The 92,412-nt window shown below is 70.6% G+C and carries 85 protein-coding genes and 1 pseudogene (1 of these 86 only partly in view); 39 read left to right on the top strand and 47 right to left on the bottom strand.

What is annotated here, in order from left to right:
• Window positions 1-95: 95 nt before the first annotated feature.
• The 5 genes from hutH to ACZ7L9_RS12245 all read right to left on the bottom strand — a co-directional run bounded on the left by hutH (window position 96) and on the right by ACZ7L9_RS12245 (window position 6,392).
• A complete protein-coding gene (hutH, locus tag ACZ7L9_RS12265; RefSeq protein ID WP_471414696.1) occupies window positions 96-1,685 on the bottom strand; it encodes a histidine ammonia-lyase in 1,590 nt (529 codons plus the stop codon).
• An 87-nt stretch (window positions 1,686-1,772) separates the two neighbouring features.
• Window positions 1,773-2,936: a GGDEF domain-containing protein gene (locus ACZ7L9_RS12260; RefSeq protein ID WP_471414658.1), complete on the bottom strand. Its 1,164-nt coding sequence runs from the start codon at window positions 2,934-2,936 to the stop codon at window positions 1,773-1,775.
• An 85-nt stretch (window positions 2,937-3,021) separates the two neighbouring features.
• A complete protein-coding gene (locus tag ACZ7L9_RS12255) occupies window positions 3,022-3,834 on the bottom strand; it encodes an enoyl-CoA hydratase/isomerase family protein (RefSeq protein WP_471414655.1) in 813 nt (270 codons plus the stop codon).
• 135 nt (window positions 3,835-3,969) lie between these two features.
• Window positions 3,970-5,142: an adenylate/guanylate cyclase domain-containing protein gene (locus ACZ7L9_RS12250; RefSeq protein WP_471414653.1), complete on the bottom strand. Its 1,173-nt coding sequence runs from the start codon at window positions 5,140-5,142 to the stop codon at window positions 3,970-3,972.
• A 266-nt stretch (window positions 5,143-5,408) separates the two neighbouring features.
• Complete coding sequence (locus tag ACZ7L9_RS12245) at window positions 5,409-6,392, bottom strand: biotin--[acetyl-CoA-carboxylase] ligase (protein WP_471414652.1); 984 nt, start codon at window positions 6,390-6,392, stop codon at window positions 5,409-5,411.
• Between the two features lie 156 nt (window positions 6,393-6,548).
• Between ACZ7L9_RS12245 and ACZ7L9_RS12240 the strand changes: the two genes are divergently transcribed.
• From ACZ7L9_RS12240 to ACZ7L9_RS12225, 4 genes are all read left to right on the top strand, one after another.
• Window positions 6,549-8,141 (top strand): acyl-CoA carboxylase subunit beta, encoded by a 1,593-nt coding sequence (locus ACZ7L9_RS12240; RefSeq protein WP_471414650.1) that lies wholly within the window; start codon window positions 6,549-6,551, stop codon window positions 8,139-8,141.
• A gap of 14 nt (window positions 8,142-8,155) precedes the next feature.
• The gene (locus ACZ7L9_RS12235; protein ID WP_471414648.1) at window positions 8,156-8,371 is read left to right on the top strand and encodes an acyl-CoA carboxylase epsilon subunit; all 216 of its coding nucleotides are present in this window, start codon (window positions 8,156-8,158) and stop codon (window positions 8,369-8,371) included.
• 152 nt (window positions 8,372-8,523) lie between these two features.
• Entirely contained in the window at window positions 8,524-8,652 is a 129-nt protein-coding gene (gene mmpB, locus ACZ7L9_RS12230) for a morphogenic membrane protein MmpB (RefSeq protein ID WP_093900106.1), read from the top strand.
• Between the two features lie 51 nt (window positions 8,653-8,703).
• Window positions 8,704-9,315: a nucleoside triphosphate pyrophosphatase gene (locus tag ACZ7L9_RS12225; RefSeq protein ID WP_471414646.1), complete on the top strand. Its 612-nt coding sequence runs from the start codon at window positions 8,704-8,706 to the stop codon at window positions 9,313-9,315.
• A gap of 87 nt (window positions 9,316-9,402) precedes the next feature.
• Here ACZ7L9_RS12225 and ACZ7L9_RS12220 read toward each other — a convergent pair whose 3' ends face one another.
• The gene (locus tag ACZ7L9_RS12220; RefSeq protein WP_471414645.1) at window positions 9,403-9,864 is read right to left on the bottom strand and encodes a hypothetical protein; all 462 of its coding nucleotides are present in this window, start codon (window positions 9,862-9,864) and stop codon (window positions 9,403-9,405) included.
• A gap of 411 nt (window positions 9,865-10,275) precedes the next feature.
• Here ACZ7L9_RS12220 and ACZ7L9_RS12215 point away from each other — a divergent pair, with 411 nt between their 5' ends.
• The gene (locus ACZ7L9_RS12215) at window positions 10,276-12,030 is read left to right on the top strand and encodes an acetyl/propionyl/methylcrotonyl-CoA carboxylase subunit alpha (protein ID WP_471414643.1); all 1,755 of its coding nucleotides are present in this window, start codon (window positions 10,276-10,278) and stop codon (window positions 12,028-12,030) included.
• 179 nt (window positions 12,031-12,209) lie between these two features.
• Window positions 12,210-12,809, top strand: a complete 600-nt coding sequence (locus ACZ7L9_RS12210) for a TetR/AcrR family transcriptional regulator (RefSeq protein ID WP_471414640.1) — start codon at window positions 12,210-12,212, stop codon at window positions 12,807-12,809.
• 139 nt (window positions 12,810-12,948) lie between these two features.
• Here ACZ7L9_RS12210 and ACZ7L9_RS12205 read toward each other — a convergent pair whose 3' ends face one another.
• Together ACZ7L9_RS12205 and ACZ7L9_RS12200 are read right to left on the bottom strand one after the other, a co-directional pair.
• Entirely contained in the window at window positions 12,949-13,920 is a 972-nt protein-coding gene (locus ACZ7L9_RS12205; RefSeq protein ID WP_471414639.1) for a DeoR/GlpR family DNA-binding transcription regulator, read from the bottom strand.
• A 240-nt stretch (window positions 13,921-14,160) separates the two neighbouring features.
• Entirely contained in the window at window positions 14,161-15,600 is a 1,440-nt protein-coding gene (locus ACZ7L9_RS12200; protein WP_471414637.1) for an NAD(P)H-quinone dehydrogenase, read from the bottom strand.
• 249 nt (window positions 15,601-15,849) lie between these two features.
• On the opposite strand from ACZ7L9_RS12200, the gene ACZ7L9_RS12195 reads away from it, so the two are divergent.
• The 3 genes from ACZ7L9_RS12195 (at window position 15,850) to ACZ7L9_RS12185 (ending at window position 19,001) form a co-directional block, all read left to right on the top strand.
• Entirely contained in the window at window positions 15,850-16,287 is a 438-nt protein-coding gene (locus ACZ7L9_RS12195; protein WP_351082125.1) for a gamma-glutamylcyclotransferase family protein, read from the top strand.
• A gap of 102 nt (window positions 16,288-16,389) precedes the next feature.
• The gene (locus ACZ7L9_RS12190) at window positions 16,390-17,214 is read left to right on the top strand and encodes a purine-nucleoside phosphorylase (protein WP_471414635.1); all 825 of its coding nucleotides are present in this window, start codon (window positions 16,390-16,392) and stop codon (window positions 17,212-17,214) included.
• Between the two features lie 146 nt (window positions 17,215-17,360).
• Window positions 17,361-19,001 carry a phospho-sugar mutase gene (locus tag ACZ7L9_RS12185; protein WP_471414634.1) on the top strand — a complete coding sequence of 547 codons (1,641 nt, stop codon included), beginning with the start codon at window positions 17,361-17,363 and terminating at the stop codon, window positions 18,999-19,001.
• A 303-nt stretch (window positions 19,002-19,304) separates the two neighbouring features.
• Here the strand turns inward: ACZ7L9_RS12185 and ACZ7L9_RS12180 are convergent, their stop codons facing one another.
• A complete protein-coding gene (locus tag ACZ7L9_RS12180; RefSeq protein WP_471414632.1) occupies window positions 19,305-20,750 on the bottom strand; it encodes an NCS2 family permease in 1,446 nt (481 codons plus the stop codon).
• Between the two features lie 270 nt (window positions 20,751-21,020).
• Between ACZ7L9_RS12180 and ACZ7L9_RS12175 the strand changes: the two genes are divergently transcribed.
• The 3 genes from ACZ7L9_RS12175 to ACZ7L9_RS12165 all read left to right on the top strand — a co-directional run bounded on the left by ACZ7L9_RS12175 (window position 21,021) and on the right by ACZ7L9_RS12165 (window position 23,454).
• A complete protein-coding gene (locus tag ACZ7L9_RS12175; protein ID WP_471414630.1) occupies window positions 21,021-21,698 on the top strand; it encodes a helix-turn-helix domain-containing protein in 678 nt (225 codons plus the stop codon).
• A gap of 101 nt (window positions 21,699-21,799) precedes the next feature.
• On the top strand, window positions 21,800-22,414 hold the full coding sequence (locus ACZ7L9_RS12170; protein ID WP_471414628.1) for a TetR/AcrR family transcriptional regulator: 615 nt from the start codon (window positions 21,800-21,802) through the stop codon (window positions 22,412-22,414).
• Entirely contained in the window at window positions 22,411-23,454 is a 1,044-nt protein-coding gene (locus ACZ7L9_RS12165; protein ID WP_471414626.1) for a DMT family transporter, read from the top strand. The genes ACZ7L9_RS12170 and ACZ7L9_RS12165 overlap by 4 nt, the downstream gene beginning before the upstream one ends.
• Window positions 23,455-23,477: 23 nt before the next feature.
• Here ACZ7L9_RS12165 and ACZ7L9_RS12160 read toward each other — a convergent pair whose 3' ends face one another.
• Window positions 23,478-24,155 (bottom strand): PH domain-containing protein, encoded by a 678-nt coding sequence (locus tag ACZ7L9_RS12160; RefSeq protein WP_471414625.1) that lies wholly within the window; start codon window positions 24,153-24,155, stop codon window positions 23,478-23,480.
• Between the two features lie 124 nt (window positions 24,156-24,279).
• On the opposite strand from ACZ7L9_RS12160, the gene deoC reads away from it, so the two are divergent.
• Genes deoC through ACZ7L9_RS12145 form a run of 3 tightly spaced genes read left to right on the top strand, consistent with a single transcriptional unit; the run spans window position 24,280 to window position 27,594 of the window.
• A complete protein-coding gene (deoC, locus tag ACZ7L9_RS12155) occupies window positions 24,280-25,242 on the top strand; it encodes a deoxyribose-phosphate aldolase (protein ID WP_471414694.1) in 963 nt (320 codons plus the stop codon).
• A gap of 5 nt (window positions 25,243-25,247) precedes the next feature.
• Window positions 25,248-26,684, top strand: coding sequence for an aldehyde dehydrogenase family protein (locus ACZ7L9_RS12150; protein WP_471414623.1), 1,437 nt, complete (start codon window positions 25,248-25,250; stop codon window positions 26,682-26,684).
• Window positions 26,677-27,594 carry an aldehyde dehydrogenase family protein gene (locus ACZ7L9_RS12145; protein ID WP_471414621.1) on the top strand — a complete coding sequence of 306 codons (918 nt, stop codon included), beginning with the start codon at window positions 26,677-26,679 and terminating at the stop codon, window positions 27,592-27,594. Before ACZ7L9_RS12150 ends, ACZ7L9_RS12145 begins: the two co-directional genes overlap by 8 nt.
• 112 nt (window positions 27,595-27,706) lie before the next feature.
• Here ACZ7L9_RS12145 and ACZ7L9_RS12140 read toward each other — a convergent pair whose 3' ends face one another.
• The gene (locus tag ACZ7L9_RS12140) at window positions 27,707-28,111 is read right to left on the bottom strand and encodes a hypothetical protein (RefSeq protein ID WP_471414619.1); all 405 of its coding nucleotides are present in this window, start codon (window positions 28,109-28,111) and stop codon (window positions 27,707-27,709) included.
• A 63-nt stretch (window positions 28,112-28,174) separates the two neighbouring features.
• On the opposite strand from ACZ7L9_RS12140, the gene ACZ7L9_RS12135 reads away from it, so the two are divergent.
• On the top strand, window positions 28,175-28,882 hold the full coding sequence (locus tag ACZ7L9_RS12135) for a uridine kinase family protein (RefSeq protein WP_471414618.1): 708 nt from the start codon (window positions 28,175-28,177) through the stop codon (window positions 28,880-28,882).
• Between the two features lie 236 nt (window positions 28,883-29,118).
• On the opposite strand, the gene ACZ7L9_RS12130 is transcribed toward ACZ7L9_RS12135, so the two are convergent.
• Window positions 29,119-29,880: a SigE family RNA polymerase sigma factor gene (locus ACZ7L9_RS12130; protein ID WP_471414616.1), complete on the bottom strand. Its 762-nt coding sequence runs from the start codon at window positions 29,878-29,880 to the stop codon at window positions 29,119-29,121.
• A 192-nt stretch (window positions 29,881-30,072) separates the two neighbouring features.
• On the opposite strand from ACZ7L9_RS12130, the gene afsQ1 reads away from it, so the two are divergent.
• The 5 genes from afsQ1 to ACZ7L9_RS12105 all read left to right on the top strand — a co-directional run bounded on the left by afsQ1 (window position 30,073) and on the right by ACZ7L9_RS12105 (window position 33,908).
• Window positions 30,073-30,750: a two-component system response regulator AfsQ1 gene (afsQ1, locus tag ACZ7L9_RS12125; protein WP_176729344.1), complete on the top strand. Its 678-nt coding sequence runs from the start codon at window positions 30,073-30,075 to the stop codon at window positions 30,748-30,750.
• On the top strand, window positions 30,747-32,303 hold the full coding sequence (locus ACZ7L9_RS12120) for an ATP-binding protein (RefSeq protein ID WP_471414615.1): 1,557 nt from the start codon (window positions 30,747-30,749) through the stop codon (window positions 32,301-32,303). Before afsQ1 ends, ACZ7L9_RS12120 begins: the two co-directional genes overlap by 4 nt.
• Window positions 32,300-32,947, top strand: coding sequence for a GerMN domain-containing protein (locus tag ACZ7L9_RS12115; protein WP_471414613.1), 648 nt, complete (start codon window positions 32,300-32,302; stop codon window positions 32,945-32,947). Before ACZ7L9_RS12120 ends, ACZ7L9_RS12115 begins: the two co-directional genes overlap by 4 nt.
• Before the next feature lie 117 nt (window positions 32,948-33,064).
• Window positions 33,065-33,613, top strand: a complete 549-nt coding sequence (locus ACZ7L9_RS12110) for a VanZ family protein (protein ID WP_471414611.1) — start codon at window positions 33,065-33,067, stop codon at window positions 33,611-33,613.
• 94 nt (window positions 33,614-33,707) lie between these two features.
• A complete protein-coding gene (locus tag ACZ7L9_RS12105) occupies window positions 33,708-33,908 on the top strand; it encodes a PspC domain-containing protein (RefSeq protein ID WP_393692061.1) in 201 nt (66 codons plus the stop codon).
• Window positions 33,909-33,998: 90 nt separating this feature from the next.
• On the opposite strand, the gene ACZ7L9_RS12100 is transcribed toward ACZ7L9_RS12105, so the two are convergent.
• Both ACZ7L9_RS12100 and ACZ7L9_RS12095 read right to left on the bottom strand, forming a co-directional pair.
• Window positions 33,999-34,316, bottom strand: a complete 318-nt coding sequence (locus ACZ7L9_RS12100; RefSeq protein WP_471414609.1) for a hypothetical protein — start codon at window positions 34,314-34,316, stop codon at window positions 33,999-34,001.
• A 134-nt stretch (window positions 34,317-34,450) separates the two neighbouring features.
• Window positions 34,451-35,605, bottom strand: coding sequence for an adenosine deaminase (locus ACZ7L9_RS12095; RefSeq protein WP_471414608.1), 1,155 nt, complete (start codon window positions 35,603-35,605; stop codon window positions 34,451-34,453).
• A 103-nt stretch (window positions 35,606-35,708) separates the two neighbouring features.
• On the opposite strand from ACZ7L9_RS12095, the gene ACZ7L9_RS12090 reads away from it, so the two are divergent.
• Together ACZ7L9_RS12090 and bla are read left to right on the top strand one after the other, a co-directional pair.
• On the top strand, window positions 35,709-36,470 hold the full coding sequence (locus ACZ7L9_RS12090) for an alpha/beta hydrolase family protein (RefSeq protein ID WP_471414606.1): 762 nt from the start codon (window positions 35,709-35,711) through the stop codon (window positions 36,468-36,470).
• Between the two features lie 81 nt (window positions 36,471-36,551).
• Window positions 36,552-37,469, top strand: a complete 918-nt coding sequence (gene bla / locus ACZ7L9_RS12085; protein WP_471414604.1) for a class A beta-lactamase — start codon at window positions 36,552-36,554, stop codon at window positions 37,467-37,469.
• Window positions 37,470-37,685: 216 nt separating this feature from the next.
• Here bla and ACZ7L9_RS12080 read toward each other — a convergent pair whose 3' ends face one another.
• From ACZ7L9_RS12080 to ACZ7L9_RS12065, 4 genes are read right to left on the bottom strand one after another with little or no spacing between them, the layout of a single operon-like run.
• Window positions 37,686-38,879, bottom strand: coding sequence for an ABC transporter permease (locus tag ACZ7L9_RS12080; RefSeq protein ID WP_471414602.1), 1,194 nt, complete (start codon window positions 38,877-38,879; stop codon window positions 37,686-37,688).
• A complete protein-coding gene (locus tag ACZ7L9_RS12075; RefSeq protein ID WP_471414601.1) occupies window positions 38,876-39,595 on the bottom strand; it encodes an ABC transporter ATP-binding protein in 720 nt (239 codons plus the stop codon). The genes ACZ7L9_RS12080 and ACZ7L9_RS12075 overlap by 4 nt, the downstream gene beginning before the upstream one ends.
• Window positions 39,592-40,647 (bottom strand): peptidoglycan-binding protein, encoded by a 1,056-nt coding sequence (locus ACZ7L9_RS12070; RefSeq protein ID WP_471414693.1) that lies wholly within the window; start codon window positions 40,645-40,647, stop codon window positions 39,592-39,594. The genes ACZ7L9_RS12075 and ACZ7L9_RS12070 overlap by 4 nt, the downstream gene beginning before the upstream one ends.
• Window positions 40,648-40,667: 20 nt before the next feature.
• Entirely contained in the window at window positions 40,668-41,360 is a 693-nt protein-coding gene (locus ACZ7L9_RS12065) for a hypothetical protein (RefSeq protein ID WP_471414600.1), read from the bottom strand.
• Window positions 41,361-41,456: 96 nt separating this feature from the next.
• On the opposite strand from ACZ7L9_RS12065, the gene ACZ7L9_RS12060 reads away from it, so the two are divergent.
• Genes ACZ7L9_RS12060 through ACZ7L9_RS12050 form a run of 3 tightly spaced genes read left to right on the top strand, consistent with a single transcriptional unit; the run spans window position 41,457 to window position 44,151 of the window.
• Window positions 41,457-42,149, top strand: coding sequence for a response regulator transcription factor (locus ACZ7L9_RS12060; RefSeq protein WP_471414598.1), 693 nt, complete (start codon window positions 41,457-41,459; stop codon window positions 42,147-42,149).
• The gene (locus tag ACZ7L9_RS12055) at window positions 42,146-43,657 is read left to right on the top strand and encodes an ATP-binding protein (RefSeq protein WP_471414596.1); all 1,512 of its coding nucleotides are present in this window, start codon (window positions 42,146-42,148) and stop codon (window positions 43,655-43,657) included. Before ACZ7L9_RS12060 ends, ACZ7L9_RS12055 begins: the two co-directional genes overlap by 4 nt.
• Entirely contained in the window at window positions 43,654-44,151 is a 498-nt protein-coding gene (locus tag ACZ7L9_RS12050; protein WP_471414595.1) for a GerMN domain-containing protein, read from the top strand. The genes ACZ7L9_RS12055 and ACZ7L9_RS12050 overlap by 4 nt, the downstream gene beginning before the upstream one ends.
• A 217-nt stretch (window positions 44,152-44,368) precedes the next feature.
• Here ACZ7L9_RS12050 and ACZ7L9_RS12045 read toward each other — a convergent pair whose 3' ends face one another.
• Window positions 44,369-45,322, bottom strand: coding sequence for a LysR family transcriptional regulator (locus tag ACZ7L9_RS12045; RefSeq protein ID WP_471414593.1), 954 nt, complete (start codon window positions 45,320-45,322; stop codon window positions 44,369-44,371).
• Window positions 45,323-45,384: 62 nt separating this feature from the next.
• Between ACZ7L9_RS12045 and ACZ7L9_RS12040 the strand changes: the two genes are divergently transcribed.
• The 3 genes from ACZ7L9_RS12040 (at window position 45,385) to ACZ7L9_RS12030 (ending at window position 48,608) form a co-directional block, all read left to right on the top strand.
• Entirely contained in the window at window positions 45,385-46,713 is a 1,329-nt protein-coding gene (locus tag ACZ7L9_RS12040) for an MFS transporter (RefSeq protein WP_471414592.1), read from the top strand.
• An 85-nt stretch (window positions 46,714-46,798) separates the two neighbouring features.
• Window positions 46,799-47,515, top strand: coding sequence for a L,D-transpeptidase family protein (locus ACZ7L9_RS12035; RefSeq protein WP_471414590.1), 717 nt, complete (start codon window positions 46,799-46,801; stop codon window positions 47,513-47,515).
• 103 nt (window positions 47,516-47,618) lie between these two features.
• On the top strand, window positions 47,619-48,608 hold the full coding sequence (locus tag ACZ7L9_RS12030) for a sigma-70 family RNA polymerase sigma factor (protein ID WP_471414588.1): 990 nt from the start codon (window positions 47,619-47,621) through the stop codon (window positions 48,606-48,608).
• Window positions 48,609-48,757: 149 nt separating this feature from the next.
• Here the strand turns inward: ACZ7L9_RS12030 and ACZ7L9_RS12025 are convergent, their stop codons facing one another.
• Window positions 48,758-49,117, bottom strand: coding sequence for an STAS domain-containing protein (locus ACZ7L9_RS12025; protein WP_471414587.1), 360 nt, complete (start codon window positions 49,115-49,117; stop codon window positions 48,758-48,760).
• A gap of 350 nt (window positions 49,118-49,467) precedes the next feature.
• Here ACZ7L9_RS12025 and ACZ7L9_RS12020 point away from each other — a divergent pair, with 350 nt between their 5' ends.
• On the top strand, window positions 49,468-52,809 hold the full coding sequence (locus ACZ7L9_RS12020; protein WP_471414586.1) for a S8 family serine peptidase: 3,342 nt from the start codon (window positions 49,468-49,470) through the stop codon (window positions 52,807-52,809).
• Between the two features lie 93 nt (window positions 52,810-52,902).
• On the opposite strand, the gene ACZ7L9_RS12015 is transcribed toward ACZ7L9_RS12020, so the two are convergent.
• The 9 genes from ACZ7L9_RS12015 to ACZ7L9_RS11975 all read right to left on the bottom strand — a co-directional run bounded on the left by ACZ7L9_RS12015 (window position 52,903) and on the right by ACZ7L9_RS11975 (window position 62,840).
• The gene (locus ACZ7L9_RS12015) at window positions 52,903-53,493 is read right to left on the bottom strand and encodes a Uma2 family endonuclease (protein WP_471414584.1); all 591 of its coding nucleotides are present in this window, start codon (window positions 53,491-53,493) and stop codon (window positions 52,903-52,905) included.
• A 97-nt stretch (window positions 53,494-53,590) separates the two neighbouring features.
• Window positions 53,591-54,868 (bottom strand): thymidine phosphorylase, encoded by a 1,278-nt coding sequence (locus tag ACZ7L9_RS12010; protein WP_471414582.1) that lies wholly within the window; start codon window positions 54,866-54,868, stop codon window positions 53,591-53,593.
• 133 nt (window positions 54,869-55,001) lie between these two features.
• Window positions 55,002-55,400 (bottom strand): cytidine deaminase, encoded by a 399-nt coding sequence (locus ACZ7L9_RS12005; protein ID WP_471414580.1) that lies wholly within the window; start codon window positions 55,398-55,400, stop codon window positions 55,002-55,004.
• Complete coding sequence (locus ACZ7L9_RS12000; RefSeq protein ID WP_471414579.1) at window positions 55,397-56,662, bottom strand: ABC transporter permease; 1,266 nt, start codon at window positions 56,660-56,662, stop codon at window positions 55,397-55,399. The genes ACZ7L9_RS12005 and ACZ7L9_RS12000 overlap by 4 nt, the downstream gene beginning before the upstream one ends.
• On the bottom strand, window positions 56,659-57,777 hold the full coding sequence (locus tag ACZ7L9_RS11995) for an ABC transporter permease (RefSeq protein WP_471414577.1): 1,119 nt from the start codon (window positions 57,775-57,777) through the stop codon (window positions 56,659-56,661). Before ACZ7L9_RS11995 ends, ACZ7L9_RS12000 begins: the two co-directional genes overlap by 4 nt.
• Window positions 57,777-59,360: an ABC transporter ATP-binding protein gene (locus ACZ7L9_RS11990; protein ID WP_471414692.1), complete on the bottom strand. Its 1,584-nt coding sequence runs from the start codon at window positions 59,358-59,360 to the stop codon at window positions 57,777-57,779. Before ACZ7L9_RS11990 ends, ACZ7L9_RS11995 begins: the two co-directional genes overlap by 1 nt.
• Window positions 59,361-59,610: 250 nt before the next feature.
• Window positions 59,611-60,660, bottom strand: coding sequence for a BMP family lipoprotein (locus ACZ7L9_RS11985; RefSeq protein WP_471414575.1), 1,050 nt, complete (start codon window positions 60,658-60,660; stop codon window positions 59,611-59,613).
• A 138-nt stretch (window positions 60,661-60,798) separates the two neighbouring features.
• Window positions 60,799-62,037, bottom strand: coding sequence for an amidohydrolase (locus ACZ7L9_RS11980; protein WP_471414574.1), 1,239 nt, complete (start codon window positions 62,035-62,037; stop codon window positions 60,799-60,801).
• A gap of 140 nt (window positions 62,038-62,177) precedes the next feature.
• On the bottom strand, window positions 62,178-62,840 hold the full coding sequence (locus tag ACZ7L9_RS11975) for a hypothetical protein (protein WP_471414573.1): 663 nt from the start codon (window positions 62,838-62,840) through the stop codon (window positions 62,178-62,180).
• Between the two features lie 363 nt (window positions 62,841-63,203).
• Here ACZ7L9_RS11975 and ACZ7L9_RS11970 point away from each other — a divergent pair, with 363 nt between their 5' ends.
• Entirely contained in the window at window positions 63,204-63,557 is a 354-nt protein-coding gene (locus ACZ7L9_RS11970; protein WP_471414572.1) for a beta/gamma crystallin domain-containing protein, read from the top strand.
• A 160-nt stretch (window positions 63,558-63,717) separates the two neighbouring features.
• Here ACZ7L9_RS11970 and ACZ7L9_RS11965 read toward each other — a convergent pair whose 3' ends face one another.
• From ACZ7L9_RS11965 to ACZ7L9_RS11950, 4 genes are all read right to left on the bottom strand, one after another.
• Complete coding sequence (locus ACZ7L9_RS11965) at window positions 63,718-64,773, bottom strand: hypothetical protein (RefSeq protein ID WP_471414570.1); 1,056 nt, start codon at window positions 64,771-64,773, stop codon at window positions 63,718-63,720.
• Window positions 64,774-64,784: 11 nt separating this feature from the next.
• On the bottom strand, window positions 64,785-65,729 hold the full coding sequence (locus ACZ7L9_RS11960; protein WP_471414568.1) for an N-acetylneuraminate synthase family protein: 945 nt from the start codon (window positions 65,727-65,729) through the stop codon (window positions 64,785-64,787).
• Window positions 65,730-65,854: 125 nt separating this feature from the next.
• Window positions 65,855-67,090, bottom strand: a complete 1,236-nt coding sequence (locus ACZ7L9_RS11955) for a cytidylyltransferase domain-containing protein (RefSeq protein WP_471414567.1) — start codon at window positions 67,088-67,090, stop codon at window positions 65,855-65,857.
• A gap of 20 nt (window positions 67,091-67,110) precedes the next feature.
• A complete protein-coding gene (locus tag ACZ7L9_RS11950) occupies window positions 67,111-68,460 on the bottom strand; it encodes a DUF6716 putative glycosyltransferase (RefSeq protein ID WP_471414565.1) in 1,350 nt (449 codons plus the stop codon).
• A gap of 209 nt (window positions 68,461-68,669) precedes the next feature.
• Here ACZ7L9_RS11950 and ACZ7L9_RS11945 point away from each other — a divergent pair, with 209 nt between their 5' ends.
• From ACZ7L9_RS11945 to ACZ7L9_RS11935, 3 genes are all read left to right on the top strand, one after another.
• Window positions 68,670-69,647 (top strand): glycosyltransferase family 2 protein, encoded by a 978-nt coding sequence (locus tag ACZ7L9_RS11945; RefSeq protein ID WP_471414563.1) that lies wholly within the window; start codon window positions 68,670-68,672, stop codon window positions 69,645-69,647.
• Window positions 69,647-71,029, top strand: a complete 1,383-nt coding sequence (locus ACZ7L9_RS11940) for a polysialyltransferase family glycosyltransferase (RefSeq protein ID WP_471414562.1) — start codon at window positions 69,647-69,649, stop codon at window positions 71,027-71,029. The genes ACZ7L9_RS11945 and ACZ7L9_RS11940 overlap by 1 nt, the downstream gene beginning before the upstream one ends.
• 298 nt (window positions 71,030-71,327) lie before the next feature.
• The gene (locus ACZ7L9_RS11935) at window positions 71,328-72,401 is read left to right on the top strand and encodes an acyltransferase family protein (protein ID WP_471414560.1); all 1,074 of its coding nucleotides are present in this window, start codon (window positions 71,328-71,330) and stop codon (window positions 72,399-72,401) included.
• A gap of 581 nt (window positions 72,402-72,982) precedes the next feature.
• Here ACZ7L9_RS11935 and ACZ7L9_RS11930 read toward each other — a convergent pair.
• From ACZ7L9_RS11930 to ACZ7L9_RS11910, 5 genes are all read right to left on the bottom strand, one after another.
• Window positions 72,983-73,564 carry a GNAT family N-acetyltransferase gene (locus ACZ7L9_RS11930; protein ID WP_471414559.1) on the bottom strand — a complete coding sequence of 194 codons (582 nt, stop codon included), beginning with the start codon at window positions 73,562-73,564 and terminating at the stop codon, window positions 72,983-72,985.
• Window positions 73,565-73,622: 58 nt separating this feature from the next.
• On the bottom strand, window positions 73,623-74,249 hold the full coding sequence (locus ACZ7L9_RS11925) for a LysE family translocator (protein ID WP_471414558.1): 627 nt from the start codon (window positions 74,247-74,249) through the stop codon (window positions 73,623-73,625).
• 217 nt (window positions 74,250-74,466) lie between these two features.
• The gene (gene leuE / locus ACZ7L9_RS11920) at window positions 74,467-75,132 is read right to left on the bottom strand and encodes a leucine efflux protein LeuE (RefSeq protein WP_471414557.1); all 666 of its coding nucleotides are present in this window, start codon (window positions 75,130-75,132) and stop codon (window positions 74,467-74,469) included.
• Window positions 75,133-75,193: 61 nt separating this feature from the next.
• Window positions 75,194-75,805 (bottom strand): Uma2 family endonuclease, encoded by a 612-nt coding sequence (locus ACZ7L9_RS11915; RefSeq protein ID WP_471414556.1) that lies wholly within the window; start codon window positions 75,803-75,805, stop codon window positions 75,194-75,196.
• An 88-nt stretch (window positions 75,806-75,893) separates the two neighbouring features.
• The gene (locus ACZ7L9_RS11910; RefSeq protein ID WP_471414555.1) at window positions 75,894-77,474 is read right to left on the bottom strand and encodes an acyl-CoA mutase large subunit family protein; all 1,581 of its coding nucleotides are present in this window, start codon (window positions 77,472-77,474) and stop codon (window positions 75,894-75,896) included.
• Window positions 77,475-77,716: 242 nt separating this feature from the next.
• Here ACZ7L9_RS11910 and ACZ7L9_RS11905 point away from each other — a divergent pair, with 242 nt between their 5' ends.
• On the top strand, window positions 77,717-78,643 hold the full coding sequence (locus ACZ7L9_RS11905) for a L,D-transpeptidase family protein (protein ID WP_471414554.1): 927 nt from the start codon (window positions 77,717-77,719) through the stop codon (window positions 78,641-78,643).
• A gap of 230 nt (window positions 78,644-78,873) precedes the next feature.
• Here ACZ7L9_RS11905 and ACZ7L9_RS11900 read toward each other — a convergent pair whose 3' ends face one another.
• From ACZ7L9_RS11900 to ACZ7L9_RS11875, 6 genes are all read right to left on the bottom strand, one after another.
• Window positions 78,874-80,133, bottom strand: coding sequence for a hypothetical protein (locus ACZ7L9_RS11900; RefSeq protein ID WP_471414553.1), 1,260 nt, complete (start codon window positions 80,131-80,133; stop codon window positions 78,874-78,876).
• Complete coding sequence (locus ACZ7L9_RS11895) at window positions 80,133-80,951, bottom strand: RNA polymerase sigma factor (RefSeq protein WP_471414690.1); 819 nt, start codon at window positions 80,949-80,951, stop codon at window positions 80,133-80,135. The genes ACZ7L9_RS11900 and ACZ7L9_RS11895 overlap by 1 nt, the downstream gene beginning before the upstream one ends.
• 446 nt (window positions 80,952-81,397) lie before the next feature.
• Window positions 81,398-83,221, bottom strand: coding sequence for a glycoside hydrolase family 15 protein (locus ACZ7L9_RS11890; RefSeq protein WP_471414552.1), 1,824 nt, complete (start codon window positions 83,219-83,221; stop codon window positions 81,398-81,400).
• Window positions 83,222-83,489: 268 nt separating this feature from the next.
• Window positions 83,490-84,182: a class I SAM-dependent methyltransferase gene (locus tag ACZ7L9_RS11885; protein ID WP_471414551.1), complete on the bottom strand. Its 693-nt coding sequence runs from the start codon at window positions 84,180-84,182 to the stop codon at window positions 83,490-83,492.
• A complete protein-coding gene (locus tag ACZ7L9_RS11880; protein WP_471414549.1) occupies window positions 84,179-84,682 on the bottom strand; it encodes a hypothetical protein in 504 nt (167 codons plus the stop codon). Before ACZ7L9_RS11880 ends, ACZ7L9_RS11885 begins: the two co-directional genes overlap by 4 nt.
• 2 nt (window positions 84,683-84,684) lie before the next feature.
• Complete coding sequence (locus ACZ7L9_RS11875; protein WP_471414548.1) at window positions 84,685-86,118, bottom strand: molybdopterin-dependent oxidoreductase; 1,434 nt, start codon at window positions 86,116-86,118, stop codon at window positions 84,685-84,687.
• Between the two features lie 128 nt (window positions 86,119-86,246).
• Here ACZ7L9_RS11875 and ACZ7L9_RS11870 point away from each other — a divergent pair.
• Window positions 86,247-86,696, top strand: a pseudogene (locus ACZ7L9_RS11870) (GtrA family protein); the annotation flags it as partial.
• Here ACZ7L9_RS11870 and ACZ7L9_RS11865 read toward each other — a convergent pair.
• The gene (locus ACZ7L9_RS11865) at window positions 86,654-88,195 is read right to left on the bottom strand and encodes a glycosyltransferase 87 family protein (RefSeq protein ID WP_471414546.1); all 1,542 of its coding nucleotides are present in this window, start codon (window positions 88,193-88,195) and stop codon (window positions 86,654-86,656) included. The pseudogene ACZ7L9_RS11870 and the gene ACZ7L9_RS11865 overlap by 43 nt on opposite strands.
• A 69-nt stretch (window positions 88,196-88,264) precedes the next feature.
• Between ACZ7L9_RS11865 and ACZ7L9_RS11860 the strand changes: the two genes are divergently transcribed.
• The 3 genes from ACZ7L9_RS11860 (at window position 88,265) to ACZ7L9_RS11850 (ending at window position 90,902) form a co-directional block, all read left to right on the top strand.
• Entirely contained in the window at window positions 88,265-89,344 is a 1,080-nt protein-coding gene (locus ACZ7L9_RS11860) for an NAD-dependent epimerase/dehydratase family protein (protein WP_471414545.1), read from the top strand.
• A 209-nt stretch (window positions 89,345-89,553) separates the two neighbouring features.
• Window positions 89,554-90,252 (top strand): glycosyltransferase family 2 protein, encoded by a 699-nt coding sequence (locus tag ACZ7L9_RS11855; protein WP_471414544.1) that lies wholly within the window; start codon window positions 89,554-89,556, stop codon window positions 90,250-90,252.
• Window positions 90,249-90,902, top strand: coding sequence for a TIGR04282 family arsenosugar biosynthesis glycosyltransferase (locus tag ACZ7L9_RS11850; protein ID WP_471414543.1), 654 nt, complete (start codon window positions 90,249-90,251; stop codon window positions 90,900-90,902). Before ACZ7L9_RS11855 ends, ACZ7L9_RS11850 begins: the two co-directional genes overlap by 4 nt.
• 105 nt (window positions 90,903-91,007) lie before the next feature.
• Here ACZ7L9_RS11850 and ACZ7L9_RS11845 read toward each other — a convergent pair whose 3' ends face one another.
• Both ACZ7L9_RS11845 and ACZ7L9_RS11840 read right to left on the bottom strand, forming a co-directional pair.
• A complete protein-coding gene (locus ACZ7L9_RS11845) occupies window positions 91,008-91,715 on the bottom strand; it encodes a DUF4328 domain-containing protein (RefSeq protein ID WP_471414541.1) in 708 nt (235 codons plus the stop codon).
• Between the two features lie 218 nt (window positions 91,716-91,933).
• Window positions 91,934-92,412: the 3' portion of a beta-N-acetylhexosaminidase gene (locus ACZ7L9_RS11840; RefSeq protein ID WP_471414540.1), read on the bottom strand. It continues 1,126 nt past the right edge of the window; only the last 479 of its 1,605 coding nucleotides appear in the window; its start codon lies off the right edge, out of view — the gene reads right to left on this strand; the stop codon is at window positions 91,934-91,936.

Genomic DNA, 92,412 nt, shown 5'->3' with positions numbered 1-92,412 from the left:
ACATGCTCGGCCGAAGGCCGCCTGCGTGCACCGCAGTTACCAATCCGAGTGATCAAGTACGACGAACCGTTCGGACCCCGAGGTTAAAGATCAAGTTAGCCCAGCGGTCCGGTCACCGGCTCGACCGCCGCGACCAGCCTGCCCGCCCGTACGAACGCGTCCGCCGCGGCCAGGTCCGGCGACAGGAAGCGGTCCGGTCCCGGCCCCTCGACACCCGCCGCGCGCAGCGCCTCGACGGCGGCTCGCGAGGCGGGCGCGGGGGTGAGGCCCTGGGCGGCGCGCAGTTCGAGGGCGCGGGTCGCCGCGCACAGCTCGACGGCGACGATCCGGGCGAGGCTGTCGACGGCGGTACGGAGCTTGCGCGCCGCCGACCAGCCCATGGAGACGTGGTCCTCCTGCATCGCGGAGGACGGGATCGAGTCGGCCGAGGCCGGGACCGCGAGCCGCTTCATCTCGCCGACCAGGGCGGCCTGGGTGTACTGGGCGAGCATCAGGCCCGAGTCCACACCGGGGTCTTCGGCGAGGAACGGCGGCAGCCCGTGCGAACGGTTCTTGTCCAGCAACCGGTCGGTGCGGCGCTCGGTGATCGAACCGAGGTCGGCCGCGACGATCGCCAGGAAGTCGAGTACGTACGCGATGGGGGCGCCGTGGAAGTTCCCGTTGGACTCGACCCGGCCTCCCCCGCTCTCGGCTCCGCTCGACCGGGAGGTACCCCCTCGCAGCACGACGGGATTGTCGACGGCTGAGGCGAGTTCGCGGTCCGCGACGGTCGCGGCGTAGTCGAGGGCGTCGCGTCCGGCGCCGTTGACCTGGGGAGCGCAGCGCACGGAGTAGGCGTCCTGCACGCGGGGCGCGGCGCCCGTGATCTCGGCGTGCCGCCCCGTGAGGCCGGAACCGGCGAGGACCCGCAGCATGTTGTCGGCGCTGACGCCCTGGCCCGGGTGCGGGCGGATGGCGTGCAGTTCCGGGGCGAGCACCTTGTCCGAGCCGAGCAGCGCCTCCAGGGAGAGGGCCGCGGTGATGTCGGCCGAGGTGTACAGGTTCTTCAGGTCGGCGAGGGCCATGACGAGCATGCCGAGCATGCCGTCGGTGCCGTTGAGGAGGGCGAGGCCCTCCTTCTCGCGCAGTTCGACCGGGGTGATGCCATGGGCGGCGAGCAGCTCGCCGGCGGGACGCACGGTGCCGTCGGGGCCCTCCGCGTCGCCCTCACCCATCAGCGTCAGGGCGCAGTGGGCGAGCGGGGCCAGGTCGCCGGAGCAGCCGAGCGAGCCGTACTCGTGGACGACGGGGGTGATGCCCGCGTTGAGGACGTCGGCCATGGTCTGTGCGACCTCGGGCCGTACACCGGTGTGCCCGGAGGCGGCCGTCTTCAGCCGCAGGAACATCAGCGCGCGAACGACCTCGCGCTCGACCCGCGGGCCCATGCCCGCGGCGTGCGAGCGGACGATGTTGCGCTGGAGCCGGCCGCGGAGGTCCTGGCCGATGTACCGGGCGGCCAGCGCCCCGAAGCCGGTGGAGACGCCGTAGACCGGTTCGGGCTCGGCGGCGAGCGCGTCCACGATCTCGCGGGCGGCGGCGAGCGCGCCCACGGCGGCCGCGGAGAGCTCGACGCGGGCATTGCCGCGGGCCACGGCGATGACGTCCCGGGCGGTCGTACCGGACGTCCCGACCACAACGGTGTGCATATCCACATGCAGAAGCGTACGGACGAATCCCGTCATGTCACCAGAAGGTCGTACGGTCGGCCCCTTACGGCCTGTCCGGTCACGCGGTCAGGGGCGGCTGCCGCGCAGGTGACGGCGGTCGTGCGGGGACCTGGGCGGCGCGTCGGCCAGCCGGATCACCTCGCTGTCCTGCCCTGCCACCACCGGCTCCGTGGAGCGCGCCGCCTTCGCCCGGTACTGAGCCGCGTCCGCCAGCCGGAACAGCCGCCGCGCGGACACCACCGGGCCGATCGGATCGCCGGTCGACGCGATCCCGCACGCCACCCCGTCTCCGAGTTCCAACTCGGCCGCCCGGTCGCAGAGTTCGGTCGCCACCCGGATCACGTCGTCCGACTCCGGGCCGACCGCGAGCAGACAGAACTCGTCGCCGCCGAGCCGGGCCGCGAGCGCGCCGGGCAGCATGGCACCGCAGCGGGACAGCACCGAGCCGAAACGTTCCAGCAGACGGTCGCCGACGGCGTGGCCGTGAGTGTCGTTGACCCGCTTCAGACCGTTGAGGTCGCAGACGACGAGGCTGACCACCGCGCCGTCCGCCCGATGCCGCTCCACCGCCTCGTCGAGCCGCACATCGACGGAACGGCGGTTGGCCAGCCCGGTGAGCGGATCGGTGAAGGCGAGCCTGCGGACCTCTTCGAGCCGTTCGGTCTGGGAGATCCCGGCGGCGACGACCGAGGCCAGCACGGTCGCGAAGTCCGCGTCCGCCCGCCCGAACACCGGCTCCCCCACCGGGCGGGCCACATACAGCTCGCCCCAGGCCCGCCCGTGCAGCACGATCGGCGCGACCACGCAGCAGCCACGCCCGCGCCGGCGCAGGGCGGCCACCCGCTGCCGGCCGTACTCGCGGCCGTACCCGCACATCTCGGCGCCCGGCATCCCCTCCACCGCGCCGTCGGCGGTCTCCACCCAGGCGTCCGGTTCACCGCCGCCGGCCCACCGTTCGTGCAGGAACTCGGTGATCTCCGGGAACTGGTGCACCGGGTACGTCTCCTCCTCGGGGAACTCCTCCTCCCCTTCGGCCCGTTCGCCCGCGTTCACCAGCACGCGCAGCCGCCCTGGCCCGCGCTCCCACACGGAGAGCGCGGCAAAGCTGCCGCCCAACGCCTCGCACGCCCCCAGCGCAGCCGCTCGCCACGACCCCCGCGGCGTGTGCGCCGCCGCCATCATCTGCGCAAGCGAAACCACGGCCCGCAGGCGCGCATCATCACCACCCATCGCTACAGCTTATGTAGATTTGCGGTGATTTGATCAGTTTGAGATATCACGGGTGTCCACTGCGTGTCCCTTTGAACACCCGGCGTCATTCGCCGGGCCAGTTCGGCTTCCTCTTCTCGTTGAACGCGGCCACGCCCTCGGCCCGGTCGCCGGAGAAGGCCACCGACCGCCAGGCGGCGTCCTCGACTTCGAGACCCGCCCGCAGATCCAGGCCGTGACCGAGCCGCAGCGCCCGCTTGGCGGCCCGCAGCCCCACCGGGGAGTTGGCGGCGATCCGGCCCGCGAGCGCCAGCGCGGCCTCGCGGTCCCGCCCCGCCTCCACCAGCTCGTCGACCAGCCCCGCGTCGCGCGCCTCGGCCGCCTCCACGCGCCGGGCCGTGAAGACCAGCTCGGCGGCGCGCGCCGCACCGATCCGCCGCGGCAGCAACTGCGTACCGCCGCCGCCCGGGATGACACCGACGGACACCTCGGGCAGGCCCACCACGGCCGTGCGGTCCGCGACGATCAGGTCGCAGGACAGGGCCAGCTCGAATCCACCGCCGAGCGCGAAGCCGTGCACGGCCGCGATCGTCGGCATCGGCAGTTCGAGCACGCCGGTGTAGGCGGCGCGGGCGGTGGGGCGCTGGCGCAACAGGTCGGCGTCGGTGAAGGAGTTCCGCTCCTTCAGGTCCGCGCCCACACAGAAGGCCCGCTCGTGGCTCGACGTGAGGACGGTGGCCCGTACGCCCGGGTCGGCGGCGAGCGCGGCACAGGCGGCGGCGATCGAGCGGGCCATCTCCGTGGACACCGCGTTCATCGCCTTGGGCCGGTCGAGGACCAGCTCGGCGACGTGTTCCTGCCCTTCGTGGACCCGCACGACGACGAATTCCCCGAACCGCTGCTCGGACGTGACGGTCATGACTGCACCCCTCCGGTTAACGATCGTTACCGGAAGGATCCTATGGGGCGCCTCGGACAGGGTCCCGGGTGAGAGCCTGTCGGGTGGCCTCCGGGCCGTGCGTGACGAGCGGTCGGCGGTGGGTTCGGAACGGGCTCAGGACGTGCCCCGGCGCGCCAGCAGCCAGGGCTCCACGACGCCGAGGCCGCGCACCGGGCGCTGCCACATCGGCTGCAGCCCGTAGCGGTACCTGGGCACGGACACCGGCTCCACGCCGTCCTGGCGTTCCTTCTCCGCGATCGCGGCCTCCTCCGCCGCCTGCGCCTCGGAGGCCGGGGCGTCGCCGGTGCGGGTCAGCTCCTGGGCGAACGCACCGTCCACCAGCACGGCGTCCTTCGGCGCTATCGAGGTCAGCCGACTGGCGAGGTTCACCGTCGTACCGAAGACATCGCCCATTCGGGTGGTGACCGTGCCGAACGCGATGCCGACCCGCAGCGCGGGCATCGTGTCGTCCTGGGTCATCGCCTCGATCAGGCGCAGCGCGATCTCGGCCGCGGTGCCGGCGTCGTCGGCGGCGAAGAGGACCTCGTCGCCGAGGGTCTTGATGAGCCGGCCGCCGTGGGCGGCGACCAGGTCGGCGCAGGTGGTCTCGAACGCCTCGACCAGTTCGCCGAGCTCCTCCTCCTCCAGCCGCCGGGTCAGCCGGGTGAACCCGACGAGGTCGGCGAAGCCGACGGCGAGGCGCCGGTCGACCATCTCCTCGTCGTCGGCGGCCTGCACGACCCGGCCGGTGGCGGCGGCGAGCTGGCGCCGCCACACGTACACCAGGAACTCCTCCAGCTCCGGGAGGAGCAGCTCGACCAGCGGGTACGTGACCTCGGTGCGGGTCATTCCGGGCTCGGGCGGCTCGGTCAGCCCTTCCAGGAAGGAATCGATCTGCCACTCCGCCAGCCGGGCGGTGGTCTGCCCGGTGGACCGGGCGACCTGGATCGCCATCGGCTCGCTGAGCAGCCCCGCCTCGACGAGGCCGGCGAGCCGGCGCAGCGCCAGCACATCGGCCTCCGTGAGCGCCTTGGCCTGCCCGATGTCGGCGAAGCCCATGGCCCGCCAGAACCGGGATGCCAGATCCATCGAGACGCCGGCGGTACGGGCCGCCTGGAACGGTGTGTAGCGACGGTCGGCGCCCAGGATCAGCTGTTCGAGCCGGATCGCGAGGGGATCGTCGGTCGGTTCCGCCGTGTGGTCGACGTCGTGATGCGGTGTCGGGTGGACCGAGGGTTCTGGCGGGGGCTCCGCGCCCGCGCCGGAGGTCGTGTCGTCGACGGTCACCAGCCGCCTCCTGCCCGTTCCCTGCGCACTGCCCTGCCGATCTGTCGGTGGATCGCCTCAACGATACGGCAGGTGTGCCGTGGCTCACGTCCCCATGGTCTCCGGGAATGTTCCCGGGTGAGCCAGGGGCGTGGTGGGTTTCTGCCGGTGGGGGGCCAGGAGGGCACGGTCTCGTGGGTGATTTTCAGCCCGTCCGGTGATCGAGGACAGAACGGCAACCGGACGGCCCCGGGGGAACCACACGCACACCGCGATGGACCCGCCCCTCACGTCAGGCCGCCCCCGAGCCCCCGCAGGTGCACGATGTCGCCCGCGGACACGGGTTCCTGGAGGCCGTCGTCGGTGGACAGGATCAGGCGGCCGTCGCTGTCGATCGCCACGGCCTCGCCGGTGAGCGTGCGGTCGCCGGGGAGCTGGGCCCGCACCGTCCGGCCCAGGGTCGCGCAGCCCGCCGCGTACGCCTCCTGCAGGCCGCTCGCCGCCGCGTCGCCGTCCGCCGCGCGCCACTGGACGTACCAGTGCTCCAGCGAGCGCAGTACGCCGCGCAGCAGCGTGTCCCGATCGGTGGAGACCGCGCCGGCCAGGGCCAGCGAGCCGGCCGTGGGGGCGGGGAGTTCGTCGGCACGCAGGGAGACGTTGAGGCCGATGCCCACGACGACACCGTTCCCGGCTCGCTCGGCCAGGATGCCGCCTGCCTTGCGTTCCTCGCCCAGTGGGGTCTGCGCTGGACGGAGCTTGTCGGAGCCCTTGAGTGGGGTCTCCCCTGGACGGAGCTTGTCGGAGCCCTTGAGTGGGGTCTCCCCTGGACGGAGCTTGTCGGAGCCCTTGGGGATGGTCACCAGGAGGTCGTTGGGCCATTTCAGGGCCGTGTCGACGCCCGCAGCACGCGCCAGGCCCGTAGCCGTCGCGACGCCGGCGAGCAGGGGCAGCCAGCCCCACTGCCGCACGGGGATGTCGCCCGGCGCCAGGAAGACGGAGAAGAACAGGCCCGAACGGGCCGGAGCAGTCCAGGTCCGGTCCAGCCGACCGCGGCCGGCGGTCTGCTCCTCGGCGACCAGCACGGCTCCCTCGGCGAGGCCCTCCGCCGCTCGCCGGGCAAGGTCGGAGTTGGTGGACCCGGTGGTCTCCACGACGTCGAGCGAGGTCCACAGTCCGCCCGGCCGCAGCAGCCCGCGGCGCAGGGCGGGGACGTTCAGGGGCGGCCGGTCGAGGTCCGACCAGCGGCTTTGATGCGCATCCGAAGGTGTCATGCAAGCCAGACTAGGTGTGGTAAACGACGCACTGCCGAACCGGATCGACGCCGATACGCTACGGATCAGTAGGTGTTCAGTACCTGATCAGTGGGTTTTCAGCAACTGATCAGCCGCACAGTCGTCCCCCGTGACCAGGCAGGGAGCCGCCACCCGATGTCCGAGCCGGAAGAGATCGACATCCACACCACCGCGGGCAAGATCGCGGACCTGCAGCGCCGCGTCGACGAAGCGACACACGCGGGCTCCGAACGCGCGGTCGAGAAGCAGCACGCGAAAGGCAAGTTGACCGCGCGCGAGCGGATCGACCTGCTGCTCGACCAGGGCTCCTTCGTGGAGCTCGACGAGTTCGCCCGGCACCGTTCCACGAGCTTCGGCATCGAGAAGAACCGCCCCTACGGAGACGGCGTCGTCACCGGCTACGGCACGGTCGACGGCCGCCCCGTCTGCGTCTACTCGCAGGACTTCACCATCTTCGGCGGCTCGCTCGGCGAGGTCTACGGTGAGAAGATCGTCAAGGTGATGGACTTCGCGCTGAAGACCGGCTGCCCGGTCATCGGCATCAACGACGGCGGCGGCGCACGCATCCAGGAAGGCGTGGCCGCGCTCGGTCTGTTCGCCGAGATCTTCCGCCGCAATGTGCACGCCTCGGGCGTCGTCCCGCAGATCTCGCTGATCGTCGGCCCCTGCGCGGGCGGCGCGGTCTACTCCCCCGCGATCACCGACTTCACCGTCATGGTCGACCAGACGTCGCACATGTTCATCACGGGCCCCGACGTCATCAAGACCGTCACCGGTGAGGACGTCGGCTTCGAGCAGCTCGGCGGCGCCCGCACCCACAACACCACGTCCGGCGTGGCGCATCACATGGCGGGCGACGAGAAGGACGCCATCGAGTACGTCAAGTCGCTGCTGTCGTACCTCCCTTCGAACAACCTCTCCGAGGCACCGGCCTTCCCGGAGGTGGCCGACCTCACCACCACGGACGAGGACCGCGAGCTCGACACCCTCATCCCGGACTCGGCGAACCAGCCGTACGACATGCACACCGCCATCGAGCACGTGCTGGATGACGGCGAATTCCTGGAGACCCAGGCCCTGTTCGCGCCGAACATCATCACCGGCTTCGGGCGCGTCGAGGGATATCCGGTCGGCATCGTCGCCAACCAGCCGATGCAGTTCGCGGGCTGCCTGGACATCAACGCGAGCGAGAAGGCGGCCCGGTTCGTCCGCACCTGCGACGCGTTCAACGTGCCCGTGCTGACCTTCGTCGACGTTCCCGGCTTCCTGCCCGGCGTCGACCAGGAGTACGGCGGCATCATCCGCCGCGGCGCCAAACTGATCTACGCCTACGCGGAGGCGACCGTCCCGCTGATCACGGTGATCACCCGCAAGGCGTTCGGCGGCGCGTACGACGTGATGGGCTCCAAGCACCTGGGCGCCGACATCAACGTGGCCTGGCCGACCGCACAGATCGCCGTCATGGGCGCGCAGGGCGCGGTGAACATCCTGCACCGCCGCACCATCGCCGCCGTCACGGACCCCGCCGAGGCGGAAGCCACCCGCGCCGCGCTGATCGCCGACTACGAGGACGCGCTGCTCAACCCGTACGTCGCGGCCGAACGCGGCTACGTCGACGCGGTGGTCCTGCCGTCCGACACCCGCGCGCACATCGTGAAGGGGCTGCGCCAGCTGCGTACGAAGCGGGAATCGCTGCCCCCGAAGAAGCACGGCAACATCCCCCTCTAGAAAGGGTCCTGGCCATGATCAAGGTCGTACGGGGCAACCCGACCCCTGAGGAGCTGGCTGCCGCCTTGGCGGTGGTCCGGGCACGCGCGGCGACGTCCGCGATGTCGTCCGGCACACCGTCCCTCACGTCGGCGCCGCCCGGTCAGTGGTCCGACCCTGGGCGCATCGCCCGGCGTGAGCGCCGTCTGCCGGGGCCGCGGGCCTGGGCGCGGACGTACTGGCCCGGCTAGGCCCTGTCCTGCCGCACGCGCTTTCCGGAGGCCCCGGTCCGTACGGGCCGGGGCCTCCGGTGCGTCCCGGCCCGATTCTGGTCCGTACGCACCAGGGCGCCTGAGTACCCGTACTCAGGCGCGGCATACGCCTGCGCAGCAGGATCGGTCCCATGCTGTGGTCCGACCCCGAGAACAAGCCGCCGAAGGAACTGCGCGACGCCCAGGACATGATGCGGCGCGCGGGGCTGGTGCTGGCGCTGGCGATGGTGGTCGCGATGTTCGTGCTCGGGACGCGGTGAGGGGCACCGTGACAGCGGCTCCGCCCCTGCCTTCCACGATCGCCTTCTACGATGGCGCGTATGACTGATCAGCGCCGTCTCGTGCTCGCCTCCGCTTCCCCCGCCCGTCTCGGTCTTCTGCGGCAGGCCGGATTCTCGCCCGAGGTGATCGTCAGCGGGGTGGACGAGGACGCGCTCGGCGCCCCGACGCCGGCCGAGCTGGCGCTCGTCCTCGCCGAGGCCAAGGCCGCCGCGGTGGCCGGCCGGCCGGAGGCGGCGGGTGCCCTGGTCATCGGATGCGACTCGGTGCTCGAACTCGACGGCGAGGCGCTCGGCAAGCCGGCCGACGACGAGGAGGCCATCGCCCGCTGGAAGTCCATGCGTGGCCGGGCCGGGGTGCTGCGGACCGGCCACAGCGTGATCGACACCGTGACCGGACGCACGGCCTCGGCGACCGCCTCCACGACCGTCCGCTTCGGCGAACCGACGGACGCGGAGGTCGCCGCCTACGTGGCCTCGGGCGAGCCGCTCCACGTCGCGGGCGCCTTCACGCTGGACGGCCGGTCCGCACCGTTCGTCGACTCCATCGAGGGCGACCACGGCAACGTCATCGGGCTCTCGCTGCCGCTGCTGCGCAGGCTGCTGGGCGAGCTGGGGGTCTCCGTCACCGAGCTCTGGGTCTGAGCGGGACCGGATGAGCGGGACCGAATGGGCCTGACCGGGTGAGCGCCTGACCGTACGGGTCAGGCCCGCTCCGTCGGACCGTACGGGTCAGATCGGGGCCGGAGCATTCGGTTCGGCGTCATCCACGGGCCGGACGGTCTCGGGTCCGGGGCGGGGGCCGTACGCCACCAGCGTCAGCACGATCAGCCCGAGCACCACCATCATGAATCCGAACGCCGCCCAGCCGACCAGTCCCACGGTCAGCGCGCCCAGCACCCCGTGCACCACGGCGCAGGTGATGAGGGCGATGCGGCCGACCCGGCCGGGCGCCCGGTCGCGGATGCCGGTCAGCAGGAGGGCCAGCCCGCACAGCAGCAGATACAGGCCGAAGACGCCGCCCATCGCCCAGGTGCCGCCGGACATGGCGCCGGGTTCCAGCCCGGCCAGTGACATGTCCTGGTTCTTGACGACCGTCGCCAGGATGCCGTTGATGAGCACGATGCCCACGGCTTCCACGAACAGCACGATCGCGGCCACGAACGCCACCGGTCTGCGCACCACGGTGCTCACCCCCTGTTACCTGCAGTACGTGCGATAGCGCGGACCCTACTAACCGGTAACGCGCGGGACAAGGGTTCCGACGCCCTTTGCCCCGCCCCGCACCGCCGACGCGCCCCCTGCGCGCCTTCCCCGCGCCCTCCTGACCACGACTCTCGTGCGTCGGGCAAAGAATCGTTCGCCCATTAGTGGGGACTCCACAAAGAATCACCCGGCGTGGCTGCTTGCACGAACAGAGACCTGGACCACACCTCGTGGCTACTGTGCGGTCATGGATCCCGGCGTACCGTGGTGCCACAAGGGATTTCGCGACTTGAGCAAGCCTCGAATCACACTCCGTGTGGGCAAGCTCACCAGTGGGGACGGGTCGTAGGGCCGTGTCGGTAGTCCCTAAACTCAGCTTGTTTCAAGGAGGGAGCCATCGTGCGCAAGGTGCTCATCGCCAACCGTGGCGAAATTGCTGTCCGTGTTGCTCGGGCATGCCGGGATGCCGGGATCGGGAGCGTGGCCGTCTACGCCGACCCGGACCGCGACGCTCTGCATGTACGCGCGGCCGACGAGGCATTCGCCCTGGGCGGTGACACCCCGGCCGCCAGCTACCTGGACATGGCCAAGGTGCTCCAGGCTGCCAAGGACTCCGGGGCGGACGCGATCCACCCCGGCTACGGCTTCCTGTCGGAGAACGCCGATTTCGCCCAGGCCGTCATCGACGCGGGCCTGACGTGGATCGGCCCGCCGCCGCAGGCGATCCGCGACCTCGGCGACAAGGTCGCCGCCCGGCACATCGCGCAGCGCGCCGGCGCCCCGCTGGTGGCCGGTACGCCCGACCCGGTCGCGGGCTCGGCCGAGGTCGTGACGTTCGCGAAGCAGCACGGGCTGCCGATCGCGATCAAGGCCGCCTTCGGTGGCGGCGGCCGCGGGCTGAAGGTGGCCCGCACGCTGGAGGAGATCCCGGAGCTGTACGACTCCGCGGTCCGTGAGGCCGTCGCGGCGTTCGGCCGCGGCGAGTGCTTCGTGGAGCGCTACCTCGACAAGCCGCGCCACGTCGAGACGCAGTGCCTGGCCGACCAGCACGGCAACGTCGTCGTCGTCTCCACCCGTGACTGTTCGCTCCAGCGCCGCCACCAGAAGCTGGTCGAGGAGGCCCCCGCGCCGTTCCTGTCCGAGGCTCAGAACGCGGAGCTGTACGCGGCGTCGAAGGCCATCCTCAAGGAGGCCGGTTACGTCGGTGCAGGCACCGTGGAGTTCCTCGTCGGCACGGACGGCACCATCTCGTTCCTGGAGGTCAACACCCGCCTCCAGGTCGAGCACCCGGTCACCGAGGAGGTCACCGGCCTCGACCTCGTACGCGAGATGTTCCGCATCGCCGACGGCGAGAAGCTCGGCTACGACGACCCGGCCGTGCGCGGGCACTCCTTCGAGTTCCGGATCAACGGCGAGGACCCCGGCCGCGGCTTCCTCCCCGCCCCCGGCACCGTCACCGTCTTCGCCCCGCCGACCGGCCCCGGCGTCCGCCTCGACGCGGGCGTGGAGTCCGGTTCCGTCATCGGCCCCGCCTGGGACTCGCTGCTGGCGAAGCTCATCGTGACCGGCGCCACGCGTGAGCAGGCGCTGCAGCGGGCGGCGCGCGCGCTGGCCGAGTTCAACGTCGAGGGCATGGCCACCGCCATTCCGTTCCACCGCGCGGTCGTCGCCGACCCCGCGTTCACCAGCGACCCGTTCCGGATCCACACCCGGTGGATCGAGACGGAGTTCGTCAACGACATCAAGCCCTTCACCGCCGCCGCCGACGTGGAGGCGGAGGAGGAAGCCGGTCGCGAGACCGTGGTCGTCGAGGTCGGCGGCAAGCGTCTTGAGGTCTCGCTGCCCTCGTCGCTGGGCATGAGCCTGGCCCGTACGGGCCTCGCGGCGGGCGCCAAGCCCAAGCGCCGCGCGGCGAAGAAGGCCGGCTCCGCGGCCTCCGGCGACACGCTGGCGTCCCCGATGCAGGGCACCATCGTCAAGATCGCCGTCGAGGAGGGCCAGCAGGTCCAGGAGGGCGACCTCGTCGTCGTCCTGGAGGCCATGAAGATGGAACAGCCGCTGAACGCGCACCGCGCGGGCATCGTCAAGGGACTGGTCGCCGAGGTCGGCAGCTCGGTCTCCTCCGGCGCCGTGATCTGCGAGATCAAGGACTGATCGAGCGGTACCCGCGTTCCACCGGGGCCCCTGCGGAGTCGCCCGACTCCGCAGGGGCCCCGTTTCGGCTGTCCGGCAACCGGGTGCTTCACTCCTTTGGGCTTGCGTCGGTGCGGAGGGATCCTCCGCATTCGCAATGGCATCCTGGACCCTGGGGCGGAAAAAGGGAGGACTGCGCAATGTCGATGAGCACGGCACAGACGCCGGCCCGGCAAATGCGCGCCGATGCGCGCCGCAATTACGACCGGCTGCTGGGTGAGGCCCGTACCGCGTTCGCGGACCACGGCACGGATGCGTCCCTGGAGGACATCGCGCGACGTGCGGGCGTGGGGATCGGCACGCTGTACCGGCACTTCCCGAACCGGCACGCGCTGATGAGCGCCGTCTTCCAGGAGGCCCTGACGTCCCTGATCGACCGTTCCCGTGAACTCGCGGGGGCGGAGCAGCCGTGTGCGGGGCTGGTGGAGTGGCTGGGCGCGATCATCACCCATGCGGGTGAGTACCGCGGGCTCGCCCAGGCGCTCATGTCGACGTCACGGGACGAGACTTCGGCACTGTCGCGGTGCAATGTGCCGCTGCGCGAGGCGGGTTCGGTGCTGCTGGCGCGGGCGCAGGCGAGCGGGGCAGTGCGGGCGGATGTCTCCATCGACGACCTGATGCAGCTGACGAACGCGATCGCGCTGGCCGCGGAGCAGTCGCCGGACGACCCGGAGTTGGCGGGGCGACTGCTGATGCTGACCCTGCAGGGACTGAAGGGGCCGAACGCGGAGCAGGGTTGAGAGGGGGGCGCCGGGGTCGATTGCGGGCGCCCGGCAGAATCAAGCCCCTCCGGCGATCGAGGAACGGAGGGGAGGTCCGGGGGCGGTGCCCCCGGTTACGGGAAGGAGGAGGGGCGGGGACAAGCACCTCCCGCGCCCCCTACCGGCGCCGCAGATCCGCCACCCTCGCGCGGTCCCCCGGTCCCTGCTCCGCCAGCGCCGCCGCGCTCCTCAGTTGCTGTGGCCCCGGCCCTCCGGGGCCACCGCGCGTACGGCGCTGGCCGGGGAGCGGCATGTCGCGCCGGGGCTGGCGGCCCGGTGGGAGGGCTTCCGCCGGCGCCGGGCCGCTGCCCGCGCCGGCCACCGCGATCTGCACGCCCTGGTCCGCCAGCGCCTGGAGTTCGGTGGCAGCGCGGTCGTCGTGGCCGGGCGGTTCGTCCGTCACGAGGCGAGTGATCAGATCCGTCGGCACCGTCTGGAACATGGTGTCGGAGCCGAGCTTGGTGTGGTCCGCCAGGACCACCACCTCCGCCGCGGCCTGCACCAGGGCCCGGTCCACGCTCGCCGAAAGCATGTTGGACGTGGACAGGCCGCGCTCCGCGGTGAGCCCGCTCCCGGAAAGGAACGCGCGCGAGACCCGCAGCCCCTGGAGGGACTGCTCGGCGCCGCTGCCCACCAGGGCGTAGTTGGAGCCGCGTAAGGTGCCGCCCGTCATCACCACTTCCACCCGGTTGGCATGGGCCAGCGCCTGGGCGACCAGCAGTGAGTTGGTGACGACGGTCAGACCGGGGACCCGAGCGAGCCGGCGGGCCAGCTCCTGCGTGGTCGTACCGGCACCGACGACGATGGCCTCACCCTCTTCGACGAGACCCGCGGCCAGATCGGCGATGGCCGTCTTCTCCGCGGTGGCGAGATGGGATTTCTGCGGAAAGCCGGACTCCCGCGTAAAACCGCCCGGCAAAACCGCACCGCCGTGCCGGCGGTCGAGGAGTCCTTCTGCCTCCAGCGCCCGCACGTCCCGCCGTACGGTCACTTCGGAGGTCTGGACGACGCGGGCGAGCTCACGGAGCGATACCGCCCCGTTGGCACGCACCATTTCGAGGATCAACTGACGACGTTCTGCAGCGAACACGAAACTGACAGTAACGTGACACCAGAGCGTTTTCAGCAGTTTGCGCCGAATAACAGAAGTTGTGCATACAAGGGGCCGCCAAGTGGTATAGGAGGCCCCTTGTTGTTCCGTACTGATCGGCCGACGGCCGCTCGACGCCCACCCGGCGGTCTCCCCACGCCGCGAACGACCGCCTGAGCTGCCGCGAAGTGCCGGGGATCGCCGCGGATCGCCGCCGATCGCCGGGTTTCGCGACTGCGCCTACGCCTCGCCCGCGCTCTTCCGGGTGTGCAACTGCCGGGCCACTTCCGCGATCGATCCCGACAGGGACGGGTACACCGTGAAGGCGTTTGCGATCTGTTCGACTGTCAGATTGTTGTCGACCGCGATCGAGATCGGGTGAATGAGCTCGCTCGCCCGCGGCGCGACGACACAGCCGCCGACCACGATGCCGGTGCCGGGCCGGCAGAAGAGCTTGACGAAGCCGTCGCGGATGCCCTGCATCTTGGCGCGCGGGTTGCGCAGCAGCGGCAGCTTGACCACCCTGGCGTCGATCTTGCCGCCGTCGACGTCGGCCTGGGTGTATCCGACGGTGGCGATCTCGGGGTCGGTGAAGACGTTCGAGGAGACCGTCTTCAGGTTCAGCGGTGCCACCGCGTCCCCGAGGAAGTGGTACATCGCGATCCGGCCCTGCATGGCGGCGACCGAGGCGAGGGCGAAGATCCCGGTGACGTCACCGGCCGCGTACACGCCGGGGGCGCTGGTACGGGAGACCTTGTCGGTCCAGATGTGGCCGGACTCCTTGAGCCGGACCCCGGCCTCCTCCAGCCCCATGCCGGCGCTGTTCGGGATCGCACCGACCGCCATCAGGCAGTGCGAACCGGAGATGACCCGGCCGTCGGCGAGGGTGACCTCGACCCGGTCGCCGACGCGCTTCGCCGCCTGGGCGCGGGAGCGGGCCATGACGTTCATGCCGCGGCGGCGGAAGACGTCCTCCAGCACGGCGGCGGCGTCCGGGTCCTCGCCCGGCAGCACCCGGTCGCGGGACGAGACGAGGGTGACGCGCGAGCCGAGCGCCTGGTAGGCGCCCGCGAACTCGGCACCCGTCACACCGGAGCCGACCACGATGAGCTCCTCGGGGAGCTCGTCGAGGTCGTAGACCTGGGTCCAGTTCAGGATGCGCTCGCCGTCGGGGAGCGCATCCGGGATCTCCCGGGGGTGGCCACCGGTCGATATGAGGACGGCGTCGGCGGTGAGTGTCTCCTCCGTACCGTCGGCGGCGGTCACGACGACCGTGCGGGAGCCGTCGGCGGCCTGGAGTCCTTCGAGGCGGCCGCGGCCGCGCATCACCCGGGCGCCGGCCCGGGTGACGGACGCGGTGATGTCGTGGGACTGGGCGAGCGCCAGGCGCTTCACCCGCCGGTTGACCTTGCCGAGGTCGACGCCGACGACCCGGGCCGCCTGCTCGATGTATGGCGTGTCGTCGGCGACGATGATGCCCAGCTCCTCGTACGAGGAGTCGAAGGTGGTCATCACCTCTGCCGTCGCGATCAGGGTCTTCGAGGGCACGCAGTCGGTGAGCACGGACGCGCCGCCGAGGCCGTCGCAGTCGACGACGGTCACCTCCGCGCCGAGCTGGGCGCCCACCAGCGCCGCCTCGTATCCGCCGGGTCCGCCGCCGATGATCACGATCCGGGTCACGAAAAGTCCGCCTCGCGTATGTCATCCCGCGGCCGTCTGCTGCCCCGGCCGGGGGTCCGGGGGGTCGCCCCGGGGAATGCAGTACGTACTTCATTGTCCCGCACGCGCCAAGGTGCTTCGCCCCGGGGCCCTCCATACGTGCGCCGGGGCGCCCGGGACGAGGTTCCCGGACCGCGAGCGGAGACCCCGTACGGGGTCTTCCTCACAGGAATCGACGTTCCGGCCACAGCCTCCCGTACCCTCGACCCCATGTCGCTCTACGCCGCGTACGCCGGCAACCTCGACGCGCGGCTGATGACGCGCCGCGCACCGCATTCCCCGCTGCGCGGCACCGGCTGGCTCAACGGCTGGCGGCTGACCTTCGGCGGGGAGCAGATGGGCTGGGAAGGCGCGCTCGCCACGGTGGTGGAGGCCCCCCGTTCCCAGGTCTTCGTGGCGCTGTACGACATCGCGCCGATGGACGAGGACTCCATGGACCGGTGGGAGGGCGTCGGCCTCGACATCTACCGGCGGATGCGGGTACGGGTGCACACCCTGGACGGCGAGGAGCCGGCCTGGATGTATGTGCTCAACGGGTACGAGGGCGGGCTGCCGTCCGCCCGCTATCTGGGCGAGATCGCGGACGCCGCGGAGTCCGCGGGTGCACCGCACGACTATGTGATGGAACTGCGCAAGCGCCCCTGCTGACCCGGCCGACCAGCACTTTTGTGTGAATGTACGAGGAAGCGTGTGGAGACTCTACGCATGGGCATCTACGCGCGTAGGGAATCACCGGTTACCCTCATCGGCGTGAACGCATCAGTTATTCCGGACAACATCCAGGGCGACCCGTACGCCGCCGCCGCCGACGCCGCCGCCCGCCTGCGCGAGCTGACCGGTGCCGAGACCCACGACGTCGCCCTTGTGATGGGGTCCGGCTGGGCTCCCGCGGGCGATGCGCTCGGCACTCCGGAGGCCGAGTTCCCGGTGACCGAGCTGCCCGGTTTCCCGGCGCCCGCCGTGCAGGGGCACGGCGGCACCATCCGCTCGTACCGGATCGGCGCGAAGCGTGCCCTGGTCTTCCTCGGCCGCACGCACTTCTACGAGGGCCGCGGCGTCGCCGCCGTCGCGCACGGCGTCCGCACCGCCGTCGCCGCGGGCTGCAAGACCGTCGTGCTGACGAACGGCTGCGGTGGTCTGCGCGAGGGCATGCGCCCCGGGCAGCCGGTCCTGATCAGCGACCACATCAACCTGACCGCGGCGTCCCCCATCGTCGGCGCCAACTTCGTCGACCTGACCGACCTGTACTCGCCGCGGCTGCGCGCGCTGTGCAAGGAGGTCGACGAGACCCTCGAAGAGGGGGTGTACGTGCAGTTCCCCGGCCCGCACTACGAGACGCCGGCCGAGATCAACATGGTCCGTGTCATGGGCGGCGACCTGGTCGGCATGTCCACCGTGCTGGAGGCGATCGCCGCACGGGAGGCGGGGGCCGAGGTGCTCGGCATCTCGCTGGTCACGAATCTGGCGGCGGGGCTGAGCGGGGAGCCGCTCAACCATGAAGAGGTGCTGCAGGCGGGGCGGGATTCGGCGACGCGGATGGGGGCGTTGCTGGCTCGGGTGCTTGAGCGGATCTGAGCCCCTTCCCGAACCGGGGCTCCGCCCCGGGCCCCGCGCCCCGAACGTCGGCGAGGCTGAAAAGCAGGCCCCACCGACGGTTGAGGAGCGGGGGCCCGGGGGCGGCGCCCCCGTAACCCACTCCATCCCGCAGAAAGGCGGACACCGTGCAGCAGGAGCTCATCGCGCAGGCCAGGACGTGGCTCGCGGAGGATCCCGACCCCGAGACCCGTGACGAGCTCGCCGCGCTCATCGACGCCGAGGACCTCGACGAGCTCGCAGCACGGTTCGCCGGCACGCTGCAGTTCGGCACGGCCGGGCTCCGCGGCGAGCTGGGGGCCGGGCCGATGCGGATGAACCGCGCCGTCGTGATCCGCGCCGCGGCCGGACTCGCCGCTTATCTCAGGGCCGGGGGACACGCCGGCGGGCTCGTCGTGATCGGGTACGACGCCCGTTACAAGTCCGCCGACTTCGCCCGGGACACCGCGGCCGTGATGACCGGCGCGGGCCTGCGCGCGGCGGTGCTCCCCCGCCCGCTGCCCACGCCCGTGCTGGCGTACGCGATCCGCCACCTGGGCGCCGTCGCGGGCGTCGAGGTGACGGCCAGTCACAACCCGCCCCGCGACAACGGGTACAAGGTCTACCTCGGGGACGGCTCGCAGATCGTCCCCCCGGCGGACGGCGAGATCGCCGCCGCGATCGCCGCAGTCGGCCCGCTCGACGGCGTGGCCCGCCCCGACGACGGCTGGGAGATCCTCGGCGACGAGGTCGTGGCCGCCTACCTGGCCCGCACGGACGCCGTGCTCGCCGCCGGATCACCGCGCACCGCCCGGGCCGTGTACACCGCGATGCACGGCGTCGGTACATCCGTGCTCACCGCCGCCTTCGACCGCGCCGGGTTCCCCGCCCCGGTGCTCGTCGCCGAACAGGCCGAGCCCGACCCGGCGTTCCCCACCGTCGCCTTCCCCAATCCGGAAGAGCCCGGCGCGATGGATCTCGCGTTCGCCACCGCACGCCGTACCGACTGCGACCTCGTCATCGCCAACGACCCGGACGCCGACCGCTGCGCCGTCGCCGTCCCCGACCCCGCCGCCGACGGCGGCTGGCGGATGCTGCGCGGCGACGAGGTCGGGGCGCTGCTCGCCGCCCATCTGGTGGACCGGGGGGCGGCCGGTGTCTTCGCCGAGTCGATCGTGTCGTCCTCGCTGCTCGGCCGGATCGCCGAGAAGGCGGGGCTCGGTTACGAGGAGACGCTGACCGGCTTCAAGTGGATCGCCCGCGTGGACGGCCTGCGGTACGGGTACGAGGAGGCGCTCGGATACTGCGTCGACCCGGACGGCGTGCGTGACAAGGACGGCATCACGGCCGCGCTGCTCGTCGCCGAGCTCGCCTCCGTGCTCAAGGAGCGGGGGCGTACGCTCCTGGACCTCCTCGACGACATCGCGGTCGACCACGGACTGCACGCCACCGACCAGTTGTCGGTCCGGGTGGAGGACCTCTCCGTCATCGCGGACGCCATGCGCCGGCTGCGCGAGCAGCCGCCGACCGCGCTCGCCGGCCTCCCCGTCACCTCGGCCGAGGACCTCGCGCGGGGCACCGCACAGCTGCCGCCCACCGACGGACTGCGCTACCACCTTCAGGGCGCCCGCGTAATCGTCCGCCCGAGCGGCACCGAGCCGAAGCTCAAGTGCTACCTGGAGGTCGTGGTGCCGGTCGCTTCGACGGACGAGCTGCCCGCGGCCCGTGCGCGGGGTGCGGAAGTGCTCGCCGGGATCAAGCGGGACCTGGCGGCGGCGGCCGGGATCTGACCGCTCGCAATGATCGGCTTCATGTACGCATCAGGTAGGTGAAGCCGGTGTCCGGGCCCACGCGGGACCGGTGGGTCAGGCCGTAAGAGTGTCGATGTGTGGTCCCCCGGCGGTGGGCGGCCGGGCTGCCCGCGGCGGTGGGGCCGCGGCGCGGCGGCGCGGGCGTCGCACCGGCGGACGCAGGCGGTGGTCTCCCGGTCGGCGGGGGACGTCCGGGCGATCAGGCGGACGCGATGTGCTCACACACTCCGTCGCTGATCTTCCCGGGCCGTCCCCCGCTCCGTTTCGGGTCCACCACGTCGGCTACTTGATGTTGAGCAGCTGCTCCAGCGGGTCGATCGCGAAGTAGACGAGGAAGAGCGCCGCGGTGCTCCAGAGCAGCCAGTGGACTTCGCGGGCCTTGCCCAGGCACGCCTTGATGACCACGTAGGCGAGGAAGCCGGCGCCGATGCCGTTGGTGATGGAGTACGTGAACGGCATGACGGCGATGGTCAGGAAGGCGGGGATGGCGACTTCGTACTGGTCCCAGTCGATGTGCTTGACCTGGGTCATCATCAGGAACCCGACCGCGATGAGAGCGGGGGCCGCAGCCTGGAGGGGCACGATGGTGAGAACGGGGGTGAAGAAGAGGGCGAGGCCGAACAGGCCGCCGGTGATGACGCTGGCGAAACCGGTGCGTGCGCCTTCGCCGACACCCGCGGCGGACTCGATGTACGTGGTGGCGGACGAGGCGGAGGCGGCGCCGCCGGCGACGGCAGCCACACCGTCGATGAGCAGCACGCGGCCCAGACCGGGAACCTGGCCGCGCTCGTCGAGGAGTCCGGCTTCGGCGGTGACGCCGACGACGGTGCCCATCGTGTCGAAGAAGTCGGACAGGATGAGGGTGAAGACGAGCAGGACGACGGTCAGCACACTGACCTGACCGAACGAACCGAACAGATCGAAGTTGCCCAGGAGCCCGAAGTCGGGTGCGGCGACGGGCTTGTCGGGCAGCGAGGGCTCGGTCAGACCCCAGGACTTGACGTTGGCGATCGCGTTGATGACGACGGCGACGACGGTCATCACGACGATGCTGATGAGGATGGCGCCCTGCACCTTGCGGACCAGGAGGACGATCGTCATCAGCACGCCGAGACAGAAGACGAGCATGGGCCAGCCGGTGAGGGCGCCGGTGCCGATCTGAACGGGCACGGTGGTGTTCGCGGCGTCCGGGACGCGGGTGACGAACCCGGCGTCCACGAAGCCGATGAAGGCGATGAACAGACCGATGCCGACACTGATGGCCTGCTTGAGGGGTTGCGGAATGGCGTACATGATCGCCTCGCGCAAGCCGGTCATCACCAGTACGCAGATCAGCAGGCCTTCGAGCACGATGAGGCCCATCGCGTCGTCCCAGCTCATCAGCGGGGCGATCTGGAAGGCGGTGACGGCGTTGAGGCCCAGGCCCGCGGCAAGGGCGAGCGGCAGGTTGCCGCCCACACCCATGATCACTGTCATCACGGCGGCCACCAGGGCCGTGGCGGTGGCCAGTTGGCCGGCGTCCAGCTGGTGGCCGAACTTGTCCTCGGTACTGCTGAGGATGATCGGGTTGAGTACGAGGATGTACGCCATCGTGAAGAAGGTGGCGAATCCGCCGCGTATCTCACGGCCGTACGTCGAGCCGCGTTCGCCGATGCGGAAGAACCGGTTGAGCGGGCCACCGGGTCTGGTTGTCGGCGCTTCGGCCGGGCCTGTCGTGCTGGTGTGCATGACTGCGTCTCCTGGACCTGCAGGTGCGAGGGAAAACATGGCAGTGGCGCCGAAGCGTGTGCCAGTTGTACGAACACACATACGGCGCCTTGCGAGCGGATCATACGCGGCAAAGACGTGATCTCAATCGCTTTACGGAATCGGTTAGTTGACCTTTTCGCACCGCCCCTGTCGGTTCCTCCAAAATCACCGGCGACCTATCCAGCCAAACCGGGATGCGGGCGACAGCGGCCATGGAGTTCACCCCGGGTGACTCCTTACTCTCAGTCCGTGCATCCACCGCTCCCCTTCAACGCGCGCGCCGCCCGCATCCTGCGCGAGAAACTCGGGATGGCCCCCGGCCACGTCGCTTACGGCATGCGCGCCTCCTACGGCACAGCCCACATCACCCCCGACCACATCACCGCGTGGGAACGCGGCACCGCACTGCCCACCGCCAGCGAACTCACCGCCCTGGCCGGTGCCCTGTGGTGCAACCCCCGCGAACTCATGGGCGCTCCCCGCACCCTGCGGGAACACCGTCTCGCCCGCAGACTGGCCGCCGAGGACGTCGCCCGCGCCACCGGCCTCACCCTCGACGCCTACCACCACATGGAAGAAACCGGCCAATGGACCGGCGACAAACGGCAGTCCGCCAAACTCGGTGCCCTCCTCAACCTCCCCCCACGCGACTTCGTCGCCATCACCGGCCTCGAGGACGAACTCGCCCGCCTCCTCACCGAAGCCGTCTCCACCCGCTGGCAGGCCCACATCCGCGCCATCGCCCGCCTCGTCTCCACGGAACGCCGCGACCTGCAGGACCCCCTGCGCGACATGCACCACGAGTACCAGACCCTCATGGCCGCCACTCTCAGCCGAGCCGGCGGCACCACTGCCTCCGGCGAAAACGGGCGACGCTACCTCGACGACATCGTCAACCACTTCTGGGCCCGGCTCCCGGAGGAATAGGTCCTGTCCTGTCGATCGTCGCGGGCGCAGCCGCATCCGCGCGGCCGGCGCATCGGGAACGTGGTTAGGTAGACTGGTCTACCTAACCACGGGAGACAGACATGGGCGAGGCGAGCACCACCGGGCAGCAGCCGGGAAAGCGGCGGCGAACAGGGCCTGCGCGGGGACGGATTCTCGATGCCGCGGCGCGGCGGTTCTACGCCGACGGCGTGGCGGCGACGGGGATCGACACGATCACGGCCGAGGCGGGCGTGGCGAAGATGAGCCTCTACAACAACTTCGCCTCCAAGGCCGACCTCGTCCGCGCCTACCTCCTGGCCCGCCACGAGGAGTGGCTCGGCCTCTACCAGCGGCGCCTGGCCGACGCGCAGAGCCCGCAGGAGGCCGTACTGGCCGTCTTCGACGCCTACGCCGACCATGCCGATCTCGCCTACGAGCACGGCTTCCGCGGTTGCGGGCTGCTCAACGCGGCCGCCGAACTGCCGGCCGGGCACGAGGGCCGGGCGGTGGTGCGCCGCCACAAGGAGGAGGTCGAGAGCCTGCTCACGACCCACCTCCAAGAGCTGCTGCCCGGCCAGGACGAGCGGGCCCGGGCCACGGCGGAACACCTCGCGTTCCTGCTCGAAGGGGCCATCGTGCGCGCGGGCCTCGAAGGGGACGGCGTACGCATGCGGCGCGCCCGCGAGATGGCGGCTCGTCTGGTGGACGGCCTGTGACGCGGCCTGCCGGGCGCGCCGCCGGCCCGGGCGTGGGCGCGCTCGCCGTGCTGCTGGCCTCGGTGCTCTGGGGCACCACGGGTACCGCGGCAACCTTCGCGCCGCAGGTGGGGCCGCTGGCGATCGGCGCGGCGGCGATGGGCCTGGGCGGCCTGTTGCAGGCACTGATGGCCGGGCGTCGCATTGCGCGGGTCCGTACGGAGCTGAGGGCGCAGTGGCGGATCGTGCTCATCGGGGGAACGGGCGTGGCCCTGTACCCGCTGGCGTTCTACACCTCGATGCATCTGGCCGGTGTCGCGGCGGGAACGGTCGTCTCCATCGGCTCGGCCCCACTGGCATCCGCCCTGATCGAGCGGATCGTCGACCGGCGACGTCTGTCCCGGCGGTGGATGGCCGGTGCCGCGCTGGGCCTGGCCGGCACCGGACTGCTGTGTGCGGCGGAGGCGGCACAGTCCGGTTCCGGAACCGGTACGGGCTCTGCCGGGCAGACCGTCACCGGCGTGGGTCTCGGGCTGGTCGCCGGCGCGACGTACGCGGTGTACGCGTGGGCGGCGCACCGCCTCATCACCCGCGGCATCACGTCGCGCGCGGCCATGGGGGCGGTGTTCGGGCTGGGCGGGCTGATGCTCGTGCCGGTGCTGATGGCCACCGGCGCACCGCTGCTCGCCTCCTGGACGAACGCGGGCGTCGGCCTCTACATGGCGCTGGTACCGATGTTCACCGGGTACGTCCTGTTCGGCTTCGGCCTGTCCCGCATCCCGGTCAGCACCGCGACCACGCTGTCCCTGCTGGAGCCCGCCGTGGCGGCCGTGTTCGCGGTCCTGGTCGTGGGCGAACACCTGCCCACCCTCGGCTGGACCGGGGTCGTCCTCGTCATCGCCTGCCTCGGTGTGCTGACCGTTCCCTCCCGGCGTCGGCGTCTTCCCACCGTGCCGCAGGAAGACCGGACCGCGCCCGGTGGACCCGGCCCTGCGGCCGCCGGACACCGAATGCGCACGCCGCGGCGCGATGGATCGGGTCCGATCGAGCGGGCGCGATGATTTCGAGGGCGTGCGACAGGCTCTCAGCCGGTCGCGAGCAGCACCACCAGCAGCACCACGCCCACCACCGCCGGGGCGATCAACTCGTAGGCCCAGCGCACCGAAACCGAGGACGCCGAGGATTCCGAGGACGACGCCGAAGGCTGTGCGGCCGCACTCGCGCCCGCCCCCGTCCTGGCCCGCTCCATCAACTCGTGGAGGTCCGCCATGGTCTGGTCGGCCGACGCCATGCGGGACCTGCTGTCGCGGACATCGGCGTGCGCGGACGTCCGGCCGTACGGGTCGTCCAGCGACTGCCGGGCCTGCCGCCGGGCAGCCTTCTTCCGCTGCCGCAGCGACACCGGCACCGCCCACAGCTGGTACTTGGCGCCGTCCTCGGTGAACAGCTCGCTCGAATATCCGGCCCGCAGATCCGCGACCTCGGTCCACGGCGCGGTGATCGTCCGGAACGGGTTTCGGATCCGGATGCGCCGGTCGTTGGCGTACACGACGGGCCGCAGCGTGAACGCGGCGACCAGCGGCACCACGGTCAGCAGCCCGGCCAGCGCCAGCCACTGCACCCGGCCGCTGCCCCGGACCACGGCGTCCCCGCCGATCCAGCAGATGAGGAGAAGCAGCAGGACACCCCCGACGATCCCGGCGGGCGACCGGAAGGCCCGGTCGGCGTAGGTCGGCTCGGCGGGTGGTGTGGGGCTCGTCATGGGCCCGATTCTGCCTGACGTACGCAAGGGGCGCCGGGGCGGCCGCCCCGGTACCGCGCGACGCTCGGAGGGCCCGACCCCCTGTACAGGTCGCTACGCGCGTAGATATGCTCATCTGGTGACCATGCCCACCACAGCTCCTGCATTCTCCGACGCGACCGCGTCCGACAGTGCGCTGCGCCGCTTCCTGCACGGGCTGCCCGGCGTCGACGCCGTCGGCCTCGAAGCACGCGCCGCCTCCCTCGGAACCCGCTCGATCAAGACGACGGCCAAGGCGTACGCGATCGACCTGGCCATCTCGATGATCGACCTGACGACGCTGGAAGGCGCGGACACCCCGGGCAAGGTCCGGGCCCTCGCCGCCAAGGCCGTCCATCCCGATCCGACCGACCGCACGACCCCGCGCACCGCCGCGGTCTGTGTCTACCCCGACATGGCGGCGACCGCCGTCGCCGCGCTGGCAGGTTCCGGCGTGAAGGTGGCTTCCGTGGCGACGGCCTTCCCCGCCGGCCGCGCCGCGCTCGACGTCAAGCTCGCGGATGTCCGCGACGCCGTGGCCGCCGGGGCCGACGAGATCGACATGGTGATCGACCGGGGCGCCTTCCTCTCCGGCCGCTACCTCAAGGTGTACGAGGAGATCCTGGCCGTGAAGGCCGAGTGCGCGCGGGCGGACGGCGCCGACGCCCGGCTGAAGGTGATCTTCGAGACCGGCGAACTCTCCACGTACGACAACATCCGCCGCGCCTCCTGGCTCGGCATGCTGGCGGGCGCGGACTTCATCAAGACGTCGACCGGCAAGGTGGGCACCAACGCGACGCCCGCGAACACCCTGCTGATGCTGGAGGCCGTGCGCGACTTCCGGGCGCAGACCGGTGTACAGATCGGTGTGAAGCCGGCCGGCGGCATCCGTACCTCCAAGGACGCGATCAAGTTCCTGGTGCTGGTGAACGAGACCGCGGGCGAGGACTGGCTGGACAACCACTGGTTCCGCTTCGGCGCCTCCAGCCTGCTGAACGATCTGCTGATGCAGCGCCAGAAGCTCAGCACCGGCCGTTACTCCGGCCCCGATTACGTGACGGTGGACTGATCCCCATGGCATCTGCATTCGAGTACGCACCCGCGCCCGAGTCGCGCGCGGTCGTCGACATCGCGCCCTCGTACGGCCTGTTCATCGACGGTGAGTTCACCGACGCGGCCGACGGCAAGGTCTTCAAGACTCTCTCGCCGAGCACCGAGGAGGTGCTCTCCGAGGTCGCGCAGGCCGGCGCCGCGGACGTCGACCGGGCCGTGCAGGCGGCCCGCAAGGCGTTCGAGAAGTGGTCGGCGCTGCCCGGCTCCGAGCGTGCCAAGTACCTCTTCCGGATCGCCCGGATCATCCAGGAGCGCAGCCGCGAGCTCGCCGTTCTCGAAACCCTCGACAACGGCAAGCCGATCAAGGAGACCCGCGACGCGGACCTCCCCCTGGTCGCGGCGCACTTCTTCTACTACGCGGGCTGGGCCGACAAGCTGGACCACGCCGGTTACGGAACGAACCCGCGCCCCCTCGGCGTCGCGGGCCAGATCATTCCCTGGAACTTCCCGCTCCTCATGCTCGCGTGGAAGATCGCCCCGGCGCTCGCCACCGGCAACACGGTGGTCCTCAAGCCCGCCGAGACGACCCCGCTCTCCGCACTGTTCTTCGCGGACATCTGTCGCCAGGCCGGCCTGCCCAAGGGTGTCGTGAACATCCTCACCGGGTACGGGGACGCGGGCGCCGCCCTCGTCGAGCACGAAGGCGTCGACAAGATCGCCTTCACCGGCTCGACCGCGGTCGGCAAGGCCATCGCCCGCCGGATCGCCGGTACGGACAAGAAGGTCACCCTGGAACTGGGCGGCAAGGGCGCCAACATCGTCTTCGACGACGCCCCCATCGACCAGGCCGTCGAGGGCATCGTCACCGGCATCTTCTTCAACCAGGGCCAGGTCTGCTGCGCGGGCTCGCGCCTGCTCGTGCAGGAGTCGATCCAGGACGAGCTGCTGGACGCCCTGAAGCGCCGACTGTCCACGCTCCGGCTCGGTGACCCGCTCGACAAGAACACCGACATCGGCGCGATCAACTCCGCGGAGCAGCTCGCCCGGATCACCGCGCTCACCGAGACCGGCGAGGCGGAGGGTGCCGAACGCTGGTCCGCCCCGTGCGAACTCCCCTCCTCCGGCTACTGGTTCGCCCCGACGCTGTTCACGAACGTCACCCAGGCGCACACGATCGCCCGCGACGAGATCTTCGGCCCGGTGCTGTCGGTGCTGTCGTTCCGTACGCCCGACGAGGCGGTCGCCAAGGCCAACAACAGCCAGTACGGACTCTCGGCCGGCATCTGGACGGAGAAGGGCTCCCGCATCCTCGCGGTGGCGAACAAGCTCCGGGCGGGCGTCGTCTGGGCCAACACGTTCAACAAGTTCGACCCGACCTCGCCCTTCGGCGGCTACAAGGAGTCGGGCTTCGGCCGCGAAGGCGGCCGTCACGGCCTGGAGGCGTACCTCGATGTCTGACCGCTTGACTGTGCTGAAGACCTACAAGCTGTACGTCGGGGGCAAGTTCCCCCGCTCCGAGAGCGGCCGGGTGTACGAGGTGACGGCGAAGAATTCAGCCGCTGGCGCGGCGGGCAAGGGCAAGTGGCTGGCGAACGCCCCCCAGTCCTCCCGCAAGGACGCGCGTGACTCGGTCGTGGCCGCGCGCAAGGCGTTCGGCGGCTGGTCGGGCGCGACGGCGTACAACCGCGGCCAGATCCTCTACCGCGTCGCGGAGATGCTGGAGGGCCGCAAGGACCAGTTCGTCCGGGAAGTGGCGGACGCGGAGGGCCTGTCCAAGTCCAAGGCGGCGACCGTGGTGGACGCGGCGATCGACCGCTGGGTCTGGTACGCGGGCTGGACCGACAAGATCGCCCAGGTCGTGGGCGGGGCGAACCCGGTCGCGGGCCCGTTCTTCAACCTCTCCACGCCCGAACCGACCGGTGTGGTCGCGGTCCTGGCGCCCCAGGAGTCGTCGTTCCTGGGCCTGGTCTCGGTGATCGCCCCGGTGATCGCGACCGGCAACACGGCGGTCGTCATCGCTTCGGCGAACGCCCCGCTGCCGGCCCTGTCCCTGGGCGAGGTGCTGGCCACCTCCGACCTGCCGGGCGGCGTGGTGAACATCCTGTCCGGAAGGACCGCGGAGATCGCGGCACCGCTCGCGTCCCACCAGGACGTGAACGCCATCGACCTCACGGGGGCGGACTCCGCGCTCGCGAAGGAGCTGGAGATCGCGGCGGCGGACAACCTGAAGCGGGTTCACCGCGGCGACGGCGACGGCGCGTTCGACTGGTCGGCCGATCCGGGCACCCGCCGCCTGACGGCCTTCCTGGAGACGAAGACGGTCTGGCACCCGACGGGCGCGCTCGGCGCCTCGGGGTCCTCGTACTGACTCCTCGCACCGCCTCCTCGCACTGACCGCGCGAGGGCCGGTCCGGCCCACCCGCACGGACGCGGCCCGCTTCTCCGGATTCCCGGAGGAACGGGCCGCGTCCGCATCCGTCTCAGCCGTGCAGCCGTTGTGCGACCTGTCCCACCCCCGGCAGGTCCTTCAGCGCGCCGCCGCGGGTCACCGGGCCGGTGACGGCGGCCGTGGAGAGCGGCTTGAAGTCGGCGATCTGCGTCTCCACCGTGTTGTTCAGCGGGTCCATGCCCGTACCGGCCAGCGGGTCGAGCCGCTGATGCGTCACCGGTGCGATGCCGTTCTGGAGCGAGTGCCCGAGCGCCCCGGTGGCCGCCTCACCCCTCTCGCCGAGGCCGGTGTCGACGCCCGTGGCCGGTACGAGGGGCAGCGGCGCCGCCTGGGCGGCCGCACCTCCCGCGCCGAGTGCGGCGCCCACCGCGGTGACGGTCAGACCTGTCCGCAGCAGAGCGCGGCGCCGGGACCTGGAAAGTGCGTGACGTGCCATGGAGTTCCCACCTGATCGGGTCGATCGAGTAACCATTTGAATGCGTAGAGTAGTTGAGGTGTGATGCTCGATACCAACCCGACCTCCGGGGGATCCCCTGCGCGGGTCAATGCCTCACACTCGTGTCCTGTGAATTCCCAACCGCTCCCGACCCGCGTCGTGCTGCTCGCGGGCCCCTCCGGCTCCGGCAAGTCCTCCCTCGCCGCCCGCACCGATCTGCCGGTGCTGCGCCTGGACGACTTCTACAAGGAGGGCGACGACCCCACGCTGCCGCTCGTCCCCGGAAGCACGGACATCGACTGGGACTCCGCACAGTCCTGGGACGCCGATGCGGCGGTCGCCGCGATCACGCAGCTGTGCCGCACGGGGCGGACGAGCGTCCCGGTGTACGACATCGCCACGAGCTCCCGCGTCGACCACGAGGCCCTCCATATCGACCGCACACCACTGTTCGTGGCCGAGGGGATCTTCGCGGCGGACATCGTCGAACGGTGCCAGGAACTGGGCGTACTCGCGGACGCCCTGTGCCTGCGCGGCCGTCCTACGACGACATTCCGCCGTCGGCTGATGCGGGATCTGCGGGAGGGCCGCAAGTCGGTGCCGTTCCTGCTGCGGCGGGGGTGGCGGCTGATGCGCGCGGAGCGGCGGATCGTGGCCCGGCAGCAGGCACTGGGCGCGTACGCCTGCGGCAAGGAAGAGGCCCTGGGCCGCCTGGCCGCCGCGGCAGCGGGACGCTGTCGGCGGGCGCCTGCGGCGCGGGGGACGGCGTAGCGGAGGCGTACGAGGCGCGGCAGACGATGTAGCGGGGGCAGATGCGGGGGCTCGTCCCCGCCCACTGATGGCCTGTCCGGGAGGCCGCCCGCCCAAAGTGGCCTCCCGGACACCGGGGCCACACGCCGACGGGGCCGGACGAGACCCCCCGGCCCGTCCGACCCCGCAGCATTCCCCCGTTTTCCGCCACCTCCCCCGAAGCAGCGGCCCCGTGTTCCCCCGTATCCCCCGTCCCCTCAGGCCACCAGCTCGCCGAAGGACTCCTCCTGGTCACGGCCGAAGCTGAGGACCTCGTCGTCGCGCAGCCGGCGGAGCGACCGCCAGATGCTGGACTTCACCGTGCCGACACTGATGTCGAGAATGGCCGCGATCTCCGGATCGGTGCGGCCTTCGTAGTACCGCAGGACCAGCATCGTGCGCTGGAGTTCGGGCAGCCGCGCCAGCGCCTGCCAGAGCACGGCGCGCAGTTCCGTGCCGCGCATCGCGTCCGTGTCGCCCGCCGTCTCCGGCAGCTCCTCGGTCGGGTACTCGTTGAGCTTGCGCCTGCGCCAGGCGCTGATGTGCAGGTTGGTCATGGTACGGCGCAGATAGCCGCCGACCGCCGCCTTGTCGCTGATCCGGTCCCATGCCCGGTACGTCGAGAAGAGGGCGCTCTGCAGCAGATCCTCGGCCTCGAACCGGTCACCGGTCAGATGGTAGGCGGTTGCGTACAGGGAGGCGCGGCGCTCCCGGACGTAGGCCGTGAACGCCGTTTCGGCGTCCTCGGACTGCGCCGGGGCCTTCCGCTCCCCCATGACCTCCCCGTACGCGGATCCCCCGTTGCTTCCCCCGTTGGTCCCCACCGGCGCGTCGACCACCGTCATGTACGACGTGTGCTGACGCCCGACGCCACGAGCGCACCCCCGCGCGTTCGCAGCCCCGGACCTCTCGGTGCTCCGGCCGACATCGTGGAGACGCGTGACAACTGCGCTTGCGGTGGTGCTCTGAATCGCGTTCATCTCGCGCCCCCCATCGGTGGAGTCCGTCCGTACCTTGTGCCAATGAGCTTGCCGGGGCAGTTTCATGGGGCTGTCCGCCGACTGTCACAGGCCTGTCACAGGGCCTGCCGTCGGTGCTCCGGCGGGGCGCGGAATGTATGAGTCACCCCCAACTGTCGAACTGGGGCTCCCCCATGGGTCAGAATGACCAGCGTGCCTTTCCTGTTGCTGATCGAGGACGACGACGCCATCCGCACGGCCCTCGAACTCTCGCTGTCACGCCAGGGCCACCGTGTGGCCACCGCGGCGACGGGAGAGGACGGCCTGAAACTGCTGCGTGAGCAGCGGCCCGATCTGATCGTGCTGGATGTGATGCTGCCCGGCATCGACGGTTTCGAGGTGTGCCGGCGCATCCGGCGCACCGACCAGCTGCCGATCATTCTGCTGACCGCGCGCAGCGACGACATCGACGTCGTCGTCGGGCTGGAGTCCGGTGCCGACGACTATGTGGTCAAACCCGTGCAGGGCCGGGTGCTCGATGCCCGCATCCGGGCGGTGCTGCGCCGCGGCGAGCGCGAGTCCACCGACTCCGCGTCCTTCGGGAACGTGGTGATCGACCGTTCCGCGATGACCGTGACCAAGAACGGCGAGGATCTGCAGCTCACACCGACGGAGCTGCGTCTCCTGCTGGAACTGAGCCGCCGGCCGGGCCAGGCCCTGTCACGGCAGCAGCTGCTGCGGCTGGTCTGGGAGCACGACTACCTCGGCGACTCCCGGCTCGTGGACGCCTGTGTGCAGCGGCTGCGCGCCAAGGTGGAGGACGTACCGTCCTCGCCGACCCTGATCCGTACCGTTCGGGGTGTGGGCTACCGGCTGGATTCTCCTCAGTGAGCGATGCCATCGGGCGGAGCCTGCTCACCGGGCTCCGCTGGACGAGTCTGCGACTGCGTCTCGTCGTCGTGTTCGCGCTGGTGGCACTGACCGCCGCGGTATCCGCCTCGGGGATCGCGTACTGGCTGAACCGCGAGGCCGTACTGACGCGTACCCAGGACTCGGCGCTCGGGGACTTCCGCCAGGAGATGCAGAGCCGGGCGGCCTCGCTGCCGCTGCGGCCCACCAAGGACGATCTGCAGAACGCCGCAGTGCAGATGGCGAGCAGTTCGGCGGACTACAGCGTGCTGCTCGTCGACGAGCGCGACACCGGCAAGCCGATCGTCGGCAACTCCGATCTGGACACCTTCACGCTCGACAACGTGCCGCTGTCGCTGCAGAAGGCCGTCAACGAGAAGCAGCCGGTCGAAGCGGGAAACAAGTACAAGTACCACCTGTTCTGGCAGCGGGTCAGCATCCGCGGTACGCCGTACCTGGTGGGCGGTACGAAGATCATCGGCGGTGGCCCGACCGGCTACATGCTGAAGTCCCTCGACCAGGAGCGGCAGGACCTGAACTCCCTGGCCTGGTCGCTGGGGATCGCCACCGGGCTCGCCCTGGTCGGCTCGGCGCTGCTCGCGCAGGCCGCGGCGACGACCGTGCTGCGGCCGGTACAGCGGCTCGGTGACGCCGCCCGCAAGCTCGGCGAGGGCAAGCTCGACACCCGGCTCGTGGTGTCCGGCACCGATGAGCTGGCCGATCTCTCCCGTACGTTCAACAGGACGGCCAGTTCGCTGGAGAAGAAGGTCGCGGACATGAGCGCGCGGGACGAGGCGAGCCGGCGGTTCGTCGCCGACATGTCCCACGAACTGCGCACCCCGCTCACCGCGTTGACCGCCGTCACCGAGGTGCTGGAGGACGAGGCGGACAGCCTCGACCCGATGATCGCGCCCGCGGTGCACCTGGTGGTGAGCGAGACCCGACGCCTCAACGACCTGGTGGAGAACCTGATGGAGGTCACGCGCTTCGACGCGGGTACGGCCCGGCTCGTCCTCGACACCGTCGACGTCGCCGACCAGGTCACCGCCTGCATCGACGCCCGCGCCTGGCTGGACGCGGTGGATCTGGACGCCGAGCGCGGCATGATGGTCCGCCTCGACCCGCGCCGGCTGGACGTGATCCTGGCGAACCTGATCGGCAACGCGCTCAAGCACGGCGGTTCGCCGGTAAGGGTCGCGGTACGGACCGAGGGCGACGAACTCGTCATCGAGGTCCGCGACCACGGCCCCGGTATCCCCGAGGACGTCCTGCCGCATGTCTTCGACCGGTTCTACAAGGCCAGCGCCTCCCGTCCGCGCTCCGAGGGCAGCGGTCTCGGTCTGTCGATCGCCATGGAGAACGCGCACATCCACGGCGGTGACATCACGGCCGCGAACTCGCCGGACGGCGACGGCGCGGTGTTCGTCCTGCGGCTGCCGCGCGATGCCGAGCCGCTCACCGGTTCCGCGGGGGGCGCCGGGAGTGCCGGAGATCGCGACGCGGGGGTCCGGGACGAGGAGGGCGACGCGACGTGAGGGGCAGCAATCGCCGGGGGCGCCGTTCGGCCGTGGCGCTGGCCGGTGCCGTGACCGTGGCCGCGCTGGCCGCGGGCTGCGGGATCAGGACCACCTCCGTACCTGTGGACGCCGGGGCCGCACCGTCGCAGGTGCCGTGCTCCATGTCCGCGGAGGACGTCGCGACCCCGACCCTCCAGGGCGTCCCGGTACAGATCTATCTGGTCTGCTCCTCGCAGCTGGTCACGGTGGACCGTACGGTGCGGGTCGACGAGGCGAAGTCGGACCGGGTCCGGATCGCGCAGGCCCTCCTCGACGAGCTGGAACAGAAGCCGCCCACCGATGAGCGGCAGGCCGGGTTCTCCACCACCGTGCCGGCGACCCTGCAGGTCAGCGCGGCCCGCGGCGGCGACCCCCGGGGCACGCTACGGCTCAGCGAACAGCCGGAGGACCTGCCTGCCGAGGCGCTGGCGCAGATCGTGTGCACGTACGCGGAGAGCGAGACGCTCGCCCCGGACGGCAGGGTGGTGCTTGGCGGGCCCGGGAGCTATCGGCCGCACGGATATCTGTGCACCACGGAGACGAAGACCAGACCGAAGACGGTACCGACGCCGGGCACCGCGACGGGGGCGGGGACGGGGATGGCGACAGGGTCGGGGGCCTGACCGGGAGGAGCGCGGGGAGCGGTCCTCCCGCCCGGGTCCGGGCCGGGTTCCGTCCGGAGCCGGGCTTGGTTCCGGCCGGGCGGAACCGATCCTGCCGCCCGGCGCGTCTTGGGGTGCGTGCGTCAAGGTTCGGGCAGTCAAACTGTCATCCGCTTCCGCGCGGCCGGGGTCTTTCTCCTCCTCGCGCATCTGCTGTTTGTCGGGTGGCTGACTCTGCGCCCCCTCGACGTGCCGTGGACGACCGCCTCGAATCTTCATCCGCTCGCAGGCATCAGAGCGGACCTGTCCCTCGGCCCGGTCGAGGCCACCCGCCGTATCGGTGAGGGGCTGCTGCTGCTCGCCCCGCTGGGCGTACTGCTGCCGATGGCCGGAGGCCGGCTGTTCGTCTCCCCGTGGGCCTCGCTGGCGCGTACCGTCGCGGCGGGGGCGCTGATCTCGCTGGCGATCGAACTGGCGCAGACCGGCGTTCCGGGACAGGTCGTCGACGTCGACTCACTGCTGCTGAACACCACCGGCGTGGCGCTCGCCCATCTGCTGGTCGTACCCCTGGGCCGGGCGCGGCTGCGCCGCAGGAAGCAGCAGCGGATCAGGGTGCTGCCCCGCTCCAGGGACGAGGCACCTCAGGGCTCGACCCCGACGATTCCCAGGGTCGGTATCGCACCGTAGAGCGACGCTTTGCCCCCGTTGGTCGGGCGACCATGGACGCATCGGGAGCACGACGGAGCTGCTCCCTCGGTAACGGTTCGCGAAGGAGCCCACCATGGCCGCACTTGCCCGCCCCCGTGACGGACGCATGATCGGCGGAGTGTGCGCAGCGCTGGCAAGGCGCTTCGGCACCTCCGCGGGAACGATGCGCATCATCTTCCTGGTCTCCTGCCTGCTGCCGGGGCCGCAGTTCCTTCTCTACCTGGCGCTGTGGGTGCTGTTCCCGTCCGAGAAGACGGCGTCCACCGCCTGGTGACCCGCGTACGCACCACACGCCTGTGGGCGGACACCCGGTCCGGGTGTCCGCCCACAGGCGTGTGTACGGGGATCGCCCCCGGAACGGGGGTCAGCCGCCGAGCGGGAGACCGTTGGTCGTCAGGCCGCTGGTCTGCACGCCGCCCGCGGGCAGGCCGCCGAGCAGGCCCTTGACCGGGGTGGCGGCGTCGCCGACGAGCTTCTGCCGGTCGGCGCCGACAAGCTTGGTGGCCGTGTCCTGGACCGGCAGGGACCGGGTCGCGTTCTCCAGCGCCGAGCCGGCGGCCGGCAGTGCGGTGGCCGCGGCGTCGGCCGGCAGCACGGTGGCGGAGGCGGTACCCGCGGCGGCAGCGGCGAAAGCGGCACCGACAGCGGCGACGCCGAGAGTCCTGACAGCAGACTGCTTCATGTGAAATTCATCCTTGGGGAGAGGGATGTGGGGGGTCTGAAACGTAGTCAGCCCACTGCCCGTCCCGCAAACCTGCCGGATACGGGAAACGGCCGGGAATCCGCCGTCCCGGCCGCTTTCCGAAGGGGTGCCGGTCAGCCCGCAGAAGCGGAAGAAATGCTGGTCGTAGCGGTCTGCTCGAAGAGCCACTCGGACTTCAGTTCGGCGTATCCGGGCTTGATCACATCATTGATCATCGCCAGACGTTCATCGAAAGGAATGAATGACGACTTCATTGCATTGACGGTGAACCACTGCATGTCGTCGAGCGTGTATCCGAAGGTCTCGGTCAGCTTCTCGAATTCCTGGCTCATACTCGTACCGCTCATCAGCCGGTTGTCCGTGTTCACGGTGACCCGGAAATGCAGCCTCCGCAGCAGCCCGATGGGGTGCTCGGCGTAGGAGGCCGCGGCGCCGGTCTGGAGGTTGGAGGTCGGGCACAGCTCCAGCGGGATGCGCTTGTCCCGTACGTAGGAGGCGAGCCGGCCGAGCTTCACGGCGCCGTCCTCGGCAACCTCGATGTCATCGATGATGCGGACGCCGTGGCCGAGCCGGTCGGCGCCGCACCACTGGAGGGCCTGCCAGATCGACGGCAGACCGAAGCCCTCGCCGGCGTGGATGGTGAAGTGGTTGTTCTCGCGCTTGAGGTACTCGAACGCGTCGAGGTGCCGGGTGGGCGGGAAGCCCGCCTCCGCGCCCGCGATGTCGAAGCCGACGACGCCCTGGTCGCGGTAACGGTTGGCGAGTTCGGCGATCTCCAGGGAACGGGCGGCGTGCCGCATCGCGGTGAGGAGGGCGCCCATACGGATGCGGTGACCGTCCAGGCGGGCCCGGCGCTCGCCCTCCCGGAAGCCCTCGTTGACCGCCTCGACGACCTCTTCGAGGGTCAGCCCGGCTTCCAGGTGCTGCTCGGGGGCGTACCGCACCTCGGCGTACACGACACCGTCCGCCGCCAGGTCCTCGGCGCATTCGGCGGCCACCCGGACCAGGGCGTCACGGGTCTGCATGACGGCGCAGGTATGGGCGAAGGTCTCCAGGTAGCGCTCCAGCGATCCGGAGTCGGCCGCCTCGCGGAACCAGATGCCGAGCTTGTCGGGCTCGGTCTCGGGAAGTCCGTCGTATCCACTCGCGACGGCGAGGTCGACGATCGTTCCCGGGCGCAGGCCGCCGTCGAGGTGGTCGTGGAGAAGGACCTTGGGGGCACGCCGGATCTGATCCTGGCCGGGCACATGGAGGGTCGGGCTCATCATTGGGGCACTCTAGCGCCTACGCGCGTAGATTGTCGCTTGCCGATGCGTAACAGTGACCGCGAATATGGGTGGAGTACACGCGTCCTTCTGACACTGTTCTGTCATGGCACAGCGCGCACTCCCCCTGCCTGCTGCGAGGCTGGGACGGGCCGTCACGACGGCCGGAGCACCAACAGCGGTCAGCGGCGTGGTTCTGCTGCTCCCGGACGGCGAGGCCGACTCGCACCGCCGCCCCTCCGCCCTCTCGTACGCCCTCCAGCTTCCGCTGGCCCGGATCCTGGCCCGCGCGGGCCGGGAGGACGGGCTCACCGCGCATGTCGTGCGCTACCGCTGCCGCGGCTGGAACGCGACCGACGCGCAGCTCGCGGCGGACGCACGATGGGCGGTGGACGAGGTCGTACGACGCTACGGCGACGTCCCCGTCTGCCTCGCCGGCCACGGCATGGGCGGCCGCGCCGCCCTCCGCGCGGGCGGCCACGCGGCGGTCAACTCCGTTCTGGCGATGGCTCCTTGGCTGCCCGAGAACGCGACGGGCGAGCCGGAGCCGGTGAAGCATCTGCTCGGCCGGCAGGTCCTGCTCGTCCACGGTACGAACGATGCCCGCACCGACCCCGAGCTCTCCTTCCGCCTGGCCGAACGCGCCAAGAAGGCCAACCGCGACACCTGCCGCTTCGAGGTCCACTCCGACGGCCACGGACTGCGCCAGCACCGCGCCGAAGTAGCGGCCCTGGCAACGGACTTCGTCCGCGGTTCGCTCTTCGGCCGCGCCTACGCCCGCCCGGTCGCCGACGCACTCGCGGCACCGCCGCCACTGGGGTTGCGAATGCCGCTGGCGGCGGGGTTCGGGAAGTCGCTGCGGGGGTGAGGGGCGGCCCCGCGAGAAGGCTCCGCCGCAGGCGCCGCCCACCGTCGGCCACGCCGGACAAGTGAAAGCAGGCACTACCGAATGTTCTTTGAGCAGTCCGGCCCGTCCCGCCGCGCCTTGCTGTCAGCAGCAGTTCTCCTGCCGCTGGCGGGGTGCGACGCAGGCGATCGCTCAGCCTCCGGGTCGTCCCCGGCGCCGAGTCGCCGCTCCGCCGGCTCCCGGGACGGTGCGCGGTTCGCGGCGCTCGAACGCAAGCACGGTGCCCGTCTGGGCGTGTACGCCCTGGCAACCGGTAGCGGCGCCTCGGTGGCCTACCGTGCGGACGAGCGTTTCGCGTTCTGCTCCACCTTCAAGGCCCTCGCCGCGGCGGCGGTCCTGCACCGGAACCCGCTCGGTCACCTGGACAAGCGCGTCACCTACACCCAGGCCGACGTCAACTCCATCTCGCCGATCACCAAGGATCACATCACGACCGGAATGACCATCAGGCAACTGTGCGATGCCGCCATCCGTTACAGCGACGGAACGGCCGGCAACCTGCTGATGCGCGACATCGGCGGTCCGGCGCAGCTGACCGCCTACCTGCGCGAACTCGGAGACACCACCAGTCGCATGGACCAATACGAGCCCGAGCTGAACAGAGACCGCCCACAAGACCCGCGCGACACCACCACTCCGCGGGCGATCGCAGCCGACTACCAGAAGCTCGTGCTCGGTGACGCGCTGACCGCCGGCAGACGCACGCTGCTCAAGGACTGGCTCGAACGCAACCTCACCGGCGCCAGACGCATCCGGGCCGGGCATCCCGAGGGGTGGGCGGTGGCCGACAAGACCGGAACCGGCGACTACGGCAGGGCCAACGACATCGCCATCGTGTGGCCGCCTCACACCACCCCGCTCGTGGTGGCCATCATGTCCGACCGTCCCGGCTACGGCACCCCGCCCAAGGATGCCCTGATCGCCGAAGCCACCACGCAGATCGTCGCCGATCTGACCTGACCCGCTCCACCGAGCCGACCGGGGAACCGGACGTGCGGTGTACGCGGCTTCGCCGGGCGGGTCGTGGCTGGTGGGGCGGTCGTGACCGGGCCGTAAGCGCGGCCGGCGGCAGTTCGCACGGCGCACGGTGACGCCCGGGCACGAGGGCGGATTCCAGGGGTCACTGCGGAACCGAGGGCGGACCCGGAGCGGAACGGGGTCGCCCCGCCCGCCGCCTCACGTCGCGTTCAGAGCCACCGTCGGGTGGAGACGGGAGGCGCGGATCGCCGGATAGAGGCCGGCGACCACGCCGATCAGGAGGGTGGCGGCCAGGCCGCCCGCCAGGGACCAGGGCGGGATCACTGCCGTCCACCCCTGGACCTGCGCGAAGCCGTACGTCGCCGCCGCGCCCAGCAGCGCGCCCGTCGCCCCGCCCAGCGCCGACAGCAGCAGCGACTCGGTCAGGAACTGGAGCCGGATCGCGTTGCGGGTCGCGCCCAGCGAGCGGCGCAGGCCGATCTCCTGGCGGCGCTCCAGGACGGAGATGACCATGGTGTTGGCGACGCCCACACCGCCGACCAGGAGGGCCACCGCGCCCAGGCCGAGCATCAGGGTCGTCAGGCCCTCGTCGGTGGCCGCCTTGGCGGCCAGCGCATCCGAGGGGCGGGAGACCCTGACGGCCGCCTCGTTGCCGGGGCTGATGGTTCGGGCCAGGATCGTCCGTACGTCCTCCACCGAGGCGTCCGTGGAGCGCTCGAAGATGGTGGTGGGGTGGCCGTCGAAGCCGAAGTAGCGCTCGGCGGCGGGGAATCCGACCATGGCCACCCGGTCCAGGGTGGGGACCAGCTCGATCGGTTCGAGGATGCCGACGACGACCACGCGCGTGTCGTTCATCATGATCGTCTCGCCGGTGCGGGTGATGCCGAGGCGTTCCGCCGCCACCGCGCCGAGGACCGTCACCGGGAGGCGTTCCGCGGCCGGATTCAGCCAGGCGCCCTTGTCGACCTCGCCGCCGAGCGTGGACAGCAGGTCGATACGGGCGGCCTGGGTGGTGACACCGGCGGTGCGCTCCTCGGGGACCACGTCGCTGCGGCGGATGCGGGCGTCGACGTCGGCGGTGGCCGTGGCATGCTGCACCGGGCCGACGCGCTCGACCATCGCGACCGCGTTCTTGGGGAGCTTGACCGGCTTCCCCATGGGATCCTCGCTCGCCTCGGCGGTGAGGAGGTTGGTGCCGAGGCGATCGAGCTGAGCCATCAGGTCCGCGCGGCTCGACTCGGACAGACCGACGACCGCGACCATGGTCGCGATACCGATGGCGATGCCGAGCGCCGAAAGCACCACGCGCGCGCGGCGCGCACGCAGGCCGACCGCACCGACGCGGAGGATGTCGCGGGGGGAGAGACGGGAGGGCTTGAGGTCGTTCTTCATGAACCGACCTCTTCCGTGCGGGAGGCGGAGCGCGTGCCGGACCGTGCGTCCGAGACGATCTCGCCGTCCTTGAAACGGACCCGGCGCGGCAGCGAGTCCGCGATCTCGTTGTCGTGGGTGATCACACAGATGGTGGTGCCGGACGCGTTCAACTCGTGCAGCAGCTCCATGACGATCTCGCCGGACGCGGTGTCCAGCGCCCCGGTCGGTTCGTCCGCCAGCAGCAGCCGGGGCTCTCCCACCAGGGCGCGGGCGATGGCCACGCGCTGCTTCTCGCCACCGGACAGCTCGTTCGGCGTGTGCGAGCAGCGGTGGTCCAGTCGCACCTTGGCGAGCGCTTCCCGCGCACGCGCACGCCGTTCCTTCAGCGGTACGCCCGCGTACAGCAGCCCGTCGGCGACGTTGTCCACCGCATCGCGCCCCGCCGCCAGGTGGAAGTGCTGGAACACGAAGCCGATGTGGCGGGCGCGCAGTGCAGAGAGCCGGGAGTCGGAGAGCTCGGACACGTCGTACCCGGCGACCCGAAGGGTGCCCGTGGTGGGCTTGTCGAGGGTGCCCATGACGTTGAGCATCGTGGACTTGCCGGAGCCGGACGGGCCGACGACGGCGAGCAGTTCGCCCGCTTCGACAGTGAGGTTCACTCCGCGCAAGGCGTGGACGCCGCCGGGGTACGACTTGGTGGCGTCTCGCAGTTCGATCACCGGGGCCGACGTCATGACTTCGCCACTCCGACCTTCATGCCCTCGCGCAGGTCCGGGCCCGATACCTCGATCTGCCCGTCGGCGGTCATGCCGGTCTCCACCCGCACCATCCTTGAGGTGGCGCCCTGGACTACTTGGAGGCCGTAGCCGCCGTTCTCGCCGCGCAGGGCGACGACCGCCTCGACGGGGACCGCGAGGACCCCCTTGCGCGCCTCGCTGACGAACTTCACGCTCGCCGACGCCTTGACGTCCTCGCCGGACGCGGCGCTCGCCCCGCCGTCCAGAACGACTTCGACGGTGATGCCGTCCTGGGCGCCGGCTCCGACCCCGGATGCGGGCGCCTCGGGGCGCACCGTCCCGGCGACCTTGCCGGCCACGGTCTTCCCGCTCGGCAGCGTGACCTCGACCTTGGTGTTCTTGGAGACGAGCGCGCCGTCGGTCTGGTCCAGTTCCGCCCGTACGACGGGCTTGGTGGAGGCGATCGTCAGGACCGGGGTGTCCGGCCCGACCTGATCGGCGAGCGCCGCGTCGGCTGCGACCACCTTGACCTGGCCGGGCTGGAACACGACATCGCCCCTGCCGACCCTGCCGGTGGTGTCGCGATTCAGGGACTTCTGCCACAGCTTGACGGCGGCCTCGGTGTCCTCGTCGTACCGCGTGTCGATGTACAGCTTCGACCCGTACCCGAGGTCGCGCAGATTGCGCTCCAGTTGGAGTACGTCGCTGCCGCGGTCGCCCACCTTCATCTCGCGGAACATCGGCACCGGCCCGTAGAGGAGGATGACGGGCTTGTCGTTCAGCTCGTACAGTGCCTGCCCCATGGTCAGCGTCCTCCCCTCGGAAGCGGCCACCGTGACGGTGCCCTCGACGGGGGACTTGACGGCGCGGCGCTGCGCGAAGTCGAGCTTGCCGTCCACCGTCTTGGACTGCACGAGGTCGGTGCGTACGACGGTCACGGTGGCGGGCGGCAGGTCGCCGCCCCGCCCGGAGGCGCCCGCGTCGCCGCCGTCGCCGAGGAACAGGGCGCCCCCGGTGACGGCGGCGGCGAGGGTCGCCGCGCCGAGCATGAGGAAGGCGGTGCGGTGCTTCACTGCATGCCGTCCAGACCGTCGAGCAGCTTCGTCTTGCACGCCTCGCGAGCCTGCTTGTACGACGGTGAATCCAGGTCGATGGACGGGGACCCCGGGTTCGGGTCACCACCGGGGACCGCGTTGCCGCCGCTCATGGTCGGGTTGGTGAACCTGGAGACGCCGTTGTCCCGCATGCACTTGGCGTGCGCGAGCATCGACTCGTAGGACTTCTGCTGGTCACGCTTGGGCTCGACCGCCATGACGGCCTGCATCTCGGGCAGGCAGACGTTGTTCTTGCCGGCCTTGATGCCGGCGTTGCGGCCGGGCTGGGAGCCGATCTCGCTGATTTTCGTCCAGTCGAGGTATCCGCTGAGTTTGGGGTCGGGGTATTCCTTGTAGCCGCCCTTGGCACGCATGCACTGGACGAACTGCATCTGTGCGTCGTAGAAGGCGCTCTTGCCCGCGGACCGGGTGTTCGGCTCGCTCTCGCCCTTCGCGGCGCTCGCAGTCGGCGCGTCCGGTACGTCGGCGATCGCGTCGTTCTTCTTCGCCCCGCCGGCGCTGTCGTCACCGCCGTCGCAGGCGACGGAGAAGGCGAGTACGGGCAGGGCCACGAGGGTGACCATGCGCAGCCCGGCGGTGGCACGGGGTTTCGTCCTGAGGAAGCTCATGCGCTTCACGTTCGCCGCCGCGGATGATGGCCCGTCCATGGCGACATGATGGGAACGTAACAATGCCCCCGACCTGCGCGTCCACCCACGTACGGGGCGGGCGGAAACGGTCCCGGCATGCTCATAATCGGTCCCATGCCGCATGTGCTTCTGATCGAGGACGACGCGTCCGTACGGGACGGAATGGAGCTCGTGCTGCGCCGTCACGGGTACGGCGTGGACACCGCCGCCACCGGCGAGCAGGCCCTCGCCCTGCTGGCCGGGGAGCGGGGCGCGCGGGTCGAACTGGCCGTACTGGACCTGATGCTGCCCGGCATGGACGGCTTCGAGGTGTGCCGCCGCATCCGCGCCAGGACCACTGCCATGCCGGTCATCATGCTGACCGCGCGCGGCGACGACTCGGACATCGTGACCGGCCTGGAGGCGGGCGCCGACGACTACGTCGTCAAGCCGGTCACCGCCCCCGTGCTGGAGGCCCGCATCCGGGCCGCCCTGCGCCGTGCGGAGCCGTCCGCACGGCGCGGTTCGGACGCCGATCTCGCCGGGCTGGTGATCGACCGCGCCGGACTGACCGTCACCAAGAACGGCACACCGGTCCCGCTGCCGCCCACCGAACTGCGGCTGCTGCTGGAGCTGTCGGCCGCCCCCGGCCGGGTCCTCAGCCGTGAGCAGCTCCTCGAATCCGTCTGGGACCACACCTTCCTGGGCGACTCCCGGCTCGTGGACGCGGCGGTCGGCCGGCTGCGGGCCAAGATCGAGGACATACCGGCCAAGCCGCGGTACGTACAAACGGTGCGCGGCTTCGGCTACCGCTTCGGGCCGCTGTGAGCCGTACGAACCGGAGCAGGCACGGCGCCGCCTCGAAGACGCGCTCCCGGCGGCTCGTCGGCGGGCTGCGCACCCGGCTCGTCGTCACCTTCGTCGCCGTCGCCCTCATCAGCGCGGTGACCGCGACCGCCCTCGCCTACCGGGACGCCCGCACCGCCGTCCTCCAGCGCACCCAGAACACCGCCGTGAACGGCCTCCGGGAGCGGGCCACCGCGGTCGCCGCCGACTTCGACGTGCCGCCCGACCAGCACTCGCTGTCCCGGTTCGCGGCGAAGATCTCGGACGGCATCGGCGCCCGCCCCGTGGTCGCCCGCTACCAGGACCTCGTCGCGGTCTCCGACTCGCTCGCCGACACGGAGGGCCGGATCACCACCGAGCTGCGCGCCGCCGTGCGCGCCGGGGACGAGGCCCGGTTCCAGCGGGTGGTGTGGCGGGGTGAGCCCTATCTGGTCGTCGGCATGCCCGTGCGGTATGCCGACGGGGACCACCGCACCTCCGGCCTGGAGGTCTTCGCGATCAGCGATCTGCGGGCCGAGCGCGACGACACCGCCGCCCTGCTGGCCTCCGTACGGGCGGGCACCGTGCCGGTGGTGCTGCTGGCCGCCGTCCTGGCGCTGCTGGCCGCGGGGACGGTCCTTCGTCCGGTACGGAAGCTGGGCCGGGCCACCCACGAGCTCGCGGCCGGAGACCTCGGCAGCCGGGTCGCCGTCACCGGACACGACGAACTCGCCGACCTGGCAAGGACGTTCAACGAGACCGCCGACGCACTCCAGGCTTCCGACGCGGAACTGCGCGAGCAGGAGGCGAAGGCACGCCGCTTCGTGGCGGACGTGTCGCACGAACTGCGCACGCCCCTCGCGGCGATGACGATGGTGGCGACCGTCCTGGAGGAGGACGCCGACCAGTTGCCGCCGGACGCGGCGCGGGCGGCCCGTACCGTCGGCGCGGAGACGGCGCGGCTGTCCCGGCTGGTCGAGGACCTGATGGAGATCTCCCGCTTCGACGCCAAGGCGGTCCGGCTGCACGCGGCCGAGACGGACCTCGCCGACACCGTACGGTCGTCGCTGGCGCTGCGCGGCTGGACGGACCGGGTGCAGACGCACCTCCACGAGGGTGTACGGGCGGTGGTCGACCGGCGCCGCATCGACGTGATCGTCGCGAACCTGGTGGGCAACGCGCTGCGGCACGGAGCCCCGCCGGTCACCGTGACACTCGGGACGGCCCGCACGGCGGACGGGGAGTGGGTGACGCTGGAGGTCGCCGACCACGGTCCCGGGCTGCCGCCGGGGGCCCGGGAGCAGGTCTTCGACCGGTTCTACAAGGCGGATGCGGCCCGCACGCGCGGCGCGGTCGACAGCGGACAGGGCAGCGGCCTCGGCACGGCGATCGCGCTGGAGAACGCACGGCTGCACGGCGGCACGATCGACGTGGCCGACGTGGCCGAGCAGCGCGGCGCGGTGTTCACGCTGCGGCTGCCCCTGCGACGTACGGGAGAAGGCACGGAGTGAAGGTTCGGCAGGCGGGCGTGGTCGCCGCGCTGGGGATCGCCCTCATGGGCTGCGGCGTCCAGCCGACCGGAGTGATCGGCGCGGGCGAGCCCGCGTCCGGGCCGACGCGCGGAATGCGGCTGTACTTCGCGTCCGACAGCGGACTGCGCGGGGTGCCCCTGCTCGACAAGGAGATCGAGAACCTCGACGCGGTGATGAAGCTGCTCCTCGACAAGGGGCCGTCACTCGCCGCGCAGCGCGACGGGCTCACCTCCCTCGTCCACCTCGACGGCTTCTCGGTGACCGGGACGGGCACCCGCGTCACACTGCGCCTCGACGGCCCCTATACGGGGACGGGGCGCGACCAGGGCACTGGGCAGCTGGTGTGCACGCTGGCGCGCGCCCAGTCCGTACTCGACCCGAAGGTCAGGACCGACGACGTCGAGGTCACCCTGCGGCCGTCCGGAAGCCCTGTGCTGGGCCCCTATCGGTGTGCGGAGTTCCTCAACGGGTGAGGCGGGCGCCGAGCATGTGCGCGGCGGCACGTGCACCTGTTCCGGCTCCCCCGGCCGGACACGTGTGAGTGACGGTCCCGATGGCGGAGCTGTCCCACAGCGGTTCCGGCCCTCGCCCATCTCGTCGTCCGCGACGGACGCCCGCGGCCGGCTCCCGCCGATCCGCCCGGCGGTCCTGCCCGTCCCGATCCCGTGGTTCCGGAGCCCCGACCCCGGCTCAGTCCGGCAGCAAATGCCCCCGCCTCGACAGCAGGAAGCGCTTGAAGGCGGCCACCGGCGGCGTGTCCGGATGGCCGTCCAGCCAGGCGACGCCGATCTCGCGTGCCGCCCTCGGGGCCGTCACGGTGAGTTCGACGACGCCGGGGCGAGCCACCGCGGGCGGCGGCAGCAGGGCCACGCCGAGACCGGCCGCGACCAGGCCGCGCAGGGTCTCCGCCTCCTCGCCCTCGAAGGCGACACGTGGGGTGAATCCCGCCTCCGCGCACAGGTCGTCGGTGATCCGCCGCAGGCCGTACCCGGGCTCGAGGGTGACGAACTTCTCGTCGGCGGCCTCCGCCAGGCGGATGCGGCGGCGCGAGGCGAGCCGGTGGTCCTCGGGGACGACGAGGCGCAGTCGCTGTTCGTCGAGGCGGCGGGCCACGAGGTCGGGGGCGTCCGGGACGGGTGAGGTGAGGCAGAGGTCGAGGCCGCCGGCCCGGAGGCGTTCGATCATCGCCTCGCCGTAGTTCTGCACAAGTTGGAAGCGGACCCGGGGGTGGTCGGCGCGGAAGGCGCGGATCAGGGCGGGCACGGTCTCGGAGCCCATGGTGTGCAGGAAGCCGAAGGCGACCTTGCCGGTGGCCGGGTCGGCGTCGGCCCGTACCGAGTCGGCGGCCTTCTCGACCTCGGCGAGGGCCCGCTCGGCGGAGCCCAGGAAGGTGCGGCCCGCGGGCGTGAGGGAGACGGTACGGCCCTTGCGGGCGAACAGGGCGACTCCCAGGTCCTGTTCGAGCCTGACCATCGACCGCGAGAGCGTCGACTGCGGAACGCCGAGCTCGTGCGCGGCTCGGGTGACGTGCTCGTGGCGGGCCACCGCCTCGAAGTGGGCCAGTCGTGGCGCGAGGACGGCGCGAATGTCTTCTTCGTAACTACTGGGTGACAGCCGCGGCTGTGACCTGTGTTCATGCACCATGGGATTGATTATCGCCACTTCGTGCATTGGACGCATGAAGCCGCGAGGCCTACTTTCGAACCATGCCTCCTGCCAGTACCGGGGCGTCCACCCTCACCGTGGCCGCCTCGCCCCAGCCGTCCCCCGTCGCCGCCGCTGCCACTGCCACCACCACCAGCACCGCCGCCCCGGACCGTCTCGAACCCGGCCGCCCCGGCTACCGCCGGATGAGCTTCGCGCTCTTCGCCGCCGGTGTCGCGACGTTCGCACTCCTCTACTCCACCCAGGCCCTGCTGCCCGCCGTCTCCGCCTCCCTCGGCGCCACGGCCGGACAGGCCAGCTGGACGGTCTCCGCCGCGACGGGCGCGCTGGCACTGTGTGTGCTGCCGATGAGTGCGCTGTCCGAGCGGTTCGGGCGGCGGCAGATGATGACCGCGTCGCTGACGGTCGCCGTACTGGTCGGGCTGCTCGTGCCGTTCGCACCCTCGCTGGGCTGGCTGATCGCGCTGCGCGCCGTGCAGGGCGCGGCGCTGGCCGGACTCCCCGCGTCCGCGATGGCGTATCTGGCCGAGGAGGTACGGCCGAAGGCGCTGGTCGCCGCGATCGGACTGTTCGTGGCGGGTAACAGCATCGGCGGGATGAGCGGCCGCATCCTCACCGGCTGGATCGCCCAGCTGTGGGGGTGGCGGGCGGCGCTCGGTGCGGTCGGGCTGCTGGCCGTGGCCTGCGCGGTCGTCTTCCACTTCATGATCCCCAGGGCCCGGCACTTCACCCCGGGGTCGCTGAACCCGAAGGCCCTCGCGAAGACGGTGGGTGGGCACCTCGCCGACCCGCTGCTGCGCCGGCTGTACGCGATCGGCGCGCTGTTCATGACGGTGTTCGGCGCGGTCTACACGGTGATCGGCTACCGCCTGGTGGAGGCACCGTTCAACCTCCCGCAGGGCGTCGTCGGCTCGATCTTCCTGGTCTATCTCGTCGGTACGGTCTCCTCCGCCGCGGCCGGCAAGCTGGTCGCCCGCCTCGGCCGACGGGGCGCGCTGTACCTGGCCGTCTCCACGACGGCCGCCGGTCTGCTGCTCTCGCTCGCCGACCAGCTGGCCGCCGTACTCCTCGGCCTCGTCCTGATCACGGCTGGATTCTTCGCCGGGCACGCGGTCGCCTCCTCGTCCGTGAGCCGTACGGCGACGAAGGGCCGGGCCCAGGCATCGGCGCTGTACCAGTCCGCGTACTACCTGGGCTCCAGCGCGGGCGGCACGCTCGGCGCGGTCGCCTTCCACGCCGGGGGCTGGGCCGGGACCGTGTCGCTGGGGCTGCTCGCGGTCCTCGGCGTCGTCTCGGTCACGCTGTACGGCTCGCGGGCCGCGCGCGCCGAGCGGCGGCGGCTCGTACCGGTGACGGCCGTACCGAACTGAGACGTACGGCGCACAACCATCCACTCCCCGACGCGCGTCTAGCAGGCGGAATCACCTCACGGCGCGCGAAGGGGAGTTGGCGTACATGAGAATCGCAGGAAACATACGGGCGGTCAGGTCGCGGCGGGCGGTCGCGTTGTCCGTCGCCGGTCTGATGGCGGCGCCCGCCCTCGTCGTGGGCACCGGCGGATCCGCTCAGGCGGCGTCCTGCACGACGTCCACCGGGCCGTACCAGAAGCAGGTCGAGAAGTATCTCCACCGGCCGGTCGACGGCAGGCAGTCGGCCGCCGACTGCAAGGCGATCCGGTCGTTCCAGACCACCTACGGCGTCACGCCCACGATCGGTTACGCGGGTCCGGTCACCTGGCGCACCATGAAGACGCTCACGGCCCAGAAGGCGGCCGGCAAGAACCCCAACAAGGACAGGAAGTGCCCCACGAACAAGGGGCGCATCGCGTGTGTCGACCTGACCCGGCAGCTGAGCTGGATCCAGGACGGCAGCAAGCTGAAGTTCGGTCCCGTGCCTGTACGGACCGGGCGGAACGGGTACGAGACCCGCACCGGGGCGAAGAAGATCTACTGGCGGCACCTCAACCACGTCTCGTCGATCTACCACGTGTCGATGCCGTACTCCCAGTTCTTCGACGGCGGGCAGGCGCTCCACTCGGTGGGCCTGAAGATGTGGAACCCGCCGGGGTCGCACGGCTGCGTCAACATGCGGCCCGCCGACGCGAAGTCGTACTGGAATCTGCTGAAGAACGGCGACGACGTGTACGTGTACGGGCGCAAGCCCGGAACGTGACCGGAACGTGCGCGGCTTCAGCACTTCCCTCCCGTTGTCAGTGGCCTGCTGTAGCTTCCGAAGTGCTGGGTGAGCGGTGTCACAGCACAACAGGGGTGGAGCGATGAGTGATCTGAAGGCGACGGCGGACATCGACAGCCGTCTGGAGGGACACCGGGTCGAGCTGACCGGCTACTGCTACCGGATGCTCGGTTCGGCCTTCGAGGCGGAGGACGCGGTCCAGGACACGCTGGTGCGTGCCTGGCGCAACTTCGAGAAGTTCGAAGGGCGTTCCTCGCTGCGGTCCTGGTTGTACCGCATCGCCACCAACGTCTGTCTGGACATGCTGAACGCCGGCAAGAAGCGGGCCCGTCCGGTCGATCTGACGGGCCCGACGCCGCTCGCCCGGGCGGCGCTCAACCCGCTGCCGGAGAACACCTGGCTGGAGCCGATGCCGGACGGGCGGATCCTGCCCACGGTCGCGGACCCGGCGGAGGCCGCGGTGGCGCGGGAGTCGGTGCGGCTCGCGTTCGTCGCCGCGTTGCAGCATCTGCCGCCCAAGCAGCGGGCCGTGCTGATCCTGCGCGAGGTGCTGGCCTGGAAGGCGAGCGAGGTCGCCGAGCTGCTCGACACCTCGGTCGCCTCGGTCAACAGCGCCCTCCAGCGGGCGCGCGCGACCCTCTCGGAACACGAGGGCGAGGCCGTCGACACCGCGAATCCGCTCGACGAGGAGCAGCGCAAGCTGCTCGAGCGGTACGTAGCGGCCTTCGAGGGCTACGACATGGCGGCGCTGACCGCGCTCCTCCACGAGGACGCCGTGATGACGATGCCGCCGTTCGACCTCTGGCTCCAGGGGCACGACGACGTCACCGGCTTCATGCTCTCCATCGGCGCGGGCTGCGCGGGCTCCCGCCTGGTGGCGACGTCGGCGAACGGCACCCCGGCGTTCGCGCACTACAAGCCGAATCCGGACGGGCCCGGGTTCGTGCCGCAGGCGGTGCAGGTCATCGACATCTCGGAGGGCACCATCACCGGGATGCACTGCTTCCTGGACACACCCCGCTGGTTCCCGCTGTTCGGCCTGCCGGACCATCTCGACGACGACGCGGCGTGAGGCGGGGCTCACTAAACGGGCAAGGCGGCGGGCCGGGGGTGCTGGTGGCCGACGGGTGAGTCCTCCGCCACCGACGGGCCGGGGGCGCTGATGGCCGACGGGTGAGTCCTCCGCCACCGACGGGCCCGCGCCCGGGCCCCCGTGCCCGCTCACTCGTGGTTTCCCACGCCCACTTCCATCGCATCGGCCAGCCCCACCAGGTCGAGCAGGCTCCGCAGTTCGGGCGGCACATTGCGCAGCCGGAGCCGTCTGCCGCCCGCACGGCGTGCGACGAGCCCCAGACGCGCTATCGCCTCCACCAGGGCCAGGTCCGCGTGCACGACCCCGCCCACGTCGCAGTCCACCCCGGCGTCCGGGTCGCGAAGGGCCCCCTCGGGGTCGTACAGCAGCGACTCCAGCTCGGCGCAGAGCCCCGGCACCATGGCCCGCGTGACGCGGCCGGTGACGACGAGAACGATCGGGGTCATGGCTTCCACATCAGGGAGACCGGAGCGGCGGCCGAAACTCATCGTTGCCCGCCCCTGTGCGCATTCCCCTCTCCCGACCGGTGTCCCGGCACGGTGCCCGCCCCCGCGTCCGACCCCGTACCCTGCCCAGCAGCCGCGCCCGCGCCCCTCGCCCCTGGCCGGCAACCGGCCGACGGCTGACCGGCAACTCGCCTGGAGCCCGCCCCTCCGATCGGCTCCGGACCGATGAACTTCCGTCAACTCGCGGCATCTGTACGGTTGCTGTGAACCACACCGATCAATTCCCCCTCTAGGTACGTGAACCGGCCGGTACCGGCGTCCCATCCGGGCCGGCTGACCAGTGGCCCCTCAGCGGGCCGCCTGATTCTCCAGGGGGAGAGTTGCGCAAACACGTGAGAAACGCGTGTGTATCGACCATCGCCACGGCGGCCGCCGTGGCACTCGCGGCCGGACTGACCACCCCGGCCATGGCACAGCCCGACGACGCCCGGCCGACGGGCACCAAGTCGGTGGCCCAGCACCAGCTGACGCTCATCACCGGAGACCGTGTCTCGGTCGACGCCAAGGGCCGGGTCCTGGGCTTCCGGCCCGCCAAGGGGCGCGAACACATACCCGTGCAGCGTCAGATACGCGACGGGCACACCCTGCTCGTCCCGGCCGACGCACACCGGCTGATCAGCTCCGGCAAACTGGACCGTCGGCTGTTCGACGTCACCGAGCTGAACCGTGCGGAGAACCGCAGGGCCCAGAAGGCGGGCCTGAAGCTGATCGTCGCCTACCGGGGCGCCCGGGCCGCGGCCGCGAAGGCGGAGGTCCGTGACGCGGGCGCCACCCGGGTCGACCGGACCCTGAAGTCGCTGAACGCCGAGTCGGTGAGCACACCGGAGCGCGACGCCCAGGACATCTGGCAGGCGCTCACCAGCAAGCCCGCGCAGGGGGCCCAGCGCACCACGACCGCCGGTATCGACCGGGTCTGGCTGAACGGCGTACGCAAGGCGAGCCTCGACAAGAGCGTGCCGCAGATCGGTGCGCCGACCGCGTGGAAGGCCGGTTACACCGGAAAGGGCGTCAAGATCGCCGTCCTGGACACCGGTGTGGACGACACCCACCCGGACCTCAAGGGCCAGGTCCTGGAGGCGAAGAACTTCTCCGCCTCCTCCGACACCAAGGACCGGTTCGGCCACGGCACCCACGTGGCATCGATCGCCGCCGGTACGGGCGCCGAGTCGGGCGGGAAGTTCAAGGGCGTGGCCCCGGACGCCAAACTGATCGCGGGCAAGGTGCTCGACGACGACGGCTTCGGCGACGACGCCGGCATCCTGGCCGGCATGGAGTGGGCGTTCGCACAGGGCGCCGACGTCATCAACCTGAGCCTCGGTGGTACCGACACCCCCGAGATCGACCCGCTCGAAGCGGCGGTCAACAATCTCTCGGCCGACGAGGGCGTCCTGTTCGCCATCGCGGCGGGCAACGAGGGCGACGACGCCGGCACGGTCGGCTCCCCGGGCAGCGCGGACGCCGCGCTGACCGTCGGCGCGGTCGACGACAACGACAAGCTGGCCGACTTCTCCAGCCGCGGCCCGCGCATCGGCGACGGCGACGGCGCGATCAAGCCCGATGTCACCGCCCCCGGCGTGGACATCACAGCGGCGGCGGCACCCGGCTCCGTCATCGACCAGGAGGTCGGACAGAACCCGCCGGGCTACCTGACGATCTCCGGTACGTCGATGGCGACCCCACACGTCGCGGGCGCCGCGGCGCTCCTCAAGCAGCAGCACCCCGAGTGGAAGTATGCCGAGCTCAAGGGCGCGCTCACGGCCTCGACGAAGCCTGGCGCGTACACGCCGTTCGAGCAGGGCTCGGGCCGGATCGCCGTCGACCGGGCGATCGCCCAGACCGTCGTCGCCGACCCGGTATCGCTGAGCTTCGGTGTGCAGCAGTGGCCGCACACCGATGACACCCCGGTCAGCAAGAAGCTGACGTACCGCAACCTCGGTACGACCGACGTCACCCTCGACCTCGCGGTCACGGCCACCGGGCCGAAGGGCAAGCCCGCCCCGGCCGGCTTCTTCACCCTCGGCGCCGACAAGGTGACCGTCCCCGCGGGCGGCACCGCCGACGTACCGCTGACCGTGAACACCAGGCTCGGCGGCACGGCCGACGGCTCCTACTCCGCGTATGTCGTCGGGACCGGCGGCGGCCAGACCGTCCGCACCGCGGCCGCGGTCGAGCGCGAGATCGAGTCGTACGACCTCACGATCAAGACCATCGGACGTGACGGCAGGCCCGCCAAGTTCCACGAGTCCCAGCTCTACGGCCTCTCCGGCACGGCGAGCGGCGTGTGGATGTCCCCGACGGCCACCGACGGAACGGCAAAGGTCCGTGTTCCCAAGGGCGGTTACGTGCTGAACTCGGCCGTCTACGTCGACCCGGAGAACGGCGCCAAGGGCACCGACTGGCTCACCCAGCCGAAGCTGGACGTCACCAAGAACGTCACCGTGGCGCTCGACGCGCGCAAGACGAAGCCGGGGCAGTTCACCCTGCCGACCACTGGCGCGAAGGAGCAACTGGCTGGTGGCGATATCCAGTTGGACAGCAAGGACGGCGGCTACGGCTACGGTTGGGTCCTCAACTCGTTCCAGGGGTTCCGCACCGCGCACGTCGGCCCGAAGGTGACTGACGGCACGCTCTCCCAGCACTGGCTCGGCAGCTGGACCAAGGGTTCCTCGACCCGGTACGACATCGCGGTCGGCGGTCCGGTGACCCAGGCGGCGACCGGTTACAGCCGGAAGTTCACCACCGGCCAGATGGCCAAGGTCCAGACCTCTCTGGGCGCGTCCGTCAAGGGCAAGACCGGCGAGATCGCGGTATGGGGCTCGCTTCCCGGTTCGCTCGGCGGCTCGAGTTCCGGGTCCAGTCAGAAGCTCCCCGGGATCAACACCACCTATGTCTCCACCGCCGACAAGGTGAAGTGGGGCATCGACTTCAGCCAGGACGGCGGAGTCGACGAGGACGGCTTCCCGATCTCCGAGGCGCAGTACTCCCTCGGTGCCCCGCAGACCTTCAAGGCGGGCAGGACCTACACGAAGAAGATCAACACCGCGGTGTTCGGCCCCGCAGTCGGTTCCGACTACGGGATCATCCGCGACGGCAACGACATCGTCGGGGCGCTGCCGCTGGTGGCTGACGGAAGCGGCAACGCCGGCTACTCCATGTACAGTTCGGTCAAGACCGTCCTGTACCGCAACGGCGTCAAGCTCGCCGAGAACGCGGACCCGCTGGAGGGCTGGACCCCGATCGCCGTGCCGTCCGGTGCCGCCCGCTACAAGCTGACCACCTCGGTGCAGCGCAGCCCCAAGGTCTCGGCCGTCTCCACCCGGATCGACGCGAGCTGGACCTTCCGGTCCAAGAAGACCGCCGCCCCGACGATGCTGCCGGTCTCCACGGTCCGCTTCACGCCCAATGTGACGCTGGACGGCAGGGTGACGGCGGGTAGGACCGCTTCGGTGCCGGTGACGGTGCAGGGTGCGGCCGCCGGAAAGAACCTCAAGTCGCTGACGGTGTACGTCAGTTACGACGGCGGCAAGACCTGGAAGAAGTCCACGGTCAAGTCGGGCAAGATCTCCGTGAAGAACCCGGCCAAGGGCAAGTCCATCTCCTACAAGGCCGATGTCACGGACAAGAAGGGCAACAAGTCCTCCGTGTCGATCTACAACGCGTACTTCGGCAAGTAGGCACCCCGACCGCATGACGGCGGCCCGCCCGGACAGATCTCTCCGTCCCGGCGGGCCGCTCGCACACGCGCGGGACCGGCGCGGCGTTGCTTCTCAGCCGGCCGGAAAGACGCCGGTGTCCAGCACCAGCGCGAACGGCTCGGGAAGCGTCAGCTTCTCCCCGTACTCGACCGCGTCCAGAACCCGGTAGGTACCGTCGGCGGGTTCCCCGTACAAGGTGGCGGTGGGGCGGCCGGAGTGCCAGGGGTCGAGGAGCAGGAAGAGCTCGACACCGGCCTTCGCGTATCCGTGCGCCTTGCCGATGCGATCGTGGTTGGCGTTGGCCTGTGAGGTGATCTCGACGACGAGCCGGGCCTCTTCCGCCGGTACGCGGTTACCCGGCCCGGTCGCCACGGCACGCGGCACGACGACGAGATCGGGGATGTAGAGCCCGGCCCGGCCCGGCACGGAGACGCCGAGCGTCTGGTAGATCTCCCAGTCCTCCGGGATCACGGTGTAGAGCCTGCGCTGCAGCAGCGCCGCGGTGGTGTTGTGGTCCTTGGACGGCGGTGGCGACACGGTGACGATCCCCTCGATGATCTCCACCTTGCAGCCCTCGGGTGCGTCCGTCTCCTCCCAGATCCGGACGAGGTCGTCCCAGTCCTGGCCGTGGCCCGGCACGGGGTCGACGGTGAGTGCGCTCATGGCGGTCTCCTCTATCGGTGCGTCACCGAGTCCAGCATGCCGAACGGGACCGGCGGCAGTCCACCGGCCCCGTTCACCCGGACGAGTAAGCCGCAGGTCAGGCGATACGTTCCCGCACCACGGGGGTGGCCGTGAAGGCCGTGCCCTCCGGGGCGATGTCGTACGCGGAGGGCAGGGCCTTCAGCGCGTAGCCGAACTTCTCCGGGGTGTCGGTGTGCAGCGTCAGCAACGGCTGTCCGGCCGTGACCGTGTCACCCGGCTTGGCGTGCAGTTCGACGCCCGCACCCGCCTGCACCGGGTCCTCCTTGCGGGCCCGGCCCGCGCCGAGGCGCCAGGCGGCGACGCCGATGTCGTACGCGTCCAGGCGGGTCAGTACGCCGGTGGCCGGGGCCGTCACGACGTGCTGCTCGCGGGCGACCGGGAGCGGGGCGTCGGGGTCGCCGCCCTGGGCGGAGATCATCCGGCGCCAGACGTCCATCGCGGAGCCGTCGGCGAGGGCCTTCTCCGGGTCGGCGTCCCCCAGCCCGGCCGCGTCCAGCATCTCGCGGGCGAGGGCCAGGGTGAGGTCGACGACGTCCTTCGGGCCGCCGCCGGCCAGCACCTCGACCGACTCGCGCACCTCCAGGGCGTTGCCCGCGGTCAGGCCGAGCGGGGTGGCCATGTCGGTGAGCAGCGCGACCGTCCGCACCCCGCTGTCGGTGCCCAGCGCGACCATGGTGGAGGCCAGTTCACGGGCGTCCTCGATGGTCTTCATGAAGGCGCCCGAGCCGACCTTGACGTCCAGGACGAGTGCGCCGGTGCCCTCGGCGATCTTCTTGGACATGATCGAGCTGGCGATCAGCGGGATGGCCTCGACGGTTCCGGTGACATCGCGGAGCGCGTACAGCTTCTTGTCGGCGGGGGCGAGACCGTCACCGGCGGCGCAGATGACCGCGCCGGTGGTGTCCAGGACGCTGAGCATCTCCTCGTTCGAGAGGTGCGCGCGCCAGCCGGGGATGGACTCCAGCTTGTCGAGCGTGCCGCCGGTGTGGCCGAGGCCGCGCCCGCTGAGCTGCGGCACGGCGGCGCCGCACGCGGCGACCAGCGGGGCGAGCGGCAGGGTGATCTTGTCGCCGACGCCGCCGGTGGAGTGCTTGTCGGTGGTGGGCCGGGAGAGCGACGCGAAGTCCATGCGCTCCCCGGAGGCGATCATCGCGGCGGTCCAGCGGGCGATCTCGGTACGGTTCATGCCGTTCAGCAGGATCGCCATGGCCAGCGCGGACATCTGCTCGTCGGCGACCTCACCGCGGGTGTACGCGTCGATGACCCAGTCGATCTGCTCGGGGGTCAGCTCGCCTCGGTCCCGCTTGGTGCGGATGACGGAGATGGCGTCCATGTCCTGGAAGTCCTTCCGGCCGGTACGTGACGTACGCAAGAGTCCCGTATGACTCTACGCGCATAGAGAGTCGAGAGGGGGGTGGCCCTCCCGGCGGGCGGGAGGGCCACGGTGGTTCTGCGGCGGTTGCCGCCTACTTCAGATGGTCCGGTCCGAAGGCCTGCGGCAGCATCTCATCGAGCGTGCGCAGCCCGTCCGGCGTCTCCAGGACCAGCTCCGGCCCGCCGAACTCGTACAGCAGCTGCCTGCACCTGCCGCACGGCACCAGGATCTCGCCCGCCCCGTCCACGCAGGTGAAGTGGGTCAGCCGGCCGCCGCCGGTGGCGTGGAGCTGGGAGACCAGGCCGCACTCGGCGCACAGCCCGATGCCGTACGAGGCGTTCTCGACGTTGCAGCCGGACACCGTACGCCCGTCGTCGACGCGGGCCGCCGCGCCGACCGGGTAGTGCGAGTAGGGGACGTACGCACGCGTCATGGCGGACCGTGCGGCGCTCCGCAGCGCCGCCCAGTCGACCTCCGCGGTGGCCGTCACTTGCCCTGGCCCTTGCGGTAGACGAGGCCGTCCGCCTTCGGCATGCGCAGCCGTTGCGCGGAGAGCGCCAGCACGAGCAGCGTCGTGACGTACGGGGCCGCGTCGACGAACTGGCTCGGGACCTGGTCCGTCAGCGCGTACCAGGTGAAGAGCAGTACGGAGACGGCTGCCGAAATCACCGCGGCCACGTACTTCTTCCGGTACAGCTTCCACAGCACCACGACGACCAGCAGGATCGCCAGCAGCAGAAGCATCGCGTGCACGTTCTCGGCGCCGCCGCGCAGCTTGAGGCTGTCGGTGAAGCCGAAGAGGCCCGCGCCCAGCGCCATACCACCCGGCATCCAGTTGCCGAAGATCATCGCAGCGAGACCGATGTAACCGCGGCCGCCGGTCTGGCCCTCCTGGTAGATACCGGTGGAGACGATCGCGAGGAAGGCGCCGGCGAGTCCGGCCATGCCTCCGGACACCACGACGGCGATGTACTTGTACTTGTACACGTTGACGCCGAGCGACTCGGCGGCAACCGGGCTCTCGCCGCAGGAGCGCAGCCGCAGACCGAACGAGGTGCGCCACAGCACCCACCAGGTGCCGGGGATCAGCAGCAGTGCGACCACGGTCAGCCAGGACAGGTTGGTGATCAGGCCACCGACGACTCCGGCGATGTCGGAGACGAGGAACCAGTGTTTCTGCTGGAGATCGATCAGCCAGTCCGACAGGCCCGGAATGGTGATCCGGTCGATCGCCTCGATACGTGGGGACTGCTTGGAGGAACCTCCCTCGACACCGTCGAAGGCGAAGTTGGAGAGGTAGCGGGTGAGCCCGGCGGCGAGGATGTTGATGGCCACACCGGAGACGATGTGGTTCACCCCGAAGGTGACGGTGATGATCGCGTGCAGCAGGCCACCGAGGGCGCCGCCGAGGATGCCGAACAGGACACCCACCCACGGGCCCCACTGGAACCCTGCCCAGGCGCCGAACCAGGTACCCAGGATCATCATGCCTTCGAGGCCGATGTTGACGACACCCGCGCGCTCCGCCCACAGACCGCCGAGCCCGGCCAGACCGATCGGGACGGCCAGTTCGAGGGCGCCGGCGACCTGGCCCACGGAGGTCACGTCGTTGGCGCCGCTGATCAGGCGGACCAGCGAGACCAGGGCGAGCCCGCCCGCGACGATCAGCATGACGACGGGCAGGGTGAGCTTGCGGCGACCGCCGCCCTTCTTGGGGGCGACGCTTGCGGCGGCGACTTTGCTGGCGCTCACAGTGCGGCCTCCTTCTCGGTCGTGAGGGCATGACCGGCGGCGAGTTCCTCGCCGACCTTCTGCTGCTGGCGGCGGGTGCCGTAACGGCGGACGAGTTCGTAACTGACGACGACCGAGATCACGATCAGGCCCTGCATGATCGTGGCGATCTCCTTCTCGTACCCGAACTGGTCGAGAGAGGCGGACGTCTTGTCCAGGAAGGCGATCAGCAGGGCGCTGAACGCGATGCCTATCGGGTTGTTCCGGCCGAGCAGGGCGATGGTAATGCCGGTGAAGCCGATTCCGGTCGGGAAGTCGAGGCTGTACGTGTGCGTGTCACCGAGGAGCGTCGGCATGCCGGCGAGGCCGGCGACGGCTCCGGATATCAGCATGGAGGTGAGCACCATCTTCTTGGCGTCCACTCCGGACGCCTGCGCGGCGCTCTCGCTCTCTCCCGTGGCCCGCAGGTCGAAGCCGAAGCGGGTGCGGTTCAGGACGAACCAGTAGACGACACCGCAGGCGGCCGCGACGAAGGTGAACCCGTAGATCTCCCCCGCCTCGGCGCCCATGGACAGACCGGGGAACCAGCCGGACTCCGGGATGTCGCCCGTGGTCAGGTTGTTCGAGCCGGCGGGCTGCTCACCGAAGTTCTTCGGCAGGATCAGCCAGGCGATCAGTGCGGTCGCGATGGAGTTGAGCATGATCGTCGAGACGACCTCGCTCACCCCGCGGGTGGTCTTGAGGAAGCCTGCGATGCCCGCCCAGAAGGCGCCGACCAGCATCGCGACGATCACGATGAGCGCTATCTGCAGCGGCCCCGGCAGATGGACGCTCGCGCCGACCAGCGCGGCCATCATCGCGGCGAGCCGGTACTGGCCGTCGACACCGATGTTGAAGAGGTTCATGCGGAAGCCGATGGCGACCGCGAGGGCGGCGAGGTAGTAGGTACCGGCCTGGTTGATGATCAGCACCTGTACGTCGGCGTACGTCGCCGAGTCGAACATCAGGCTGTACGGCTCGAACGGGTTCTTGCCCGAGGCGAGCAGCACCACGGTGGTGAGCGCGAAGGCGACGACCAGGGCGAGAACGGGGCCGGCGAAGCCCAGGATCAGCCGGTCCTTGTCGAATTTCTTCATCAGGCCTCGTCCTCCGGTGCTGCCTCGAGATGACCGGTGGCGGCGCCGGTCATGGCCGAGCCCAGTTCCTCCGGGGTGATGGTGCCGGGGTCGGCATCGGCGACCAGCCGGCCGCGGTACATGACGCGCAGGGTGTCGGAGAGCCCGATCAGCTCGTCCAGGTCCGCCGAGATGAGCAGGACGGCGAGACCCTCGCGGCGCGCCTCCCGGATCTGGTCCCAGATCTGCGCCTGTGCACCGACATCCACTCCGCGGGTGGGGTGCGCGGCGATCAGCAGTTTCGGAGCGTGGCTCATCTCCCGGCCGACGATCAGCTTCTGCTGGTTGCCACCGGAGAGGGAGGCCGCGGTGACCTCGATGCCCGGGGTGCGGACGTCGTACTCGCGCACGATCCGTTCGGTGTCGGCTCGGGCCGCCTTGATGTCCAGCAGCAGGCCCCGGCTGTTGGGCTTCTCCGTGACGTGGCCGAGGATCCGGTTCTCCCAGAGCGAGGCCTCCAGCAGCACGCCGTGCCTGTGCCGGTCCTCGGGGATGTAACCGATACCGCTCTCGCGTCGCTTGCGCGTGGGGGCGTGCGAGATGTCGTCGCCGTCGAGGATGATCGCCCCGCTGTCGGGGGCCCGCATGCCGACCAGCGCCTCGATCAACTCGGTCTGGCCGTTGCCCTCGACACCGGCGATGCCCAGCACCTCACCCTTGTGGATGGTGAAGTCGATGCCGGCCAGCACGTCACGTATCGCGCCGTCCGGGTCGGTGACGCCGAGCGCGAGACCCTCGACACGGAGCATCGGAACGTCCGTCACCGTGGATTCCCGGGTCTCCGGCGAGGGCAGTTCGCTGCCGACCATCAGCTCGGCAAGCTGCTTGGTGGTGGTGTTCGCCGGGTCGGCGGTGCCGACCGTCGTGCCGCGGCGGATCACCGTGATGTCGTCGGCGACCGACAGCACCTCGCCCAGCTTGTGCGAGATGAAGATGACGGTCAGGCCCTCTGCCTTGAGCTCACGCAGGTTGTCGAAGAGCGCGTCGACCTCCTGCGGAACGAGCACGGCTGTCGGCTCGTCCAGGATCAGAATGCGGGCGCCCCGGTAGAGGACCTTGAGGATCTCCACGCGCTGCCGGTCGGCGACGCCGAGGTCCTCGACGAGCGCGTCGGGCCGGACCCCCAGACCGTACGCGTCCGAGATCTCCATGATCTTCTTGCGTGCGGCGGAGCCGATGCCATGCAGTTTCTCGCCGCCGAGAACCACGTTCTCCAGGACGGTGAAGTTGTCGGCGAGCATGAAGTGCTGGTGCACCATGCCGATGCCGCGCCCGATGGCGTCGGCCGGGCTGCCGAACGCCACCTCGGCCCCGTCGACCGTGATGGTGCCCTCGTCCGGCTTCTGCATGCCGTAGAGGATCTTCATCAAGGTGGACTTGCCGGCGCCGTTCTCACCGACGAGGGCATGAACAGTGCCCTTACGGATAGTGATGTCGATGTCGTGGTTGGCGACGACGCCTGGGAAACGCTTGGTGATGCCGTGCAGTTCTACGGCGGGGGGGCTGGTGGACGCGTTGATGACGCACTCTCCTTGGCCGGACAGGAGCGGGGCAAAGGGGCAGGGGCGGGGTGAAGCTATCGCGCCGGAGGGCCGTCTACACGCGTAGCGCTGTCGAATCGTAAGGCAGCACACATCATCGCGAAAGACTTGGTCCTGGGCCTGTGCGGCTGTTGCCGGGAGGGGCACCGGGACGCTGTGACGGGCGGTACTTCTTCGATGAACACCCCGTGAGCCCGGAGCGGCAGGACTGCGCGCTCCGGGCCCGGGGAAACCAGCCGTACGGCAGTTGCTGTTACGGGGTGGTCTTGACCTTGACCGTGCCGTCGACGATGGCCTTCTTCGCCTTGTCGACAGCGGCGGTGGCCTCGGTCATCTTGGTGAAGGCCGGGTTGGAGCCGGCCAGGCCGACACCGTCCTTGTCCAGGCCGAAGCGGATCTCACCGGTCTGCGGCTTGCCGTCCTTGACCGACTTGATCAGGTCGAAGACGGAACCCGGGACGTCCTTGGTGACCGAGGTCAGGATCTGCGCCTTGTAGGCCGCCAGGCCCTTCTGGTTGTACTGGTCGGAGTCGACGCCGATGGCCCACTTGCCCGCCTTGGCCGTGGCCTCGATCGAGCCCGAGCCGGCGTTACCGGCCGCGGAGTAGATGACATCGGCCTTCTTGTCGAGCTGCCCCTGAGCGGCGGCCTTGCCGAGGTCGGGCTTGGAGAAGCCGTCGAAGTTCGGCGGCTGGGTCAGGTACTGCGACAGGACCTTCACCGACGGGTCGGTGTCCTTGACGCCCTGCTCGAAGCCCGCCTGGAACTTCTTGATCAGCGGGGTCTCCACGCCGCCTATGAAGCCGACCGTCTTCGTCTTGGTGACCTTGGCGGCCGCGACGCCGGCGAGGTACGAGCCCTGCTCCTCGTTGAAGACCAGGTTGGCGATGTTCTTGCCGGTCACCGAGGCGTCGTCGATGATGCCGAAGGTGGTCTTCGGGAACTTCGGCGCGACCTTCTTGATGGCGGGCGCGTACGCGAATCCGACGCCGATCACCGGGTTGTTGCCGGCGCGGGCCAGCGTGGTCAGCCGCTGCACCTTGTCGGCGTCCGACTCACCGTCGGACGGTTCGGCCTCGGTGCCCTTGAAGCCGAGTTCCTTCTCGGCCTTGACCAGTCCGGCGTAGGCGGCGTCGTTGAACGACTGGTCGCCACGGCCGCCGACGTCGTACGCGAGGGCGGTCTTGGATTCCTTGGAGTCGGAACCAGCATCCGACGAGGACTTACCGCCGCAGGCGGTGGCACTGAGCGCAAGCGCCGCGGACGCAAGGCCCACGGTGGCAATCCGGGTGATCCGGCGCAAGGGAAGGCTCCTTCAAACCTGACCGAAGCGCCTCTTCCGGCGCTGGTTTCGCGGCGATCGTAACGCGCGTAGATGTCAGATAAAGCCCTGTACGGAAGCCGTTATCGGATCGTCGCGAACCAGGGGTTACCTGTCTGGTTACAGATGGTTGCCGTCCAGCAACGCGGAGGCGGTGAAGAGCTCCACCGCCACCGTGATCGCCTCCTCGTCGGCGTCGAAATCGCCACGATGCAGGTCAAGCCGGGCAGTGTCGCCGGGCGTGCGGACCCCGAGCCGGGCCATGGCTCCCGGGACGTGTTCCAGGTACCAGGAGAAGTCCTCGCCACCGAGGCTCTGCTCGGTGTCCTCGATCGCAGACGAACCGCGGCGTGCGGTCATCGCCTTCGCGAGCAGATCGATCACGGTGGCGTCGTTCACGACGGGCGGGACGCCCCGGACGTAGTTGATCACCGTCTTGGCCCCGTGCATCCCGGCCACCTCGTCGATCGCCGCGTGCACCAGGTCCGGCGCCTCCCGCCAGGCCGCCAGGTCCAGGCAGCGCACGGTGCCGGAGAGTTCGGCGTGCTGCGGGATCACGTTGCAGGCGTGCCCGGCCTCCAGCCGGCCCCAGGTGACGGCGAGCCCGGCCCGTGCGTCGACCCGGCGGGCCAGCAGCGCGGGCACCTCGGTGGCGACCTTGGCGGCGGCGGTGACGAGGTCGGTGGTCAGATGCGGCCGGGCGGTGTGCCCGCCGGGGCCGTCGAGACCGACCTCCAGCCGGTCGCAGGCCGAGGTGATCGCCCCGGTCCGCAGCCCGATCCGCCCCACGTCCACCTTCGGGTCGCAGTGCACCCCGATGATCCGCCCGACACCTTCCAGCGCCCCGGACGCGATCGTGTCGGGCGCCCCGCCGGGCAGCACCTCCTCGGCCGGCTGGAAGATCAGCCGCACCGGCCGCGGCAGCATCCCCTGCCGGTCGAGCTCGGCGAGCACGAGTCCGGCGCCGAGGACCGCGGTGGTGTGGATGTCGTGCCCGCAGGCATGCGCCCGGTCGGGGACCGTGGAGCGGTACGGGACGCCGGCCTTGGTGTCCGGGATGGGCAGGGCGTCGATGTCCGCGCGCAGGGCGAGCACAGGCCGCGGGTCGCCGTCCCTCCCGCCCACGTCACAGACGAGCCCGGTCCCCGTGTCCAGCACCCAAGGCTCCAGCCCCGCCCTCTCCAGCCGGGCCTTGATGGCCGCGGTGGTACGGAACTCCTGGTTGCCCAGCTCGGGGTGCATGTGCAAGTCACGCCGGAAGGCGATCAGTTCGGCACGCAAGGCCTCGGGCAGGGTGCCGGACAGCGCCTCGCCCCCGGGCAGCTGGGCATCGGAATCACGGGACGTCAACTGGTTCACCTGGTGAAGGGTAAGGCCCTTCCCCCTTCAACTGACCATGAAACAAGAAAAGTTCAGCCACATAGACGAATAAATGACTGCGTCGCGGCGTGTGAGGTGGTGGCAGGGTGGGTAAACTCACCCATTTTCCCCCACCGCGCCTACCGCCCCGTGGCGGAGGGCACCCGCCGCCCGGAACCACGCTCCGCGGCTCCCCGTCCCGGCGTCCTGCGGCGCACCGTCTCCAGCGCCACCCCGATGCACAGGGCCCCGACCGCCAGCAGGTCCAGGCTCACGGCCATCAGTACGGTCCCGGCCAGCACCAGCACCGGAACCCACGGCCGGACCACGTCCCGGCGGTGGACCGCTAGCAGGGTGACGAGGGCCAGCAGCCCGACCCAGAACAGCAGGGGCACGACGGTGTAGACGAGCGGCATCACCCCGGGGACGTCCTGCACCCGCTCGAACAGGTCGCTCATGGCCTGCTTGTCCGCAGCGGTGAACCCGACCGCGAGGTCGATCACCGCCTGCACCGCCACCGCCGCCGCCCCGACCAGACCGGTCCAGGCAGCGCCCCGGACGGCGACCCTTCCGCCGCCCCGCGCCACTGCCAACTGCTCCAGCCCCCGGAACACCGCCGCGAACACGACCACCCCGGCCAGGAACAGCAGATGCGCCACCGTCCACCACACGCCGGGCCCGTAGTCACCGACCGCCCGCCCGACCAGTCGCACCACGCCGTACCCGGCCATCAGGGCGGGCCCGACGAGGTATGCCGTCGTCGACCGCTCTGCCCACTCTTCCGTCAACTCCCGTATATCCATGCCCAGATGCTCGCCCCTACCCGCCCCTGCCCGCTATCGGGGATGGCCCCCGACGAACCCTGAAGGTCCGGTGGCCTCCGGGTCAGGGGCGGGACACCGGCAAGCCGCCCGCACGTGAGAGCCACGATCGGGTGATGCTCCGGCCCGGCGTTTCGTGTTCGGAGTGTTGCGGCCGGACGAGGGACGAAGATCGTTACCTTGGGCTCCCGGTTCTTCCGGCTGTGTTCCTGACAGGCGCAGCCGTGATGGGCCGGCCCGGTGTGCAGTCGTCCGTTTGCCGGCTCGACGAAGCACCGTTCCGTCATGACGCGACGTCGCTGGCAGGGCCGGGCCGTGCGCCGGCCTTCGCATGAAGGAGAGTCTGTGATCTCGAAAAGCAAGAGGGCCGTCCGTTCCATGGCCGTGGCGCTCGCCGCAGCCGCGGCGTTCACCGTCACCGTGCCGAGCGGCAACGCCTTCGCCATCGACCACGTCCAATGCGTCGGCGGCGAGAACTTCTTGAAGATCTGGTCGCACCTCGACGGCCGTGAAAGCGTCGACTGCTACGCGAACGCCGGAAAGACCGACTTCGGCGGGTGGTGGGTCGACCGGATCTCCACGGGCAACAACGACCTGATCTACTACGACGCCAACGGTGACTCGGTGAAGATCGAGCGCTGGCACGACATCACTTTCCCGAACCGCGCGCCGAAGGTCGTCGCCATCCAGATCCTGTGACACGTCGACATCCGGTTGCCCCGGGAATGGCCGGCCCGTCACGCCCTTGCAGGTGTGACGGGCATCGGCATGTGCCACAGGCCGGCCAAGGCGGTCCTTGGAGGAGCTCACAAAATGGGCGCCCGGTTCGCGATCCGGGCGCCCATTTTGTGAGCTCCTCCTATGCCTCCGTCACCGCAGTCGCCCGCCAGGGCGCCAGCCGTTGTACGTCGCGGGCGGTCTCCGTGACTCCGGACAGGAAGCCCTGGGCGCGGGGCGAGGCCGTCTCGCGGAGCCATTCCGGGGCTATGTCGCAGACCGCGACCTTGACCTCGGTGCCGGCCAGGGCCAGGGGCAGGGTGTGGACGACGGTCGAGGGGAAGCTCAGGACCGTACGGCCGACGGGGCCGCGGCGGGCGATGAGTTCCAGGGGAAGGTCGGGGCGGACGATCTCCAGGCCGGTGGCGGCTTCCAGCGCGTGGAGCTTGTCGGTGGACTCGCGGCGGTGGGCGAAGTAGCGGGTGGCCCCATGGGTGCGGGCGAGGGCCGCGACGGCCTCCAGGTACTGGGCCCGGTCGACCACGCCCGTCTCGACGAGCGACGTACCGACCAGGTCGGTGCCCTTGGTGAGCCGCGGCGGGCCGAAGCGGGCCCGGGTCCAGGCGAAGGTGTTGGGGGTGACGGTGACGCCGGACGGAGCCTCGACCGGCATCGCCGTGAAGACCTCGACCGTGCGGGTGGCGGACGGGGTGAAGCGACTGCGGGCGCGGGCCGTGACCGGGGCAAGGACGAGTTCGCGCGGGCCCGAGCCGCCCTTGCGGTGCCAGCGCACCAGGCGTTCACCGCGCGCCAGCTGGGCGACGAACTCCATGGTGGCCGTGCCGTCGTCGACCACGGTGAGGCGGCGGGCGCGGACCATGGTGAGCAGCAGCTGGACGTAGCGGGAGAACGGGTCGCCGATCACGATGCGCTCCGCCCTGCGCAGCAGGGCGGCCAGGGAACGCAGGGTCTTCAGGGGCGCGCCCGCGCCGCCGCGCGCCTCCTGCCAGCGGACGTTGACGCCCTCGTCGCGGGCCAGCTCCGCCATCCGGCGCAGCTGGCCGCGCGACATCGGGTCGACCGGGGGGAGGACGACGACCGTGATGTCGGTGAAGACATGGTCGTCGCCTCCCTCTGTGTAGGCCCACTCCAGGACGTTCAGGAGCTGGACCGGGCTCTCGACGAAGGCGAGGTTCACCGGTCGGCCCGTCAGACCGCGACCGGCTCGGCGGCCGGGGCCGCCTCGGCGTTCTCGGCGTTCTCGGCGACGACGCCCGCGACCCGGCGGAGCTTCTTCATCGGGCCGAGCTCGGACTCGTACACCTTCTTGACGCCGTCGCCGAGCGAGGCCTCGATGGTGCGGATGTCGCGGACGAGGCGGGTCAGGCCCTGCGGCTCGACGGAGGCGGCCTGGTCGGAGCCCCACATGGCGCGGTCGAGGGTGATGTGACGCTCGACGAACGCGGCGCCGAGGGCGACGGCGGCGAGGGTCGTCTGGAGGCCGGTCTCGTGGCCGCTGTAGCCGATCGGGACGTTGGGGTACTCCTGCTGGAGGGTGTTGATGACCCGCAGGTTCAGCTCCTCGGCCTTGGCCGGGTACGTCGAAGTGGCGTGGCAGAGCAGGATGTTGTCCGATCCCAGGACCTCCACCGCGTGGCGGATCTGGCGCGGGGTCGACATGCCGGTGGAGAGGATGACCGTGCGGCCGGTTGCGCGCAGCGCCCGCAGGAGTTCGTCGTCGGTGAGGGAGGCCGAGGCCACCTTGTGCGCGGGGACGTCGAACTTCTCCAGGAAGGCGACGGCCTCGGTGTCCCACGGGGAGGCGAACCAGTCGATGCCGCGCTCGGCGCAGTGCTCGGAAATGGCCCGGTACTCGGCCTCGCCGAACTCGACGCGGTGGCGGTAGTCGATGTACGTCATCCGGCCCCAGGGGGTGTCGCGCTCGATGTCCCACTGGTCGCGCGGGGTGCAGATCTCCGGGGTGCGCTTCTGGAACTTGACGGCGTCGCAGCCGGCTTCGGCCGCCACGTCGATCAGGGCGAGGGCCTTGTCGAGGTCACCGTTGTGGTTGATGCCGATCTCGCCGGTGACGTAGACGGGGTGGCCGGGGCCGGCGGTGCGGGTGCCGAGGGTGCGCAGACGGGAGGTGCTCATGTGTTCTGTTCCTTACTCGGGGATGTACGGGATGTACGGGGCGTACAGGACTTACGGGATTTGGGGGACTTGAGGGATTCGGCTGGCGCTTTGGGGACTTGAGGTCGGGGCTTGGGGGTCCCGGATCACTCGGGGGACTGGGTGGGAGTCGTGGTCGTGAGGGTGGGTCCGAGCAGCCAGGCCGCGATCTCGCGGATGGCGCCGAAGCCGCCGGGGGTGGTCGTGACGGCGCGGGCGGCGGCCCGTACCGAGTCATGGGCGCTCGCGACCGCGACCGGCCAGCCGGCGAGTGCGAAGCAGGGCAGGTCGTTGACGTCGTTGCCCACGTAGAGGACGCGTTCGGGAGCGATGGACTGTTCGTCGCACCACTGCTTGAGCGCCAGGTCCTTGCGGTCGATGCCGTGCAGGACCGGGATGCGGAGCTTGTGGGCGCGGGCCGCGACGACGGGGTTCTGTTCCGTGGAAAGGATCAGCAGCGGCATTCCCGCCTTGCGCAGGGCGGCGATGCCCAGGCCGTCGCCGCGGTGGACGGCGACGATCTCGCGTCCGTCGGCGTCGATCAGGACCCGGTCGTCGGTCTGCGTGCCGTCGAAGTCGAGGACGACCGCGTCGACGTCGTCGAGGGTGGGCAGCGGGGAGGGGTCCAGGAGCGGGGCGAGGGCGCGGGCACGGGCCAGGTCGTGCGGGTCGTCGATCTCCAGGACCCGGGCGGCGTCGGTGCGCACCAGGGCGGTGTGGCCGAAGAAGCGGTGTCGGTGGGTGCGGAAGCCGGCCGCGTTCATGGCGTACGCGGTGCCGGTCTCCAGCAGGTCCTCGGGCCGGTCCTGGCGCATCTGCCGGACGGACTTGTCGTGGTTGACGCCGTGGTTGCCCTCCGCCGGCGCACTGCCTTCCCGCCAGAGGAAGCCGTGGAAGGGGGCGACCGTGACCGCCGTGTCGGCGCCGTCGCGGGCGACCGCAGCGGCGACGCCGTCGATGTCCTCCCGTATGACGAAGGGGCTGGTGCACTGGACCAGCAGCACCACGTCGGCCGTCCGGTCGTGCATCGCCTCGTACGCGTCCAGGGCGTGCAGCACCGCGTCCTCGCTGCTCGCCTTGTCCCCCGCTATGGCCTGGGGGCGCTGGACGATGTGCACCCGCTCCGTAGCACCCAGCGTGTCGCCCGCGGCGCGGGCGGCGTCGGCGATGGCCGCGTCGTCGGTGGTCACGACTACGTCCGTGACCTCACGGGAAGCCAGGCAGGCGCGTACGGCGCGGGCGACCAGCGGTACGCCGCCGACCTGGGCGAGGTTCTTGGCGGGGACGCCCTTGGATCCGCCGCGGGCGGGGATCACGGCGAGCACGGTCGGGGTCGGGGTCATCTCTGCTCCTGAAGTGGTGTTCACAGCTCGCCCATCCGTCGGATCACCGGGGCGACCCGCTGGACGCCCTGCCGGTACGCGCCCCGCGCCGCCTCCCGGACCGCGTCGCGCACCGCGCCCCGCACCCCGCCGGTCTCGCGCGGCCGGCCGGTGCCCGGCAGCGGGTGGCCGTCGGGGGCCAGGTGGTGGCGGGCGAGGATGCCGGGCAGGTAGCCGGGGGCGGTGGCAGGTGTGTAGTACGGGGCTATGTCGGGCAGACGTGTGGCGCCGAGCAGGGTGTCGACGCGGGCGCGGGCGTGGTCGTAGGCCGTGGCGTAGGTGCCGTCGGCTGCCACGCCCTGGCCGGCCAGCCATTGCCCATCGGGCTCCGGGCGGAAGCCGCCGTCCAGGTGGTCCCAGGAGGTGAGCAGGCCGGAGCCGATGAAGTGGTGGTTGCCGAGGGTCTCGCGGACGCCGAGGTCGGTGAGGACCGCGGTCGGAACGCGCCGGTGCAGGGACTCCAGCGCGGCGGTCGAGGAGACCGTGACCAGCAGGTCGGTGCGGTCCAGGACCTCGCCCATGTGCCCGTACACCAGGCGGAAGTTGGGCGGCAGTCCGCCGGGCAGCTTCTCCGCGAGCCGCTGGTACGGGAGTTCCTCGATGTGTGTGGTGTGTTCACCGGGCTTGGAGCGCAGCTTCAGCAGCACCTCGCGGTCCGGGTGCAGCCTGGCGTGCTCGACGAGCCTGCGCAGCAGGTACGTACGGTCGGCGCGGGAGGCCGGTACGGAGGGCTGAGCGGCGAAGACGACCGTGTCGCGGCCCTCCTGCGGGCGGTGCGGCTCGCCGCCGAGGAACGGCAGGGCGGCCTCCGTGACGGCCGAGGCGTCGGCGCCCACTCCCTCGTACACGGCGCGGAAACGCTCCGCGTCGTGGCGGGAGTTGGCGAGGACGATGTCCGCGCCGTGCCGCAGCAGCAGTCCGTCGGCGAGCTTCTCGTAGACGACGCCGACGTAGCCGGTGACGACGACGGGCCTGGCCGGCAGCCGCAGCGCGGCCAGGCCGTGCAGCATCGCCTGGACGGCTCCCCCGACGAGGGCGAGGACGATGACGTCGTACCCCTCGTCCCGCACGGTGTGCAGGAATTCGACGGCCGTGACCTCGCGCACCCGGTCGGCGTCGATACCGACGTCGCCGACCTCGGCGAGCTGGCGCGGGGTCGGGGTGGCCCGGCCGCGCAGCAGGAGTCCGCTGATCTCGACGCGCTGTGCCGAACCCTCGGAAGCACCGGTGGTGAGGCGGCGCGCGGTGAGCGCGCCCCATTTCCACCGGGTGTCGGAGTCGGCGAGTACGGCTACCCGGAGGGCGGTCGTTTTGCTGGTACGTGGGGGCACGTCTCAGAACTTAGGAAGGCATTTCGATTCGCGGCCCAACGTGACGGCAACAGATGGTTAACAGCCTGCCGACGGGCGGCAAATCAGCCTCACAAATGCCCACCAATGGGCAGGGAATCGATTCGGTTCATCATTCCGACATTCTTCGTTCACCTGCTGTCCTTTCCGGGGCCAAGGCAAATGCCGCGCCCCGGCCTAGCGTGTGACTCGTGGTTAAGCTCTCCGTCATCGTGCCGTTCTACAACGTGCAGACATATGCTCCCGACACCCTGAGAAGCCTGCGGGCAAACGCCCGCGAGGACTTCGAATTCATCCTCGTCGACGACTGTTCGACCGACGGGACACCGGAGATCCTCGAGCGCGCCGAGCGCGAGCTTCCCGGTGCCGTCCTGGTCAGACACGAGAAGAACGGAGGCCTGGCCACCGCACGCAACAGCGGTATCGACGCGGCACGCGGCGAGTACCTCACCTTCCTCGACGGCGACGACTGGGCAGCTCCCGGCTACTACGACCGGCTGCTCGCCGCCATCACGGATCTGGGCTGCGATTTCGTACGCACGGACCATGTGCAGTTCACGGACCGGGCGCGCACCATCCACCGGGTCCCGCACGGCCTGCGCGGCACCGTCATGCGGCCGCGCGACGTGATTCTGCCGTCCGACAAGTCGACGCCCGTGGACTACGCGTACGCCTGGGCCGGCGCCTATCACCGCAGGCTCGCGGATTCAGGGCTGCTCCGCTTCCGGGACGGGTTGCGCACGGCCGAGGACCGGCCCTGGATCTGGCGCCTGCACCGCGAGGCCGACTCCTTCGCGGCTATCGGCCTGCTGGGGGTCTTCTACCGGCGCGGCGTGGCGTCCTCGCTCACCCAGATCGGCGATGTGCGGCAACTCGACTTCATCCGGGCCTTCGATCAGGTACTCGAGGAAACGGCACAGGACCCGGAGGCAGAACGTCTGCTCCCGAAGGCAGTACGGACCTATTGCGCTGTCATGGCACATCACCTGGAATCCATCGAAAGGTTCGAACCAGCAGTGGCACGGAAATTGCGCTCCATGAGCGCGGCGTCCTTGCGGCGTATGCCCCAGGAGATTCTCACCGATACGCTGAATTCACTGGGTGACCGCCGTGCGGCCCAGTTGCGCCGCGTACGCCGTCGCTCCGTGTCCCGGGAGGTCGCGGCCTGATGGCTGGCACGTACACCGCGCCGGCCGGCCGGTTCACCACTCAGATCTTCTCCGCGTGCACGCAGTACGCCGCCGCCACGGTCGTCGCGGCTTTGCGCGCGGGCCGGTTCGGTCCGCGGTCCGAGCACCGGCGCATTCTTGTCGTGAGCGACACCTCCCCCTCTCCCGAGTTGGGCACACCGCTCCATCGCAGGCCCGGATTCGAGGAACTGGAGTCCGAATTCGACGCGGTGCATTCCTGGAACGAGTTCATCCAGCCGTTCCACCCCGCAGGCTGGTCCCCCCGGGACCAGGATGCCTCGCTGTGGGAACGGGCCGTGCGCAAGGCCTGGAACCTCGGGGACGAACCGGTCGAGATCGCCTGCGAGTCCATCCAGGCCAACCCGTCCCACGCTCTCGCGGTGATCTTCGGCGAGAGCCCGGTGCACATCTACGCCGACGGTCTGATGAGCTACGGTCCGACCCGTAGCAAGATCGACCCGTTGATCGGCACCCGCATCCGCAGGCTGCTCCACCTGGACCTGGTGCCGGGCCTGCGGCCGCTGCTGCTCACCGAGTTCGGCGTCGAGTCCGAGGTCGTACCGACCGAAGTCTTCCTGAAGGTGCTGGACGAGCTCGCCGGATCGACGGACGCCCGCGATCCTTCCGACCCCGCGCCGGCCCTGCTGCTCGGCCAGTACCTTTCCACGCTCGGCATCCTCACTCCTCAGCAGGAGGAGGAACTCCACGCGCGGATGCTGCGCGGCGCCGTCGCGCTCGGCCACACGCGGGTCGTCTTCAAGCCGCATCCCAGCGCACCGGCCCACTGGGCACAGCTGCTGGAGCAGGAGGCCGAGCGGCTCGGTGCCGATCTCACCGTTCTCGACAGCCCCGTGCTCGCCGAGACGCTCTTCCGGAACATGCGGCCGGCCCTGGTCATCGGCTGCTTCTCCACCGCGCTGTTCACCGCCGCCACGTTCTACGGGCTCCCGGTCGCCCGCGTCGGCACGGACACCCTGCTGGGGCAGCTCACCCCCTACCAGAACAGCAACCGCATCCCGCTGACCGTCGTCGATGCGCTGCTGCCCGATCTGGAGGACGCGTCCGCCGTCACCGGCTGGTCGCTGCCCTCCGCCGATCAGGTCCGGGGTGAACCGACCGACCTGGTCAGCGCTGTCGGCTACGCCATGCAGCCGCAGATCCAGGCCGGACTGCGCCCCGACGCCGAGCGCTACCTCAGCCGGCACCACAGCAATATCTGGCGCTATTTCAAACGGCGCCGGCTGACCGCACTGGGGCTGCCCGGCGCCGTCCCCGCACAACTCGCCTTCATCCCGCGCAATGCGACGGTTCGCCGGATCGCCCGCAAGGCCCGCACCTTGAAGCGAGCAGCGGCGAGCTGATCCGTGCTCGCCCCCTTGAAGCGAGCGGCGAGCTGATCCGCGCGCTTCCGCACCTCCATGACGGCAAGGGCCCTGGCTGCTTCCGGTTACGGCGGAAATTCCGGCCGGATACGCGAGCGGCCCGGTGCCCGCCGGTTCCAGCGAACCCACAAGTCCCGGCCGGTTCCGGGAAAGGAGCGTCCCCGTGGCCGAAGCGCCCACAACACCCGCGCCCCCAGCGGCTGCCGTCATACCTGCCCCTTCCGCTGCTCCCTTCCCGGCCCCGCGGAGCCCGCGCTCCGGCAGGAGCGGAAGCCGTATGCGGGCCCTGGACGGACTGCGCATCATGGCCGCGCTCATGGTCTGCGCGTACCACTACGCGGGGAAGGGAGGGCCGGTCGCGCAATCCTGGGGACAGTCACCGGCCCATATCTTCCCGACACTTTCCCAGGCAGCGGTCTACGGCTGCCTCGGAGTGCAGTTCTTCTTCATCATCAGCGGATTCGTCATCTGCATGAGCAGCTGGGGGCGATCGGCGGGCGACTTCTTCCGGTCCAGGGTCGCGCGCCTCTATCCGGCGTACTGGGTGGCGATCGTCCTCGTCACGGCGGCCGCATGTGTACTGCCGGTCGTGGTCAAGCCATTGCGCTCGGACGAACTGCTGCTCAACCTGACGATGCTGCAACAACCCATGGGCGCACACCGGGTGCTGGGCGTGTGCTGGACGCTCTGGGTGGAGCTGCGCTTCTACGTACTGTTCGCGCTCTTCGTGGTCTGGCGCGGCGTCACCTACCGCAGGGTGGTGGTCTTCTGCTGCCTGTGGACGTTCGCGGGCGTCCTCGCGCGGGTCGCACAGACCCCCCTGGCCGACGAGCTGGTCATGCGTGACCACGCACCGTACTTCATCGGCGGCCTGGCCCTGTACCTGATCCACCGGTACGGCAGCGACCTGCTGTTGTGGGGAATAGTCGTGATGAGCTTTCTCCTCGGCCAGCGCTACTCCGTCACGGCGCTCTGGCACCCGGGCATGGACGGCGACTTCCACCGCTCCCCGTACGTGATCCAACTGATCGTCGCCGCCGCCTTCCTCTCGGTCGCAGCGGTGGCGCTGGGGTGGCTGCGCTGGGCGAACTGGCGCTGGCTCACGGTCGCCGGCGCCCTGACCTATCCGTTCTATCTGGTGCACGAGCATCTCGGCTGGTTCTCCATCCGAATCCTGCACCGCGCCTGGGGTCTGCCACCGGTCCCGACGCTGATCATCACGGTCGGCTCGCTGCTGGTGCTGGCCTGGCTGATTCACCGGTACGCCGAGAAGCCGGTCGGCCCGCGCCTGAAGCGTGCCATGACCGCCCAGAGCGCCCGGCTGCACGCGGCGTTGCGTGCGGGCGCGTGAGCGGGGGGGCACGACGGGGCCAGGGCATGGCCTGAGTAGCCGAAGCAAGTTCGACCGGAAGGAGATTTGCAGGGCGCCGCAGAGAACGGGCCGTCCAGCGTTTCGTATCGGCGTGCCGGCCTCTGCGGAGTCAGGCGCCCGACGCCGGTACTTGACATTGCCGACCGGCCCCGTAGCCATCTGCTCACGACTTCCGGCGCCGCGGTACGCCGCAGAAGCACATCAACTGCGGGCTGTCCGGCAGATACCCACCCAAGGCAGTGGCCCACCGCCGTGCGCAGGCCGGGAACGGCGACCGGCCGCAACAACGCGGGGACGGACCGGGCCATCCATAACGGTGGAGGCCTGAGCAAGAGGGTCCCTCGTCGGTCGGGCAGCTTCGCCGGACCAAGGTTCTCCGGGGGACGCCGAGGCGAATCAACCGGACCACGTGTTGCAACGCCCCCCGGAATCCGCCTGCACCCGGCGAGGCTTCCAGTTTGTTGTCGCTATACGACGCAGCGCTTGCTTACTAAAGGCTTGTCCCGTAATGATCTCCGACGTGTCCGGAGCGTGGTCTGCTGCCGGGGCCGAACGCCTGGTCAGGCTTCGTGGACTCGGGCGTGCAGATGCATGTCGTGCCAGCCATCGGCGTGGAGCAGTGCTTGACGCCGTACGCCTTCCAGGGCAAAGCCTGTCTTTTCGGCGATGCGGCAGGATGCGATGTTGGCCGGCGAGTGGCCGAGTTCGAGTCGGTTGAAGCCGGCCTCTTCCAGTGCCCAGCGTGACACCCGGGCCACTGCGCGGGAGCAGACGCCCTTGCCTCGGGACTCAGGAGCGGTCCAGTAGGAGATCTCGGCTTGGCCTCCGACCAGGATGATGGACTGGAGGGAGACCCGTCCGAGGACCCTGTCGCCGCTGGCATCGGCCACGGCCCAATGGCAGGCGGACTCGCTCTCCCAGCCACGTCGCCACTGTTGGATCCACTCTTGAGCTTCGTCTTCGGAGCCTGCCTTGCGCAGGTGCCAGAGCTGGATCGCCCGGTCCTGGAACACTCGCGCGACGGCGGCTGCGTCCGAAGGCACCCACGGCCGCAGCAGCAAGTCGTCGTCGATCGACAGCGTCGGCTGAGGAGAGGCGTTGAGGCTGCCAGGGGACAGGACAGGAGTGACCAGAGAAGGCATGGCCAACATCATGGCAAGCCCGCCTCTGGGGCCGCGAGCAATCGCAGGAGGTGCGGGCTCAGTTCGCCGTTGCCGTTCGAACCCCCAGGGCTACCAGCACTGCTCCCGCCAGACGACTCGTCCCACGTCGGAATCGAGGCGTGTCGATCGCCGCGTGCGCAGAGGCGACCACAAACGTCCAGATCAACAGCCACACCAGCACCATGGCCACATGGACAATCGCAAGCGTCGCGATCTGTGGCGCGATGGGGCGGCTCGACGTGAGGAACTGCGGTACCAGGGTGAGATAGACCGACGCGGCCTTCGGGTTGAGGACGTTGGAACACAGCCCCTGGCCAAAGCCTCCGACCCGAGCCCATGGCAAGCGCCATCGCCTCCGTGTCGTTGGTTCGACGCCTCGGCGCGTCGACCGCCACGTCGTCACGCCCAACCAGATGAGATAGATGCCGCCCAGGAGCTTCACCACCGCCAACGCCTGAGCCGACGACATGACGAGGGCCGACAAGCCAATCGCGGCGAACGTTGCGTGCACCAAGAGCCCGCACGCTGAGCCAAACGCGGCACGCACACCGTCAAACCGCGATCCCGCGATCACCTGTTGCGTAACCAGCGTGAAGCTCGTGCCGGGAATCAATGTGAGGGGTGTGACTGCGGCCACGAAGCCGAGTACCTGATGCCACTGCACGCAACGAGCCTATGCAACGAGCGTGCTCCAAGTCACCGATTCCCCCGCCTTACTCGGAGCAGGCCGGACCCTGCCCCACATCGACTCGGAGATCATTTACGGGAGCGCCAACGGGAATTCGTTTCAGGCGTCCTTCGAAGCGGCCGCCACCGTGCCGACCGCCTTCACCGAGCGCACCCCGATGCCCTGCCTCCGGCCCCGCTCGGCCTCGCCGCAGTCACACGCTGCTGAGCGAGAGCTTCGCCGCGAACCCCAGGAACAGCAGACCGGCCGCCGAGGTGGCCCCCGCGGACAGCCGCTTGCGGCGGCTGAACGCGGCGGACAGCCGGGTGCCGCCGAATATCAGCACCGACAGATAAAGGAAGCTGGCGATCTGCAGCAGGGTACCCAGCACCAGGAACGAGAGCGCCGGGTAGGCGTAGCCGGGGTCGACGAACTGCACGAAGAACGAGATCAGGAACAGGATCGCCTTCGGATTGAAGAGGCTGACCACCAGCGCCCGCCGGTATGGCCGCTCCATCGCGGCGGCAGCCTCGGGACCGGCGCTCTCCTCGGTCAGCTCGGCCACCCGCCGGTGCCGCTCGCGCCACATGGCCACCGCGGCCCGCAGCATGCCGATCGCCAGCCAGGTCAGATAGCCCGCACCCGCGAACTTGACGACGGCGAAGAGCACCGGAGTCGTCCGCAGCAGGGACGAGGCCCCCAGCGCGGACAGCGTCATCAGCACGGTGTCCCCGGTCCACACCCCGGCCGCGGCCACATAGCCGGTCCGCACACCACGCCGGGCGGCGACGGACAGCACGTACAGCGAATTCGGTCCCGGCAGAAGAACGATCAGCACCAGGCCGGCGAGATAGGTCGGAAGATCGGTGACACCCAGCATGAACCGGAGTGTCGCACGTGGGTACGACACTCCGTTCCGGGGGTTCGGAAAAGGCTCGGGGTCAGTCCTCGTCGCCGTCCAGGAGGCGGTCCACGGAGAGCTTCATCTCGACGCCGACCACGTCCGGCACGGTGAACGAGGTTCCGCGCTTGTGGGGCACCTTGTTCTTGTACTCGCCGCTCCGTGGGTCGCTGCAGAGCAGCACCTGGTCATGCTTGCGATCGACCACGAGGTAGACCGGAATGCCCGCCTGGGCGTAGTCCTCGACCTTGGGGCCGAGATCGTCGGACCAGTTGGTCGAGGTCACCTCCACCACCATGCGGAAGGCGTGGGCGGCGTAGCAGTTCTTCATCGCATGGGCGTCCCGAAAGTCTGCCTCGACGACCGACAGATCGGGAATCGCGTAGTCGTCCGGGCCGGTGGGCAGCCACAGGCCGACCGCCTGGACGAGCCTGAGCCCCACCGCGCGCGCCCTGGCACCGAATTCCTCGCTGAGCCAGGACAGCGCCAGCGCATGCGTTCCGTCCGCCAGTGGTGTCGCAGTGAGCCTCCCCTGGAGAATCTCCACTCGATGCCCGGGCAGCGCGCGTGCGAGCTGCTCGGCTGCCTCGCGGAGCGTCAACTCGGGCTGTTCCTGCTCCTGCACCTGCTCCTCGTGCTGTACGACAGCCACGGCATCCTCCTCCGGGGACCACTGTTCACGAGCTCATCCGTGGCCACGGACATTCGGCGAGAGATCACCCTTACGGGTACACATCGCCTCAGAACGCGTCCGACGGCACGTACGCCCCCCACACCTCGCGCAGCGCACCGCAGACCTCGCCCACCGTCGCCCGTGCCCTGAGAGCGTCCTTCATCGGGTACAGGACGTTGTCCGTGCCCTCGGCCGCCTTCTTCAGCCGGCCCAGCGCCTCGTCGACCGCGCCCTGGTCACGCTCGGCCCGCAGCTTCGCCAGCCGCGCCGCCTGCTGGGCCTCGATCGCCGGGTCGACGCGCAGGGGCTCGTACGGCTCCTCCTCGTCGAGCTGGAAACGGTTGACGCCGACCACCACACGCTCCGCGCTGTCGGTCTCCAGGGCGATGCGGTACGCGCTGCGCTCGATCTCGTTCTTCTGGAAGCCGCGCTCGATCGCGCTGACCGCCCCGCCCATGTCCTCGACCTTGAGCATCAGGGCGGCAGCCGCAGCTTCGACGGCATCGGTCATCGACTCAACAACGTACGAACCGGCGAACGGGTCGACGGTCGCGGTGACGTCCGTCTCGTACGCCAGGACCTGCTGGGTGCGCAGGGCGAGGCGAGCGGACTTGTCGGTCGGGAGGGCGATCGCCTCGTCGAAGGAGTTGGTGTGCAGCGACTGCGTACCACCGAGGACCGCGGCCAGGCCCTGGACGGCCACGCGCACCAGGTTGACCTCGGGCTGCTGGGCGGTGAGCTGGACGCCCGCGGTCTGGGTGTGGAAGCGCAGCATCATCGACTTGGGGTTCTTCGCGCCGAACTCCTCCTTCATCACTCGCGCCCAGATCCGGCGCGCGGCACGGAACTTGGCCACCTCTTCGAGGAGCGTCGTACGGGCGACGAAGAAGAACGAGAGCCGCGGGGCGAAGTCGTCGACGTCCATGCCGGCCGCGACGGCGGTACGGACGTACTCGATGCCGTCAGCGAGGGTGAACGCGATCTCCTGCGCGGGCGAGGCACCGGCCTCCGCCATGTGGTAGCCGGAGATCGAGATGGTGTTCCACCTCGGGATCTCGGCCTTGCAGTACTTGAAGATGTCGGCGATCAGCCGGAGCGAGGGCTTGGGCGGAAAGATGTACGTGCCGCGCGCGATGTACTCCTTGAGCACATCGTTCTGGATGGTGCCGGTCAGCTTGTCCGCCGGGACGCCCTGCTCCTCGCCGACCAACTGGTAGAGGAGGAGGAGAAGGGCGGCGGGCGCGTTGATCGTCATGGATGTGGAGACCTTGTCCAGCGGAATCCTGTCGAACAGGACCCGCATGTCGTCGATCGAGTCGATCGCGACCCCGACCTTGCCGACCTCGCCGGACGCGATCGCCGCGTCGGAGTCGTGGCCCATCTGGGTGGGCAGGTCAAAAGCGACGGAGAGGCCCATGGTGCCGTGGGCGATGAGTTGCCTGTAGCGGGCGTTGGATTCCGTGGCCGTACCGAAACCCGCGTACTGGCGCATCGTCCACGGCCGGCCGGTGTACATCGTCGGGTAGACACCGCGCGTGAAGGGGTAGGCGCCCGGCTCTCCCAGCTTGTCGTCGGGGTTCCATCCGTCGAGTGCGTCCGGCCCGTACACCGGCTCGATGGGCTGTCCCGACTCCGACTCGCGCGTCATCTGCTGTGCCTCCCGCTGAAGCTGCCCAGTGAATCTACTTACTGGTAACCAAGGATTTCCGCGACGGACTGTAGCGGCGGGCACCGGGACCGGTGGAGAGTCACCGGCCGGGACCTTGCTCACAGCCCTTCCGGACGGCCCGCGCCGCCGCTCCCCCCATCATGCGCGGGCTTTGGCAACCGGGCAGAGCGGGAATCCGTCCAATGGGACACCGGAGAAACCCGGAGAAGCAGGGGGCCGAGATGATACGCAGCATCAGCGGAAGTACGTCACGGGGCAAGGTGCGGGGCGGGGCGCGAGGCCGGGCGGGGCACGCGGTCACGGCGGCACTCGCCGTTCTCGCCGTGACCGCCATGACCGCCGCGACCGCCGGCTGCAAGGCGCAGCCCGCCGCCGACGCACCGTCGGCACCACCCCGGGCCGCGGCGACCGACGACGCCAAGCCCGCCGCCGGCCGTTCGCCCACGCCGGACGCGTCGTCACCGTCACCGTCCTCGAAGCCCCCCGCGACGCCCACGCCGAAGCCGGACCCGCAGGGCACGACCCTGATGGCGAGCGGCTCCCAGGGCAAGCAGGTACGGGAGCTGCAGGCCCGGCTGCGACAGATCGGCCACTTCGACCACTCCCCCACCGGCTACTACGGCACTCTCACGGCAGCCGCCGTCCGGTCCTTCCAGGGCAAGCGTGGCCTCTCCACCACGGGCAGGACGGACACCGTCACCTGGCAGAAGCTGCTCGGCATGACGCACGAGCCGACGGCCGCCGAGCTGAACCCGCCGACCACCGTGCCCGTCGCCAAGCCGGACAAACGCTGCATGACGGGCCGGGTGCTCTGCATCAGCAAGAACAGCCGGACGCTGTCATGGATGATCGACGGCCGCGTCGTCTCGTCGATGGACGTCCGCTTCGGCTCCCAGTACACGCCGACCCGCGAGGGCACCTTCTCCGTCTACTGGAAGTCACGGCACCACGTGTCGACGATCTATCACACGGCCATGCCGTACGCGATGTTCTTCAGCGGCGGCCAGGCCGTGCACTACTCGGCGGACTTCGCGGCCCGCGGCTACCACGGCGCCTCGCACGGCTGCGTCAACGTCCGGGACGAGGGAAAGATCGCCTCGCTCTTCGCCCAGGTGAGGACGGGCGACAAGGTCGTCGTCTACGGGTAGGGCGGGCCCGGCCGGAGGGAAAAGGGGCGCGGACGGGACCGGGGGAACGTGTCCCGCCCGCGCCATTGCGCTGAGCCGCAGGTACGGGGGGAACCCCGGCTCTGTGCGCTGCCGATGACCAGTCGGCTCATTCAGTACTGCGTCACGGCCTCGAAAAACGTCACACCCGGATGTCGCACCTGGATGTCGCACCTGGTGGACGGCGGGAAAAGGACTGGCGCGTCCGGCTCTCAGCGGAGTCGGCCCGTGGCCGCGCCGGCCGACCGGGCAACCGCCGACGGGACGACCGAGGCGGAGTTCGAGGCCGAGTTCGAGGCCCACAGAGAACGCGCCGGCGAAGGCGAAGGCGACGAAGGCGACGAAGGCGACGAAGGCGACGAAGGCGACGAAGGCGACGAAGGCGACGAAGGCGACGACGAAGGTGACGACGAAGGCGGGGTGGTGGTGAACCAGATCGGCGGTAGCGTGCGGGAGTTCCCGACACCGTCCCCGTTGGAATCGCCGTCGCCCTGGTCGTCATCAGTGCCCTTGTCGCTGCCCTGACCGCCCTGACCGTTCTGGCCCTTCGCGGCTCCGGCGGCCACCCGGTCGCAGAACCGGTCCAGATTGCGGGCGCCCTTCGCCAGCGCTTCGAGCTTCCGCCGGCTGTCGGCGTCCAGCTTGCCGTTGCGGTAGTCGCGGCAGGCCTTGAGCGTCTTGGCGTACCACTCGCCGGAGGTGTCGCCTCCGGAGCCCTTGGGTGTCTTGCCGCTCTCGGTACCGGTCGAGGAGCCGCCTTCGGCGCCGTCGGACTTCCGGTTGTCGTCGCCGTCCTTGCCTGTGTCGCCCTTGTCCGTTCTGCCGCTGTCCCGGCCGCCCGTGGGGGCGGAGGGGTCCGCCGGGGGGACGGAGGGTTCTGTCTCCGGGGAGACGGGTGGCGGGCCCGCGTCGGTTCCGGACCCCGAGCCGAGCTCGTCGGGCGTCGCCGCGACCGAGACGGACGTGGCCGGTGCGGGGGCGTGCCCGCCGAACGGTCCGGGGAGCATCCCGGTGCCCGCGGCCACGGCCACCCCGCCGAGCGCGCAGCCCGCGAAGGAGGCGGCCAGGCCGAAGCGGATGGGCCGGCTCCAGCGCAGCGGACGGGTCCGACGGGTGCCCGCGGCCGAGGTGCTCGGCACGGTGCCGCCGGAGGCGGGCCCGATGCGCACCGGGCCGAGTACGCCGGTCCGTGACTGCTCGACGGGCTGCTCGGCGTACCCCTTCGCCTGTGGGTTCGCCGCCCGTGTCCTCGCGCGCGCGAAGTGCGTGGCGGTGCGGAAGGCAGCCAGCGCCGCGGCCTCGCCCGGTAGTTCACCGGTGGCCGGGCGGGCGGCTCGCGCTGCGGCATCCAGCGCTGCCGCGAGCATCTCCGCTTCCGTACCCGAGTGGCCGCCGACGGGATCGACCGGTTCGCCGCGGAGCAATCTCTCCGCCGCGCCCTTGTCAAGCCATTCGTAGTACTCGTCGGCCATCACATGTCCTTCTGCGTCGATAGACGCGAATGCGTCACACCGGCCGGCGCCGCCGGACCGCTGCGGGAGACGCGCTGGGCGGGCACGGCGCCGAGTTCCGCCGTCCGGCCTGCCGCGCCGTCGCGAGGGGCGGCAGGATCCGCCGGATCGTCCGCGGTAGCCCGGTCCACGGCGCCGCCCGCGCCGCCGTCGGGGACTGCGCCGTCCTCGCCGTCCCTGTCGCCGGGAGCGCCACCAGCCTTGCCTGAACCGCCTGCACTGTCCACACTTTCGGCACGCAGCAGCTCCGCCAGCCGCTTCAGTCCCCGGTGCGCCGCGGTGCGTACCGCCCCCGGCCGTTTGCCCAGCGTCTGCGCCGCGCTCTTCGCGTCCAGGCCGACGACCACCCGCAGCACCACGGCCTCGGCCTGGTCCTGCGGCAGTTGGGCGATGAGCGACATCGTGCGGCCGGTGGCCAGGGCCTCCATCGCCTCGTCGGCGGTGTCGGATTCGGCGGGCCTGTCCGAGAGCTCCGACTCGTCGCCGCCGATCGCGGGGCGTCTGCCGCGCATCCGCAGATGGTCCAGGGCACGGTTACGGGCTATCCGCGCCGCCCAGCCACGGAAGCGGTCGGCGTCGCCGCTGAACCGGTCGAGGTCACGCGCTATCTGCAGCCACGACTCGGACGCCACGTCCTCCGCGTCCGGCTCCCCCACCAGCGTCCGTATATAGCCCAGCAGCCGCGGCTGCACAGCGCGGTACACAGTACGGAAGGCGTCTTCGTCCCCGTCCTGCGCCGCGAGCACCGCGGCAGTCAGCTCCGCGTCGTCCCCCAGCACTCCCTCAACCCGCCCTGCTGTCCTGAGTCGCAGCTGGTCATCACTGCCGCGCCACCCTGCGCGATTCAGCACGCTACGTCCTTCGCGGGGTTCGCGTCCATGGCTTGTACAAGCTGCAACGTTCTCCCGGCACAGTGCGGTGTGACAGAAAACGCAGCGACGGCGCTGAGAGAAGTACGGGGTCGTCCTACGGCCCCGCGGAAGACGACCGGGGCCTCTCCTGTGGGGGGTGGCGGCCCCGGTCGTCCTCGTACCCTCCCCCGTTCTGACCAGGCATTATCCAGAGTGCGGGGCCTCTCCGGGACCAACCGCCTGACCAACAGCCGGAGACTCACCCGATCCTGCCCAGGCCGATGCGCTTTTCGGACACACTCTGGCCGTTCTTCACTGTGCGCCTGCGTGAGTGCGCAGATCGGTGGGGCAGTCGGCGCACACGGGTTGTTCGCCTACGGGGCGGGCGTTGTCTGTCGCTCGGCATCGCGGATGGCGCAGGCGGCGTTGATGAGCCCGATGTGGCTGAAGGCCTGGGGAAAGTTGCCGAGGGCTTCTGCCGTGGTGAAGTCGGTCTCCTCGGCCAGCAGGCCGAGGTCGTTGGCGTGTGCGAGGGCGGCTTGGAAGACATGTCGTGCACGGGCGGTGTGGCCGGTGAGGGCGAGGGCTTGGGCAAGCCAGAAGGTGCACAGCAGGAAGGCGCCTTCTTCTTCCTGCAGTTCGTCGGTGAGGTAGCGGCGGACCAGACCGTTGCGGTCGGTCAGTTGGGTGGCAATGGCCAGCACAGTGGACTGGACGCGCGGGTCGTGCGGCGGCAGGAAGCCGACGATGGGCAGCATCAGCGCGGAGGCGTCGAGGTCGTCACTGTCGAATGCCTGGGTGAAGGCGCCCAGGCCGGGGTTCCAACCGTGTTGTTCGATGGCTTGGCGGATCTGATCGCGCTCGTGCTGCCAGTGGGACAGGCGTTCGTCGGCCTGGAGGGCGGCGGCCATGGTGATGGCGCGGTCCAGGGCGACCCAGCACATCAGTTTCGAGTGGAGGAAGTGTCTGCTGGGGCCGCGTCTTTCCCAGATGCCCTGGTCCGGTTGGGTCCACCGCCGGGCGGCTGTCTCGGCCGCCTGGAGCAGGAAGGTGCGGGTGGCCGGGTCGAGCGGCTGACCGGGCGGAAGGGTCTGGTGGGCGGCGTCGAGGAGTTCGCCGTAGACGTCGAGTTGGCGTTGGCGCCAGGCGTCGTTGCCGATCCGTACGGGGCTGCTGTTGCGCCAGCCGGTCAGGTGGGGCAGGAGCCGCTCGCTCAGGTCGCGTTCGCCGCCGATGCCGTACATGATCTGCAGGTCTACGCTGCGGTCGAGTTGGGTTGCCGCGGCCCGGGTGAGGAAGTCGAAGAACCTGTTCTTCTCCTTCTCGCAGGCGGCCGTGGCGAGGGCTTGCAGGGTGAAGCTCGCGTCGCGGACCCAGGTGTAGCGGTAGTCCCAGTTGCGCATCCCGCCCGTTTTCTCGGGCAGGGATGTGGTGGCCGCGGCGACGATGGCCCCGGTGGGAGCGAAGGTCAAGGCTCGCAGCACGCGTCCGCTGTGGCCCACCTCGTTCTGCCAGGGGCCGACGTAGCCGCGGTGGAGCTTCGACCAGGAGCGCCAGCCTTCGATGGTGTCGGTCATGCGGCGCCGGATCCGCCCCGCCCGCCAGCCCACCGGCTCCCTTTCCCACGCCTGCCCGACGTGCAGGGCGAATCCGAGGCGATGCCCCGCCGAGAGCGGGATCCGGCCGTGCGCTGTGGAGCCGCTTACCCGCAGGTCGACGGAGGTCGACAGGAGCAGAACATGGGCGCCCCCGTACGCCGCGAGCCCGCCTCGCACGGCTGAGAGGAGTGGCTGGATGAGTCCGTACTCCGGGCGCGGCGCGTAGGCGATCTCGATGTTCACCCGCCCTTCGGTGCAGGTGATCTGCCGCAGGAGCGTTCCGGGGGACGCTGTGCCGAGCGCGTGCCCGCGTTCGCGCCGCCCCAGGGCAAGGGCATCGCGCAGGACCGCCGTACCCTCGGTCGTTCGGAAGGTCGTCTCCAGAACAAGGGTGTCTTCGACGTAGCGGCGGCTGATGTCGATCGGGCCGGCAGGGCGGATGGACCAGTAGCCGGCATCCTCGTCGAGGAGTCGGGCGAAGATTGCGGGGCTGTCGAATCGGGGGAGGCACAGCCAGTCCACCGATCCGCCTGAGGTGACCAGCGCGGCCGAGCGGCAATCGGACAGCAGGGCGTGGTCACCGATCGGTCGCGTACTCATGCGTTTCAGCCCGTCCACCTCGGGCCGGACGTGGCCCGGCTGGGACGATGTGAGCGGTCGCCTGCGCCGCAGGTCTCTCCAGATGCCTGACCAGTGTCATTCGTCCCAGCCTCCCTGCACGGTGGACTCACCCCCACCCAATCAGCACGATCGGTGGATCGCACGTGCCGGCCGCCGGTGGTTGCCCCGACGGGCCGGCACGACCTGGTGCCGCGTCCCGCACTCGCCGTACGGTCGGCGTACGTCGTGTCTCCTCGTCACCGCGTGGTCACCCCCGCCTCGGCAACGACGTCCCCGTGGTCGTGTCCTGGTGACCGAGGGCGAGGAAGCACCGGTGGCCGCATCTCCACTGGTCGGTGACGCTGAGGGCAAGGTCCTCGGCGATTCTGCGCAGTGCTGGTGCTCCCAGACGTGCCCAGGGAAACGGCGGACCTTCGTGGCCATGGCTGTCTTCGAATTGTGCGGTGCAGCATTCCTCGACATCGTCGGGGTCGGCCTCGATGAGGAGAAGACCCGTCGGGGCGGTGACCTGGATGCAGCGGTACAGCAGGGCGCGCGGGTCACCGCCGATACCGATGTTGCCGTCGATGAGCAGGACGGTCTGCCAGCCTCCCTCGGCCGGTAGCCGGTCGAACACCGATCGGCGCAGTGCGATTCCGCCGAGAGCGATGGTTTGGGCCACCGCGCGGGGAGCCACATCGACGCCGAGCGCGAAAGCTCCGCGACCCAGGAGTGCCCTGCACAGCCGGCCGGGCCCGCAGCCGACGTCGAGAACGGGGCCGACGCAGCGATTGAGCACGGATTCGTCGGCCACGGTGGGATGTGCGTACCAGCGATCCACCGGCATCCGGATCCGGCGCCCGTCCGCCAGCCGCAGGTACACCAGTTCGTGGCCGCTGCGCAGGGCCAGTGCATAGGGGTCTGCGCGGGCGCGGGGCGACCGCTCCTCGCCGGACGTCATGATGCGGCGTCGTGACCCGTTGCGGGTCGTTCCTCGTCGGCGCGGGCGGCCCGCCGGAGGCGGCGGAGCTTGAGAGCGAAGGCAAGGGCGGAGGCGCCGAAGAGCACGGCGGTGATGGCCAGCCATCGGCCGAGGTAGACGCCTTCGGACAGTCGTGCGGCATCGGGGTAGGGGATCGCGAGGTCGAGGATGAGGGGGAACCAGACGAGCAGGAGCACGCCGGAGAGGAAAGTGGGCACCCGCAGGTAGTTGATCCACGGCGGTTCCGGCATGCGGGTGGCGCGATGCCGCAGGACAGCTCGTGCCGACAGATCGGCGAGTGAGTACAGGGGGAGCAGGATCAGGTCGTGGACGATCGCCGCGCCGACGAACCAGATCGCGACCTCGAGCGGGCGGACGGCGAACAGTCGCACCAGGGCGTAACCGGTGAGGGCGAACGAGGCGATCAGGACGAGAAGATGGAGGGGGCCGGAGCCGTACCAACGGACGAAGCGCGCCATGGTCACGTCCTGAAGGTGAGCCGGTGCACCCACTTGGTGTTGTTCACGCCGGGGTTGGCCGGGACGATGACGCGGGCCGGGTGGCCGTGGTCGAGCGAGAGGTCCGCGCCGTTGACTCGCAGGGCGAGCAGCGATCGGAGGTCGTGAATCTGGTTGCCACGCAGTACCACCGAGCTGTAGGGGCCGGGGGGTTGGACAGACTCGACCAAAACGCTGCCGGCGTCCGGGAGACCCGCCAGGGCGGCCAGGCCGGTCAGCCGAAGGCCGCTCCAGTGCTGGTCCTCGGTGGACCATCCCTCCACGCAGGCGATCGGCAGTGCGGCGGCATGCTGGGGCATCGCGAGGAGTTGTGCGCGGGTGAAGACGAGCGTCGGCCCGTGGCCGCGGACCTCCAGCCGCCAATCCGGCCCGACATGGGCGGGGGTGACGCCGACGGAAGCGGCCGTCTTGTTGACCTGGAAGTCCTTCGGGCCGCCACCCGGGTCACGGTTGTGCGGCGCGAGGAGGGCGGTCCTTCGCAGCCGGCCGCCGATGCTCTGTCCCGCGGTGACCACCAGGAGGAGCAGCGACCCACCGCCCACCATGGCGAGTGCGCCGCGCCGGGACATGGTGGGCGCCGCGGGCTCGAGCGCGACCAGGCCGTCCGGGTCGGGTGGCTCCGGCCGGGTGCCGGCGAGCCCGGTGCGCAGCTCCGTCAGCAGGTTGCGGGAGCGCAGGGAGCGGGTCATCCGGCCGAGTTTCAGGCTCACATGGACGACGAACGCGGCGATGAACACCCAGGCGCCATAGAAGTGCAGGGTGTAGAAGGAGCCCGGGAAGACGTAGTAGAGCTGGATGTTGAGGATCCCGGTGACGAACTCGAAGACGACCCCGCCCACCAGCGCCAGCAGCGACAACCGCTCCAGCGCATGGGCGGCGCTGCGGACCGGCAGCCACTCGAACAGCTTTGGGATCACCGACCACAGTTTGGCCAGCACCACCGGCACCAGGACCACGCCGAGCGTCACGTGCACGCCCTGGGTGAGCCGGTACAGCCAGTAGGGATGTGTGGGCCAGTCGAACAGGTAGAAGCCCAGCAGGCCCTTGTCCGGGGTCTGGTCGTTGAGTGCGCCGAGGCCGGGGTTGTAGGCGGCGTAGGACAGCGCGCCGGTCACGAAGAGCAGCGGGATGCCGATCAGCAGCACCAGACCGAACACGGACGTCAGCCAGGGCCCGCGGATGGGACTGCGCCAGAAGCCGGGACGGAACGGCCCGGGGGGCGGAGGGGTCTGCTCGACCCGTCGTACGAGGGCCCGGGTACGGGCGGCCCCCTTGGTGACCCGCGCCGCCGCGGCAGCGCGAACGCGCTCGAGGCGCCCCTGCGCGTGATCCTCGTCCGATCTCGGGCGCCGCGGCCCGTCGGAGCCCGGGGCCGGCGGCCGTCCGCCACTGCCCATCGGCCGCCTCCCCTGTCTCCGTGCTGACTCTCGAGGGGGTGGATCGAACCCCACCCGCTCCGTCATGCCTGTTGGGTCGTCAGCCACAAACTGGCACAGATCGGGGCGGCTTTCCGCGCCTGGCGTCCATGCGGGTGCCCGTCGCCAGCCGAACGGCCGAACGGGCGCTCCGCACGGCTCGACGGGTCGCATGGTGGCCTCATGATGGTGGGGTGCGACGCCTCAGCACACAGCGCAGCGCCTCCACCCGGCCCGGCCGCACCGCGCTGACCAGGGAAGTGTTCTGGTTCGTCGTGATCGGCGTCGCCTCCACGGTGGCCCAGGCCTTGCTGTACTGGGTTCTGCGCCACTGGTCGCCGCCCGTCCTGGCCAATTTCGCCTCCCTTCTTGTCGTCACCGTCCTCAACACGGAGGCCAACCGCCGGCTGACCTTTCGCGGGTCCCCGGTCCGGGTCCTCCAGGCGCATCTGGCCGCGGGGGGCCTTTTCGTCCTGGCGTACCTGGCCACCTCAGGCGCTGTCCTGCTCTTCCGCCACTACCGGCCCACCGCCTCACCAGCGGCGGAGACCCTGGTGCTCGCACCGAGTTTCGCCCTGGTGACCGTGGTGCGCTTCACCGTCCTGCGGATGGTCGTCTTCAGACGCCGCCACCGATGACCCGCTCGCGCCCGACGTGGTCGACACGCCTGCCCTCCCGTACCGTCCCGCCGTCTGTCCCCGCCGCCACGCGCCCACGCCCGGACGAGTGCACCAGCGAGCACCGCCACAGCGGCCATCCCGTACGCAACTGTCTGGACGCCATGCCACTGCAGTGCGTCCGCGACATACAGCACGGTGCCCGCGGCAGCGACGGCGAGCCACTCCCCCGGGCCGCCCATTGCCACGAGAGCCACGACGAGCAGCGCATACCAGTAGTACGCCGGCGAGGTGAGCAGCAGCGCAGTGCCCGTGACCAGCAGCGATCCGTGCCACGGCCGCTCTGGATCGCCGCACCGCAGGACGTACCAGGCACTGAGCGCCACCAGTGCGACAGCGGCCGGACCGGCCCACGCGTCCGGCAGCACCAGCCGCAGCAGCGCAAACCGGCCGACGTGACCTGGCTCGTACCCCTCCTCCCGCAGATAGCCGGGGAGATAACCCACGACCGTGGAACCGGATGCCAGCAGGTACGGGAGGTAGGCGAGCGCCACGACACCAACGGCGGCGAGCAGCACGCTCGCTGTCTCCCGCAGCCGGGTACGCGGGCTGCGCCCAGGGGCCAGTACCCCCGACAGTGCGCCCGGAAGGGTGAGTGCGGGCAGCAGCTTGACGGCGATCGCCGCCCCGAGCAGCGCTCCACGGCGTGCTCCCGCGGCCATGCCGAGCGCGGCCACCGTGAGCAGCACTCCGACAGTGTCCACATGGGCGTCGTTGACCGCGGCGAACGGCACCGCCGGACACCATGCCCACAGTGCCACCTGCCGCGTGTCACCACACGTACGCCGCTGCACCAGCAGCAGCGCCACCGTCGTGGCGACGGAGAGCACCGCACCGGCGAGTTGCAGGGGCTTGTGCCGCGCGCCTGCCGGGGAGACGGCGTGCACCAGCAGGAACCATCCCTCGGCCGCCGGCGGATAGATCGTGGGATCGGACGGCCTGTTGATGTGCGTGCACACCGCCGCCGCTGAGTGGAGGTCCCACCCGCGGCAGGCGGTCCCGGTGGGGAAGAGCCACGGATCACGCAACCGGGCAAGCTGTGGCGCGTCCGGCGGATAGGCGTACGGGGAGATTCCCGTGGCCTGCACGCGGCCGTCCCACGCGTAGCGGTACATGTCGTCGCTGGTGCGCGGCGGAGCCGAGAGCGCTGCCACGCACAGGGCGATCCCCCCGGCCAGGATCAGCGCCACGGCGGTGCGCACCGGCACGCGCCGCACTGTCCACGCCGCTCCGGCGAACAGCACCCACGCGGCGGCGTACCAGTACAGCAGCGCAGCCGGATGGCCGAGATCACCGCCTGAGCGGACCGTCGCGGCGACGACGGCGACAAGGGCGGCGAGGAGTGCCGTGGCGCAGAGCGTGCGTACTCCCACACCCGCCATAGTGGCAGCCGCGAGCACAGCGGACGGACTCGCAGCGCCGTGTGTCGGATCCGGCCGTAGCCTCGAGGCATGCTGGTGCTTGTCACAGGAGGGGCCGGATTCATCGGCTCCCACGTCGTCGGTGCGCTGGTCGAGGCCGGACATGAGGTGCGCGTGCTGGACGCGGTGCTGCCCGCGACGCACGGCGCGGCGGCCTTCCCGCCCTCACGGCCGCCCGGTGTTGCGTTCGTGCGCGGCGACGTGCGGGACCGGGCGGTGGTCGAGGAAGCGCTGCGCGCGGTGGACGCGGTCTGCCACCAGGCAGCCATGGTCGGCCTGAGCCGGGACTTCGACGACGTGCCCGCCTACGTGGGGTGCAACGACCTGGGCACCGCCGTCCTGCTCACGGCCATGGCCCGGCTGCGGGTGAGCGAACTCGTCCTGGCCGGCTCGATGGTCTACTACGGCGAGGGTCGCTACGAATGCGCCCGCCACGGGACCGTCCGGCCCGGCCCGCGCCGGGTCGCCGACCTGGACGCCGGGCGGTTCGACCCCGTCTGCCGGCGCTGCGGCGATCCGCTCACCCCCGGCCTGGTGCCGGAGGACGCGCCACCCGACCCGCGCAATGTCTACGCAGCGACGAAAGTCGCCCAGGAGCACCTGGCCGCCGCCTGGGCGCGGGCCACCGGCGGCCGGGCGGTCGCCCTGCGCTACCACAACGTCTACGGACCAGGAATGCCACGCGACACCCCCTACGCCGGGGTCGCCTCGCTCTTCCGTTCCGCACTCGCCCGCGGCGAGCCGCCCCGGGTCTTCGAGGACGGCCGTCAGCGCCGGGACTTCGTCCACGTCGCCGACGTGGCCGCCGCCAACCTGGCAGCGCTCGGCGCGGTCGGCGCCGCGATCCCGGATGGCACACTGCGCGCCTACAACGTAGGCAGCGGAAGCCCGCACACCGTGGGGGAGATGGCCACCGCGCTCTCCGCGGCCTACGGCGGGCCCGCGCCGGTGGTGACCGGTGAGTACCGCCTGGGCGACGTCCGCCACATCACCGCCTCCTCGTCACGGCTGCGCAAGGAACTCGGCTGGCTGCCCCAGGTACCGTTCGCCGACGGCGTGCGGGAGTTCGCCAAAGCCCCCCTGCGCGGCCGGGCATCGATGCCTCGGTAACGCGCGTGCGGGAGATGGCCTCGAACCCGCGGCCGGCGCAGCCGTTGCGGCCCGCACCGGTTCGAAGCACCCGCTGCCCGAACCCCGTGCCGCCATCGAAGACGGCGACGCCACCCGCCCACGCCATACGGCAACGGCCGAGCGCACCAGGCGATCCGCGCGCATCACTCCATTTCCGCCCATACATCGATATCCGTAGGCTGAAAGACATGACCGAGAGGCATCGGCCCCTTGTGGACGTCGTGCTGCCCTGCCTCAACGAAGCAGCCGCCCTTCCCTGGGTGCTGGAGCGGATACCGCCCGGGTGGCGTGCCGTGGTGGTCGACAACGGCTCGACCGACGGCTCCGCCGAACTCGCCGCGTCGCTGGGCGCGCATGTCGTGGGCGAACCGGTGCGCGGCTTCGGTGCCGCCTGTGCGGCCGGGCTGCGCGCCGCCACAGCGCCCGTAGTCTGTCTCTGCGACTGCGACGCCTCCCTCGACCCAGGGCTGCTGCCGTCACTGGCCCACGCCGTCCTGGACGGCGAGGCGGACCTGGTACTCGGGCGGCGCAGGCCGACGACACGCCGCGCCTGGCCGGTGCACGCCCGGCTCGCCAACCGCGAGCTGGCCCGGCTGATTCGCCGCCGCACCGGCCTGCGCCTGCACGACCTCGGCCCGATGCGGGTGGCCCGCCGGGAGGCCCTGCTCGCCCTGGACCTGACCGACCGCAGGTCGGGATACCCGTTGCAGATGGTCATCCGCGCCGCCGACGCCGGATGGCGGGTGCGCGAGGTCGACGTGCCCTACCATCCGCGCGCCGGTCGCTCCAAGGTCACGGGCACCTGGCGTGGCACCTGGTACGCGGTGCGCGACATGCGCGCGGTCCTCAGCGAGCCGCCCCGGCGTCCGGCGGGAGCCCCCCGGTGAGCGGCCCGGTCGGACCGACCGCGCTGCTGGTGATAGCCAAGGAGCCGCGGCCTGGACACGTCAAGACTCGGCTTACGCCGCCGTTCACCCCCGCCCAAGCCGCCGCCCTCGCGGAGGCGGCGCTCGCCGACACCCTGGAGACCGTGCTGCGCTGCCCGACCCGCCGCCGGATGCTCATCCTGGACGGCGCGCCCGGACACTGGCTGCCGCCCGGCATCGAGGTGATCCCGCAGGCGTCCGGCGGCCTGGACAAGCGGCTGGCCGCGGCCTTCGCCGCTGTGACGGACGGCCCCGCCCTACTGGTCGGCATGGACACCCCCCAGCTCACCCCGAAGCTCCTCGCCCCCGTACTGGATCCCGGCGCGTGGCTGGAGTGCGACGCGTGGTTCGGCCCGGCGGAGGACGGCGGATTCTGGGCGCTCGGCCTGGCCGCGCCCGACCCGGCGCTGCTGCGAGGCGTCCCGATGTCCACCGCATACACCGGCGCCGCCCAGCGCGACCGCCTCACCGGGGCGGGCCTTCGGGTTCGCGACCTGCCGCTCCTGCGCGACGTGGACACAGCGCCCGACGCCGCCGCGGTGGCGGCCGCAGCGCCGGGATCGAGGTTCGCCACCCTCTTGGAGCGCTACTCTCCCGGCCTCGTCTCATGAGACGCCCGTGAGCGTCAGTGACCTCGCTGCTACCGCGTTCAGCGCCGGATGGCTCAGAAGCGCCACCGGGGAGGCCGAACAGCATCGCTCCGCGGGCGCGCCCCGCTACCCCTGGGCGCCCAGGGGATACACACCGAGGGCCGCCCGCTCCCCCTGCATCCGGGTCAGCTTGCGTACGAAAAGGATCGCGAGCACCGCGGCCACGATGTCGAGGGCGTCGGACGCCATCACCAGCCCCGTCGCGTCGATGATCTCCTGCGTCTTCTCCGCCCTCATGTACTGCCGGGACGTGACCCAGGAGAAGGCCAGCGAGCAGACCCACGCTCCCCACCACAGATTCATCGTGGTGGCCGGGACCGTGCGCCAGCTGCCATCGGGGTTGGTCTGGGCGCTCGCCGTCCAGATACCGCCCGCGATCCGGCGCGGCAGGAAGAGGTTGGCGACCGGGACGAACCAGGCGCCGACCGACCAGCCGGGCGACATCGGCTGCACGCTCGGGTCGAACACCTCGGCGTTCATCCGCAGACGCCGGAACCAGATGATGAAGACGATGCCGGTGGCCAGGGTCATGACACCCTGCAGCGCACCGGCGGACCCGTACAGATTGTCCGCGAGGGTCGCCTCCGCCTCGTCGTACGTGGCGAAGTCGTTGTCCTGCGCGTCCCCGAGCAGGAGGCGGATGTTCAGCCCCGCTGCCACCGCGAGCAGATCCGCCACCGCGACCGCCATGAGCAGGACGACGACAGCCTTCGCGAGGCCGTTCGGCGAGCGCAGGTACTGCTGCGGAGCGACAAAGATCGGGGCCGGTGGCATCGGGGCCGCCTCCCCGGCCGGTCCGGCGCAGAGAAGACAGTGCCCGTCCGCGGTGACCGGCGGTCTGAGACGACAGGTGGAGCACAGCACGATGTAGAACCCCCCATGATTCTGAGCTCGAAACGCAAGGAACGCGCGCCCCTCCCCCCGGAGCGCGCGGCATGCGAACGTAATCCCCTGCCCACCCCCCTGTCCACGGGGAATCCGGCCCGGCCCGCTCAGCCCGCCCCGTCGATCCGCGCGGCCAGCGCCCGGAACTGATCCCAGCTCAGCTCCGGCTTCCGCGGATCCCACAGCTTCTGGCTGATCGCCCGCAACGGCATCCGGATGCCCTGCGCCACCTGCGCCGGGGTCTGCGCGTTCGGGAGGTCGCCCCAGACCGCGAACCGGCCACCGAGGATCTGGCCGGAATAGCCCGCCGGGACGGGCCGGGTGCCGCGCAGGACGAGCGGGGTCCACTGTTCGTAGATCCGCTTGCCCGTGGGGTAGACGAAGTTGTTGGGCTGGCCGAGTACGTAATAGAGGAACTCGTCGTTGAGGTTCACCACCCGCCGCCCTTCGCGCAGGTACTCCTCCGGCGGCCGGGCACCGTACTCCCTGCCCGTCCAGTACTCGACCTCGATGTCCTTGTCGGCGTGGACGACTCCGTCGCGGAAGAAGCCGTCGTTCCACGCCTTGGGCCGCTTGCCGTGCGGGC

The sequence above is a fragment of the Streptomyces sp. NPDC111516 genome (assembly GCF_055635345.1).
This window is presented reverse-complemented; position numbering and strand designations above follow the sequence as displayed.

What these genes read in the sequence shown, in the direction of transcription:
- ACZ7L9_RS12065 (WP_471414600.1), bottom strand. Translation starts at nt 41,360, where the DNA reads ATGGACGGGCCATCATCCGCGGCGGCGAACGTGAAGCGCATGAGCTTC.
- ACZ7L9_RS11960 (WP_471414568.1), bottom strand. Translation starts at nt 65,729, where the DNA reads ATGAGCACCTCCCGTCTGCGCACCCTCGGCACCCGCACCGCCGGCCCC.
- ACZ7L9_RS12010 (WP_471414582.1), bottom strand. Translation starts at nt 54,868, where the DNA reads ATGGACGCCATCTCCGTCATCCGCACCAAGCGGGACCGAGGCGAGCTG.
- ACZ7L9_RS11975 (WP_471414573.1), bottom strand. Translation starts at nt 62,840, where the DNA reads ATGGATATACGGGAGTTGACGGAAGAGTGGGCAGAGCGGTCGACGACG.
- ACZ7L9_RS12070 (WP_471414693.1), bottom strand. Translation starts at nt 40,647, where the DNA reads ATGCTCGGCGCGGCGACCCTCGCCGCCGCCGTCACCGGGGGCGCCCTG.
- ACZ7L9_RS11995 (WP_471414577.1), bottom strand. Translation starts at nt 57,777, where the DNA reads ATGAAGAAATTCGACAAGGACCGGCTGATCCTGGGCTTCGCCGGCCCC.
- ACZ7L9_RS11855 (WP_471414544.1), top strand. Translation starts at nt 89,554, where the DNA reads ATGACCGAGAGGCATCGGCCCCTTGTGGACGTCGTGCTGCCCTGCCTC.
- ACZ7L9_RS11940 (WP_471414562.1), top strand. Translation starts at nt 69,647, where the DNA reads ATGGCTGGCACGTACACCGCGCCGGCCGGCCGGTTCACCACTCAGATC.
- ACZ7L9_RS12025 (WP_471414587.1), bottom strand. Translation starts at nt 49,117, where the DNA reads ATGAGTTTCGGCCGCCGCTCCGGTCTCCCTGATGTGGAAGCCATGACC.
- ACZ7L9_RS12090 (WP_471414606.1), top strand. Translation starts at nt 35,709, where the DNA reads ATGGCACAGCGCGCACTCCCCCTGCCTGCTGCGAGGCTGGGACGGGCC.
- ACZ7L9_RS11930 (WP_471414559.1), bottom strand. Translation starts at nt 73,564, where the DNA reads ATGCCTTCTCTGGTCACTCCTGTCCTGTCCCCTGGCAGCCTCAACGCC.
- leuE (WP_471414557.1), bottom strand. Translation starts at nt 75,132, where the DNA reads ATGCTGGGTGTCACCGATCTTCCGACCTATCTCGCCGGCCTGGTGCTG.
- ACZ7L9_RS12170 (WP_471414628.1), top strand. Translation starts at nt 21,800, where the DNA reads ATGGGCGAGGCGAGCACCACCGGGCAGCAGCCGGGAAAGCGGCGGCGA.
- ACZ7L9_RS12045 (WP_471414593.1), bottom strand. Translation starts at nt 45,322, where the DNA reads ATGGTGCATGAACACAGGTCACAGCCGCGGCTGTCACCCAGTAGTTAC.
- deoC (WP_471414694.1), top strand. Translation starts at nt 24,280, where the DNA reads ATGCCCACCACAGCTCCTGCATTCTCCGACGCGACCGCGTCCGACAGT.
- ACZ7L9_RS11910 (WP_471414555.1), bottom strand. Translation starts at nt 77,474, where the DNA reads ATGACGCGCGAGTCGGAGTCGGGACAGCCCATCGAGCCGGTGTACGGG.
- ACZ7L9_RS12030 (WP_471414588.1), top strand. Translation starts at nt 47,619, where the DNA reads ATGAGTGATCTGAAGGCGACGGCGGACATCGACAGCCGTCTGGAGGGA.
- ACZ7L9_RS11885 (WP_471414551.1), bottom strand. Translation starts at nt 84,182, where the DNA reads ATGACGTCCGGCGAGGAGCGGTCGCCCCGCGCCCGCGCAGACCCCTAT.
- ACZ7L9_RS12140 (WP_471414619.1), bottom strand. Translation starts at nt 28,111, where the DNA reads ATGGCACGTCACGCACTTTCCAGGTCCCGGCGCCGCGCTCTGCTGCGG.
- ACZ7L9_RS12015 (WP_471414584.1), bottom strand. Translation starts at nt 53,493, where the DNA reads ATGAGCGCACTCACCGTCGACCCCGTGCCGGGCCACGGCCAGGACTGG.
- ACZ7L9_RS11955 (WP_471414567.1), bottom strand. Translation starts at nt 67,090, where the DNA reads ATGACCCCGACCCCGACCGTGCTCGCCGTGATCCCCGCCCGCGGCGGA.
- ACZ7L9_RS12035 (WP_471414590.1), top strand. Translation starts at nt 46,799, where the DNA reads ATGAGAATCGCAGGAAACATACGGGCGGTCAGGTCGCGGCGGGCGGTC.
- ACZ7L9_RS12195 (WP_351082125.1), top strand. Translation starts at nt 15,850, where the DNA reads ATGTCGCTCTACGCCGCGTACGCCGGCAACCTCGACGCGCGGCTGATG.
- ACZ7L9_RS12150 (WP_471414623.1), top strand. Translation starts at nt 25,248, where the DNA reads ATGGCATCTGCATTCGAGTACGCACCCGCGCCCGAGTCGCGCGCGGTC.
- ACZ7L9_RS11900 (WP_471414553.1), bottom strand. Translation starts at nt 80,133, where the DNA reads ATGGCCGACGAGTACTACGAATGGCTTGACAAGGGCGCGGCGGAGAGA.
- ACZ7L9_RS11860 (WP_471414545.1), top strand. Translation starts at nt 88,265, where the DNA reads ATGCTGGTGCTTGTCACAGGAGGGGCCGGATTCATCGGCTCCCACGTC.
- ACZ7L9_RS11880 (WP_471414549.1), bottom strand. Translation starts at nt 84,682, where the DNA reads ATGGCGCGCTTCGTCCGTTGGTACGGCTCCGGCCCCCTCCATCTTCTC.
- ACZ7L9_RS12180 (WP_471414632.1), bottom strand. Translation starts at nt 20,750, where the DNA reads ATGCACACCAGCACGACAGGCCCGGCCGAAGCGCCGACAACCAGACCC.
- ACZ7L9_RS12095 (WP_471414608.1), bottom strand. Translation starts at nt 35,605, where the DNA reads ATGATGAGCCCGACCCTCCATGTGCCCGGCCAGGATCAGATCCGGCGT.
- ACZ7L9_RS12145 (WP_471414621.1), top strand. Translation starts at nt 26,677, where the DNA reads ATGTCTGACCGCTTGACTGTGCTGAAGACCTACAAGCTGTACGTCGGG.
- ACZ7L9_RS12245 (WP_471414652.1), bottom strand. Translation starts at nt 6,392, where the DNA reads ATGACACCTTCGGATGCGCATCAAAGCCGCTGGTCGGACCTCGACCGG.
- ACZ7L9_RS12135 (WP_471414618.1), top strand. Translation starts at nt 28,175, where the DNA reads ATGCTCGATACCAACCCGACCTCCGGGGGATCCCCTGCGCGGGTCAAT.
- hutH (WP_471414696.1), bottom strand. Translation starts at nt 1,685, where the DNA reads ATGCACACCGTTGTGGTCGGGACGTCCGGTACGACCGCCCGGGACGTC.
- ACZ7L9_RS12060 (WP_471414598.1), top strand. Translation starts at nt 41,457, where the DNA reads ATGCCGCATGTGCTTCTGATCGAGGACGACGCGTCCGTACGGGACGGA.
- ACZ7L9_RS12130 (WP_471414616.1), bottom strand. Translation starts at nt 29,880, where the DNA reads ATGAACGCGATTCAGAGCACCACCGCAAGCGCAGTTGTCACGCGTCTC.
- ACZ7L9_RS12210 (WP_471414640.1), top strand. Translation starts at nt 12,210, where the DNA reads ATGTCGATGAGCACGGCACAGACGCCGGCCCGGCAAATGCGCGCCGAT.
- ACZ7L9_RS12225 (WP_471414646.1), top strand. Translation starts at nt 8,704, where the DNA reads ATGGCGCGTATGACTGATCAGCGCCGTCTCGTGCTCGCCTCCGCTTCC.
- ACZ7L9_RS12040 (WP_471414592.1), top strand. Translation starts at nt 45,385, where the DNA reads ATGCCTCCTGCCAGTACCGGGGCGTCCACCCTCACCGTGGCCGCCTCG.
- ACZ7L9_RS11905 (WP_471414554.1), top strand. Translation starts at nt 77,717, where the DNA reads ATGATACGCAGCATCAGCGGAAGTACGTCACGGGGCAAGGTGCGGGGC.
- mmpB (WP_093900106.1), top strand. Translation starts at nt 8,524, where the DNA reads ATGCTGTGGTCCGACCCCGAGAACAAGCCGCCGAAGGAACTGCGCGAC.
- ACZ7L9_RS12235 (WP_471414648.1), top strand. Translation starts at nt 8,156, where the DNA reads ATGATCAAGGTCGTACGGGGCAACCCGACCCCTGAGGAGCTGGCTGCC.
- ACZ7L9_RS11890 (WP_471414552.1), bottom strand. Translation starts at nt 83,221, where the DNA reads ATGAGTACGCGACCGATCGGTGACCACGCCCTGCTGTCCGATTGCCGC.
- ACZ7L9_RS12100 (WP_471414609.1), bottom strand. Translation starts at nt 34,316, where the DNA reads ATGAAGCAGTCTGCTGTCAGGACTCTCGGCGTCGCCGCTGTCGGTGCC.
- ACZ7L9_RS12080 (WP_471414602.1), bottom strand. Translation starts at nt 38,879, where the DNA reads ATGAAGAACGACCTCAAGCCCTCCCGTCTCTCCCCCCGCGACATCCTC.
- ACZ7L9_RS12105 (WP_393692061.1), top strand. Translation starts at nt 33,708, where the DNA reads ATGGCCGCACTTGCCCGCCCCCGTGACGGACGCATGATCGGCGGAGTG.
- ACZ7L9_RS11845 (WP_471414541.1), bottom strand. Translation starts at nt 91,715, where the DNA reads ATGCCACCGGCCCCGATCTTTGTCGCTCCGCAGCAGTACCTGCGCTCG.
- ACZ7L9_RS12240 (WP_471414650.1), top strand. Translation starts at nt 6,549, where the DNA reads ATGTCCGAGCCGGAAGAGATCGACATCCACACCACCGCGGGCAAGATC.
- ACZ7L9_RS11875 (WP_471414548.1), bottom strand. Translation starts at nt 86,118, where the DNA reads ATGGGCAGTGGCGGACGGCCGCCGGCCCCGGGCTCCGACGGGCCGCGG.
- ACZ7L9_RS11935 (WP_471414560.1), top strand. Translation starts at nt 71,328, where the DNA reads ATGCGGGCCCTGGACGGACTGCGCATCATGGCCGCGCTCATGGTCTGC.
- ACZ7L9_RS12260 (WP_471414658.1), bottom strand. Translation starts at nt 2,936, where the DNA reads ATGGGTGGTGATGATGCGCGCCTGCGGGCCGTGGTTTCGCTTGCGCAG.
- ACZ7L9_RS12255 (WP_471414655.1), bottom strand. Translation starts at nt 3,834, where the DNA reads ATGACCGTCACGTCCGAGCAGCGGTTCGGGGAATTCGTCGTCGTGCGG.
- ACZ7L9_RS12160 (WP_471414625.1), bottom strand. Translation starts at nt 24,155, where the DNA reads ATGACGAGCCCCACACCACCCGCCGAGCCGACCTACGCCGACCGGGCC.
- ACZ7L9_RS12075 (WP_471414601.1), bottom strand. Translation starts at nt 39,595, where the DNA reads ATGACGTCGGCCCCGGTGATCGAACTGCGAGACGCCACCAAGTCGTAC.
- ACZ7L9_RS11865 (WP_471414546.1), bottom strand. Translation starts at nt 88,195, where the DNA reads ATGGCGGGTGTGGGAGTACGCACGCTCTGCGCCACGGCACTCCTCGCC.
- bla (WP_471414604.1), top strand. Translation starts at nt 36,552, where the DNA reads ATGTTCTTTGAGCAGTCCGGCCCGTCCCGCCGCGCCTTGCTGTCAGCA.